Below are 115,343 nucleotides of genomic sequence, written 5' to 3'. Positions count from 1 at the left end.
GGCGTGGTCTCGCTCGGCCTGTACGGCGAGATCTTCACCCGCAACGTCCGCGCCTCGGGCGTCGTCCCGCAGATTTCGCTGATCATGGGCGCGAACGCGGGCGGGCACGTCTACTCGCCCGCGCTGACCGACTTCGTGGTGATGGTCGATCAGACCTCGCACATGTTCATCACCGGCCCGGACGTGATCAAGACCGTCACCGGTGAGGAGGTCACCTTCGAGGACCTCGGTGGCGGCCGCACGCACAACACCAAGTCCGGCAACGCGCACTACCTCGGCTCGGACGAGGAGGACGCGATCTCCTACGTCAAGGAACTGCTGTCCTACCTGCCCGCCAACAACCTGTCGGAGACGCCGGTGTTCGACGCGCCGGCCGGTGAGGGCGAGTCCGTCGCCGACGACCTCACCGAGGACGACCGCGAGCTGGACACGCTCATCCCGGACTCGCCGAACACGCCGTACGACATCCACGAGGTGATCACCCGGGTACTCGACGAGGGCGAGTTCCTCGAAGTGCACGAACTGTTCGCGCCGAACATCGTGGTCGGCTTCGGCCGGATCGAGGGCCACAGCGTCGGCATCGTGGCGAACCAGCCGACGCAGTTCGCCGGCTGCCTGGACATCGACGCCTCGGAGAAGGCCGCCCGCTTCGTCCGTACCTGCGACGCGTTCAACGTGCCGGTGCTGACCTTCGTCGACGTCCCGGGTTTCCTGCCGGGCACCGACCAGGAGTGGAACGGCATCATCCGGCGCGGCGCGAAACTGATCTACGCCTACGCCGAGGCGACCGTCCCGCTGGTCACGGTGATCACCCGCAAGGCCTACGGCGGGGCGTACGACGTGATGGGGTCCAAGCACCTCGGCGCGGACGTCAACCTGGCCTGGCCGACCGCGCAGATCGCCGTGATGGGCGCACAGGGCGCGGCGAACATCGTGCACCGCAAGACGTTGAAGGACGAGGCCGACAAGGACGGCGGCGACGTCGACGGCCTGCGCGGACAGCTCATCCAGGAGTACGAGGACACGCTGTGCAACCCGTACGTAGCCGCCGAACGCGGTTACGTCGACTCGGTCATCCCGCCCTCGTTCACCCGCGGGTACGTGGCACGGTCGTTGCGGCTGCTGCGGGACAAGCGCGAGACGCTGCCGCCGAAGAAGCACGGCAACATTCCGCTGTGACCCCTGACCCTGTGACACCCCTGAGGCCGCCGGGAGGACCGAGATGAGCGAGCACGAGGGCACCGCCGAGGAAGCCGCGCGGCCGCTGCTGCGCGTCGTGCGCGGCGACCCGGACGATGCGGAACTGGCCGCGCTGACCGCCGTGCTGGCCGCGGCGTCGCCGGTTCCGGGCGGCGGCGGACCGGTGCGGCGATCGGCGTGGGCGGACCGGGCGGCGGCGTTGCGGCACCTTCCCCGCCCCGGCCCCGGCGCCTGGCGCGCCTCGGGACTGCCGCACTGACACCGCGGTCCATCCGGCGACCGGCTCGCGTCCACGCCGGCGGTCCACAGTGGAGGCGACGGGGTGCTCGGGGTGGCGGCCGCGTCCCGGTTACGCTCGCCGCCGTGCGCCTCGTCCTCGCTTCCGCCTCACCCGCCCGTCTCGCCGTGCTCCGGGCGGCGGGTATCGATCCGAGCGTCCTCGTCTCCGGCGTCGACGAGGACGCCGTGGCCGCCGCGCTGACCGATCCCACCCCCGCCGAGTACGTGCTCGCGCTGGCAAGGGCGAAGGCCGAGGCCGTCGCGGCCACGCTCACCGCCACGCACGGCGACGCCGTCGTGGTGGGCTGCGACTCGATGCTGTCGATCGGCGGCGAGCTGGTCGGCAAGCCGGAGTCCGCCGAGGTCGCCGCCGAGCGCTGGGCGGGCATGGCGGGCGGGACGGGCGAGCTGCTGACCGGGCACGCCGTGCTGCGGGTCGACGGTGCCACCCGCGTCGCGGCCGCCGAGGGCAGCCGGTCCACCACGGTGCGCTTCGCCGAGCCCGATCCCGAGGAGCTGGCGGCCTACGTCGGCACCGGCGAGCCGCTGGCCGTCGCCGGGGCGTTCACCCTGGACGGGCTGGGCGGCTGGTTCGTCGAGGGGGTCGACGGGGATCCGTCCAGCGTGGTCGGCATCAGCCTGCCGCTGACCCGGCGACTACTCGCCGAGGTCGGCGTCCGGGTGACCGACCTCTGGCGCTGACCCGCCCCGGAGCGGAACCGACCGCAATTCGTCGACATATTGCGGCGGTGGCAGGCGCAATTCGTCGACATATTGCGGCGGTGACACCCACATGGCGGCCCACTCGCGCGCAATATGTCGGCGAATCGCGAAATACGTTCCACATCGTGAGAGCCCACCCACACCGCGGGGTGACTTCGGAAGAGTGACGCCGTGCCAGGTGTTGACCTGGGACGGAACACCACCGCATCTTTCACGCACCCGGAGCGCTGACGTGTCATTCGTACGGACCTACACCAAACCCGCGGTCTTCGCGGGCGCCGTCATCGGCTCGCTGTTCGTCGGCGCGGCGGTGGGCGCGATCGCCCGCACCACCGAGGCGGGCTGGCTCACCGACACCCTCGACCAGATCGGTTCGGTGTTCACGACGCTGCTGCAGATCGCGGTGATCCCGCTGGTCTTCACCGCGATCGTCGTGGGCATCAACAGCCTCCGCGACCTCGGCGGCGGACGGAAGGCGGCCCGCCTCGGCGGCAAGACCGTGCTCTGGTTCGCGACCACCTCGCTGATCGCGGCGATCATCGGCATCGTCGTCGGGAAGCTGTTCAATCCGGGCAGCGGCGGCCTCTCCCAGGGCGTGGAGGCGACCGCGGCCAACGCCGACAAGGCCGCCGCGAGCGTCGACAAATGGGGCTCCTGGTCGGCCTTCATCGACGGCATCATCCCGTCGAACTTCGTCGCAGCCTTCGCCGAGGGGCAGATCCTGCAGGTGCTGTTCCTGGCCGTGGTGATCGGCGCCGCCGCCTACAGCCTCGGTGACAAGGCCAAGCCGTTCATCTCCTTCACCACCAGCCTCTTCGAGATCATCCAGCGCTACCTCGGCTGGATCGTCCGGCTGGCCCCGATCGGCATCATCGGCCTCATCGGCGCGGCCGTCGCCAACTACGGCGACGCGCTGTTCCGCCCGCTGCTGTCGGCCACGGTGGCCGTCTACGTCGGCTGCCTGGTGGTGCTGCTGGTGGTCTACCCGGTGCTGCTGCGCTTCGTCGCCCAGGTCAGCCCGGTCAAGTTCTTCAGCAAGTCGTGGACGGCGATCCAGTTCGCGTTCGCCTCGCAGTCCTCCGGCGCGACGCTGCCGCTGACCCGCCAGTCCACGGTGAACCTCGGCGTCGACCCCGGTTACGCCGCCTTCGCCACACCGCTGGCCAGCGCGACCAAGATGGACGGCTGCGCGGCCGTGTTCCCGGCGATCGGCGCCATCTTCATCGCCAACATCTCCGGTGTCTCGCTCAGCTTCGGCCAGTACCTCGGCATCGTCGCGGTGGCCGTCTTCGGCGCGCTCGCCACGGCGGGCACCACCGGCTGGCTCACCGCGCTGACGCTGACCACCTCGGTCATCGGCCTCGACGCCGGCCAGGTGGCGCTGGGAATCGCGCTGATCTACTCGGTCAACCCGATCATGGACATGGTGCGCACCGCCACCAACGTCGCGGGCCAGATCGCCGTGCCGGTGATCGTCGCGCGCGGCGAGGGCATCCTGGACGACGAGGTGCTCAACGCGCCGAGCGCAGCGCCGCTGCTGGACGGCACGGGCACCGCGCCCGCCCGCGAGGAGGCCAAGGCGAACGCCTGACGCTTCACCGGACGCCCCCGTCCGCACCGGCCGTGCGGGCGGGGGCGCCCGCGTGTCCGGGAGCCGAACACGGTGACACCCCGTCGAGAATCACTCACCGATCGCTTGAACAGAGCGTTTCCCCTTCGCTAGCCTCGAATACGAGGGGTTACCCGCGCCGTCCGGCGCTACTCGGGGCGATCCGGCCGATGGGGAGAACAGTGGTCAAGCGAGTACTCGCCGTGCTGCTCGGGACGTTCGCCACCACGTCCGCCGTCCTGCTCGCCGCCACGGCACCCGCGCACGCTGCGCAGAACTGCCAGGACATCGGCAACGGCAGCGTGTGCATCGACGTCACCCCGGCGGGCAGCCCGGGTCACGTCCAGGTCAGCTACGTGAAGAAGGCGGGCGACCCGCTGAACGCCTACCTGGTCTGGCGCAACCCGGGCGGGGTGATCTCGGCCGGGCCGGAGGAGCACATGGTCAGCGGCCGCGCGTACATCCACCGCTGGGACACCTTCGTCGGCGCGGGCTGCAACACCCCCGGGATCCGCATCCCGTTCCAGCCGACGATCTGGGGCCCCACCGTCTGCGTCTGAACTTGTCCGCGGATGCCCCGGGCCGCCCTGGTCACGCTCCGGGGCAGTCGCGCAGGTCGCGTTCGGTCAGGCTGACGTCCGGCCAGCCGCGCAGCTCCCCCGGCGTGCGGTACGTCTTGGTGCAGCCCTGCTCGGCGCCGTCGATGTCGAGCACCCTGGCGAGCACCCGGGCCTGGCCGCAGTCCGCGGTGCTGTCCCCCGGCGCGCAGTTGCGCTGGACGTTGATCACCTCGGCGGTACCGTCGCCCAGCACGTCGTCGAGCACGATCGCCCCGGCGTCGGAGAAGTAGGGCTGCCCCGCCGATTCCCAGCCGTTGCCGCGTTTCACCAGTACCTCGCCGATGGTTCCCTGGTCGAACGGGCCACGCACCAGGCAGGTCGGCACGACCCCGTCCGCGCAGCGCAGCGAGTCCGCGGTGAGCTGGACCTCGGAGCCGGTGAGAGCGGTCTCGATGACGGTGGCGGCGGCCCCGGTACCGAACCGGACCTGCCCGCCGGAGCCGCTGCCGTCGGCCAGCAGTTCGACCGTGTCACCGCCTGCCGTCGCGGACGCGATCGCCGTGCACGGTCCCGCGCCGCAGGCCGGCTCGATCGAGGGCGCCCCGCCCGGTACCGGAGCGACCCCCGCGGCCGAGTTCTGCCGCAGCAGGACCGCGGTGATCACCGCACCGACCGTGACCAGCACCGCGCACAATGCCGTGACCAGCACCGACCGCGGCGTCCCGGTTCCCGCCCCCGTGTCCACCGCGGACTCCTCTCGCTCCCCCGCAGAGTAGGTCAGGACGACCCGATCCGGCTCGCCGGAGGTGAGCCGCCTCTCACCCCAGCGCGCGCCCCCGGCCGTAAACTGCTGCGAGTCCCAGCGGTGTGACCAGGTGTCGCGTCGAAGGCGCCGCGTCGAAGGTGCCGGGGGCGTGAGGACGCCGACGAGGTGAGGAGGCAGGCGCGTGCCCGAAGCAGCCAGCGCGAGCCAAAGCGGACCCGTGACTAAGGTTCTGGTCGCGAACCGCGGCGAGATCGCCGTCCGGGTGATCAGAGCCGCCAAGGACGCGGGCATCGCCAGTGTCGCCGTCTACGCCGATCCCGATCGCGACGCCCCGCACGTCCGGATCGCCGACGAGGCGTTCGCCCTCGGCGGCGCGACCGCGGCCGAGAGCTACCTGGTTTTCGACAAGTTGCTCGACGCCGCGAAGCGCTCCGGGGCCGACTCGGTGCACCCGGGCTACGGCTTCCTCTCCGAGAACGCCGACTTCGCACAGGCCGTGATCGACGCCGGGCTGACCTGGATCGGCCCGAGTCCGCAGTCGATCCGCGACCTCGGCGACAAGGTGACCGCCCGGCACATCGCGCTAAAAGCGGGCGCCCCGCTGGTACCCGGCACCAAGGACCCGGTGGAGACGGCGGAGGAGATCGTCGCGTTCGCCGAGGAGCACGGGCTGCCGGTCGCGATCAAGGCAGCGTTCGGCGGTGGCGGCCGCGGGCTGAAGGTGGCCCGCACCGTCGAGGAGATCCCGGAGCTGTTCGAATCGGCGACCCGCGAGGCCGTGTCGGCGTTCGGGCGCGGCGAGTGCTTCGTCGAGCGGTACCTGGACAAGCCGCGCCACGTCGAGGCACAGGTACTGGCCGACCAGCACGGCAAGGTCATCGTCGTCGGCACCCGGGACTGCTCCTTGCAGCGCAGGCACCAGAAGCTCGTCGAGGAGGCCCCGGCTCCGTTCCTGACCGACCAGCAGCGCGAGCAGATCCACAGCAGCGCCAAGGCGATCTGCACCGAGGCGGGCTACTTCGGCGCGGGCACCGTCGAGTACCTGGTCGGTGTCGACGGCACCATCTCCTTCCTCGAGGTGAACACCCGCCTGCAGGTGGAGCACCCGGTTTCCGAGGAGACCACCGGACTCGATCTGGTGCGCGAACAGTTCCGCATCGCCGAGGGCGCCGAACTGCCCTACACCGCGGATCCGGTGCCACGCGGGCATTCCATCGAGTTCCGCATCAACGGCGAGGACGCCGGGCGCAACTTCCTGCCCGCACCCGGCACGGTGACCCGGCTCGTCTTCCCGGAGGGGCCGGGCGTGCGCGTCGACTCGGGTGTGGTCGGCGGCAGCGTCATCGGCGGGCAGTTCGACTCGATGCTGGCGAAGCTGATCGTCACCGGGGCGGACCGGCAGCAGGCGCTGGAACGCAGCCGCCGCGCCCTCGACGAACTGGTCGCCGAGGGCCTGGCCACCGTCGTCCCGTTCCACCGGGCGATCGTCCGCGATCCGGCGTTCGTCGGCGACGGCGAGTCCTTCGACGTGCACACCCGCTGGATCGAGACGGAGTTCGACAACCGGATCGAGCCGTTCACCGGGGGTGCCGGGGACGAGGGCGACGGCGGGGACGCCGAGGAGCCGCGGCAGAACGTCGTCGTCGAGGTCGGCGGACGCAGGCTCGAGGTGTCGCTGCCCGGCGGCTTCGCCCTCGGCGGCGGTGGCGCGGGCGGCCCGGCGAAGGCGAAGCCGCGCAAGCGCGGTGGCGGCGGCAAGGCGGCGGCCAGCGGCGACGCGGTCACCGCCCCGATGCAGGGCACCATCGTCAAGGTCGCCGTCGAGGACGGTCAGCAGGTCTCCGCGGGCGAACTGATCGTGGTGCTGGAGGCGATGAAGATGGAGAACCCGGTCACCGCGCACAAGGACGGCACGGTCACCGGGCTCACCGCCGAGGTGGGTGCCGCCGTCAGCCAGGGCTCCGTGCTGCTCGAACTCAAGGACTGACCGGGCGGGCTGTAGGATCGATGGGTGGACGCCGACGGCCCCGATGTGCGGCTCAGTGATGCCGAGCGACAGGACGCCCTGGACGCGCTCGCCGAGCACATGAGCACCGGGCGGCTGGACGTCGAGGAGTTCAGCAACCGCGCCGACCGGGTGGGCACGGCCGGGATGCGCAGCGATCTGGTGCCGATCTTCGCCGACCTGCCACACCCTCATCCGGCCGCGCTGGGAGCACTCGCCCGGCCCGCCGGCGACGCGCCGGAAAAGCGGACGATCAGTGACCGGATCGTGCCGAGGACCGTGCCGATCGCCACGGTGGCGGCCGTCGCGTTCGTCTCCGTCGTGCTCCTGCCCATCGCGCCCAGTCTGAAGCTGGTGTTCCTGCTTCCGTTGGTGGTTGCGCTGCTGCTGGGATTGGCGCGCCGACCTCGTCGTTGAGCCTCCGGGGCGAGGGGTCTGTTCGCTAGTCTGCGCGGATGGAACCGGTCGAGATCAACGCTGGCGGCTACTACCTGCGCCAACTGCGTGCCGACGGACTGATGGACGACCGGGCGGCGCTGGTGACCGCGTTCGCGGATCCGGAACAACGCCGGTACGTACCGGATCTGCGCATCACCAGCCTCGACGAGGCGGGCGTCTACGTCGAGCGCCGCGCCGCGCAGTGGGCCGGCAACCTGCGCTGCTCATGGGCGATCGCGGAACCGACGACGGGTGAACTGCTCGGCGAGGTCGGTCTGAAAGGGCTCGACCTCGACGCGGCGACGGCCGAGGCGGCGATCTGGGTGCGGCCGGAGAGCCGCGGTGGCGGCGTCGCGACGACCGCGGTCAATGCCGTGCTGGGCTTCGGTTTCGGCGCACTGGGCCTGCGTGAGGTCGGCTACCGGCACGCCAGGTCCAACTTCGGCTCCGCCACCGTCGCCGAACGCTGCGGCTTCCGGTTCACCGAGCTGCTCGACGTGCAGGAGACCGGTGAGCCCGATCTGTACTGGACGCGCGTGCCGGACCCGGCCCGGTGAGACGCGCACCGGCCGTGGCCGGGGTGATGCTCGCGCTGCTGTGTGCCGCGGCCGGGCCGGCGAGTGCGGCGGAGCCGCCGCTGCCACCGAAGCTGGACGTGCAGGCCGCGATGAAGGCCTTGGAGTCGCAGCAGATCTACCGTGCCCCGGGGGCGGTGGCCGAACTGGACGAGGATCTCGTGCGGGCGGGCGTCTCGGCGCGGACACGGGTGCTGGTGGCCCCGTTCACCGGCCGGTACCGGGAAGGCGGGAACTACGCCGACGGCGGCCTGCACACCGAGCAGGTGTACTCGCCGCTGAAGGACTGGGCCGCCGAACGCGATCTCGTCCTGGTCACCGTGGAAGGCCTCGACGTCGGCTCCTCCGGCATCAGCGCCACACCGTCCACAGTGGACGAACTGCGCACGCGGCTGGCCTACCGGGAGGTGACCGAACCGGTGCTGGCCGCCGCGCACTACGGCGAGACCCGGCAGAAGGAAGGGGCACCGCCGGGCAGGCCGGTGCCACCGGTCCTCGCCCCCGATCCCGGCAGCCTCGACGCGTTGGTGGCCAGGCTGCGGGAGAACCCCGTCTACAACGACCCCGCCCGCGGTGTCCCGATCGACTTCCCGGTGGACCTGCTGCGGGACAAGCGTGGCATCGGCATCCGGATCGCCGCACTGCCCGCACTCACCCCCGGGGCGCCCTACGTCGACTACGCCCCGGCGCTGGCCGCGGCGTTCCCCGAGGACGTGGTCGTGGTCAGCCACGGCGACTGGATCGACGCGGCGGGTGGCGGCCAGCCGCACCTGGTCTCGGCGCGCGACTACGCCTACGGCCGCTTCGAGAACGCGACTTTCCAGCAGGGGGCCGACATTTCCGACCGGATCGGCACCATCGTGCTGCGTGCCGACGACCTGCTCGGCAACAAGGCGTTCTCCCGTCCGCAGCCCGCACCCTTCGATCCGGCACGGACGATGAGCACGCTGGCGCCGTGGGTGCTGCTCGGCTCGGCCCTGGTACTCGGCGGTGGTTCGCTGGCGCGGTGGCGGCGCGGGCAGGCGAACCGCGCGGAGGCGGAACGGCAGGCGCTGCGCTCGGCCTCCGGGGCGGCGTTCGCGGAGATCGCCGCGCTGGGCGGGCTGGTCGCCGCCGCGCGGAAGGGCACCGACATCCTCGCCGCGGCCGCCGAGCGGCACGCCACGGCGAGCACGATGTACGAGCAGGCGACGACGGCGGACGGGATGCGCGCCGTCACCGAGATCGCCGCCGAGGGACGGGCGATGCTGGCGGGGCGGTCGTGAGCGGGCCGGGGCGGCCGTCGGCACCGGTGCTGGTGCCGAGGCGAAGGCGGGTGCTGGGCGTACCACTGTGGATTCTCGCCGCCGTGCTGGTCGGCGCCGGTGCGGCCGTCTGGCTGTACGGCGGCGTCGGCGGTCCGGACGCCAGAACACGCGCGATCGTCGAGGGCCTGCGCAGCGGCGCGGTGTACGAGGCGCCGGGAGCCCCCGGGATCGTCGACGCCGGGCGGGCCCGCGCGGTCATCGGCGACCGGGCGATCGTGGCGGTCGTGCTCGACCGGACACCGCTGCCGCCCTCGGACCGCGTGAACGGCGCGGACTACGAGCTGTGCAAGGACATCGCCGAGCAGCTCCCGACGAACCACGTGGCGCTCTTCGCCGTCGACGAGGACGGCGACTACGGCAGTTCCTACTGCCTCGGTCCGGACTTTCCCGAACCGGAGAAGGGCGAGGACGATGCAGATCTGCTGCACACCCGGCTACTGGTGGCCGCCGAGACCTCCTGGAAGTACCGCGCCTCGCCGGAGAACCTGACCCCGGAGATCGAGGAGTTCGTCCTCAGCTACGACCTGGTGGCCGAGGACGCCTACGAGGCGATCCCGACCCGTGGCGAGATCCCCGACGAACTGGCCAAGCCGCAGATCGCGCTCGCCAGCGCCGGCATCGTCGCCGGAACGGTGGCCGTGTTCTTCCTGCTGCGTCTCGCCGCGCACGGGATCGGGCGGCGCGGCGAGACGGCACGCCTGCTGCGGCAGCGGCGGATCCGCATCGACGACGGGCTCAGCCGCGCCGCCGACACCCTGCTGCACCCGCACGCCCCGGCCGACGAGGCGGACGCGCGGCGGCAGGAGAAGGTCGCGCACGTGTACGCCACCGCCGTCGACCGGATGCGCGACGCGCGAACCGAACAGGACCTGCGCGAGGTCGAGGAACTGGTGCGGTGGCTGCGCGAGGCGTCCGGGTGAACGGGCGCGAAATCCGATGTGGACGGTGAGTCTCCGTTGCCGCACAGCAGTTTCTTCCTCACCCGCATCCGGAACGCACTGAGCGGACGGGGCGCCGCGACCACCTTCGGGCACCGGGGCTCGACGATCACCGGCGCGGAGGCCGCCGCCCTGCTGGACCGGCTCGACGGTGGCCTTGGCGCGGCCGGGGTAGGCCCGGACGACGTGCTGGCCATCGCCGGCGGGAACCGTCCGGAGACCGTGCTGACGCAGATCGCCGCGCAGCTCCGGGGCGCGGCGGTGTTGCTGCTCGCGGCCTCGGCACCGGTACCCGACCGGATCGCCGCCCTGGACGCGGCGGCAGCGACCGTGCTGGTGGTGGACCCGTGCCGGGAGCCGGAACGGGTCGGCCCGCTGGTCGCCGCGGCGGGCGAGCGGACGGTGCTGAGCCTCGGCGACCCACCCGCCGGAACGCGCGATCTGCTCGGGCTGCGCGGCACCCCCACCGCGACCCCACCGCCGGGCGTGCGGACGATCTTCCCGTCCGGCGGCACCACCGGGCGGCCCAAACTGATCCGGCACAGCTCGATCTACGAGACCATGGCGCACATCTTCGCCCCGGAACCGGACGGCCCGCGACTGCTGCTGGTCTCCCCGATGTCGCACATGACCGGCAACGCGGCGGTGCTCGGCACGCTGCTGCGCGGCGGAACCAGTGTCCTGCACGAGGACTTCGACGCCGGCGCCGTGCTGGACGCCATCGAGGCCGAGCGGATCGGCACCCTGTCGCTGACCCCCGCCCGGCTCGTCCGGCTGCTCGACCATCCGCGCCGCCCGCGCACCGACACCTCCAGCCTGAGCGAACTGTCGGTCGGCGCCGCTCCGCTGCCCGCGCACCGGCTGGCGCAGGCGCTCGACGCCTTCGGCCCGGTGCTGCGCCAGGGTTACGGCCTGACCGAAGCGCCGATGGTGGCGGGGATCGCGGCGGCGGAGTTCGACGGCCACCCGGAACGCCTGCTCTCGGTCGGCCGGATCGTCCCCGGGATGCGGGCCCGCGTGGTCGGCGCGGACGGCACGCCGCTGCCCGCGGGCGTCGCCGGGGAGATCGAGGTGAGCGGGCTGGCGGTGATGGACGGCTACCAGGACGAGGCGCTGACGGCCGCCGCGCTACGGGACGGCTGGCTGCGCACCGGCGACCTCGGCCACTTCGACGCCGAGGGCTACCTGTACCTGCTGGGCCGGTCCGGCGAGGTGATCGTCACCGGCGAGCACGGGTCCAAGGTCCACCCGGCGCGGCTGGAAGCAGTACTGACCGCGCATCCGGCGATCCGGCAGGCGGCGGTGTTCGGGGTGCCCGGCCCGGACGGCGAACTGGTGCACGCCGTCGTCGTACCGGCGAGCCCGGGCACGCCGCGCGCCGAGGACGTGCGCGCCTGGGTGCGCGCGGAACTCGGCCAGGATCACCTGGTCCCGGCGAGTGTCGAGTTCGCCGGGACGCTGCCGCTCACCGCGATCGGCAAGGTGGACAAGCGGGCCCTGCGAGCGTCGGTCTCCGGCCCGGCGGCAGGTCACACCTGACCGGGTGGACTCCCGCTACCCCGGGGACCGAGCTCAGCCGACCGCCTCGGTGAGCCGGGCGCGAGCCTCGGGTGCCGCCGAGCGGCGGGCGTCGGCGGCCTCGTCGTTCGGCTGGGTCTGCGAGTCGCGCTCGGCCTCGACCCGCGCCTGGTACACGGCGATCTCCTCCTCGACGACCTCGGCCGACCAGCCGAGCACCCCGGCCATCAGCTCCGCGACCTGACGCGCGCAGTCCACGCCGCGGTGCGGGTACTCGATCGAGATCCGGGTCCGCCGGGACAGCACGTCCTCCAGGTGCAGCGCACCCTCGTGGCTGACCGCGTAGACGACCTCGACCCCGAGGTAGTCCGGTGCCGACTCCAGCGGACGCAACAGCTCCGGCCGCCCGCCCTCCGGGCTCGCCAGCGCCAGCACCTCGTGCACCAGGGAGCCGTACCGGTCGAGCAGGTGCCGGACGCGGTACGGGTGCAGGCCGTGCTCGGCGGCCAGGTGGTCGGCCTGGTTGACCAGCGCGTGGTAGCCGTCGGCGCCGATCAGCGGCACCTTGTCGGTGATCGACGGCTGGGCGCGGCCGGACAGGTCCACCGCAGCCGCGTCCACCGCGTCGGCCGCCATCACCCGGTACGTCGTGTACTTGCCACCCGCGATCGCCACCAGGCCCGGGGCCACCCTGGCCACGGCGTGCTCACGGGAGAGCTTCGAGCTCTCCTCGCTCTCACCCGCCAGCAGCGGCCGCAGCCCGGCGTAGACGCCCTCGATGTCCTCGTGCGTCAGCGGCGTCGCGAGCACCGTGTTCACGTGCTCGAGGATGTAGTCGATGTCGTGCTTCGTCGCGGCCGGATGCGCGAGGTCCAGGTTCCAGTCGGTGTCGGTGGTGCCGACGATCCAGTGGTTGCGCCACGGGATGACGAACAGCACCGACTTCTCCGTGCGCAGGATCAGTCCGGACTCACCGACGATGCGATCGCGCGGGACGACGATGTGCACGCCCTTGCTGGAACGCACCCGGAACTGGCCGCGGCTGCCGGAAAGGCGCTGCAGCTCGTCGGTCCAGACGCCGGTGCAGTTGACCACCGCGCTCGCCTGCACCTCGGTCTCCCGGCCGTCCTCGACGTCGCGCACGCGCACCCCGGACACCCGGTCCGCCTCCCGCAGGAAGTCGACCACCTGGGTGGAGGTGCGCACGACCGCGCCGTAGTGCGCCGCCGTCCTGGCCACGGTCATCGTGTGCCTGGCGTCGTCGGCCTGCGCGTCGTAGTACCGGATCCCGCCGATCAGGGCGTTGCGCTTGAGCGCGGGCATCATCCGCAGCGCGCCCGCACGGGTCAGGTGCTTCTGCCCCGGGACGGAGCGGGCACCACCCATCGTGTCGTACATCAGCAGGCCGGCCGCGGTGTACGGCCGCTCCCACACCCGGCGCGTCAGCGGGTACAGGAAGCTCACCGGCTTCACCAGATGTGGCGCGATCGTGGTCAGCATCAGCTCACGCTCGGCCAGCGCCTCACGCACCAGGCCGAACTCCAGTTGCTCCAGATAGCGCAGCCCGCCGTGGAAAAGCTTGCTCGAACGGCTGGACGTACCGGAGGCCAGATCTCGGGCCTCGACCAGGGCGACGCGCAGCCCGCGCGTCGCGGCGTCGAGCGCCACCCCCGCCCCGACCACTCCGCCGCCGATCACCAGCAGGTCGAAGGTCTGTCCGCCGAGCCGCTGCCAGGCGTCCTCCCGCCTGGCCGGCCCCATCTGCGCAGGGTTGGCCGGTACGGGTTCGGGTCCTCGCTGCTGCGTCACGTGTTTCCTCCTGCTCGCCAGTCGTCGGTCCGGCCCCACCATTCAACGCTCTCCGCCCGGCCGACGCCTCCCACGGCGGTGTGTTCTTCGACGCCGAGGCCATCCGCGGGCCTGGTCCGCCGCGCCGTCGTGCCCGCACGGGGGCAGGCGGGAGCGATCCACCGGAGGCGAAGTCGCAAGCATCGCACGTTTGGGGTCCCCTTGCGGGGTAGTGAATTGGGCCGCGAAGCACCTGGTTCGATCGACCCGGAAGCAGTAGCGTGCGTAGATCACTTGGGGTCGGCAACGTTGCCGTAGCACACCGGAGCCGACTCTGTGCAGGAAGTGTCCAGTGTGGAGGCCGAGATGAGTGCTGGGACCATTTTCGTCTACGAGCTGATCGGCACCGCAGTGCTGATCCTGCTCGGTACGGGCGTCGTGGCGAACAATTTACTGCGGAAAACCAATGGCAACAGCACGGGATTCCTCTTCATCAACGTCGGTTGGGCATTCGCCGTCTTCACCGGCGCGAGCCTGGCGGCTCCCAGTGGTGCGCATCTGAATCCCGCCGTCACCCTCGGTCTCGCCATCGCCGGGAAGAGCGAATGGGCGGACGTGCCCATCTACTTCGCCGCGCAGATGCTCGGCGCGATCATCGGTGCGGTCCTCTGCTGGCTGACCTACAAGCTGCAGTTCGACGACCACCCGGAGCCGGAGAACACGCTCGGCATCTTCTCCACGGCACCGACCGTGCCGAACAAGCTGTGGAACACCGTCACCGAGATCATCGGCACCTTCGTGCTCGTCGCCTGGATCCTGCTCAGCCCCACCATCTCGGTGGGTGATGGCGGCACGCCGGAGTTCGGCAACTCGGCGCTGGGTTACGCGGGCGTCGCGTTCGTCGTCCTGGTGATCGGCACCTCGCTCGGTGGTCCCACCGGGTACGCCATCAACCCGGCCCGCGACCTCGGTCCGCGTATCGCGTACGCCTTGCTGCCCATCAAGGGCAAGGGCAACCTGAACTGGAACTACTCGTGGGTTCCCGTCGTCGGCCCGCTGATCGGTGGCGCGCTCGCCGCGCTGCTGTTCCTGATCGTCCCGACGGCGTAGCGACCCGCCCCGCCACCGCAATCCAGAGGAAAGCCAGGAGCACCAATGACTTCCTACGTTGCCGCGATCGACCAGGGCACCACCTCGACCCGGACGATGATCTTCGACCATTCCGGCAGGGTGGTCGCCGTCGACCAGCGCGAGCACGAGCAGATCTTCCCGCAGGCGGGCTGGGTCGAACACGATCCGGAAGAGGTCTGGTCCAATACCCGCACGGTCACCGGCGGAGCGCTGGCGAAGGCCGACCTGACCTCGGCCGACATCGTCGCGGTGGGCATCACCAACCAGCGCGAGACCACCGTCGTCTGGGACCGCAAGACCGGCAAACCCGTCTACAACGCGATCGTCTGGCAGGACACGCGCACGGACAAGATCGTCAACGAGCTCGGCGCCCTCGGCGGCGGGCAGGAGCGCTACCGGGAGAAGACCGGGTTGCCACTGGCGACCTACTTCTCCGGCCCGAAGATCAAGTGGATTCTGGACAATGTGGACGGTGCGCGCCAGCGTGCCGAGGCCGGTGACCTGATCTTCGGCAACATGGACACCTGGGTGCTGTGGAACATGACCGGCGGAACGGACGGCGGGCTGCACGTCACCGACCCGACCAACGCCTCCCGCACCCTGCTGATGGACCTGGACACCTTGTCCTGGGACTCCGGGATCGCCGAGGACATGGGCATCCCGCTGTCGATGCTGCCGGAGATCCGCTCGTCCTCGGAGGTCTACGGCAAGGTCAGGGAGAAGGGCGCGCTCGGCGGCGTCCCGATCGCCGGCATCCTCGGCGACCAGCAGGCCGCCACCTTCGGCCAGGCCTGCCTTTCCCCCGGCGAGGCGAAGAACACCTACGGCACCGGCAACTTCGTGCTGCTCAACACCGGCACGGAGAAGGTCCTCTCGGACAACGGGCTGCTCACCACCGTCTGCTACAAGATCGGCGAGAACGCAACGGTGTACGCGCTGGAGGGCTCCATCGCGGTCACCGGTTCGCTGGTGCAGTGGCTGCGCGACAACCTGGGCATGATCGGTACCGCGGCCGAGATCGAGGCGAACGCCAAGACCGTGGACGACAACGGCGGCGCCTACTTCGTGCCGGCGTTCTCCGGGCTCTTCGCGCCGTACTGGCGTTCCGACGCGCGCGGAGCGATCGTCGGCCTCACCCGCTTCGTCAACAAGGGGCACCTGGCGCGCGCGGTGCTGGAGGCCACCGCGTTCCAGACCCGCGAGGTGATCGACGCGATGGACGCCGACTCCGGCGTTCCGCTGAAGGCGCTGAAGGTCGACGGCGGGATGGTCGTCAACGAGCTGCTCATGCAGTTCCAGGCCGACATCCTCGGTGTGCCGGTGATCCGTCCGGTGGTCAACGAGACCACCGCGCTCGGTGCCGCCTACGCGGCCGGGCTGGCCGTCGGCTTCTGGGCGAGCGAGGACGACATCCGCAGCAACTGGGCGAAGGACAAGCAGTGGGACCCGTCGATGGACGACTCCCGCCGCGAGAGCGAGTACAAGAACTGGAAGAAGGCCGTCACCAAGACCTTCGACTGGGTCGACGAGGACTGAGTCCCCCTCGGCCGCGAGGGGCCCGGAACCCGAGACCCGCGAGGCGGGCGTCACGGCACAGGCCGGGCGCCCGCCTCGCGGTTTTCCGCACGGGTACTCAGGTCGCCGCGACGGCCGTCCGCTCGTCCGCGGTCCGCGCGTCCTGCCTGGCGGTGATCATCCGGAATATCGCGCGCCGTGCGGCGAGTCGAACCTGGTGCGTCGCGAAACGTCATCGTGGACCTCGAGACCGCCGACGCCGGATTCCGCTGCGGGAACAGTGCTGAGAATGGTGCCCCGCGCATCACCGAACACAACCCGCTGCCGCTGTTCTCGTCACGGAAATTCGTCACGATCCGATCGGCGGACGAGGAATTGTCCCACCGGATGCGCCATTTCCGACGGCCCGCAGGTGCGCGTTCCGTGGTTGCCTCGCGCGGCACCGGAAACGATTCTTCACGGCGAACGGTACTCACCGCCGAATTCGCGTTCCCGCGGGCGAACGACTGCCGCGATCGGTCAGTTCAGATCGTCGTGCCGCATGAGCTGGCGGCCGGCCTCGGTGATCGATCCGGTCAGCGAGGGGTACACCGAGAACGTCAGAGCCAGGTTCTCCACCGTGAGCTGGTTCTGCACCGCGAGCGCGATCGGCAGGATCAGCTCGCTCGCCGCCGGGGCGACCACGACCCCGCCGACCACCACACCCGTCTGCGGGCGGCAGAACAGCTTGACGAAACCCCGGCGCAGGCCCTCCATCTTGGCGCGCGCGTTGGTGGCGAGCGGCAGCATGATCGTCCGGGCGGGAACCTCCCCGGAGTCGATGGCCTGCTGACTGATGCCGACCGTCGCGATCTCCGGGTGGGTGAACACGTTCGCCGCGACCGTCTTCAGCTTGATCGGCGCGACCCCCTCGCCCAGCGCGTGCCACATCGCGATCCGGCCCTGCATGCTGGCCACCGACGCGAGCATCAGCACCCCGGTGCAGTCGCCCGCCGCGTACACACCGGACACGCTGGTGCGGGACACGCGGTCGACGCCGATGAAGCCGCCGCGGCCGGGCTCGATGCCGACCGTCTCCAGGCCGATGTCCTCGGTGTTGGGCACCGAGCCGACCGTCATCAGGGCGTGACTGGCCTCGATCTTCCTGCCGTCGGCGAGGTGCACCATGACGCCGGAGGCGGTGCGTTCGACCCGGTCGGCCCTGGCGTGCTTGGCGACGGTGGTGCCCCGCTGGGAGTAGACCTCCTCCAGCACGGCGGCCGCGTCGGCGTCCTCGTGCGGCAGCACCCGGTCGCGACTGGACACGACGGTGACCTTCACGCCCATCTCGGTGTACGCCGAGGCGAACTCGGCGCCGGTGACGCCGGAACCGACCACCACCAGGTGCTCGGGCAGTTCCGGCAGGTCGTAGAGCTGACGCCAGTCGAGGATGCGCTCCCCGTCCGGCACGGCGCCCGGGAGCACGCGGGGGGTGGCACCGGTGGCGATCAGCACCACGTCGGCCTCCAGCACCTGGTCGGCGCCGGCTCCGTCGGTGACCGCGACCTTGTGCGTGGCGAGACCGGGCTCCGCGTCGCAGAAGCGTGCCTGCCCGTGGATGACGGCGACGCCTTCGCGCTGCACGCGGGCGCGGATGTCCGCGGACTGCGCCAGCGCGAGGCCCCTCACCCGTCCGTGCACGGTGCGCAGGTCCACCTCGGAGTCGGCGAGGTCGACCATCACGCCCAGCTCGCCGAGACCGTGCATGTTGGCGCGCGCGCCGGAGGAGGCGATGAACGTCTTGGAGGGCACACAGTCGTAGAGCACGCAGGCCCCGCCGAGGCCGTCCCGTTCGACGACGGTGACGTCGGCACCGTGCTGCGCGGCGACCAGAGCTGCCTCGTAACCTGCCGGGCCGCCGCCCATGATCACGATTCTGGTCACCTGTTCCTCCTCTTCGCGCCGGTCGGCGCCAACGGTACGCGGACCGATCATCGTCTGATCGGGTGGCCGGACACGCGACCGGCATGGTGTCGGACCGGCGGGTAATCGCTAGGCTGTCGCCGTGCCTCTCTATGCCGCCTACGGGTCCAACATGGAACCCGCCCAGATGATGGAGCGAGCGCCGCACTCGCCGACGGCGGGCAGTGGCTGGCTCGAGGGCTGGCGACTGACCTTCGGTGGTGAGGACATCGGCTGGGAGGGTGCCCTCGCCACCATCGTCGAGGACCCGTCGGCGCGTGTCTTCGTCGTGCTCTACGACGTCACCAACCAGGACGAGGGTCAGCTCGACCGCTGGGAGGGTGGCGAGCTGGGTATGCACAACAAGATCCGGCTCCGTGTGCAGACCATGGAGGGCTCCACGCTGGCCTGGCTGTACGTGCTCGACGGCTACGAGGGCGGGCTGCCCAGCGCCCGGTACCTCGGTGTCCTCGCTGACGCCGCCGAGGCGGCGGGCGCCCCCGCCGACTACGTCGAGGCGCTCCGCACCCGCCCCTGCCAGGGCATCGGTCCCTGACCCACACCACCCCTCACCGTGTCGCGCGCTTGGGCACCCCGTGTCGGGCGGTACGGCATGCCGTGTCGGGCGGTACGGCACCCGTGTCGGGCGGTACGGCATGCCGTGTCGGGCGGTACGGCACCCCGTGTCGCGCGGAACGGCACCCCGTGTCGCGCGTTCGGGGACGTCGTGTCGGGTCGTGGCGCGGTGTGGTTCGGGCACAGCTTGCTGAGGCGCCCACACTCGCGCGAAATGACTTTTCGTAGTTGCCGTCCGGCGTGTGCGTCAAGCGTTCGGGCAGATCGTGGTGACGATCTTCGAACGCTCTCCGAAAGCCGGACACACAGCGTTGCCATGCGTGGCTCAGGAACGCGATACGTGGCCACAGCACGCAAGTTGTCCACAGGCGACCAAGTTATCCACAGGTTGCCGGCAAGGTCCCCGTGACACGGGTTTCATGCCGCATGCTGCCTGTCGTGACCGAGATCAGAACCATCCCGAACGGTGTCTGCCTGCGGACTTCGGCTGCCGCGCGGCTGGGCCGCCATCGACTGCGCAGCGCCCTGCGGCACGGCGAACTGGTACCACTGTGGCCGCGTGTCGTCGTGGCCCGGGATCGCATCGCCGATCCGAAAACCCTTGCCACATCGGCGATCCTGTCGATCGGACGAGGAGCGATCATCGTCCGCGAGACGGCTGCGTTCCTGCATGGATGCACCAGCGCCGAGCCGACCCCGGTGCACGTTCAGGTCCCGTACGACAGGTCGCCGAAGCGGCGGAACGGCATCGTCGTCCATCAGGGCAGCGTCGAGCCGGAGGACGTGGTCGTCCACGAAGGGGTCCCGCTGGCGGCGCTGGACCTCGTGCTGGCGGACCTGTTGTGCACAGGCCGACCGCGGCGCGCCCTCGGTTACCTCGATCATGCTCTGCGTAATCGGCCGGTCGATGAACGGGATGAGTTGACGGCCGCCGTGGCCGCCCGGCTGGCAGCGAGAGCCGACCGGAGGGGCACCGTGAACGCGTCGATCCTGCTGGGGATCGCCGACGGACGACGCGAGTCCCCCGCCGAGAGTTCGCTCTGCGTGATCGTTCACGACGCCGGATTTCCGCCTCCCGAGTCGCAGTACACGATCCATAACCTCGACGGCCGCGAGCTGTACCGACTGGACTTCGCCTGGCCCGAACTGCGTATCGCACTGGAGTACGACGGTTACGAGGCGCATGAGGGGCGGGCGACTCAGGACGCCGCGCGCGAGCAGGACCTGACCCGCAGGGGATGGCTGGTCGTCCGCGCCACCGCGACAGACCTGGCGGACCCGATGCGGCTGGTCGCGGAGCTGCGCCGCAGCTTCGACCAACGCCTGACCGGTCGCGCCTGACACCGCCCCGCGTGCCGGTACGCACGACACAGCATGCCGGAGCGCGCGACACAGCATGCCAGGACGCACGACACGACGTGCCAGAACGCACGACACGGCATGCCAGAACGCGCGACACGGTGGGCTTGCGGGCCCGGTGGGTCAGGCTTCGCAGGCCAGGGCGGCGAGGGCGGAGTGGACCATCAGCCGGGTGCCGGTGAGGAGAGCGCGCTCGTCGAGTTCGAAGGTGGGCTGGTGCAGGTCGCGCATCGGGCCGTCGCCGGGCCAAACGCCCAGCCGGGCGAACGCCCCGGGCACGTGCTCCAGGTACCAGCCGAAGTCCTCGCCACCGGAGGACTGCTCGGTGCCGGCCAGCGCGTCGTCGCCGAGTGCCGCCTCGGCTCCGGCGCGCAGGATGGCGGTGCTGTCCTGGTCGCTGACGACGGGGGGAACGCCCCGCCGGTAGTCGAGTTCGAAACCGACGCCGGTGGGAGCCAGCAGGGACTCCACCGAGGACGCGACCAGCGGCTCCAGGGTCCGCCACGTCTCGCGGTCGGCGGTGCGCAGCGTGCCGCGCAGCATGCCGTTCATCGGCACGGCGTTCGCCGCCTCGCCCGCGTGCACCGCGCCCCAGACCAGCACCGTGCCGGAGCGCGGGTCGACCCGGCGGGACAGCAGTGCGGGCAGGCCCGTGATGACGCTGCCGAGCGCGTGCACCAGGTCGGCCGTCAGATGCGGACGCGAGGTGTGCCCGCCGGGGGAGGTCAGCCGCAGCTCGATCAGATCGGCGGCGGAGGTCAGCGCGCCGACGCGGGTGCCGACGCGGCCGACCGGCAGCCTCGGGTCGCAGTGCAGCCCGAAGATGCGGTCCACGTCCTTGAGCGCGCCGCCCGCGATCGCGTCCAGCGCACCCCCCGGCATGACCTCCTCGGCGGGCTGGAAGATCAGCCGGACCCGGCCGGGCAACTCGGGGGCCGCGGCGAGAGCCAGCCCCGCGGCCAGCAGGATCGATGTGTGCGCGTCATGCCCGCAGGCGTGCATCGCTCCCGGGACGGTGGATGCGAACGGCACATCGGTGACCTCGGTGAGCGGCAGCGCGTCCATGTCGGCGCGGAGCGCGACGCAGGACGGGCCCGAACCGAGGTCGCACAGCACGCCGGTGCCGCCGGGCATCAGGGCGGGCTTGAGGCCGACCGAGCGCAGCACGCTCATCACGAACTCGGTGGTGGCGTACTCCTGCCGGGACAGCTCGGGGTGGGCGTGGATGTGCCTGCGCCAGGCCACGACGTCCGTCGCGTTGGCCTCGATCCACTCGTCCAGCCAGGACGGCCCGCGACCGGCTCCGACGTCCTGCACAGGTGCCATGCCGACCCCGGTCTCCGTGATGAGCGCGTCGGAGCCGGCGCGGTGCCTGCCGCCTTCACTGTCGCCGGGCAGGTCGTGCCGTGAATCGAGAATGGTCATGCCACACCCCCGTTCGCAGCACCGGTCGCCTCGAAGATCGTCCGCTGAGTGATGATTGTCCTACGCATTTGCTGACAGTGTTGCACCATCCAGGTGACGAATGGGCAGAAGCGTCCACGCTGCGAGACAGCCGGTAGCCGATGTGCGTTGAGCGGCTGGGAGTAGTTCGGCCTGACTGTAGAAGCGCAGGGCGACGATCGGTGACGCTGTGTCAGCTGCCGGCGTTGCGCCGCTTGCTGCGGATCCGGCGACCACCGATCACCAGCAGCAGCAGTACCAGCGCGATTCCGCCGACGATGAACTTGGTCTGCGTCTTCTCCGAGTCGGCCTGCTCGCTCTCCGCCGGGTCGATCGTCGGACCGGTCTCGGCGGGCGTCTCGGCGGGCGGTTCGGTCGGGTCCTGGACGAGCACGGGTGCGCTCGCCGCGACGCCCGCGACCCGCGGCGCCTGCCCCTCGGCCGCGGCGGTGAACGGCCCGGCCATCATCGTCAGCACTCCGAGCGTCAGTACCACGGCAACTCGACGCAACCTCGTCAGCACGCACTGTCTCCTTTCGGCGGCACCCAGTGTGCCTGCCCGCGACGTCCGCGTCACCAGTCCACCCCTTCGCCCGCGCGGCGGGACCCCGCCCGTCACTCGCGCCCGAACGCGCCGAGGATCCGCTCGGCGGCCAGCGTCGCCGGGATCTCACCCTCCCGAACGGCCCGTTCCACCTCCGGCACGACCTCGCGCACGCCCGGGTGCGCGGACAGGCTGCCGAGCAACTGCTCGCGCACCATCGCCCAGGTCCAGTCGACCTGCTGGGTACGACGTTTCCCTTCCAGGTCACCGGATCTCTCCAGGGTGGCCCGGTGCTCGCCGATCTTCGACCAGACGGTGTCCAGGCCGAGATCGTGCAGCGCGCTGCACGTCAGCACCGGCGGGGTCCAGTCGGCGTCCGGCCCGTAGATCATCCGCAGTGCCCCGGCCAGCTCCCGCCCGGCACGCTTGGCCTCCCGCTCGTGCTCGCCGTCGGCCTTGTTCACCGCGATCACGTCGGCGAGTTCCAGCACGCCCTTCTTGATGCCCTGCAACTGGTCGCCGGTGCGGGCCAGGGTCAGGAACACGAAGCAGTCGACCATGTTCGCCACGGTCACCTCGGACTGCCCGACACCGACGGTCTCCACCAGGACGACGTCGTATCCGGCCGCCTCCATCAGCACGATCGTCTCGCGGGTGGCGCGGGCGACGCCGCCGAGCGTGCCGGAGGTCGGCGAGGGCCGGATGAACGCCGAGGGATCGACGGCCAGGCGTGCCATCCGGGTCTTGTCACCGAGGATGCTGCCGCCGGTGCGGGTCGACGAGGGGTCCACGGCCAGCACGGCGACCCGGTGCCCGGCGCCGGTGAGGTCGGTGCCGAGCTGGTCGATGAACGTGGACTTGCCCACCCCCGGCACGCCGGTGATGCCGACGCGCTGGGCCCCGCCGGCGTGCGGCAGCAGTTCGACGAGCAGTTCCTGCGCCTGTTCCCGATGCTCGGGGCGTGCCGATTCGACGAGGGTGATGGAGCGCGACAGCGTGCCCCGGTCGCCGGCGAGGACACCCGCCGCCAGCGCGGGCACGTCGAATGTGCGGACCACGCGCGCCTCAGCCGTGCTGGGCGTTGAGCTGGCCGAGCAGGTCGATCGCCGCGTCGGCGATCACCGTGCCGGGGCCGAAGATGGCGGCGGCACCGGCCTTGCGCAGCTCCTCGTAGTCCTGCGGCGGGATCACTCCCCCGGCGACCACCATGATGTCCGAACGGTCCAGTTCGGCGAGTTCGTCGCGCAGGGCGGGGATGAGCGAGAGGTGCCCGGCGGCGAGCGAGGAGACGCCGATGATGTGCACGTCCGCCTCGACGGCCTGGCGGGCGACCTCGGCCGGGGTGGAGAACAGCGGGCCGACGTCGACGTCGAAACCGATGTCGGCGAACGCCGTCGCGATCACCTTCTGGCCGCGGTCGTGGCCGTCCTGGCCCATCTTGGCCACCAGGATGCGCGGCCGGCGGCCCTCCGCCTCGGCGAAGGTCTCCACCTCCGAGCGTGCCTGTTCCACGTTCGCCGACTTGCCGACCTCTTCGCGGTACACACCGGAGATGGTACGAATCTGCCCGGAGTGACGGCCCCAGATGCGCTCCAGCGCGTCGGAGATCTCGCCGACGGTGGCCTTGGCGCGCGCGGCGTCCACGGCCAGCTCCAGCAGGTTGCCGTCCGCCTCGGCCCCGGCGGTGAGCCTGCGCAGGGCGTCCTGGGTGCCCTCCTCGTCCCGTTCCTCGCGCAGCCGCCGCAGCTTCTCGAGCTGCTGGTTGCGCACGTCGGCGTTGTCGACCTTGAGCACGTCGATCTGCTCGTCCGAGGTGAGCTGGTACTTGTTGATGCCGATGACGGGCTGCCTGCCCGAGTCGATCCGCGCCTGGGTACGGGCGGCGGCCTCCTCGATGCGCAGCTTGGGGATGCCCGCGTCGATGGCCTTCGCCATGCCGCCCGCGGACTCGACCTCACGGATGTGCGCCCACGCCTTGCGCGCCAGGTCGTAGGTGAGCTTCTCGACGAACGCGCTGCCGCCCCACGGGTCGATGACCCGCGTGGTGCCGGATTCCTGCTGCAGCAACAACTGCGTGTTGCGGGCGATGCGGGCGGAGAAGTCGGTCGGCAACGCGAGCGCCTCGTCGAGTGCGTTGGTGTGCAGCGACTGGGTGTGTCCCTGGGTCGCCGCCATCGCCTCGACGCAGGTGCGGGCCACGTTGTTGTAGACGTCCTGCGCGGTCAGCGACCAGCCGGAGGTCTGGCAGTGCGTACGCAGCGACAGCGACTTCGCCGACGTCGGCTCGAACCGCCGCACCAGCTTCGCCCACAGCAGCCGGGCCGCACGCATCTTCGCGACCTCCATGAAGAAGTTCATCCCGATCGCCCAGAAGAACGACAGCCGGGGCGCGAACGTGTCGATGTCCAGGCCGCCGTCCATGCCCGCCCGGATGTACTCGACGCCGTCGGCGAGCGTGTAGGCCAGCTCCAGGTCGGCGGTCGCCCCGGCCTCCTGCATGTGGTAGCCGGAAATGGAGATGGAGTTGAACCGCGGCATCTCCCGTGAGGTGAAGGAGAAGATGTCGGAGATGATCCGCATCGACGGCTGCGGCGGATAGATGTAGGTGTTGCGGACCATGAACTCCTTGAGGATGTCGTTCTGGATGGTCCCGGCCAGTTTCTCGTGCGCGACGCCCTGTTCCTCGGCGGCGACGATGTAGAGCGCCATCACCGGCAGCACGGCGCCGTTCATCGTCATCGACACGCTCATCCTGTCCAGCGGGATGCCGTCGAAGAGCTGGCGCATGTCGTAGATGGAGTCGATGGCCACACCCGCCATGCCGACGTCTCCGGCCACGCGCGGGTGGTCGGAGTCGTAACCGCGGTGGGTGGCCAGATCGAACGCCACCGACAGACCCTTCTGCCCGGCGGCGAGGTTCCGGCGGTAGAAGGCGTTCGAGGCCTCTGCGGTGGAGAATCCCGCGTACTGGCGGACGGTCCACGGCTGGTTCACGTACATCGTCGGATACGGGCCGCGCAGATAGGGCGCGATGCCCGGGTAGGTATCGAGAAAGTCCACTTCGGACAGGTCGGCCGCGGTGTACACCGGCTTGATGTCGATGCCCTCCGGCGTCTCCCAGGTGAGCGCGTCCGGTCCTTTGCCGGTGCTCTCCTGCAGCGCCTGGGCCCAGTCGGCCTGGCCGGTGCCGGTCGTCCCGCCGAGTTCGACGTCGGCGAAGTTCGGGATGGCCATCACTGCACTCCCAGCGTTTCCAATGTGGACTCCAGCACGGCGACCGCGTCGCAACCGGTGTGCAGGTACCCGGCGACGCCGGGGTGCTCGCCCGGTTTCCCGGCCAGCAGCACCGCTTTCGCCCCGGCGCCGGTGAGCGCCTTCGCCACCTCGGCGGCCTGCTCGGCGTAGGCGGAGTCGTTGCCGCACAGGCAGGCGACGCTCGCCCCACTGTCGGTGAAGGCGGCGACGAGGTCGTCGGTGGCGCCCGGGTTGACCGCCTCGATGCCGCCCGCCGCGAACAGGTTCGCGGCGAACATCGCCGTGGCGGTGTGCGCGGCGACGGGGCCGAGGGTGGCCAGGAAGACCCGGGGCCGCTGCCCGTGCGCCTCGGCCCGGTCGCGCAGCCGTTCGTACGCCTGTGCGTAGTGCACTCTCGGCAGACCGCCCTCACCCTCGGATTCGGACGGTGTGCCGCGACGGGTCAGCGGTTTCTCCTCCAGGTTGGGAAATTCGCTGACGCCGGTGAGCGGATCGGCACGGGTGGCGAGGTTGCGCGAACGCGCGGCCCAGGTCTCGGCGAGCCTGCCGGCGAACGAACCGGACTCCAGCGCGGCCTCGATCCCGCCTTCGCGTTCGAGTTCGGTGAACTCCCGCCAGGCGGCCCTGGCCAGTTCGTCGGTCAGGTTCTCGACGTACCAGGAGCCGCCCGCCGGGTCGATCACTCCGGCCAGCTTGGTCTCCTCCAGCAGGATCGAGGAGGTGTTGCGGGCGATCCGCCGGGAGAAGTCGTCCGGCAGCCCGGCACGGTGGTCGAACGGCAGCACGGTGATCGCGTTCGCCCCACCGGTGGCGGCGCCGAAACAGGCGAGGGTGCAGCGCAGCATGTTCACCCACGGATCGCGCACCGTCAGCATGGCGGGCGAGGTGACGGCGTGCTGGCGCATCCCGTGCGGGCGTGCTCCGGCGACCTCGGCGACCCGGGCCCACAACCGCCGTGCGGCACGGAACTTGGCCAGGGTGAGGAACTGGTCGGCGGTGGCGGCGAGCCGGAACTCGATCCGCGCGGCGGCGGTGTCCACGTCGAGGCCCGCGTCGGTGAGCGCGCGCAGGTACGCCACGCCGGTGGCGATGGCGGCACCGAGTTCCTGGGCGTCCGAACCGCCCGCGCCGTGGTAGGGCAGGCCGTCGGCGACGAAGGTGTGCAGGGCTGGGTGTTTCCCGGCGAGCCTGGCGGCGAATCCGGCGGCGGCGGCCACGTCGCGCGCCCGGCCGGTGCGCGCGTGCTGGCCGATCGGGTCGGCGCCGGCGTTGCCGACCACGAAGGCGTCGCCGATGTCGCGTTCGGCGAAGACTTCCAGCAGGGCGGCGGTGGCGGCCTCGTAGCCCTCACCCGCGTCGAGCACGACAGGGGCGAGTTCGGGGTAGACCCCGGCCAGCGCGTCGGCGATCCGGTCCACCGGAACACCGCCGTCCCCGGCCCGCAGCCAGAGCGAACCCGCGCCGCATTCCAGATCGGCGAGCACGGCCTTGTTGGTGACGGCCGGGTCCGGGTCGGCGTGGAACTGCCGGAGCTGCCAACCCGCGGCGACCCCGCCCTCGGGGTCGCTGCCGCGGACGAACGGCGGCCTGCCGGGGAAACCGATCTCCGGGGCGCTGTCCTCGGCGGTGTAGAGGGGACGCACGTCGATGCCGTCGTAGGTACGGGTGCCGAGCAGGCTCGCCGGGTCGCCCTCGAAGTCCTCCGGCAGAGCACCGCTCTTGCGCAGTACGCCCGCCACGAGCTCCTGCCAGTCCGCGTGCGCCGGGGTGCCGAAATCGGCGGCGAGATCGAGTTCGTCCGGTTCCAGTCCGGCGACCGACTCCGCCGGCACGGACGACTCTGTCTGCGCACCCTTGGTCATAACCGGTCATGGTAGGGCCACGAATGCCCGGATCGCCCGAGCGCTGTGAGGCTAATCGCGGTTAACAAGGCGCGTGGCCGTGTGACTCCGGAGGGCGTCCGACACAATGGTGTGGTGTCCAGCGCCAGTCAGGAGCCCCGCGTCGTCGCCGGCCGTTACCGCCTGCGATCGGTGATCGGCTCGGGCTCGATGGGCACCGTCTGGTCCGCCTACGACGAGTTCCTGCACCGCCCGGTCGCGGTGAAGGAGGTCCGGCTGCCGTCCGGGGTCCCGGCGGCGCAGGCCGACGAGGTCCGCGAGCGGACGCTGCGCGAGGCGCGCGCGATCGCCGTACTGTCTCACCCGAACGTGATCACCCTGCACGATGTCGCCAGGGAGCACGGCGAGCCCTTCGTGGTGATGGAACTGCTGCCCTCACGCAGTCTCGGGGCGCTGCTCGGCCAGATGGGCAACCTGGACGACGCGCAGGCCGCCGCCGTCGCGGACGCGGTCGCCGCCGCGCTGGAGGCCGCGCACGCCGCCGGCATCACGCACCGCGACGTCAAGCCGGGCAACGTGCTCGTGGCGAGCGACGGCCGGATCAAGCTGACCGACTTCGGCATCGCGCGGAACGTGTCCGAGGTCACCATGACCGGGACCGGGATGATGCTCGGCTCCCCGGCGTACATCGCGCCCGAGGTGGCCACCGGCGGCGCGGTCACCCCGGCCGCGGACCTGTGGGGACTCGGCGCGACGCTGTTCGCCGCGATCGAGGGCCACCCGCCCTACGACGCCGACGGAGATCCGCTGGAGACGGTCGGCCACGTGGTCAACGGTGCGGTGCCGAGGGCCGCGCCGGGCCCGCTGGGCGACCTGATCGCGGACCTGATGCGCAAGGACCCCGCCGAACGGGCCTCGCTGAGCCAGGTGCGGGCGACCCTGCACCCGCTGCTGACCGTGCCGAGGGAGAGGCTGTTCGACGCCGCGCTGTTCGCCTCGGGCACCCCGGACGCCGCAGGCAGGCTGGACGTCACCGACACGCAGACGATCGAGCCGGTGGTCCCGGCGGAGGCGAGATCGGAGCGCAGCGCCGAACTGGCGGGTGACCCGGGACCGTTGCCCTTCGCCACCGGCCCGGCGCGGGCACCGTCGGCGCGGGACACCGCGGCCGCCCCGGTTCCCGCCGGGCGTGGTGCCGCGGCGGCCACGGCACTGGTGCTCGCGGCGGTGCTGCTGTTCGCGGGCGCGGGCGTCGGCGGGTTCGCGCTGACCCGGGCGATCGGCGGCGCGGACGTCTCCCCACCGGCCGCCGTGCCGGAGACGCCGTTCACCCCGGTGCGCTCGCCGCAGGAACAACCCTTCGTGACGCGGACGGGCGATGCGACGAACCTCAACGGCGCCAAGGGTGGCGCGTTCTCGGCGGAGGTGCCGGAGGACTGGGCCCGTTTCGTCACGCAGCGGCCGAAGGACGGGCTGCCGTCGAGCACGCTGGTCCAGTTCGTCTCGCCGGACGGCACGCAGGTGCTGGGCGTGGAGCGGTTCGCGGACTACTACAGCGCCTTCGAGACGGGGGACTACGCCGCGGAACTGGAGAAGCGCTGGCGGCCCGACGATTTCGTCCCGGTGGAGTCGGATCCGCCGGCCGACGGCACCGATGCGGTGGAACTGACGTACAACACGGTGGAGCGGATCAGCGAGGACCGGCAGGAGTCACGGCCGGACACCCGCTCGCTGAACCGGACGACGTTCGCCCGCGCCTTCCGCGCCGAGGACTCGCTCTGGGTCGCCAGCATCACCGTGCCGACCGAGCAGCAGGTCAAGGCCAGGGTGGACCTCTACGAGCGGATCATCCCGACGTTCCGGCAGACCGGCTGACCGGCAGACCGGCAGACCGGCTGACGAGCCGAAGGGGCCGACCGGCTCCGGCCGGTTCGCGGCCCCGGGGGTCAGGTCTCGAACCGCCGGGCGGAGGCCTGCTGGTGGGCGATCCGGCGCAGGGCGGCCAGCATCGCGTCGCCGAGCATGGTGCCCACCACGGCGGCCTCGACGATCGACTCGGTCGCGGTCAGCCCGTCGAGGATGCCCAGATCGGCCTCGGCGAGGCGTTCGGCGGCGTCGGCGTAGTCGGGCAGGCGGTCGGCGAGCACGGTGTTGCCGAGATCGCGGAGCACGCAGAGCACGCCGACCAGCGCGGCCACCACGGGGTCGTCCTCCTTGAGTTCCCAGCCGTGCTCGGCGGCGACCTCCTCGACGCGGGCGATCGCCCAGTCGCGTCCGGCCGGGTCGGGATCCGCGGCCAGGACCGGAAGTCCGTGCTGGGCGACGCCGAGCACGTGGTGCAGTGAGGGCTCCGGTTCGTCGATGGCATCGAGCACCTCGCGCACCCCCGCGATCGTCATGCCGCCGATGTCGACGAGGGCGCGGACGAGCTTGAGCCTGCGGACGTGGGCCTCGTCGTAACGCGCCTGGTTGCGGCCTGTCCGCTCCCCCGCGGGAAGTAGTCCCTCCCGCAGGTAGTACTTGATCGTCGGCACCGGCACGCCGGATTCGCGGCTCAGTTCGGCCATCCGCATGAGTGCTCGGCCCTTCCTGTGAACTTCTCAGTGTGGATAGTATAACTTCCCAAAGTAGATACTGACGCTATCCGCTATCTGCCTGGGGGAAACGTGAGCACGTCACCCGTACCCGCCGCCCGCACCGCGGGCTGGCACCGGCCCATGCTGGTCTTCGCCTGGGTCATGGCGGCGGCCACCGTCGCCACGGCCGTCGGTCTCGCGGTCGACGACCGCACGCTGGCCGGCTCGCCGATGTGGCTCAAACCGTTCAAGTTCGCCGTCTCGATGGCCCTGTACTCCGTGACCTGGTCGTGGATGTTCTCCTTGCTGTACAAGGGAAAACGGTTCGCCTCCTGGGTCTCGTCCGGTCTCGTCGCCGCACTGGCGATCGAGTTCGCCCTGATGGCCGTACAGGCGTTCCGCGGCCGGGCCAGCCACTTCAACGCCGAGACCGCGTTCGACGCACGGCTCTTCACGATCATGGGCTACGCGATCGCCGCGCTGTGGATCGGCACGCTGATCCTCACCGTGATGGTGTGCCGGGCACCGATCGCGGACCTCGCCGAACGCTGGGCGATCCGGCTCGGCGCGCTCATCGCGCTGGCCGGCCTCGCCCTCGGTGTGCTGATGGTGACGCCCACCGCCGACCAGACCAGGCAGCGCGAGCGGACCGGCACGAGCGACGCGATCGGCGCGCACACCGTCGGCGCGCCCGACGGCGGTGCCGGGATGCCGATCACCGGCTGGAGCCTCACCGGTGGCGACCTGCGCATCCCGCACTTCGTCGGCATCCACGCCCTCCAGTTGCTGCCGTTGTTCGCGCTCGCGCTCGGCGCCCTGGCCCGCCGGACGCCCGCGTTGCGTTCCGGAACGGTCCGCGCCCGCCTGGTGCTCACGGCGGCCCTCGGTTACGCCGGCCTGGTCGCACTCGTCACCTGGCAGGCCCTGCGCGGCCAGCCGCTGACCAGCCCGGACGCCGCCACCCTGCTCGCACTCGCCGCGCTGGTCGCCGCCGTCGCCGGTGGCGCCGTCCTGGCGTTGCGCGCCCCCGTTCCCGACCGGCCCGCGCCGCACACCGAACCGGAGGTACTCCAGCGATGACCACCCAGACCCTGTTCGACCTGACGTTCCCCGTGGCCGTGCCGTTCTGGGCACTGATGATCCTGGCTCCGGGGTGGACCTGGACCCGGCGGGTGCTCGCGTCGCCGTGGGTCGCGACGCTGCCGTTGGCGGTGTACCTGCTCGTCGCGCTGCCGGAGTTCGGCACGCTCTGGGAGGTCGTCAGCGCGCCCGACCTGGAGACACTGCGGACGTTCCTCGGCACCCCGGCGGGCGCCGCCGCGATCTGGGCACACCTGATCTCGTTCGACCTGTTCGTCGGCCGCTGGATGTACCTCGACGCCCGGCGCACCGGGACGCACCCGCTGCTGATGGCGCCGATCCTGGTGCTGACGATCCTGCTCTCCCCGCTCGGCCTGCTCACCTACCTACTACTGCGCACCATCCGCCGGACGGTGACCCCGGGGGACGAGGAACGCCGAATCGAGCACGCCGCGTGACTCCGGTTCACCGTTCGGCACACACTCGCCGGACGGTGAACGAAGAAGATGCGGGGGCGCTTGTCGCCCGGTGACGACCCGTGGGCCGCCGAGCGGTTCCACCCACGGCGCGGGAGCGCACATCCCTGGTACCACGCTCCGTGGTCGGGGTCGCGGTGGTCACCCCTGCCGGCTGACTCGTGGTGGTGGTCCCGGACCGCACCAACTGCCCACTCGCACCCCCGGCGACCGCAATTCGTCGACGTATTGCGGTCCGGGTCGCCGCAATACGTCGACGAATTGCGGTGGGTATCGATCGGGTGAGTCGGTGGGCGCTCGGTGGGGTGGGGGCCGTGGACGCCGGTGACGGGTCGGGGCGGGCTGGGCCGGGAGGGCCCGTCGTAGGCTGTGCGACCGTGAGCGAGAAGAACGAGGCAACCGAGGAATTCCGGCTGGCCGCGCAGGCCGCCGAGGTGATCGCCGAGCGTACCGGCGTGCAGAAGCACGACCTCGCCGTCGTGCTGGGCTCCGGCTGGCGGCCCGCCGCGGACGTGATCGGCGAGGCGAGCGCGGAGATCCCGCTGGGGGAACTGCCCGGGTTCGAGGCGCCGAGCGCGGTGGGGCACGGCGGTACCGCGCGTTCGGTTCGCGTCGGCGACCGCAACGCACTGGTGCTGCTCGGCCGCACCCACCTCTACGAGGGCAAGGGCATCGCCAGGGTGGTGCACAACGTGCGCACCGCGGCTGCCGCGGGCGCGCGCACGGTCCTGCTGACCAACGCCGCCGGAGGCCTGCGCGAGGGCTTCTCGGTGGGCCAGCCGGTGCTGATCGCCGATCACCTGAACATGACGGCCACCTCACCGATCACCGGGGCTAACTTCGTCGACCTCGTCGACCTCTACTCCGGCAGGCTGCGGGCGCTGGCCAGGGAGATCGACCCCTCGCTGGCCGAGGGTGTCTACGCCGGGCTGCCGGGCCCGCACTTCGAGACCCCCGCCGAGATCCGGATGCTGCGCACGATCGGCGCCGACCTGGTCGGCATGTCGACGGTGCTGGAGGCCATCGCCGCGCGGGCGGCCGGGGTCGAGGTGTTCGGCCTGTCGCTGGTCACCAACCTGGCGGCCGGGATGACCGGCGAGCCGCTGAACCACGAAGAGGTGCTGGAGGCGGGTCGCGCCGCGGCCGAGCGGATGGGCACCCTGCTGCGCGAACTGGTGGCGCGGGCCTAGAGCACCGGGCGGCGAGAACGCCACCGCACGCCCGGCGCGCATCGTAGGCTGTGCCGATGACTGAGCCTCGACGTCTGACGCCTGCTTTGCGGGACAACGCTTTCCGCTGGATCGCCGACGACTGCGACGACGCCTCGCGGACCGAACTGCAGGACGTGCTGGCCCGCGCGATGGGCGGCGACGCGGACGCGCTCGCCGATCTCGCCGACCGGATGTCCGGCACGCTCGCGTTCGGCACGGCGGGCCTGCGCGGCCCGGTCCGCGCGGGACCGAACGGGATGAACGTCGCCGTGGTGGTCCGGACCACCGCGGGGGTCGCGTCCTGGCTGACGGCGCAGGGCCTTGCCGGTGGCACGGTGGTGCTCGGGCGGGACGCGCGGCACGGTTCGGCGGAGTTCGCCGCGGCGGCGGCGGAGGTGCTCGCGGCGGCCGGGTTCGCCGTTCGGGTACTGCCGGGGGCGCTGCCGACGCCGGTGCTCGCGTTCGCCGTCCGTCACCTCGGCGCGGTGGCCGGGATCCAGGTCACCGCCTCGCACAATCCCCCGGCGGACAACGGCTACAAGCTGTACGACAGCAGCGGCGCGCAGATCGTGCCGCCCGCGGACCAGCGGATCGAGGCGGCCATCGCGGCGGCCCCGACGGCCCGCGACGTTCCCCGCACGCCCGGCCCGCACCCCGTCGCCGAGGGCGTGACCGAGGCGTACCTGGCGCGGGTCGCCACGGTGCCGCGCGGTCCCGGCCGGAAGGTACGGGTGGCGGCGACGGCGCTGCACGGCGTCGGCGCGGAAACCCTGCGCGCCGCGCTCGCCGGAGCGGGCTTCACCGACGTGCACCTGGTGGCGGAACAGGCGGAACCGGATCCGGACTTCCCGACGGTCTCCTTCCCGAACCCGGAGGAGGACGGCGCGACCGATCTGCTGCTGGCGCTGGCCGAGCGCGCCGGTGCCGATGTGGCGGTCGCGCTCGACCCGGACGCCGATCGCTGCGCCCTCGGCGTTCCCGGCCGGGACGGGGTGTGGCGGATGCTGCGCGGTGACGAGACGGGGGTACTGCTCGGCGAGCATGTTCTGTCCACTGTGGACTCGACGCGGCAGCCCGATCCGCTGGTGGCGACCACGATCGTCTCCTCCTCGATGCTCGCGGCCGTCGCGAAGGCCCACGAGGCGCGTTATACCGAGACGCTGACCGGGTTCAAGTGGCTGGCCCGCGCGGGCACCGGCCTGGTGTTCGCCTACGAGGAGGCGCTCGGCGTGTGCGTCGATCCGGAGGCGGTGAACGACAAGGACGGCATCTCGGCCGCCGCGCTCGCCTGCGGTCTGGTGGCGGCACTGGGCGAGGACGGGCGCACGCTGCTGGACGCGCTCGACGAATTGGCCGTGCGGCACGGCGTGCATCTGACGGACCAGGTGTCGCTGCGCTTCGAGGACCTGTCGCGGATCGGCGCGCTGATGTCGGCCCTGCGGGCGAGCCCACCGGATTCGCTGGACGGCACCGCGCTGAGCACCGAGGACCTGCTTCCGGACGCGGACGTGCTGCGGTTGCGCGGCGAGGGGGTTCGGGTGATCGTCCGCCCGTCCGGCACCGAGCCGAAGCTGAAGGCGTACCTGGAGATCGTCGAGCCGGTGGACGGGCCGGACGCGCTGGAGCGTGCTCGCGCCCGCGCGGGCGAGCGACTGGCCGGCCTCCGCCGCGGGGTCGAGGGCCTGCTCACCGGTTGAGCGATCCCAGTCGTGCCAGGCCTTCCGGGGTCGGCGCGAGCGGGGCGCGGGCGCGCAGGGCGGCGTACTCCTCCGCCCGTGCGGCGTCCTTGCGCCGGGCGGACCCGTCGAGCCTGCCCAGCACCTCGGCCGGATCGCAGATCCACACGCCGGTGCCGGCGACCGGATGCCGGGTGGCGCCGCGGCGCAGGCCGGCGTGCGTACCGGTGAGCCGCGGCGGTAGGTCGAGCAGGCCGAGGTCGGTGACCAGCAGGTGGTCGAGCCGCCGCGGGGTGAGCGGGTCCGGCCTCCAGCGAAGGCACCAGGACAGCGAGGGGCCGTCCGCCCAGTCCGGGAAGTACGCGGGTACGGCGTGGATCTCGCGCAACAGGGCGGCGAGCCTGCGCAGGTTGCCGGGTTCCGGGTCGGCGACGTCGAGGGCGTGTCCGACAGTTCTCGGTCGATGGGATTCGTGATCGAGGCGGTGGCCGGCAAGGCGGCGGGAAGTCCTCGTACCGGTGTCGTACTCGGGCTTTCCGCCAACGCCGCCGGCCACAGTCTCGGCGCGAATACCGCGACCATGGAACTGTCGGACGCGCCCTGGATCGTTCGGGTGGAATGTCGCGCCACAGGCGACGAGCACGGCGGAACCGGAGAGCACCCAGGCGACCTCGTGCCGGGCGAGCGCGGCGACGAGGCCGGGGATGTCGGGCGCGGGGCGGTCGGCCGGATGCGGCACGGCGCACCTCCCCGCTTGCCCGGCCCGCGCGTCGCGGGCACGCTCGTGGACGTGCCGAGCCTACTGATCGTCCATCACACGCCCTCGCCGAATCTGCAGGCACTGCTCGAAGCCGTCCTCGCCGGGGCAGGCGATCCGGAGATCGAGGGGGTGGACGTGGTGCGCAGGCCCGCGCTGACGGCGACCGCCTCCGACGTGCTCGCCGCCGACGGCTACCTGCTCGGCACCACGGCCAACCTCGGGTACATGTCCGGGGCGCTGAAGCACTTCTTCGACCAGGTGTACTACCCGTGCCTGGACGCGACGCGTGGCAGGCCGTTCGGCTGTTACGTACACGGCGGCGACGACGTGACCGGCGCGGTCCGCTCGATCGGCACGATCACCACCGGGCTGGGCTGGACCCGGGTGGCCGAGCCGGTCGAGGTGACCGGCACACCCGGCCGGGAAGCGCTCGCCGCCTGCCGGGAACTCGGCGGCACCCTCGCCGCGCACCTGATGCCCTGAGATCCTCCGATTCCGATTCGGGCAACAGCCGGATTCCCGGCCACCGCTACCCATACGATGCCGCCATGGCACCACGCCGAACTCTCCTCGCCACCCTGCTGCTGACCGTGGCGGCCGTCGCGGGCTGCTCCGACGAGTCCGCCGTCGATCCGAACCTGCCGGACGGCGCGACGCTGATCCGGGAGGCCGCGGCGACGACGGCAGGCATCCGCAGCGCGCACTTCACGCTGGACGTGACCGGCACGGTCCCCGGTGTCGGCCTGCAGAATCTCGACGGTGATCTGACCAAGGACGGCGGGCCGTCCGGCGCGGCCAAGGGCAGCGGCAGGCTGGAGCTGTCCGGCCAGCTCGTCGAGGTCGAGTTCGTACTGGTGGACGAGAAGATCTACGTGAAGGGCCCGACCGGTGGGTTCCAGCAGCTTCCGGTGGCGCTGGGTGCGAGCGTGTACGACCCCTCCGCAGTGCTCGACCCGGATCGCGGGATCGCGAAGATCCTGACCGGCGTCACCGAGCCGCGCACCACCGCGCGGGAGGACGTCGACGGTACGGCGACGCTCAAGGTCGAGGGCAAGGTGGCGGGTGCCGCGCTCGCCGGGGTGCTGCCGGGCAGTCCGCCGGACGCGGAGGTGTCGTTCTGGGTGCGCGAGGAAACCGGCAACCTGCCGGTCAAGGCATCGCTGTCCTTTCCCGGCTCCGGCGACGAACCTTCCACTGTGGACGTGACGCTGTCCGATGTGGACAAGCCGGTGACCGTCACGCCGCCCGCCTGACATGGCGGCGGAGACGAGGACGGAAGCTGTTCCGCGGGGACGGGGCCGCTCGGTGGCGATCGGCGCGGGCGGGCTCGCGGTGCTGCTCGGTGCGCTCGACACCTACGTGGTGATCGGCCTGCTGCACCAGATCATCGACGACCTGCGCATCCCGGTGAACCGGCTGGAGCAGGTCACCCCGATCGTCACCGGGTACCTGCTCGGCTACGTCGCGGCGATGCCGCTGCTCGGGCAGGCGTCCGACCGTTTCGGCCGCAAGCCGCTGCTGCAGGCCTGCCTGGCCGGTTTCCTTGCCGGCTCGGTGCTGACCGCGCTGTCGCCGGACCTGCCGCTGCTGGTGGCCGGGCGGGTGGTGCAGGGCGTGGCCAGTGGTGCGCTGCTGCCGGTGACGATGGCGCTGGCGGCGGACCTGTGGACGGAGCGCAGGCGCGCGACGGTGCTCGGCGCGGTCGGCGCGGCGCAGGAACTCGGCAGCGTGCTCGGCCCGGTGTACGGGATCGCGCTGGCGGCGGTGGCGGGCTGGCGGGGCGTGTTCTGGGTGAACGTGCCGCTCGCGGTGCTGGCGATGGTGGCCGTGCACCTCACCCTGCCGCACGCGGCCCGGCCGGAGGGCGAGCGGGCGAAGGTGGACGTCGCCGGCGGCGGGCTGCTGGCGCTGACGCTGGGCCTGCTGGTCGTCGGCCTCTACAACCCCGATCCGCGGAGCCAGGTGCTGCCGCCGTGGGGACTCGGTTTCCTGCTCGCTTCGGCGGTGGCGTTCGCGGCGTTCCTGGTGTGGGAGTCGCGGGCGCGGACCCGGCTGATCGATCGCGCCGGACTGCTGCTGCGGCCGTTCCTCGCGGCGCTGGCGGCGAGTGTCGCGGCGGGCGCGGCGCTGATGGTGACGCTGGTGGACGTGGACCTGTTCGCGCAGACGCTGCTGGGCCTGGACGACCGGGGCGCGGTCGGGCTGTTGCTGCGGTTCCTGGTGGCGCTGCCCGCCGGTGCGCTGCTGGGCGGCGCGGTCGCCGCGCGGACCGGCGAACGGTGGGTCGCGGCGGCCGGGATGCTCGTCGCCTGTGCGGGTTTCCTGCTGATGTCCGGCTGGCCGATGGACGTGCTGGCCGCACGACACGATCTGGGCCTGGTCGAGCTGCCCCGGCTGGACACCGATCTGGTGATCGTCGGGCTGGGACTGGGGCTGGTGATCGCGCCGCTGTCCTCGGCCGTGCTGCGTGCGGTCCCGGCCACCCGGCACGGGATCGCGTCGGCCGCGCTGGTGGTGGCCAGGATGACCGGGATGCTGGTCGGGGTGGCGGCCCTGTCGGCGTGGGGACTGCACCGTTTCCACAGCCTGACCGCGAACCTGGACGTGCCGATCGTGGTGCTCTTCCCCTCGCGGGCCGAGTACGAGGCGGCGCTCGCGGCGTACACCGGCGGGGTCAGGGAGGCGCTGCTGGCGCAGTACGGCGAGATCTTCGCGATCACGGCTGTGGTGTGCGCGCTGGGCGCGCTGGCCGCGACGCTGATCGGCTCCCGGCGGCACCCGGCGGCGTTGCCGGAAGCCCGGGTACGGCACCGGTAGGAAACGTCCCGCCGCTTTGCCTGCCACGGCCTCGATCACGAATCCCATCGACCGGGAGTTACCGGGCAGGGCCTAGGCTGGCCCACGAAAAGCCGCAGAGCAGCGCAGACCAGCGCGTACCAGTGAGGATCGCCGTGCCCGAGTTCCTGCCGACAGCGCCGTACCGAGGGACCAGGGATTTCCTGCCGCCCGAGATGTCCGTCCGCACGCAGGTCTTCGGCCATCTCTACGAGGTGCTGGAGCGGCGCGGTTTCCTGCGCTACGACGGGCCGGTGCTGGAGTCCGCGGAGATCTACGAGGCCAAGTCCGGCCAGGAAATCGCCGATCAGCAGCTCTACACCCTCACCGACCGGGGCGGGCGGCGGCTGGCGTTGCGCCCGGAGATGACCCCTTCGGTGGCCAGGATGATCGCGGGCAGCGCGGGCTCGCTGCAGTTCCCGGTGCGCTGGTACAGCCACCCGAACTGTCACCGCTACGAGCGTCCGCAGCGTGGCCGGGTGCGCGAGCACTGGCAGATCAACGCCGACATCTTCGGTTCGGAGAGCGCGAACTGCGAGATCGAGATGTTCGAACTGATCCACGATCTGCTGGGTGGGATCGGGGCGACCGAGGACATGTTCGTCGTGCGGGCGAACGACCGGACGCTGTTGTCCTCGGTGCTGACCGATCTGGTCGGCGTCACCGAGGAGCAGTTGCCGCGGGTGTTCTCCCTGGTGGACCGCTGGGAGAAGCACGACCGCGCCGCGCTCGCCGAGACCGCCGCGGAGATCGGGCTGAGCGACGCGCGATTCGAACGGCTCACCGAGACGCTGGGCGCGGGCAGTGCGCTGCTCGACGAGATCCCCGCCGAGGTCCGGGAACAGTCAAATCTCGTCTCCGTGCTCGGTGGCGGTGCTGCCGGTCTGGTCACCTTCGACCCGCTGATCGTGCGCGGGCTGGCGTACTACACCAGCACCGTGTTCGAGGTGTTCGACACCTCGCCGGAGAACAACCGGGCGCTGTTCGGCGGCGGCCGTTACGCGGACCTGGCCGGCCTGTTCACCTCGCAGCGGATCCCCGGCATCGGCTTCGGCATGGGTGACGTGACGCTGTTCGACTTCATGGGCACACACGGCCTGCTGCCGGAACCGCGCAGTGAGGTCGACGTCGTGGTGATCCCGGTGTCGGCGGAACTGTCCGACGCCGCCCGCACGGTCGCCGCGACGATGCGCCGCGCCGGACTGCGCACCTCGACGCCGATCGAGCTGCGCAAGCTGGGCAAGGAGCTGAGCCGGGCGGACAAGGCCGGGGCGCGTGCCGTGGTCATCGTCGGCCAGGAGGACTGGGACGCCGGGAACGTCACCGTCCGCGGGCTGGCCGATCGTGAGCAGCGCCAGGTGAGTGTGGACGAGGCGGCGGGCACCGTCACCGAGTTGCTGGCCCGCTGATCGCCGCGGGCGTCGCGCGGATTCCGCGTTCGGCGCCCGCGGTACCGCCGCCCGGGTACCGCGCGCACCATTTCCATACCTTGTTCTCTTGACACCGTCCGCGCTGCGGTCGTTGATCTTCCTTTCGCCCTGAGGGTTGCATCCCTTGCAACACAAGCGAATGCGGGTTCTGTCGCGATGGATGACAGAATCGGACAAGGCCTGAAATTGGTCTGGACATTTCACACGGAGCGCCGTTAATCTGGCGTACGGCCAAGCGCGATCGCGAATTGCTCTGATGAACCGACCCCCGTTTTCAGGAGCCCAGCATGCGCAAGAAGACCACCGCGGCCGTCATCGGCCTCAGTATCGCCGGATTCTCCGTCCTCGCCGCGCCCGCGGCGTCCAGCCACGGCTACTCCGACCAGCCACCGAGCCGCCAGGCCATGTGCGCCAACGGAACCGCTACCGACTGCGGCAACATCCAGTGGGAACCGCAGAGCGTCGAGGGCCCGAAGGGCTTCCCCTCGGCAGGCCCCGAGGACGGCTCGCTCTGTTCCGCGGGCAACGGGCAGTTCGCCCAGCTCGACGACCCGCGTGGCGGAGAGTGGCCGTCCACCAAGCTCGCCGCGGGCGAGGACTTCACCTTCAGCTGGACCCTGACCGCGCAGCACTCCACCACCGACTTCCAGTACTACGTCACCAAGGACGGCTTCGACCCGAGCCAGCCGCTCACCAGGGCCTCGCTGGAGTCCGAGCCCTTCCTCACGGTGCCCTACGACGGAGCGAAGCCGGACGCCAAGGAGAGCCACCAGGGCGCCGTGCCCGCGGGCAAGTCGGGCAAGCACGTGATCCTGTCCGTGTGGACGGTGGCCGACACCGCCAACGCGTTCTACGCCTGCTCCGACGTCGAGTTCTGATCGGGCCCAGCCGCCAGGACTCCGGCCGTCGCCTGAGTGCCGGGGCGGGTGAGCACACCCGCCCCGGCACTCAGCGCACCGGAATGGCCGCCGCATACTGCGGAACCAGTTGTGCCCCAAGGGTTCGCTTCAACTCGGCCATTTTCTTGCCGAGGATGAGACCGTCCTTGCCCGACCTGATCCCCCAGCTCACGAACTCCCGGTAGACGTCGAAGTACAGGTCTCGCCTGCCACCGAGATGCCCCGGCAGCGCCGACCACGAACGCAGCACCGGCCACTGTGGATGGTCGAAGATCAGGCCGAGAGCCAGCAACCGCCCCGTGGAGCCGTCGAGGTAACGCACGCCGAGGACGTCCGGCTGACCGAACAACCGCTCCAGGTACCCGCCGAACTGCGGCAGCGGGACGATCGGCACGTCCCGGTGCTTGTCCGAGTTGTACCGCATCAACGCGGCGGCCTCCACCGGGTCGGCGCCGGCGAGAGCACCGACCCGCACCTCCACCGCCGGGTCGGCCGCGATCGTGGCGGCGATCTTGTGCAGGCTCTGCCGCCGCTTCTTGCGCAACGTCGAGGTCCAGTCGTCCTCGCTGGAGAACCCGTCGAGATCGATCCGCCCGACATCCTCGGTGCGGCGAACCAGCCGGAACCGTCCGTCCACTTCGGACACACCGGCCTCGCCGAGCTGACGGGCGAGCAGCACCCGCAGCCCCGGCCCCAGCCTGGACCGCATCAGCGGCAGATAGCGATCCAGCAGCTCCCGGCAACCACCGTCCGGCCCCGCCCCGGCGAACCACCAGCCCGGCACCGCGCTGGAGTTCGGCGAGCGCACGTCCAGCCCGCCGATCCGGCCGCCCCGGGCCGAGCCGGCGAACCGATGCCGCCGCGTCGGCGTGCCCACCCACGCGCAGGCGACCACCCCGGTCTGCTCGCCACCCTCGTGCAGCACGGTCACGTACTGCGGAGTCCGGGCACACCACGCCTGCACGGCCAGCACGTCCCAGCTCCAGTCCGCGCGCAGCCCGGCCCGCTTGCGCAGCGCCGTCCAGTAGACCGGCTCCGGATCGAACCGGGGATCGAGAACCTCGTGCCCGTCACCCCTCCGCGCGCTCATCCGCGCGCTCATCCGCACACCGGCCGGGGAGCGATCACCGCGCGCAGCGGACGGGCTGTGAACCCGAGCGAGGACTTCAGCTCGGAAAGGCCACGGCCCGAGGACATGCCCTTACGGCCCGCGTCGATCATGTGCCCGGCGACTCTGGCGAAGGCGTCGAAGTAGAGGTGCTGCCGTCCACCGTCCTCCACCGGCACGGCGGCCCAGTGCTGGTGCAGCGGGAGCACCGGGTGATCCAGCACGTTGGTGAAGGCCAGCAGCCTGCCGGAGTCGTCGTGGTAGGTCACCGTGAACACATCCTGCCTGCGTACCAGCGCGTGCAGGTACGCAGGCGTGATCGCCCCGCGGAAGTCGAACGCGACCCGGCCGAACTTCGCCCGGTGCGCGTCCAGCATCGGCGCGAGCTCGGCACCGTCGAGATCGTCGCGGCCGGTGCCACCGCGGATCGTCAGCGAGGGATCGCCACTGATCTTGCGGATCTGCCCGCGGATGCTGTGCCTGCGACTGCGCGACAGGGACGAGATCCACTGCTCCCGGCTCTCGAAAGTGTTGTCCAGCACCGAGGTCGGCGCCGCGTCGCGGACGATCCGGCCACGCCCGGAGACGGCGTACTCCTCGGCGGGCGAGACGGAGCGGTACAGCACGCCCACACAGCCGGGGCCGACGTAGCGGCAGATCGCGCGCTCGAAGAGACGGACGATCTCCGGCCGCGCGTCGATGCCCACGGTCTCGGCGAAGGCCCAGCCGGGATAGCCGGACAACCACTGCTGGTGCACCTCGGCCCAGCGGGGCGCGAACCTCGCAGTGCCACCGACCGCGCGGAACCGGTGCTCGGTGCCGCGACGGCAGATCGTCACCCCGAAGGCCGCGGTCACCCGGCTGTTCTCCCGCACCAGGACGAGAATGTTCGGGCTGCGCGAACCGGTGGTCTCGATGGTAAGCAGGCCGTAGTCCCATGGCACCGGAAGGCGTTGCGCCTCGGCGAACGCCGCCCAGTCCGGCGGTTCCGGGTCGCGGCGCGGGTCGAGAACGTCGACGGTGACGGTCATCGGCCCAGCACCGGCCTCGGTGCCGCGACGGTGAACAGGTCCCGGGTGCCGAAACCGAGCGCCGCCTTCTCCCCGAGCATGGCCCGTCCGGCGGTGAGTTCCCCGCTGCGGCGTTCGAGCATCTGCCGCACACAGTGCGCATAGGCGTCCACGTACAGATCCGGCCTTCCGCCCTCGGCCCTCGGCACGGCCGCCCAGTGGTGCACGGCCGCGCTGCGGGGGTGATCGATCATCGTGTTGAAGCCGAGCAGCCTGCCGCCGGGCGTGGTGTACGTACGGGTGACGATGTCCTTGCGGTGCACCAGTTCGTCCAGGTACGCGGCGGAGACCGGGCTGCGGGTGTCCATGTGCAGGCCGCCGATCCGGGAACGCTGGCCGCCCGCCCAGGCCCGTTCGTCCTGGCGGGCCCGGTGCGCGTTGAGCAGTGCCGCCAGCTCGGAGGCATCCAGGTCGTCCCGGGCGGCCCCGGCCGTGCTGCGAACACCGGGGTCCGCCGCGAACTCGTCGAGCATCTGCCGCACCCGCGGGGCCACCGCCGCCCGCCAGTCCTGTTCGGACTCGACGCCGGCGAGCACCGCCGTCGGGTCGATCTGCCTGCGCATCCGGGCGGGACCGGACATGGCGTCGGCCAGCTCGAGGGTCATCGCCCGGTACATGACGCCGAGCAGCCCGGTTCCCAGGAAGCGCACCAGTTCCCGTTCGAAACAGCGGATCGCCTCGCGGCGCACGCCCGCGTCACCGTCCAGCACGCAGGCCGGGTAGCCACTGAGCAGCGGCAGGTACACCTCCGCCCAGCGGGGACGCAGCCGGGTGCGGCGGGCGTACCGGGCGGGCGCGTAGGACTGGTCGTTCCAGCTCCGGCACACCATCACCGAGAGCCCGCCGATCACCCGGCCGTCGTCCGCACGGACGACGGCGAGCACCGGTGGATTACGCGCGGTCCACGCCTCCAGCCGGAGCAGCCGGTAGTCCCAGACGGGGTGCAGCCGCATCCGGCTGCGGAACACCGGCCAGCCCTCGGGTTCCGGGTCGGTGCGCGGGTCCGCGATCTCGACCTTCACCGGCCCAGCACCGGCCTCGGCACGAGCACCCCGTGCACCGGGCTGGGAGCGAATCCCAGCGACGCCTTGACGTCGAGCTTGCCGCGTCCGGCGGAGACCCGGGGCCTGCCGTGCGCGGTGGCCCAGCGGACCGCGCGGACGTAGGCGTCGAAGTACAGGTTCGGCCTGCCCCCGTCGGCCCGGGACAGCGCCGCCCAGTGCTGCTTCACCGGGGTGACGGGGTGATCGAGCATCGTGTTCAACGCCAGCAGCCTTCCGCCGTCGTCGTGATAGGTGAGGGTATGCACGGCGGGATGCCGTACCAGTGCGTCCACATAGGACGCGGCTACCGGAGAACGGGTGTCCAGCGGCGGGGCGGGGAACCTGGCGCGGTGGGCGTTGATCAGCCGGGCCACCACGGCCGCGTCCAGATCGGTCCGGCCAGCCCCGCCGCGCACCACCAGCGAGGAGTCCCCGGCGAGCGCGCGCTGCTGCCTGCGCAGCCCGCCCCTGCGGCTCTTGCTCAGCGCGGCCAGCCAGTCCTCGGTGCCCTCGAAGTGGTTCTCCAGCACGGCCGCCGAGTCGGTCTGCCTGCTGATCCGGCCACCGCCCTCGACCGCGGGCAGCAGACCGGGACCGACTCCCCGGTAGAACACGCCGAGCAGACCACGGCCGAGCGCGCGCACCAGTTCGCGTTCCACCGCCCGGACCGCCTCGCGCAACGGCCCGCCTGCCACCTCCGGCCGGTGCAGGATTCCGGGGAACCCGCTCAGCCACGGCTGGTACACCTCCGCCCAGACCGGGCCGCGCGCGGAGCGGGAGTCCGGCGCGTACCGGGGCACCCGGCGTGGCCTGCAGACGAGCACGGTGAACGCGGCCACGATCCGGCCGCCCTGGTGGACGGTCGCCAGCAACGGCGGGTTGCGCGACATCCACGCCTCGATACCGAGCAGCGCGTGGTTCCAGACCGCGTGCGGACGCACGGCACGGGCGAAGTCCACCCAGTCGTCAGGCTCCGGGTCGGTGCGCGGATCGCAGATCCGCACGTCGGCGGCCACCGGGGCGCTCGCGGGCTGCCGCGCCGGGGCGGCGGGCCCGCCGGTCACGTCAGCACGACCGGAGTGCCGTGCCGGGGGCAGGGGGCGACCTCGCCGTGCACACCGCCGCAGGCCAGAACGTCCACCAGGCGCGGCGAGGTCCGGCCGAGGACGGTGAACGCCAGGCCGCCGGTGGTGGACCGGACGTGGACGCGCCGCCAGTCCACATGCCACCGGCCGCAGTCGCGCAGCACGCCCAGGTAGCCGAGCAGCGGATCGTGCAGCAGGCCGTAGGGGCCGCCGTCGAGCTGGTCCAGCCTGCGGTGCGGCACCCGGCTCCACCGTGGTTCCGGTTCCGCACGCAGCGCGGTGGCGAGCGTGTCGAGGGCCTTGTCGTCCCCGACCGCCAACACGGACTCGTTGCGGCGCAGGGTATCGGTGATCTCACGCAGCGCGGGGTGCTGTTCGGAGCCGATGATCGAATCCGGGTGCAGCAGGCACCCCCGGGTACCGGAGGACAGGTCGGCGGGTGGCCGGGCGATGTCCGCGTCGACGACGACCACCAGGTCGGCGGAGCCGCCGCGAGCGTGCGGCAGCAGGCCGCCGAGCCCGCGCGCGGCGTCCGGCACGGCGCTGCCTCCGGCCAGCGGGACGGTGTCCACCAGCGTGCGAGCGACCAGGTCGGCGCTGAGCGCGCCGCCGTCCACGCCCGTCTTCCCGGGCACCAGCACAGGTTCCGTACGACCGCTCAGCGCCCAGGTCTCCCGGTAGAGAGGAACCGTGGCGAACGCCGACCGGACCGCGCGCAGATAGGCCGATCGCCAGAGGCGCGCGCCTCCGAATCTCCACATGGCGGGAGAGTCTGCCACCGGTTCACCCGTTCCGTGCGAAATTGCCCGCCAGTACTCCGAAAGGACTCACCCCGCTGGCACCCCCTTCGGCTGTACGGCGCAACTTTCGCCGATTCCGTGCCGTTTTCGGGATCGGGCGGCATATAACTCTCCCACCTTCACTGCAGGCGGATGACACCTGCGCAAAACGTGAGAACGAGGACGTCACATGTCTGGATCAACACTGCCCCGCAACGGTTTGAACACGGTTGCACACGCAGGCTCGTCAACAGTGGTATGAACAATTCCACCTCTGTTGGTGAAACAATCACCGACATCACCGTCGTTGTGCCATGCTTCAACGAAGTCGACAACGTCGGCCCTTCCCACCAGGAGATAGTCAGCGAACTGGGCCAGTACGACCTGGAGATACTCTACGTCGACGACGGCAGCACGGACGGCACTCTCGACGTCATCCGGCAGCTCGCGGAGAGCGATCCGAGGGTCCATTACATATCGTTTACCCGAAACTTCGGGTTCGAAGCCGCCTTCTCCGCGGGGTATCGCTACGCGAGCAATTCCTGGGTCCTGCACGTGGACGCAGATCAACAATTCCCGGCCGCCGAGGCGCGAAAGTTGATCGCCGAGGCGGAAAAAGGGTACGACGCCGTTTTCGGTGTACGAACGAACCGGCAAGATCCGTTGGCCCGGCGCTGGGGAACCGCGGCCTTCCATTTCATCGGACGACGAGTACTTCGCATCGAGCTGCCCGAGGGCGCTACGGCGTTCCGGTTGGTGCGCACCGAACTCGCCCGCCGCATCGTCGACCTGGACGTCGGCACGCCGTACTTCCTCGCCACCGTGCCCCGGCTGACCAGCCGCTACACGACGATCCCGGTGGCGCACCGCGCCCGGGAGCGCGGGGAGTCCAAGGTCGGCTTCGGCTTCCTCGCCTCGCACGCGGTGGAACTGTTCGTCGGGTTCACCCGCAGGCTGACCACCGCCGCCTCGGCGACGGCACTGATCACCGCCGTGCTCGCGGTACTGCTGGGGGCAGGGGCCGCGACCGGCCTGATCGGCGGCACGGCGCTGAGCACCGCGGTGTTCGTCCTGCTCGCGACCGTGCTGCTGGTGCTCTCCCTGCTCGTGCGCTATCTCGTCGTGGTCGGTGCGGGGCAGCCCCGGCCACGGCAGTTCTACATCCGCGAGACCACTCTCGCGCGGCCCGTCGACGCGGCGGACCTGCTACTCGCCTCGACGCCGGACACCGGCGTCCCCGTCACCGACGCCCGTCAGGGCACGGAGGTCACAACATGAGAACCCTCGTCGTCCTCGGCGGCGCCGACGGCTCGGTCAGCGTCTACCAGCGCGCCCGCGAGCTGGGCTACCGGACCATCTGCGTGGACGTCCGCCCCGGCGCGCCGGGGGTACTGCACGCCGACGAGTTCGTCCAGCTCAGCGTCCGCGCACCGGAACGGATCGCCGCCGCACTCGACGGCCGCACCGACATCGTCGGCGTGCTGTGCCCGGCCAGTGACGTCGGACTGCCCACGCAGGCGTGGCTGAGCAGGCACTGGGGCCTGCCCTCGCCGCTGCCGGAGGCCGCCGTCCGCGCGTCGGTGGACAAGCCCGTCTTCCGCGCCCTGTGCGACCAGCTCGGCCTGCCCAGTTACCGCTGTGTTTCCGGTGCGCCCGACGCCGACCTGATCAGCGCCGCGACCGGACTGCGCTTCCCGACGCTGGTGAAGCCGGTGGACTCCTCGGGCAGTCGCGGCGTGGTCGCCTGCCCGGGGCCGGGTGCGCTGCGTTCGTCGTTCGCCGAGTCGGTCGAGTTCTCCCCGTCCGGCCGCATCGTCGTCGAGGAACACCTCGACGGTTCGCACTACACGGTGGAAGTGCTGGTGCGGCACGGAAAGGTCGCCTTCCACGCGGTGACCGAACGGACCATCACGCCCCCGCCGTACTTCGTCACCACCTCGCACCTGCTGCCGGCCGAGCTGCCCGCGGCGGTGGACGCCGAGCTGGTCGAGACGCTGGAAGCGATCTGCGCCGAACTCGGCTACACCGACGGCCCGCTGACGCTGGACGCGGTGCTCGGCAGGGACGGCAGGCTGTACCTGATCGAGATGGGCGCCCGGATGGGCGGCAACGGTCTCGCCGAGGTGATCGAGAGCTGTTACGGCGTCGACCTGATGGCGGCGACGATCGCGGTCGCGGTCGGCGACGACCCGGTACTCACCCCGCACCCGCCGGTACCGACGCTGGTGCACGTGCTGGGTTCGGACCGGCCCGGCTGCCTCGGCCGGATCGAGGGCATCGACGACGTGCTCGGCATCCCCGGCGTGGTGGACCTGCGGCTGTTCGCCGAGGAGGGCGACTTCGTCCGCGCGTACGAGCAGGCGGGGTACAAACTCGGCTACGTGGTGCTGACCGCGTCCTCGGTACCGGAGTTGCTCAGCGCCGAGAACGCGGTCCGCGGCACGCTGAAGTTCCGGCTGGAGGCACAGGACATGGCGGTGCCGCAACCGTGACGACCGTGTCGGCGACCGCCGCCCCGCGGCCGCTGATGATCCTGCGCCTGCTGCTGGGACGCGGTGCGTTCCGCGGCAGCGCGCAGGTGATGCAGTTCGCGCTCGTCGCCGTCTGGGGAACCCTCAACTACGGGCCGTTCGCCAACGCCCTCGGCGCCTGTGCCTGGCTGGTGTTCGTGCCCACGGCGGCGGAGAAGAGCGCGCTGAAGGTGATTCCCAGGGCGAACGCCACCAGGGACGCGATCGCCGGGCTGTCGCTGCGGTTCGCGGCGGCGCCGGTGCTGCTGGTCGTGCTCGCACTGCTCGGCGGGCTGGTGATCGCACCCGACTCACCGGCGACGCTCTACCTGGCGGCCGCCTGCTGGCACGCCTGCACCGGCCTGCTGATGACCGTGTCCGGTCTGAATCGCTTGCAGGGCAAGCCTTCCCTTGACGCACTGGCGTTCGGCGCCGGCGCGGTGCTGGTGGTCGGGGCGACACTGGCGACCTGGCTCGGCGGCTGGTCCCCGCGGACCCTGCTGCTGGTACTGGTCGCCGGGCTCGGCGTGCTGGTACTGGCGGCGGTGCTGCGCCTGCCCACCGCCTGGGTACGCCCGGAGCCGGTGCGGCGACGCGGCCTGCTGCCCGCGTTCGGCCGGACCACCTGGCTGCTGGGCGTCTCGGAACTGTTCGACGCCTTCTCCGTCTCGCTGGTGTTCCTGGTGCTCGCCGCGTCCGGCCGGGTGTCCGACAGCGGACCGTTCTACCTGGCGCTGATGTCGTCCAGCGTGTTCTGCTCGTTCCTGCTCTACCAACTCAAGCTGCACCAGCCGCGCACCTCCGCCCGGCTGCGCGGCGAAGGGGCCGCCCACGGCAGGGCAAGGGCGGCCTCGCTGATGCGCGCCGCCGAGCGGGCCGGTCTCGCCTTCGCCGTGCTGCTCGCGGCGGGGCTGGCGCTGCCCCCGGTGCGCGAGGTGCTGCTCGCCGACGCGGGCCTGACCGTGTGGCTGGTACTCGGCGTCCTCGTGCTGATCGAGATGGCCATGGCGATCACCCTGATCTACGCCACCTACCTGCTGGAGAACACCAACAGCCGTATCCTCACCTCGACCTCCGCGGCGGCGGTGGTCCGGCTGGCCGCGACCGCCGCGCTGGCGATCGCGCTGGTGCCCCCGCTGGGCGCGGTGGGCGGGTTCGCCGCGATCACCCTCGCACTGTCCGTCGAGGCGTGGTCGCTGCGCCGGATGCTGTTGCGCCACCACCCCGAACTCCACCCCCCCGCGACATCACGGACCGCGGATCCGACGCCCACCCCGTAGAACCACGGAGTATCACCATGTACGTACTCGGCATCAGCAGAGTCCACGACTCGGCCGCCGCTCTCGTCCACGACGGCAAGATCGTCGCCTTCTCCGAGGAGGAACGGTTCACCCGCGTCAAGCACGACGGGAGACTGCCCGCACGCGCGATCGAGTTCTGCCTCGAACAGGCCGGGATCACCCTCGCCGACGTCGACCACGTCGCCTACTACTGGCAGCGCTGGAAGGAACCGATCCACGCGGCGAAGGTCTTCGCCCGCTACTTCCCCGGCACGCTGGACGTGTTCCGCAACGGCAACGGCGACGAGGGCGGCAAGTCCGCCGGGATGCTGGACACGCTGCGCACCGGCGGCGGCAAGGGTGCCGACGACTACCACGTCGGCGGCGCCGTTCTGGCGCACTTCAAACGTTCCTACACGCTGGAGCGCGACATCAGGGAGGCCGTCGGGTTCACCGGCGCGACGAAGTTCGACGTGCACCTGATCGACCACCACCGGGCGCACGCGGGCAGCGCGTACTACATCTGCCCGTGGGACGAGTCGGCCGTGCTGACCCTCGACGGCATCGGCAGCGACGGCACCTCCACCCTGCTGGCGCACGGAAAGGGTGACCGGATCGTCGACCTGCGGCGGATCAAGTTCCCGCACTCGCTGGGCGCGATGTACGCCGGGGTGACCGGATACCTCGGTTTCTACCCGACCCGCGACGAGGGCAAGGTGATGGGCCTGGCACCACTGGGCAAGGACACCTACGTCGAGCAGTTCAAGCAGCTCGTGCACCTCGACCCGGACGGCGGCTTCGAACTGGACCTGAGCTGGTTCGGCCACCAGCGCACCGGCAAGCACGTGATGTCGAAGAAGTTCACCGACACCTTCGGTCCGGCACGGCCGAAAACCCGGGTCACCGCGGACAATCCGGTGCCACAGCACTACATGGACGTCGCCTACGCCCTGCAGGTCACCCTGGAGGAGGCCGGGCTGCACCTGGCGCGCTGGCTGCAGAAGGAGACCGGTTCGAAGCGGCTGAGCATCGCCGGGGGCGTGGCACTGAACAGCGTGATGAACGGGCGGATCCTGCTGGAGACACCGTTCGAGGAGTTCTTCGCCCAGCCCGCCGCCGCCGACGACGGCTGCGCGCTGGGTGCCGCGCTGGAGGTCAGCGTCGGCAAGTACCGCAAGCCGCGCCCGCGGGACGGGTTCACCTACACCGGGCCGGAGTACTCCGAGGAGGAGATGGAACTCGCGCTCTCCGACGCGGGCCTGGACTACCGGCGGCCCGACGACATCGCCGCGCACACCGCGCAGCGGATCTCCGACGGCCTGATCGTCGGCTGGGTGCAGGGCCGGATGGAATGCGGGCCGCGCGCGCTGGGCAACCGCTCGCTGGTCGCCGACCCGCGCGACCCGGAGTCGAAGACGCGGATGAACGAGAAGGTCAAGCACCGCGAGGCCTTCCGGCCGTTCGCGCCCTCGTGCCTCGCCGAGCGGGCGGGCGAGTACTTCGTCAGCGACTACCCGTCGCCGGTGATGCTGCTGGTTTTCGACGTGCTGGAGCACCAGCGGGCCGCCGTCCCGGCGATCACCCACGTGGACGGGACCGCCAGGGTGCAGACGGTATCCGAGGACGACAATGCCCTCTACTACCGGATGATCAAGAATTTCGAGCGCATCACCGGGGTCCCGATGGTCGTCAACACCTCGTTCAACGACAACGAGGAACCGATCGTGACCACCCCGGCCGACGCGGTCGCCTGCTACCTGAAGACCGATGTGGACGCGCTCGCCCTCGGCCCGTTCTGGGTCGAGAAGACGCGCCTGGAGGAAGAGACCGATGACAGCGACCTTGACTGAGCCCCCGGCCGCGCCCGCGCGGGACCGCGGCTGGATCCCCGCGCTGTATCGCGGGCGGCGCTGGCTGTGGCTGGTGCCGACGATCCCCGCCGCGGTGATCACCGGGCTGATCATGGTGGTGCTGCCGCCGGACCAGACGCTGGACAACGTCGCGGAGTGGGCGTTCAAGCTCAGCCCGTTCGCGTTCGCCGTGGTCGCGGTGGCGTTGTTCCCGAAGGTGCGGATGGCTCCCGCGATGATCGGGCTCGGCGTGATCGTCTACATGGGATACCTGGACACCGAGTTCGTCATGCGGATCCAGGAGTACGGCCGGACCTCGTCCGCGGACGACTCCTTCCAGCCGATCTACCAGTTCGAACTGTTCATCACCACGTTCATCGTGCTGTTCGCGCTGATGGCCTACCGGCTCGGCGGCGCTCGCACGGCGAACGTGCTCAAGGCGGGTGTGGCGTCGATCCTGGTCGTCGTCTCCGGCCTGAACGACCTGACGTTCTGGGCGCTGAACGAGGTGTGGGCGGCGGGTTCGCGGCCCACCGAGCTGAAGTGGGCCTCGCACATCATCGTCTTCGTCGGCGGCCCGCCGAGCGTGGCGACCGCGGTGGTGTTCATGCTCGTGCACCTGGTGCTGGCCGGGATCGTCATCGCCCTGCCGCTCGGCCGCTGGGTCGACCGGGCGCTGGGCATTCCGTCGACGTGACACCGGAGCGTGGTTCCCGCCGCGCGGGAACCACTCTCAGCCGCGGTGGCGCCAGAGGTCGCGCAGCAGCGCGACCTCCGCCATGTGGTGGGTGAACTCGTAGTTGGTCCACGCCACGATCACGGCGAACGGCACGTCCGGGTCGGAGCCGTGGGGGAACTGCCCGAAACCGGTGGTGTCGAGCTGTTCCTCGGTCAGCGCACCGATTCCGGCACGCCAGCTGTCCAGCACGGTGTTCAGTCGTTCCAGTGCCAGGCTCGCCGACACAGTGGCCCGGACCAGATCGGCGGGACGCCGCCGTCGCTGCCCGAAGGTCCACTCGCAGCGTCCGGCGAAACTCCAGTGCAGGTGCTGCAACCGCCAGGCGATCGTGGTCACCGGTGCCGGGTCGGGGTCCTCGGTGTCCTCGTCGAGTACCCAGTCGCCCGTGCCGATCGCGTGGGAGGTTCGCTCCTCACCACGGCGCCGCACCGACCACGCGCCGGGAACCGGCTCACAGGTACTCCTCGTCGGTGAGCCCGGCCAGCCGGGCACTGGACAGCTCCCTTGCGATGTCGAACTGGTCGAGCAGCAGGCCGAGCCGATCCGTTCGCGGCGTCCCCATCGCGTCCTCCCCTGGCGGGTACCGGTGCGGCGTCAGGGTAGTGACGCTGTTCCCGGCGGGCGAGGGGATTTTCGCCGGTGGCCGGTCACCTGCCGAGCAGCTTCATCGCCTCCGCCGGGTAGCGCTCGCCCGCGACGTCGGCCGCGACGTCCGCGAGTTCGGCGAGTTCCTCGGTGGACAGTCCGACACGGACGGACGCCACGTTCTCCTCCAGGTACTTCCGCCGCTTCGTACCGGGGATCGGCACCACGTCCGGTCCCTGGTGCAGCACCCAGGCCAGCGCGAGCTGTCCCGCGGTGACGCCCTTCGCGTCTGCCAGCGAGCGCAGTCGCTCGACGATCGCCAGGTTGTGCGCAAGGTTGCCCTCCGCCATGCGCGGCTGGGCGGACCGGCGCGAGTCGCCCCCGGCGAAGTCGGCGGAGGAGGTGAACCGGCCGGTGAGGAAACCGCGCCCCAGCGGCGAGTACGGCACGACGCCGACGCCGAGTTCCCGGCAGGCGGGCACGACCTCGGTCTCGATGTCGCGCGACCACAACGACCATTCGGTCTGCACGGCGGTGATCGGGTGCACGGCGTGCGCCCGGCGGATCGTCCCCGCACCCGCCTCGGACAGTCCGAGATGCCGCACCTTGCCCTCGGCGACCAGTTCGGCCATCGCCCCGACGGTCTCCTCGATCGGCGTGGAGCCGTCGACACGGTGCTGGTAGTAGAGGTCGATGTGGTCGACGCCGAGCCTGCGCAGCGATGCCTCGCAGGCCTGCCGGACGTACGCGGCGTCGCCGCGCACCACCCGGCCGCCCGGGTCGGCGGGATCGCGCACGATGCCGAACTTCGTCGCCAGCACCACCCGATCGCGCCGGTCCGCGATCGCCCGGCCGACGAGTTCCTCGTTGACGCCCATGCCGTACATGTCGGCGGTGTCCAGCAGGGTGACACCGAGTTCCAGTGCACGGTGGATGGTGGCGATCGACTCGGTGTCGTCCCCCTGGCCGTAGAACTCGCTCATCCCCATGCAGCCGAGCCCCTGGGCGGACACTTCCAGGCCGCCCAGTTTCCTTGCGGGCACAGTCGTTTCACTCATGGTCTCTCCTTCGGCGGCGTGCTTTCGCGGCGTGGAGCACGCGCGGTCAGCGTCCGGCGTTGCGGGCGAGGTGCTCCGGGTAGCGTTCGCCGGCGACCGTGGCCGCGGCACCCGCGATATCGTCGAGTTCCTCAGTGGACAGTTCGATGTGGACGGATTCGACGTTCTCCTCCAGGTATGTGCGCCGCTTCGTACCGGGGATCGGCACCACGTCCGCACCCTGGTGCAGCACCCAGGCCAGCGCGAGCTGTCCCGCAGTGACGCCCTTCGCGGCTGCCAGCGAGCGCAGTCGCTCGACGATCGCCAGGTTCGCGTCCAGATTGGACTCGGTGAACCGGGGCAGCTTGCGCCGCATGTCGTCCTCGGGCAGCGTCCGCGCCGAGGTGATCGCCCCGGTGAGGAAGCCGCGTCCCAGCGGGGAGAACGGCACTATCCCGATGCCCAGTTCGCGGCAGACGGGCAGCACCTCGTCCTCGATGCCGCGCGTCCACAGTGACCATTCGCTCTGCAGTGCCGTCACCGGGTGCACGGCGTGCGCCCGGCGGATGGTCCCGGCCCCGGCCTCGGAGATGCCGAGGTGACGCACCTTGCCCTCGGCGACCAGTTCGGCCATCGCCCCGAAGGACTCCTCCACGGCGACGTCCGGATCGGTGCGGTGCTGGTAGTACAGGTCGATGTGGTCGACGCCGAGCCTGCGCAGCGACTCCTCGCAGCACTGCTTGACATACGCCGCGTCGCCGCGCACCGACTGGCCGCGCTCGTCGTGGACGATGCCGAACTTCGTCGCCAGCACCACCTTCTCGCGACGGTCCGCGATCGCCCGGCCGACGAGTTCCTCGTTGACGCCCTCGCCGTAGACGTTCGCGGTGTCGAGCAAGCTCACGCCCAGTTCCAGCGCCCGGTGGATGGTGGCGATCGACTCGCCGTCGTCCTCGCGGACGCCGTAGCCGGAGCTCATTCCCATGCAGCCGAGGCCCTGGGCGCCCACGTCGAGCCCGCCGAGTGTCCTGGTCGGAATCACGCCGGTACCTCCTTCGCCGTCGTACCGGCGTCTCGTTCGAGTTGCTCGTAGTTGGTGATCTTGTAGTCCAGTACGTCCATGCAGCCCTGTAGTTCGGCGATACGCTCGGCGACGGCGCGGCGCTGCTCGATCAGGATCGAGCGGCGGCGGCCGAAGGTCGCGGTGCCCCGCCTGCGCAGGGCGGCGTACTCGCGCATGGTCCGGATCGGCATGCCGGTGGTGCGCAACTTGGTCAGGAACTCCAGCCAGCCGAGGTCCTGGTCGGAGTACGCCCGCCTGCCACCGGAGTCCCGGGCGGGTGGATCGACGAGGTCGATGCGTTCGTAGTAGCGCAGGGTGTCGATCGAGAGCCCGCTGCGCCGAGCCGCCTCCGCTATCGAATAGCTCATGCTTCGACACTAGGACCTGGAGCGCGCTCCAGGTCAACTCGAACGCCGCACCTGCCCGAGCGGCAACCTGCCGCGAAGCGCTCCGCCACCCGACCCCCACCGCAATACGTCGACATATTGCGGCCCACACGAGCGCAATATGGCGACATATTGCGATCCGTTGTGCACGAGGTATCGCAATACGTCGACATATTGCGGTGTTGGGTGCGCCGGGGGTGGGTCAGACGGTGCCGTACTGACGGTCGCCTGCGTCGCCGAGGCCGGGGACGATGAAGCCCGAGTCGTTGAGACGCTCGTCGATGCTGGCGGTGACCACCCGCAGCGGCAGTCCGGACGTCCGCAGGAACTCGATGCCCTCCGGGGCGGCGAGCGCGCAGATGGCGGTGACGTCGGTGGCACCGCGATCGGTGAGCAGGCGGATGGTGTGCGCCATCGACCCGCCGGTGGCCAGCATCGGGTCGAGCACCAGCACCGGACGGTCGGCGAGCGATTCCGGCAGCGACTCCATGTACGGCGTCGGCTGGAGGGTTTCCTCGTCCCGCGCCAGGCCGACGAAGCCCATCTGCGCGTCCGGGATCAGTTTGTGCGCCTGGTCGGCCATGCCCAGCCCGGCCCGCAGCACCGGCACCAGCAGCGGCGGGTTCGCCAGCCGGTAGCCGTCGGTGCGGGCGACCGGCGTGTGGATGCGCTCGGTGCGCACCGGGGCGTCCCTGGTCGCCTCGTAGGTGAGCATCACGGTCAGCTCGTGCAGCGCGGCGCGGAAGGCGGCGCTGTCGGTCCGAGCGTCCCGCATCGTGGAGAGGCGAGCCTTGGCCAGCGGGTGGTCGACGACGAGCACGTCCATGGGCGGTTACATTAGCCGCCACCCCTGCCCGGAGCCGAGCCGATCCATGTCCCGGCCGAGTTCGTACCGGTTGACGACCTCGGAGAAGTAGTCCGCGATCCCCTGAAAGTCGCAGTCCGGTGCGTGTTCCTCCTCCGGTTCCTCAGGCGGCGTCGCGGTCACGGTCAGCCTCCAGTTCGCGTAGCAGCCCTTGATCGCCCAGGTCTGTTCCATCGGCACTCCCTCGTCGCGGTTTCCGCGCCAACGGTCCGGCCGTGCCATGTGGTCGTGCAACTTTCCGTTACGCCGCAGCGCACTGTCATGCTCGCTCGTGCCCTGGTGGCGTGCCGTACGAGCGGGTTTCTGTCGGTGGACGCTGGCACGGTGCCTGCCATGAACACCGAGATCACCGGGTTCGAGACCGTGAACGTCGAGGTCGACGGCCTGACGACGCGTGCCGCCGTCGGCGGTTCCGGGCGGGCGGTCCTGCTGCTGCACGGTTTTCCGCAGACCCGTCTCGCGTGGCGCGCGGTCGCCCCCGAGCTGGCCCGGCGGTACCGGGTCGTCTGTCCGGACCTGCCCGGCTACGGTGCCAGCGCCGGGCCGGACTCGGTGGAGGGTTACTCGAAGCGCGCCCTCGCGTCGCGGATGGTCGCCCTGATGCGCGAACTCGGCCACGACCGGTTCAGCGTCGTCGGGCACGACCGGGGCGGGCTGGTGGCGTTCCGGGCGGCGCTGGACCATCCCGGCGTCGTCGCGCACCTCGGCGTACTGGACATCCTGCCGAACACCGACAACTGGGCCGCGCTGCACGGCGTCGGAGGCGTGTTCGCGTTCCACCTGTACCTGCTGGCGCAGCCGTCCGATCTGCCGGAACGCATGATCGCCGCCGATCCGGACACCTTCGTCGGCCACTTCCTCGACACCTGGGTGACCGAGAAGGGGGCGATTCCCGCCGATTCGCGGGCGGCGTATCTCGCGGCGGCGCGGCGGGGAGAGGTCGTGCACGCGATGTGCCAGGACTACCGGGCCGGCGCGTTCGTCGACCCCGGCCACGACGACGCCGACCGGGAAGCCGGACGCCTGCTGACGATGCCCGTGCTGGCGATGTGGCAGGACCCCGGCGAGCTCGTACTGCCGTTCGATCCGCAAGCGATCTGGTCGTCCTGGGCACCGGATCTGCGCACGGTTGTGTTGCCCTGCGGGCATTTCCTGCCCGAGGAACGTCCCGGGGACGTCGTCGCGGCGATCACCGCGCTCCTCGAAGGGTGACCGAGGCCCGACGCCTGCGCGCGTGCCTTTCGAGTGACGCCTCTGTCGTGCCCATGGGGCAAGCCGCGACAGTGTGCGGCACGAGGGAAGGGGCGTGCGCATGGCCAGGCGCAAAGGAATCTCGGTACGGCAACGGCGGGTGTCGGCCGAACTCCGTTCACTGCGCGAGGCGCGCAAGCTGAGCTGCAAGGACGTCGCGCGGGCGCTGGACTGCTCGGAGTCGAAGATCAGCCGGATGGAGACGGGCGAGCGTGGCCTCTACGTGGACGACGTCGCCGCCATCCTCGGCTTCCTCCGCGCCCCGGCCACGATCCGGCAGGAGCTGCTGGCCCTGGTCCGCGACGGCGAGGAACGCAACTGGCACGAACTCCACGGCAAACTGCCGACGACGTGGACCAACCTGATCCGCATCGAGCGAGACGCGGCAGCGATCCTGAACTACGAACCAATGTTCTTCCCCGGCCTCGCCCAGACACCCGACTATGCACGGCACCTGATCCACGGCACTGATCCGGCACTGTCCGAGCCGGAGGTGGATACCCTCGTTTCAGCAAGGCTCAGTCGCCAGGCCATCATCGGCCGCCGGGATGCGCCACAGGTGCACCTGATCGTCGACGAGACCGTGCTGCGCCGCCCGGTGGTGACCCCGGAGATCATGCGCGCCCAGTTGCATCACCTGCTGGCACTGAGCGAGCGGCGCACCATCACCGTGCAGGTGGTGCCGTTCACCAGTGCCGCCCACCCCGGGCTGAGAGGACCGTTCGTGCTGCTGGAGTTCGCCAGCGAGCCCACCCTCGCCCACGTGGAGAGCCGCAACTCCAGCAGCTTCCTGGAGGAGGACGAACACATCGACTCGGTTCGACTTGCCTGGCGCCGCCTCCGTACCATTGCCCTGTCACCCGAGGATTCCGCGCGGCTGATTGCCAGCGCGGCGGGCGAGCTGACCAGCGACAAGGAGCACGGACCATGACCGCCCCGGACTTCACCCACGCCGTCTGGCGCAAGAGCAGCCGCAGCGGCAGCGATTCGAACTGCGTCGAAGTCGCCTTCCTCAACTGGCGCAAGAGCACCCGCAGCACGAGCGAGTCGAACTGCGTCGAAGTCGCCTTCGCCGACTGGCACAAGAGCACCCGCAGCAGCCACGAGTCCAACTGCGTCGAGGTCGGACACGCCCCGGGCCTGGTCGGCGTCCGCGACACCAAGGACCGCGACGGCGGCACCCTCGCCTTCCCCGCCCCCGCCTGGCACGCTTTCCTCCGCACCCACCACTGACCCCCGCACGGACCGATCCCCACCCCCGACCGGCCCTTCCAACCCCGCCGTGTCACGCCCCTCGGCACCCCGTGTCACGCGTTCTGACACCCCGTGTCATGCCCCTCGGCACCCCATGTCGGGCGCTACGGCACGTCGAGTCCGGCGTTCGGGCACCTGAATGCCGGGCGTCCGTAGGCAGACCTCTCCACGGATCGGACAGACCGCGCATCGTCACCGCAACCGGCGTTCGGCGAGCTGCCGTACGACGTGACCGAGCAACTTCCGGAACGCCCGACACGGCACGCCGCAGCGCCCGACACGAGGTGCCGTGCCGCCCGACACGGCATGCCGGGAGACGTGCCTCGGCACCTTTGGCCGTGCGAGTACGCATGAAATCCCTGACCCGGTCGGCACCATCTGTGCCTGACCACCTGGCTGTGACGATGGCGAGCTGGGCGTTTCCCGTTTCCCATCGGGTAGTCAACTGGCAACCCCGACTTTCCTAACGACGTGTCGTCACTTGCTCGTCAGAATCCGTCGTCAAGGAGTCCGGCACGGCCCGGACCCGACACACCGACCACCGGACGACGAGGCAGGCAAGGATGACGACACACAGGCCGATCTCCGGCCTTTCCACGACTAGCCGTACCAGCGCTGACGACACCTCCCTAACGGCCTTCACCGTGAGGACCCCCGCTAGTAGCGCCCGGCGGGCTCGCGCTCCGCGCCGTCCGGCACCCGTGCCGTGGCCATGTGTTCCCGCAGCCATGTCCTGCCTCCATTCGTGGCGAATGAGTGACTTACGGTGCCCGTCCGGGCACCTTTCGTGTTCACTGTTCAGCGTGCTCGCCGCGCCGTCCGGGAACGAGGGGTTTCCCGTGCGCCGGAGCAACGGGCAACGGGAAACCTGGAGGGGAACGTGCGGGAGCGTCAGGCCGGATTCGGGGCGGAACTACGACGCGTGCGCGTCGCGGCCGGGATCTCGTTGTCCCAGCTCGCGGACGCCGTGCACTACAGCAAGGGTTATCTCAGCAAGATCGAGAACGGCCACAAGGCCCTGCAATCCGACCTCGCCCGGCGCTGCGACGCGGAACTCGGCACCGGCGGTGTGCTGTCCGCGCTGCTCACGTCACCGGCACCGGAACGGCCACTACCAGACACGCCGGACGACGGGCAGGTGTGGGCGATGAACCTGGCCCCCGATGGCAGAAGCTGGTTCCGTCCGATGGCCCGCCGTGAAGCACTCGCCCTCGGTGGTGGGGCCGCGCTCGGCTTCGGTCTGGGCACGGCACCGGCGGCACAGGCCGAGCGGAACGTGGCGATCAAGGTCTTTCGGGACCACTTCGACCAGCTTCGCGTGCTGGGCCAGTCCGCGAGCCCCGGAGTAGTTCTTCCGGGCCTGGTGGCGCAGACACACACCCTGCGTTCGCTCGGTGCCCAGGCGACGGCGACGGAACGCCGGGAGATCCTCCGGCTCAGCTCCCGGTTCGCCGAGTACGCGGGCTGGATGACCCAGGAGTCCGGGGACGAACGCGGCGCGGTCTGGTGGACCGACCGTGCCGTCGAGATGGCCGAGGCGGGTGGTGACTCCGATCTGGCCGGGTACGCGCTGGTACGCCGGGCTCTGGTCAGCTTCTACCGCGACGACGCGAAGCAGACGATCCGGCTGGCACGGCAGGCGCAGGAACGCGGTGCCGCGCCCCCGCGGATCAGCGGCCTGGCGGCGCAGCAGGAAGCGCAGGGGTATGCGCTGGCCGGGGACTACAACGCCTGCATGCGATCGCTGGACCGCGCCCGCAGGTTGCTGCAACGCGCGGCGGAGCGCAGCGACCCGGCAACGCCCATCCTGGGAACCAGCAATCTCGACGATCCGGCGGCGATGGCCAACGGCTGGTGCCTGCTCGACCTCGGTCGTCCACGCGAGGCCGCAGACGAGCTGGATCGTCAGGTGACGCGCATCCCGGATCACGCCCTGCGCACGCAGGCTCGGTACGGCGTGCGCAGGGCGCTGGCGCACGCGTCGATCAACGAGATCGAATCCGCCTGCGACATCGTGTCGTCCTTGTTCGGAGCGGTGTCCGTGGTCGGTTCGGCGACGGTGGAAACAGACCTGCGACGTCTGCTTCGGACACTTTCCCGGCACCAGACACATCCCGCGGTCCGCGAAATCTATCCGCGGATCGTGGCGGAATTGACCGTCGACAGCGAATAGTCGATTCGACGTCGAAGAACACCATCAGGAGGGGATATTTGACATGCCCAAAATATTTATCAACTACCGAACCGGTGACGCCCAGGACCTAGCGACCGTGCTCGAACGCGACCTGCGGGACAGGTTCGGCAAGGAACTTGTCTTCCTCGATCACCGCTCCATCCGGGTGGGTCACGACTTCGAGATGGAACTGCGGCGGGGAGTCATGCGCAGCGATGCCCTACTGGCCGTCATCGGTCCCACCTGGTTCACCATGCCCGGCGAGAATGGTAAACCCAAGATCGGCAACCCGAAGGACTGGGTACACCAGGAACTGCGGCTGGCCCTGGACAACGGAATACCGGTGATCCCGGTGATCCACGAGGACGCCAAGGGCATGCTTCGGGCCGACCGCCTCCCTCCGCCATTGAAAAAGCTGGCGAACCAGCAGTATCGGGAGTATCAGCACCGTCAGGCCGATTCCTGTCTCGACCGGATTGCGCGCGATCTGGTTTCGTTGATCCCGCAACTGATCGATCGACGAGCGGACAAGGCCGGACAGGCAACCGAACCCGTCCGGCCGCCCGCTGAGGACCTCGGCCCGCTGGCGGGTACTGGAACGATCATCACCGGCTCCGGCCAGTACGTAGTGGGGCCGCAGTACAACGGCCCGGCGAACACGGGTTCCGGCATCTTCAACAACCCGACGACGACGTTCGGCGGGTCGCAGTACAACGGCCCGGCCAATACCGGTTCCGGCACTTTCAACAACGCGCACAACATCAATACCGGCACGGACCGCCGGCACGAGGGCACCGATTCCACCGGCAGTGGGGACGATTCGCGATGACCACGGAACAGGAGGACATGGCCGGAGCACCGAGGGTCCAGCAGACGAACAACTACTACCTCGGCACTGACGACCGGACACCGCTGCGGAGCGCACGCCGGAGCCTGCACGACAACGACCTCGCCTGGCTGCATCGCCGCTTCGAACCACCGGAACACTTCGGTACCGCCCAGGCCATGCTGGCCGCGGACGACATCGTGATCGTGCACGGGAGACCAGGCACCGGAACCACCTCGGCAGCGCGGATGCTGCTACGTGCCCACGCTGACCGGACACACAGGTTCCACCTCTTGTCGGACAAACTCGTCGAGCAGGACGATCTCAACATCGACCCGGACAAAGTCTCTCCCGGTGACCTACTGCTACTCGATCTTTCCGCCGCTGACACCAAGACTCATCAGGCATACCAACGCTATCTGCCAACGTTCCGGGCCACGATCAACAACGAGACGGCGGCGGGCACCGGCGCCCGACTGGTCGTGGTGATCAGATCGGAACTGGAACCGGAGACCGCGCAGGATCTACGTCGGCACACCGTGGCCCTTGGGCGACCCGATCCGCAGTTGGTCCTGCGCAGGCACCTATCGGCCGAGGGCCGACGGGACGACGCGCTGCGGGACATGATCCGCGAAAGCCTCGGCCAGCGACTGGAGCCGGCGGTGGCGGAGTACCTCGCCACCGCGCCGATGCGATCGGTGGCGCACCTCGCCCGATTGACTTACGCGGAACTAGAAAAGACGGTCACCGATTCCGGCAGCATCCGGGACCGTCTCCCGGCAGCTCTGGCTCAGGCGCTGGAGTTGAACACCGACCGGACCGCCGAGGTCGACAAAGCGGTAACCAACCAACCGGACGGACGACAACGGGCCCTGCTGTTCACCGTGGCGATGCTCGAAGGCGCACATGCCGACGTCGTCTTCCACGCGGCAAAAGATCTGCTCACGATCACCAGCCATCCGGAACAGGACACGCCGAAGCTGGAACGGGACGCGTTCACCGGCCAGCTCACGGCGCTGGGCGCACGGCCGGACGAGTTCCGGAACGTCGGTTTCGACAAGCCTGGTTACGGCGACGCGGTGCGCGTGCACTTCTGGAACAACCACCCCGACCTACGGGACGGTTTCCGGGAATGGACCGACCGGGTCATCCACTACACGGATCTGCTTCCGGCCGACCGGGTCCGCCTGGTCACTTCCACCGCCACGGAATGCCTGCGGGTGGACCGCCCGAAAGATCTGCTGCAACTGGCGAAGAAGTGGATTAACGAACCGCAGGCGCCCCTTGTCGAGCACGCACGCCGACTGCTGGCCATCGGCCTGGACGACGAACGACACGGCCGATTCTTCCGTAAGGAGATCTACGACCGGTCGCTCGACCGGAGTATCTCCGAGACGTTCGCCGGGATGCTCATCGAGCTGTGCGCCCAGGTGATCGCGCCGACCTACCCGGAACAGGCCCTCGTCCGGCTGCACTATCTGAGCAAGAACCGCGAGAAGCACACGAATCCGCACGCGGTGGAGGCTTTGCTCGCCCTGGTCGACAGCGACGGCCGGTTGTTCCGCAGGATGCTCGACCGGCTTTTCCATTACCGGGTCGGAAATCGCTGGCCGGCCGACATCCACCTGTTCTTCGACCTGGCCACACCACGCCGCCTGCTGCGCCGAGCCGACGGGAGCAGGCCCTTCCTCGCCGAGTCGACCATTCGGCAACAGCTCGTCCGTGGCTGGTCCGACGCGATGCGCGCGCCCGTGCACATTCCCTGGCGCGCGCGACTGTGCGAGTGGCTCGGCGCGTTGCGGTCCGGCGACTACAACCTCGGCGAACAGAACCAACTCCTGCGCATCGTCGTGGACGGTGCCGAGACGGACTTCGCGCTGCTGGCCGAGATCTACGCGGCCGGGCGGGACTGGGCGCTCGGTGACCCCACCGACCATTCCGCGCGCATCCCGCTGGCCTCCCGACTGCACGCGTTCATCGACGAGGCGCAGGGCATCACCCCCGTGACTTCGCTTCACTGATCGAAAGGACCCACGATGACGAACCCGGACAAGACGATGCTCGCCGTGCTGGCAGCTTGCGCGGTCGCCGTTCCGCTGACACTCGGACTCACCCTGGACTGGCCGTTCTGGCTGTGGACGCTGCTGATACTCGTAGCCCTCGCGCTGGTCCTGCTCCAGCGCAGGCGGCTGGACGCACGCGCACGGTACGAACGCGATCTCGCGGGGCGCATGATGTGGCAGGTGCCGGTCCCGCAGCCAATGGCCGAACCCCAGCCCGAGCTGGAACCCGAACCGGTTCGCTTCGAGCAGGCCACCGTCCCCACCACCGAACTGAGCAGTGCGACCGCCGACTACCGGTTCGTCTTCTCGGCCACGGTCTGGTGGCGTCCCGGCCCGAACACTCGCCGGGTCACCCACGCCGATCTCGCCAGGCAGGCGGTCCACGCGATCGTCCACCGTGCCCAGGAGGTCGCCCGCGAGGAGACACCGCAGGACTACACCCGGGTCCGGCACCGGCTGAACAGTGTGCTCGGCGAGTTCCGCGTGGAACCGGCGGGGCTCGTCGAGGCGGCGGCCGCCGACGTCTCGCTCGAACTGACCCCCGAGGATCGCCAGCGAATCGAGTTGTTCACCAGCACCACCAAGGACGTGGCCGTCTGGGAATGCGAACGGGCGCACGAGATCGAGAAACGCAAGTACCTAGCCGAGGACGTGCTCAGCGACACCGGTAGTGCCGTCGTGTGGTGGTTGGCGCAGGATCGGCACGATGTGGAGAACACCGTCGCGCACATCGGTCCACTGGCAGAACTGACGGCAGCGGCGAACAACGCGGCTGTGCCCAACCTGTTCCAGCCCTACCTCGGCGGATCCGAAACACACTGGACGCAACAGCACGAATCCGTGGCGACCGTCGAGGAACCCGCCGGCCCGGCCGGACAGGCAGCCTTCACTTTCACCCAGCCGGTATCCACACGACCGGTTGCCGAGGTCGCGGCCGAGATGATGGATCTGGTCGGGTTGAAGGAAAGCAGCCCCGAGCGTGACCAGTTCGCCGAACGGATCGCGCAATGTCTCCGCGCGATCGGCCGCATGGAGGACGCGAACGGCTTCGCCGCCAGATTCCGCACCCTCGAACGTCCGGTGCTTCCGGCCGAGGACACGGTACCGCCCGAGAGCACCCACGCCACTGACGAGAACCCACCGGCCGTTCACCAGCACGGAGTCCCGGACGAGGATCCGTGGGCCGACGGTGAGCGGCGTCCGGGCGACGACGACCCCGGAGCGCCAGCGGCGGCTCCCGTCTGACACCGGTCCTTGACATCGGCCGACACCAGCCCGCACTATCAACCTTACAGTTGATAAACGGAACGGTTGATAAAGGGGACGCGGTAGTGCGGCAGACGGAGGACCAGCTCAACCACACGTTCGCGGCGCTCGCGGACCCGACCAGACGGGCGATCCTGACCCTGCTGGCCGGGAACGAGGCGACCGTGCACGAGATGGCCGAGCGCTTCGCCGTCAGCCCGCAGGCGATCTCCAAGCACCTGAAAGTGCTGGAACGGGCCGAACTGCTCACCCGCGAGAAGCAGGGCCAACGGCGACCATGCCGGTTGCGGACGCGGCCGTTGATCAGTTCGGCGATGTGGATGGAGCACCACCGGCAGACGGTCGAGGCCAGACTCGACCGGCTCGGTGACCTGCTCGACGAGATGCAACGAGAAGACCGCAACACGAAGAACCACGAGACCAAGGGGAAGACCGATGAGCACTGACACCACCGAGAAGAAGAACATCGTCACCGCCGAACCCGGCTCGTTCGAGATCCGCACCGAGCGGGCGTTCGACGCGCCGCGCGAGCTGGTCTACCGGGCCTTCACCGACCCGGAACTGGTCACCCGCTGGTGGGGCCCGGACGCGCTGAGCACCGTGGTCGAGACGCTGGAGGCGCGGGCGGGCGGCAACTGGCGCTTCGTGCACACCGACGGCGACGGCACCGAGTACGGCTTCCACGGCGTGTTCCACCAGGTCACGCCGGGCGAGCGGATCGTGCAGACGTTCGAGTTCGAGGGCATGCCCGGCCACATCGCACTGGAAACGCTGACCCTGACCGAGGAGAACGGCAAGACCACCGTCTCCGGCAGTTCCATCTACCAGTCCGTGCAGGACCGCGACGGCATGGTCGCCTCCGGCATGGAGGGCGGCTGGTCGCAGAGCATGGACAAGCTCGAAGCGCTGCTCGGCTCGCTGTGAGACGTCCGTCGTGGGCGCGCTGCCCCCTCGCGCGCGCCCACGACGGCCCCCAGCCCGAGAAAGTCCGAAAGAATCCACCCGGCCATGTCGAGACGGCGCGAGCGGCCACGACGTCCCGTTCAGAGCGCCCCGGTAACGGGCGCCGCGACACGATCGGAGACGACGATGACGACGACATTGATGGCCGGAATCCTGGTGAAGGACCACGACGCCGCCGTGGAGTGGTACGGACGCGCACTCGGCCGCCCCGCCGACACCGTGCCCATGCCGGGCTACTGCGCCGAGTGGATCATCGGCGAGGGCGCGATGATCCAGGTGGTGCACGATCCGGAACGCGGCGGCCGCTCCTCGGTGAGCCTGGTGGTGCCCAGCATCGACGAGCACATCGCCGCACTGCGCGAGGCCGGGATCGACACCCCCGAGCGCACCACCGTTCCCGGCTTCATCCACTACGTCACCGTCGCCGACCCGGAGGGCAACCAGTTCACCCTCGTGGAAAGCCTGACCGGGAGCTGAACGTGCCCGCCGCGCGAGGGCACGCTGCCGGTAGCGTGCCCTCGCGTGGCTAGCGGAACCGTGGCGAGCGGCAAGAGGACCTGGGCGGACATCCGCGAGGGCGCGGTGCTCTACGAGGACGACGCCGCCCTGCTGCTGAACAAGCCGACCGGCGTTTCGGTACTCGGCGAACGGCACGACACCGACCTCGTCCGGCTGGCCCGCGACGCGGGCGAGGAACTGTTCGCCGTGCACCGCATCGACAAGGTCACCTCCGGCGCCATCCTCTTCGCGAAGGAACTCCGTCACCACGGCGACCTGACCCGGCAGTTCAACAAGCGCACCGTGGGCAAGGCGTACCTGGTGCTCACCCGGTCCAGCGGACTGCCCGCGCGCGGCCGGATCGACCTGCCACTGAGTGCCGGACGCAAGGGACGCACCCGCATCGCCGCGCCGCGAGACAGCATCACCGAGCACGAGGGCACCTGGAGCGTCCCGGCGTCCGAGATCCTCAGCGAGGTGAAGACCTACCCGTCGACCACCGAGTTCGCGACGGTGTGGACCGACGGGGAACACAGTCTGCTGGTCGCGCGGCCGGTCACCGGGCGCAGGCACCAGATCCGGGTACACCTGGCGTGGATCGGCCACCCCATCGAAGGCGACCCGCTGTTCGACCGGCAGAGCACCACCCGTACCTGTCTGCACTCCTGGTACCTGGCCTTCGACGCCGCGTGGGCGGACGGGACCCGGATCGCCCGGCACGCCGCCCCGGACGCCGCGTTCTGGGCGCCCGCCGGTGCCGCCGACCCGTCCGCGCTGCTCACCGCCGCGGACGCGGGGCTGGCCACCCTGCTGGAGAACTGAGGGAACAAGTCCGACGAACGATGGACCCGGCGAAAAGTGCTCGGGTCTACGATCCGATGGTGACTGAACAATCTGGGAGTCCCGAAAGCGGCCGGCTGCGCGCGTCCGACATTGACCGGGAACGGGTCGCGAAGATACTGCACACGGCGATGAGCGAGGGCCGCATCGACATGGGCGAGCTCGAGGAGCGCCTCGACGTCGTCTACCGGGCGAAAACGCTCGACGAACTCGAACCCGTCATCGCCGACCTGCCGAGCAGCAACCGCACCGGCGGCATCATCACGCCCGCGACGTCCACGGCGGTCAGCGCCGCCGACCGCGGCGACCTGGTGGGTGGCGTGCCCGGGTCGGCGACCTCGATCGCGGTCATGTCCGGCGTCACCCGCAAGGGAAGCTGGGTCGTTCCGCAGCAGCACAACAGCGTGGCGTTCTGGGGCGGCGTCGACATCGACCTGCGCAACGCGCGGTTCGCGCAGCAGCACACCACCATCACCGCCGTCGCGATCATGGGCGGCATCGACATCGTCGTGCCGGACGACATCACCGTCGACGTGACCGGTTTCGGGTTCATGGGGGCGTTCGACCTGGACGACAAGAGCGGCGCGGCCCCCGCCGGGCCGGACGCCCCGGTGGTGAAGATCAACGGTCTCGGCTTCTGGGGAGCGGTGACCGTGATCCGCAAACCGCGCGAGGATCCGCGCAAGCAGGTGGAGAACTGACCACGGCACGATACGCGTACGGGGGCAACGCTTCCCCCGTACGGCCCACCAACTTCGCAATACGTCGACATATTGCGAAGCATCGTGCACAAGGCATCGCAATACGTCGACATATTGCGGTTCGGGGCGGGCGGGACGGGTTTCGCGGTCACGGGTTGCCCGGTGATCCTGGGGCCTAGACTCGCCCGCATGGCTACATTCACGCTGCCGGGCGAACTGGCGGATGCGACGCGCGACGACGCGAGCCTGCGCCGGTTCCTCTTCGGCCTGCCTGGTGTGGACCAGGTCGGCGTCGAGCAACGGGCCGCCGGGCTGGGGACGCGCAGCATCAAGAAGGCGTCGAAACTGTGGGCGATCGACACCGCGATCTCCATGGTCGACCTCACCACCCTCGAGGGCGCCGACACTCACGGAAAGGTACGCGCGCTGACCGCCAAGGCCAGACGCCCCGACCCCGACCGGCCGGACACCCCGCAGGTCGGCGCCGTGTGCGTCTACCCGGACCTGGTTGCCACCGCCGTCGACGGGTTGCGCGGCACCGGCATCGGCATCGCCAGCGTGGCGACGGCGTTCCCGTCCGGCCGGTCCAGCCGCGAGGTCAAGCTCGCCGACGTGAAGCTGGCCGTGGACGCCGGGGCCACCGAGGTCGACATGGTGATCGACCGAGGGGCCTTCCTGGAAGGCCGCTACGGCCAGGTGTTCGAGGAGATCCAGGCGATCAAGGCCGCCTGCGGCGACGCGCACCTGAAGGTCATCCTGGAGACCGGCGAACTCGCCACCTACGACAACGTGCGGCGCGCGTCGTGGATCGGCCTGCTCGCCGGCGGTGACTTCATCAAGACCTCCACCGGCAAGGTCTCCCCCGCGGCGACCCTGCCGGTGACGCACGTGATGCTGCAGGCGGTGCGTGACTGGCGCACCGCGACCGGCGAGCTGCGCGGCGTGAAACCGGCAGGCGGCATCCGCACCACGAAGGACGCGATCAAGTACCTGGTCGCGGTGAACGAGGTGGCCGGGCCGGAATGGCTGACGCCCGCGCTGTTCCGCTTCGGCGCGTCCAGCCTGCTCAACGACCTGCTGCTACAGCGGCGAACCCAACAGACGGGCCACTACAGCGGTCCCGACTACGTCACGGTGGACTGACCATGCCTGCATTCGACTACGCGCCCGCGCCCGAATCCCGGGACCTGGCGAACCTCAAACCCGCGTACCGGCCGTTCATCGGCGGCGAGTTCGTCGACGGCGGCGGCGAACCGCTGAAGACGATCAACCCGGCCACCGAGGAGGTGCTGGCCGAGGTCGGCACCGCGTCGGCGTCCGATGTGGACACCGCGGTCAAGGCCGCCCGCCGGGCGCACACCCGCGTCTGGGGCCCGATGCCCGGGAGCGAACGGGCCAAGTACCTGTTCCGGATCGCCCGGCTGATCCAGGAGCGCTCGCGTGAGCTTGCCGTGCTGGAGAGCCTGGACAACGGCAAGCCGATCAAGGAGTCGCGCGACTCCGACATCCCCACCGCGGCCGCGCATTTCTTCTATCACGCGGGCTGGGCGGACAAGCTCGGCTACGCCGGGCTCGGCCCGGACCCGAAATCGCTCGGCGTCGCCGGCCAGATCATCCCGTGGAACTTCCCGCTGCTGATGCTGGCCTGGAAGATCGCCCCGGCACTGGCCTGCGGGAACACCGTCGTACTCAAGCCCGCCGAGACGACGCCGCTGACCGCGCTGGTGTTCGCCGAGATCTGCCGGCAGGCGGAGCTGCCGCCGGGCGTGGTGAACATCCTGCCCGGCGCGGGGGACGTCGGCGCCGAGATCGTCGGTCACGGTGACATCGACAAGATCGCGTTCACCGGTTCCACCGACGTCGGCAAGGAGATCCAGCGCAGCGTCGCGGGCACCCGCAAGCGGCTCACGCTGGAACTCGGTGGCAAGGCGGCGAACGTGGTCTTCGACGACGCGCCGCTGGACCAGGCCGTCGAGGGCATCGTCAACGGCATCTTCTTCAACCAGGGCCACGTCTGCTGCGCCGGATCGCGGCTGCTGGTGCAGGAATCCATCGCCGGGGAGCTGCTGGAGAAGCTGCGCTACCGGGTGTCCACGCTGCGCCTTGGTGATCCGCTGGACAAGAACACCGACATCGGCGCGATCAACTCGGCCGAGCAGCTCGGCCGCATCCGCGAGCTCGTCGACTCCGGCGAGCACGAGGGCGCGCAGCGGTGGACCAGCCCGTGTTCCTTGCCGGACAAGGGTTTCTTCTTCGCCCCGACGGTGTTCTCCGACGTCCACCAGTCGATGCGGATCGCCAGGGACGAGATCTTCGGCCCGGTGCTCTCGGTGCTGACGTTCCGCACCCCGGACGAGGCCGTGACCAAGGCCAACAACACGCCGTACGGCCTCTCCGCCGGGATCTGGACCGAGAAGGGCTCCCGAATCCTGTGGATGGCCAACCAGCTCCGCGCCGGCGTGGTCTGGGCCAACACGTTCAACCGCTTCGACCCGACGGCCCCGTTCGGCGGCTACCGGGAATCGGGCTTCGGCCGTGAGGGCGGCCGCATCGGTCTGGAGGCCTACCTCGATGCCTGACAAGAACACACCCGCGAAGAAGACCGCCGCCAAGAAGACGCCGGAGGGCAACGCCTCCGGCGCGAAGTCCACCACCGGCAAGGCCACCGCACCCGCCCGGATCTCGGTGGCCAAGACGTACAAGCTCTACGTGGGCGGCAAGTTCCCTCGCTCCGAGTCCGGCCGCGTGTACCCGGTGACCGACGCGCGGGGCGAGTTCGTCGCCAACGCGGCGCACGCTTCCCGCAAGGACCTGCGCGACGCCGTGGTCGCCGCGCGCAAGGCGTTCGGCGGCTGGTCCTCGGCGACGGCGTACAACCGCGGTCAGGTGCTGTACCGGGTGGCCGAGGTGATGGAGGGCCGCCGCGAGCAGTTCGCCGCCGAGGTCGCCGCCTCGGAGGGGGTGCCGATCGCCGCCGCCCGGTCCATCGTGGACACCGCGATCGACCGCTGGGTCTGGTACGCGGGCTGGACGGACAAGATCGCGACCGTGCTCGGCGCGGCCAACCCGGTGGCGGGGCCGTACTTCTCGTTCACCGTGCCGGAGCCGACCGGCGTGGTGGGCGTGCTCGCGCCGCAGGCCTCCTCGCTGCTCGGACTGGTCAGCGTGGTGGCGCCGGTGCTGGCGACCGGGTCCACCGCCGTCGTGGTGAGCAGCGCCGAACGGCCACTGCCCGCGATCACGCTCTCCGAGGTGCTCGCCACCTCGGACGTACCCGGCGGCGTCGTCAACGTGCTCACCGGACGGGCGAGCGAACTGGGCTCGTGGCTGGCCGGGCACGCCGACGTCGACGCGCTCGATCCCACCGGCGCCGATGTCGAGGCGCGGGTGGAACTCGCCCGCTCGGCGGCGGGCACCGTGAAGCGGGTGCTGACCGTCCCGGACGCCGAACCCGACTGGACGACGGCACCGGACATCGCGCGGCTGCGCAGGTACCTGGAGGCCAAGACCGTGTGGCATCCGCTGGGCGTCTGACCCGGCCGGGGCTCGCGGCCCGGGGAATTCACGGTTTGAGGGGTGACCCGGCTACGGGTTTCCCCTCGGACCACCCCAGAAAAAGTGAACAGCGTTAACAATTGTTGTTTAGTTTTCCTCACGAACGAAACTCGTCGACGAGTTTTCCTTTTCGGTGGTGGTCGAGAGGAAAATCGGCGGCGAGTGTCCTTCGTTCTGCTTGCTAACGATATTCCGGGTGCTCGTCCGCCATCGCACGCGGTTCGCGCGGGGTCAGGTCGTCCCCGGTCAACGATCTGCCCGGCAGCGGAGAGACGGCGGAACGCGCACGCAGCCCGTCCAGCACGACGGTCACCGAGCGCGCCGCCGCCACCATGCCGACCTCCGGCGTCGGGTGATACACCGGCCGCAACAGCAGCGACAGCAGCACGACGACGTCCCCGGCCTCGACATCGTCACGCAATGCGCCCTCGTCCTTGGCCGCGTTCACGAGCCCCTGGACCATCTTCACCATCGCCAGGTGCGCGTCCCGAGCGTGCGGATCATCGCGAATAATCGCCGACGAGCGGCCCGACTGTGGCAGGAGCGCCACTCCCATCCGCGACTCGACGCACTCGCGCACGAACCTGCACAGCGCCAGCCAGGCGTTCGGCTCCTCGGCGGCCGCCGTCCGCCCATCGGAAACGACACCGTTGAAGTTGTCCACGGTGACCGCGCGGAGCAGCGCCTCGCGATCGGGAAATCGCCGGTAGAGCGTTCCGACGCCGACACCGGCGCGGCGGGCGATCTCCTCCATCGGCGCGTCCGGGCCGCGCTCGGCGAACATCTCCTTCGCTGCGGCCAGGATCCGATCACGGTTACGACGCGCGTCGGCACGTAGCGTAGGCCCGTTCGTGGACCACTCGGAGTTCCCCGTCACGCCCACCACCTCTCAATCTTGCTCAAGCCCGATTATTGCGCGTGCGATCATATTTCGGGGGATGTTAGCAATTTTCCTGAAGTCAAGAATATGCAGGTTGCAATCAGCAACAGGCAATCAGGTGCCGCACCGTAACGCAAAGTTGATCTTGATGCTGTTCAGGGCGGACGGGCACCCGGCCTGGTTCCGCCCCGGGAAAGCTCGCGGACCGACATGCGCCCCCGGCCGACCCGAGCCGGGAGCGGCGATCCACGGGCGATTCCCCGGGACACCGGACGAAATCATTCCAGATGACCGATTCGGTTCCGGGGAATCCGAATCGGGGCACCGCGGATTGATCGGCAACACTACGTCAAATGGCCCCCAGCGGCTCCGCACGTTCCAGCATCCGGGCCGGGAAAAGATCACCGGCGCGGTAAACCACCGCCTGGCAACGCGTTCCGCGCGCACAACAGAAGTGGGTCCACCCACTCTCCGCCATGAGCGGGTTACGCGAAACCCGCCAAGATCACTTTTTCGGCATCATTTCGGCGGTCACCGGTAACGACGAATCACCCGCTCCCGACAATGCCGACACCTCAGGTGCCGCACGATCTGGCAGGTGGTCATGATGCCGGTACGACCAGTGATCTCCACCCTCACCACCGCAGTCACGGCCGCCGCCGTACTGACCGTGGTCACCGCCCCGGAAGTCGCCGAGGCCGCGCCCTCGCTGCCCGCCGGGTTCGTGCTCACCGACCTCGGCACCGGCCAGGGCCAGTACAACCTCACCGACTTCGGCTTCCTGCCCGACGAGAGCGTGCTGACCACCGGTAAGAACGGCACCGTCACCTGGCTCGCCCCCGGCGGCGCCGGACCCCGGCCGATCGCCGCGCTCTCCGTGTTCACCGGAGGCGACTCGGGCCTGCTGGGTATCGCCATCGCCCCGGACTACGCCGTGAGCCGCCAGATCTACACCACCCGCGCGGTCCCCCGCAGCGGCGGCGGCGCCCTCTGGCGGCTGAGCCGCTGGACGGTGACCGGCGGGGCCGAGCCGACCGGCCTCGGCGCGGAGCGCACCCTGCTGGAGATCCCCGCCGACAGCGACGTGCACGGCATGTCCGACGTCGAGGCCGGGACCGACGGCACGCTGTGGGTGAGCATCGGCGACAGCGCGGCGTCCACCTACGCCAACCCGCAGGCCATCCGCGCCCAGGACCTCGACCAGCCCTACGGAAAGATGCTGCACCTCAACCCGGACGGCACCGGGGTGGCGGGCAACCCCTTCCACCAGAGCGCCACCCCGGGCAGTACCCGCGGCAAGGTCTACGCCTCCGGGCTGCGCAGCCCCTTCCGGTTCACCCTCGACCCCGCGACCGGCACCCCGATCGTCGGCGACGTCGGCTGGAACACCTTCGAGGAGATCAACCTCGTCCGGGCCGGCCAGAACTACAAGTGGCCGTGCTGGGAGGGCGACCTCCAGCCGCCCGGGTACCGCGAGATGGCCGGCTGCGCGGGCGTCGCGAACAACCCCCCGCTCTGGCAGTACCCGCGCTCGGCGGGGGTCAGCGTGACCGGCGGGGTCGTCTACCGCGGCGACAGCTACCCGCAGCGGTACCGCGGCGCGTACTTCTTCGGCGACTACGTCAGCCAGACACTGTGGACACTCACCTTCGACGGCACGGGCAGACTGACCCGCGCCCCGGAGAGCGGCGGGTTCGCCGGCGGCATCGGCGGACCGGTCAGCTTCGGTACCGCGCCGAACGGCGACATCGTCTACGCCGACCTGCTCACCGGGCAGCTCCGCAGGCTCAGCTACGCACCGGGAAACAACGCACCCGTCGCCGTGATCGGCACCCGCACCGACCCGGCCACCCGCACGGTCTCCTTCGACGGCGGCGCCTCCTACGACTTCGACGGCGACCCGCTCGTGCACACCTGGGAGTTCGGCGACGGCAGCACGGCCACCGGCGCCACCGTCACCCACACCTACGCCGCGGCACCGGAACGCTTCACCGCGACGCTGACCGTCACCGACCGCCTCGGCGCGGCGGGCTCCGCCACGGCCGCCGTCGTGCCCGCCAACCGCGGACCCGAACTGGAGCTGACCGCGGCCGACGCCGACGACGCGTACGGAGTCGCGGAACCCGTGGCGCTCACGGCGAGTGCCACCGACGCCGAGGACGGACCGCTCGGCGTCGAGTGGTCCGTGCGCGAGGTGCACTGCTCCACCGAGTCCACCTGCCACTCCCATCCCGGACGGGCGGCGTCCGGCCCCACCTACGAGACCCTGTTCACCGACCACCCCGACACACGGATGGACATCACCGCGACGGCGACCGACTCGGCAGGCGTGACGAGCACCCGGACCTACGTGGCGCAGCCACGGCGGCACCGGGTCACGCTGGACTCCTCGGTGTCCGCGCGGCTGACCCTCAGTCCGAGCGGGGCGGCCTCGGCACTGGTCACCGCCGGGGCGACGGTGACCGTCGAGGCCGCCGCGACCGCGCTGGACGGGGTGGCGAGCTTCGAGCGGTGGGACGACGGCGGGCCGCGCTCGCGCGCCATGACGATGCCGGACAGGGACCTGACGCTGCGCGCGACGTACCTGACGCCGATCGACCGGCGCTTCGCCACCGACCAGGCGGTGCGGGCGGAGCTGGGCGCGGCGGCGGGCCCCGAACTGAGCGACGGCGGGATCCGGTACCGCGACCACGTGGGCGGGCGGCTCTACTGGACGGCGGGCACCGGGGTGCGGGAGGTGCACGGGGCGATCCTGGAGCGGTACCGGGCCCTCGGCGGGCACGCGCGGTTCGGCGTGCCGACGACGGACGAGACCACCACCGAAGACCGCATCGGGCGCTTCAACCACTTCACCGGCACACCCGCGACCATGGCCGCCTCGTTGTACTGGACGCCGGGGACCGGGGCGCACGCGGTGTGGGGCCTGATCCGCGAGCGCTGGCAGGCCAGTGGCTGGGAGCGCGGGGTGCTCGGCTACCCGACCAGCGACGAGACCGTCACCCCGGACGGGTACGGCCGGTACAACCACTTCACCGGCCAGGGAATGCCCGCGTCGATCTACTGGACGCCGGGCACCGGGGCGCACCCGATCTGGGGAGCCATCCGCGCCCGCTGGGCGGCACTGGGCTGGGAACGCGGCCCCGCCGGCTATCCCACCTCCGGCGAGACGGTCACCCCGGACGGATACGGGCGGTACAACCACTTCACCGGTCTCGACGGCTTCCCCGCCTCGGTGTACTGGACCCCGGGCACCGGGGCGCACGAGGTGTACGGGCTGATCCGGGTCCGCTGGGCGGCGATCGGCTGGGAGCGCTCCTACCTCGGCTACCCGACCAGCGGTGAGTTCGGCGTTCCCGGTGGGCGGCGGAACGACTTCCAGCGCGGCTACGTGCACTGGAACGCCTACCAGGGCGGCACGATCGACCGCCGCTACTGACCCCTCCCCGGCCGCACCGTCCATCGTGGACGGTGCGGCCCGCGGGTCAGGCCGCGGCGAGCAGGCCATCGATCGCCGTCACCGAGCGGAGTGCGGCGGTGCCGTCGCCGAACGGGTTCACCCCGGCGGGCACCGTGAGCTGACCGTCCAGCACCAGCCCCGCCGTCTTGACGATCAGGTCGGCGTCGGTGCCGACGAGCCAGGCGCTCCCGGCGTCCACCGCCTCGCGCCGTTCGGTGACCTCGCGCAGCACCAGTACCGGCGTGCCGAAGGTCGGCGCCTCCTCCTGGATACCGCCGGAGTCGGTGAGCACCAGGTCCGCGAGGCGCAGCGCGCCGATCAGGTCGGCGTAGCCCAGCGGTTCGGTGAGCGTCACCCGTTCCACCCCGCCCAGTCCGGCCGAGATCCGGGACCGCACGGCGGGATTGGGGTGCAGCGGCAGCAGCACCTCGACGTCCGGGTGCCGGGCGACGATCCGGCGCACCGCGTCCAGCGTGCGGTCCATCGGCTCACCCCACGACTCCCGGCGGTGCGAGGTGACCAGAACCAGCCTGCGCCCGTCCCGGCGCAACCCTGCCTCCAGCCTGGCCAGTTCCGGATCACCCGCGGCGGGGCGGGTGGCGGCGACGCGCAGCACGGCGTCGACGACGGTGTTGCCGGTCAGCGCGATCCGGTCCGCGGGCACGCCCTCGGCCCGCAGCGCCGTCGCGGCGGCCGCGGTGGGCGCGAGGTGCAGCGCGGCGATCCTGGACACCATCTGCCGGTTGCCCTCCTCGGGGAAGGGCGAGTCGAGCTCGTAGGTGCGCAGTCCCGCTTCCAGGTGCACCACCGGGATGCCGAGCCAGAACGCGCTCAGCGCACCGGCAAGCACGGTCGAGGTGTCACCCTGCACGACGACGGCGGCGGGCCGTCGTTCGCGCAGCAGCCGTTCCATCTCGGGCAGCAGACCCGACACCAGCTCCGCCTGGGTGCCGGTGCTGCGCCCGGGCACGCGCAGGTAGTCGTCGGCGGTGAGACCGAAGCAGGCGAAGGCCTGATCCACCACGTCCTGATGTTGCCCGCTGTGCACGAGCCGCGCGGTCAGCCGCGGGTGATCGCGCAGGGCGTGGACGAGCGGGGCGACCTTGACCGCCTCCGGTCTCGTCCCCGCCAGCAACATGATCTCCATCGCCGACTCCGTTCTGGGATAAGAGGTTCACCAGGGGTGGGTGGCCGGCCCGGACAGGGCCGGCCACCCGTGGCGGGCCGCGTCAGACGCGGCTCTTCGACATCCGCCGGTTACGCCGGTAGGACGCGACGACGACCAGGACGCCGAGCAGCACCAGCAGGGTGCCCGCGGCGATCCACCAGCCGATGTCGGCACCGGTCGCGGCCAGCGCTCCGACGCTGCCGCCTGAAGCGGCGACACCGCCGCCGGGAATCCGGTACATCAGTTCGCCACCGATCCGCTCAGCCGGCCTGGGTGGCGCCGCGACGACCGCGGGTGAAGCGGATGCCCACCGGGACGGCGACCGCGCCGACGGCGGCGAGGCCGATCCACAGCCCGGCACCGGAGGCGAGCGGGACCGGCGGGGCGGCCGGACCGCAGGTGGCGGACGAGACGTAGACGTCGCCGGTACCGAGCGAACCGACGACACCGCCGAGCAGCTTCAGGTGGATCGCGTTGACCGTGAGGCTGCCGTCCGGGTTGGGGATCTGCTCGTTGAGCGTGAGCTCGGCGATCTCGATGATGCCGAGCTTGATGCTGATCACCGTGTTCGGCGCGGGGTTCGCCGAGCCGCCGCCGACCCGGCCGAGCTTGAGACCGAGCAGTTCGGACTTCCCGGTCACCCCGGCCTGGGTCGCCTCGCAGGTGGCGGTGACCGCGTCGGCACCGAACTCACCGAGGACCGACAGCAGCGGAAGCCGCACCCCCGCCGTACTCGCCGAGGAGGAGACCACGCCGGTCTCGTCGTCGCGGACGGCCTTGGCGGTGATCACCCCGGTGCTGATCACCCCGTTCAGCGCGGCGCTGACGGCGGTGCTCTCGGTGGGCCCTTCGGTACTCGCGGCGGCGACCGGCCCCAGGTTGATCGCGGGCGCCCCGAGCAACGACACCCCCGCCTTCACGCCGTAGGCGGAGCCGTCGCCGGGTGCGGCGCTCGCGGTGGTGGCACCCATGAGTGCCACCGTCGCGACCGCGCACGCGACGAAGCCGGCTCGACGCAGAGAACGCACTCTCATCGTTCCTCCTGAATTGTCGCAATGGACCGCGCCGGCGTTTTTCCAACGCGGGAATTTCCCACTCGGCGTCGCTCGGTCCGCTGCTGGTCAATCGACTTGGGGGGAACTTTGGTACAGAAACGGTCAACAGTTCACCCGCGAGGGTGGGCTTTGGATTGAGCCATTCGCTCCACCGCACTACACCGGACGGTCTGCCGCATACCACCCGTTCAGCCGTGTAACGCCGCCGTACGGCGCAACGCTATGTCCCATGCGACCGCGCCGCGCGGAACGCGTGGTTCGTCCACCAATACTTCTTCGAACGCGAGGTTCCGGTGTCGGAAATCGGTGCACCAGCAATCGGCCACAGAGGCTCTCCGGCCAAGTACCTCAGCATCGCGTCACTTATTTTCGCCGCCGCACTCGTTGCTTTCGAACGCGGTTACCGGGAACTGGAAGTGCAATTCTTCGGCCTGCTGATCCGTGCGGTGAGCACGCAGGGGGTGTACGTCGCCGGGCACCGCGAGACCGTCTACTTCGGACTCGGCGGCGACAGCGCACTGGGCCTGCGGATGACCCCGGAGTGCTCGTCGGTGTTCATGCTGCTGCCGCTGCTGCTCGTCTCCGCCGTCCTGCTCTGGCTCGGCCCGCGCAGTGTGCCCCGGCTGCTGACCTCGTTCGCCGTCGGCGGTCTGGCGATCATCCTGGTCAACCAGGCCCGGCTGTTCGGCATCGCCGGACTGGTCGACCGCTTCGGCACCGACGAGGGCTACTACTGGGGGCACACCCTGCTCGGCTCACTGGTCAGCGTCATCGGCGGCGCCATCGCGCTGGTGCTGTTCGTCCGGCTGGCCACCCGCCGTCCCCGCGCCGAGCGGGCACGGCCGTGAACGGCGGCACGGTCTCGGTCCTGCTCGGCGTCACCCAGGCGTTCGCGCTGACCATGAGCGTGGCGTTCATCGTCTACGTGGTGGTGATCGTGGTCCCGTTCCTGCGCCTGCGGCCGAGGGGCACCGGCGACCCGGCGACCTTCGAGTGGCACTTCTTCGTGCCCTGCCGCGACGAGGAACCGGTGATCGGCGGAACGGTGTGCTACCTGCGCCACCACTTCCCGGACGCGCACGTCTGGGTGATCGACGACGACTCCGAGGACCGCACCGCCGAGGTGGTGGCGGCGGCACGGCTGCGCGAGGGCACCACCGACCCGTACGTCCACCTGGTGCGCAGGCGCAGGCCGAACGCCCGGACCGGCAAGGGCGACGCCCTGAACCAGGCGTACCGCGAACTCACCGCGTGGAGCGGGCGGCACGCGCCGAAGGACCGGGTCATCGTGGCCGTCGTGGACGCGGACGGCAGACCCGCCCCGAACTGCCTCGAGGTCTGCGCGGCGGAGCACCTGTTCGGCGACGAGCGGATCGGGGCGGTCCAGCTCGACGTGTGGATGAGCAACCGCGACACCGAACCCGCCGAGGGGTCCCGCTGGAGTCGCTGGTTCGGGCTGAAGCTGGCCCAGTTGCAGGACCTGGAGTTCCGCACGGCGATCGGCGCCATTCAGACCTCACGCGGGTTCACCGGCACCATCTCGATGGGCGGCAACGGGCAGTTCACCCGGCTCTCGGCGCTGCACACCATCGCGGACGGCACCGCCTCGCCGTGGCGCGGCTCGCTACTGGAGGACTTCGAACTCGGCGTGCACCTGCTGACGGCGGGCTGGCGTACCGCGTTCACCCGCGACTCGCACGTCGCGCAGGAAGGGCTGTACAGCCTGCGCCGCTTCCTGACCCAGCGCACCCGGTGGGGCCAGGGCACGATGCAGTGCTCCCGATACGTCCGGCGGATCTGGGACTCGCCGCATCTGAGCACCCTCGGTGCCGCCGAAATGATGTACTACCTGGCGCAGCCGTGGTTGCAGCTCCTCGGTTCGCTGCTCTACCCGATCCCGTTCCTGGTATTGCTGTTCAGCGGCGTCGGCGATCCGGGCCAGGTGTGGGGCTGGTTGCGCGAGGGCGGCTGGATCCTGTTCGTCATCTACGGCTGCTTCGGGCTCGCGCCGTTCGTCGTCTGGGGACCGATCTACTACCGGAAATGCTTGAAACGCAAAGGTTTCCTTCGCGGCATCGGGATGGGTCTGGCGTACGCGCTATACATCTACACCTTCTACATCACGTCCTGGCGGGCGCTGTTCCGGCTGCTGCGCGGCCGCAACGGCTGGTCCAAGACCCGGCGCAACACCGAGCACGCCCCGGGCGCCGTCGCGCTCGACCACTGAGCACTCGGCCAGACCTCAGGGGCGGTCGACCGCGGTCACCGTGACGACGGCGGCTCCCGCCTCGTCCGAGGCGGCCAGGTCGATCTCCGCGCTGATGCCCCAGTCGTGGTGGCCCTGCGGGTCATCGAAGATCTGCCGGACCCGCCACAGCTCCGGTTCCTTCTCGATCAGCAGCAAGGCGGGGCCGCGGGCGTCCGGGCCGATGCCGAGCGTGTCGTGCTCCTCGAAGTAGTCGCCCATCGCCTCGGCCCAGGTCTCCGCGTCGAAGCCGGTGGCCGCGTCGAGTTCGCCGAGATCGGCGTACGCCCGGCGGGCGGCCAGCTCGACCCTGCGGAAGAGCTGGTTGCGCACCAGCACGCGGAACGCGCGCTCGTTGCGGGTGACCGGTGGCGGACCCTCGGGCAGCGCCGGCGGCGCGTGCGGGTCCTCGGAATCGGGGTGGCGCAGGGCCTCCCACTCGTCGAGCAGGCTGGAGTCGACCTGCCGGACCAGTTCGCCGAGCCACTCGATGAGGTCCTGCAGGGGTTCGGTCTTCGCCTCGTCCGGCACCGTGTGCCGGAGCGCGTCGTAGGTGTTGGCGAGATACCGCAGCACCAGACCCTCGGACCGGGCCAGCGAGTAGAAACCCACGTACTCCACGAAGTTCATCGCGCGTTCGTACATGTCGCGCACCACCGACTTCGGCGAGAGCGCGTAGTCGGCCACCCAGGGATGACCCCGCCGATACGTCTCGTACGCCGCGTCGAGCATCTCCTCCAGCGGCTTCGGATACGTGACGTTCTCCAGCAGCTCCATCCGCTCGTCGTACTCGATGCCCTGCATCTTCATCTCGGCCACGGCCTCACCGCGCGCCTTGAACTGCTGCTGCGACAGCACCGGACGCGGATCATCCACAGTGGATTCCACAATGGACACGACATCGAGCGCGTAGCTCGGGGACTCCCGGTCCAGCAGTTCGATCGCCGCCAGCGCGAACGGGGACAACGGCTGGTTCAACGCGAAGTCGAACTGCAGGTCCACGGTCAGCCGCACCCGCCTGCCCTGCTCATCCGGCTGGTCGAGCCGTTCGACGACACCGGCCGAGAGCAGCGCCCGGAAGTTCGCGATCGCCCGCAGGATCAGCTTCCGCTGGGTCGCCCGGTCGGAATGGTTGTCCTCCAGCAGGTGCCGCATCGAGGCGAACGCGTCGCCGGGGCGGGCGATCACGTTCAGCAGCATCGAGTGGCTGACCTGAAAGCTGGACGTCAACGGTTCGGGTTCGGCCGCGACGAGCCGTTCGAAGGTGCTGTCCGTCCAGTTGACGAACCCCTCCGGCGCCTTCTTCCTGGTGATCTTGCGCTTCTTCTTCGGGTCGTCACCCGCCTTCTCCAGCGCCTTCGCGTTCTCGATCACGTGCTCCGGCGCCTCGACGACCACGTAGCCATCGGTGTCGAAGCCCGCCCGTCCGGCGCGCCCGGCGATCTGGTGGAACTCGCGTGCCTTGAGGTGCCGCTGCCGCACCCCGTCGTACTTGGTCAGCGCCGAGAGCACCACCGTCCGGATCGGCACGTTGATGCCGACCCCGAGGGTGTCCGTTCCGCAGATCAGCTTCAGCAGCCCGGCCTGCGCGAGCTGCTCGACCAGCCTGCGGTACTTCGGCAACATCCCGGCGTGGTGCACGCCGATGCCGTGGCGCAACAGCCGCGAGAGCGTCTTGCCGAAGCCCGCGGAGAACCGGAACTCGCCGATCGCCTCGGCGATGGCGTCCTTCTCCGCGCGCGAGGCCACGTTGATACTGGACAGCGCCTGTGCCCGTTCGATGGCGGCGGCCTGGGAGAAGTGCACGACGTACACCGGCGCCTGCCCGCCGTGCAGCAGCTCGCTGATCGTCTCGTGCATCGGGGTGAGGGCGTAGCGGAAGGTCAGCGGGACGGGCCGCTGCGCCGAGGTGACCACGGCGGTGGTCCGGCCGGTCCGTCGGGTCAGGTCCTTCTCGAAGAACGAGACGTCGCCCAGCGTCGCCGACATCAGCACGAACTGCGCGCGCGGCAGCTCCAGGATCGGCACCTGCCAGGCCCAGCCGCGATCCGGTTCGGCGTAGAAGTGGAACTCGTCGGCCACCACCTGGCCCACGTCGGCGTCCGCGCCGTGGCGCAGGGCGATGTTCGCCAGGATCTCGGCGGTGCAGCAGATGATCGGGGCGTCGGCGTTGACGCTGGAGTCACCGGTCATCATCCCGACGTTCTCGGTACCGAAGATCTCCACCAGGGAGAAGAACTTCTCACTCACCAGCGCCTTGATCGGCGCCGTGTAGAAGCTGCGCCGCCCGTCGGCCAGTGCGGCGAAATGCGCGCCCACGGCCACGAGGCTCTTGCCGGATCCGGTCGGCGTCGAGAGGATGACGTTGGCGCCGGACACGACCTCGATCAGCGCCTCCTCCTGCGCCGGGTACAGCTCGATCCCGCGCTCGGTCGTCCAGGAGGAGAAGGCGTCGAACAGCGTATCGGCGTCTGGTTCGGCTGGTACCGCGTCTGCGAGGCTCATCGTGGACGTCATCGTGCCATCCGTTCCCGGCACCGGCGCGGACGCCAGGCGCAGGGGGATGCGCATGGCCGGTCGCAAACCCGTAGGCTTCGCCCCGGGCTGGGGAATCCTCATGCCCGCGCACAGGTGGTTTTACCGGAGGGTCGAATGGCACAGGACATCATCCCGATCGAACTCGGGCTGCCACAGGGTGACCTGGTGACCCTGTGGGCACCACGCTGGCGCGAGGACGGCGAGGAGTGGGAGGCATTCCTCGGCGACGAGGACGATCTCTACGCCTTCCCGGACGCGGCCCACCTGGCCGCCTTCGTCCGCAAGGCCGAGCAGCACGATCTGGTGGACCACCCGGCGTGGAACGTCGTGCCCGCGCTGAACGTCCCCGAGCTGATCCCGGACGACGACCATTCCTACGACCTGGTCGGTGTCCCCGAGCTGGTCGCCGAGAACCCCGACTCGTGGACGATCGGCGAACTGGCCGAGATCGTCGGCATCGTCCGTTCACTGGCCGACGTGTGCGAGCTCGAAGAGGTGCACGAGGTCCTGGACAGCCACGAGGGTTTCTCCCTGCTGGAGCAGGGCAGGCTCCCGTTCACCGGCCGCGACGGCGAGCGCCTGTGGGCCGACCTGTCCTCCGCCGTGTCCGAGAAGTGGGACACGGTGCTCGACGCGATCGATCAGCTCGTCGACGTCCCGGACGTGGACGCGGCGACGCTGGAGCAGACCGCGGAGGAACTCGCCGCCTTCCACGAGGAGTCCGCCGAGGCCGAGGCCGGCGTGGACACCGACGCGGAGGACCTGGAGAGCGTCGACTCGGCGTCCGCCGACGAGGACGACGAGGACGAGGGCCCGGTCGGCTTCTGGGCCGAGGTCGGCATCGACCCGATCAAGATCATCACCAGTGGGCACGAGTACTACACGCTGCGCTGCTACCTCGACGACGAGCCGCTGTTCCTCGGCTCCGACGGGGAGATCGACGCCTACGGCTCACCCAAGGCGCTGGCCCGCGCGCTCGCCGACAGTTCGCAGTTCACCGAGAGCGACATCGCCGAAGTGTCCACTTGGGACGAGGTGCTGGCCAAGGCGACGGCCGGTGAGCTGGAGATCGAGATCGACGACGAGAACACCTACGTGCTGGCGGAACTGGACGCCGACATCGCACAGGGTGTCGACGCGATCGATCCGACCCAGCTCGAACTGGCCGTGGAACTGCTCACCGACGTCGACGACTGGGCCGGTGAGGACGACGTCTCCGACGCGCTCGCCACCTCGGAGAGCCTCGGCTGGCTGGTGTCCTTCGTGCTTCGCCCCGACCCGACGCGGCTGGCTCCCAGCGCTCCGTTCGACGCGGAGGAGACGGCCTGGCGCAAGCTGGTCGAGTCCCTCGAGGACCGGCTGCACCTGCACTGAACGAGGAACGTCCGCACGGGCCCCGCACCCTTCGTGGTGGCGGGGCCCGTTCGCGTTCCGGGCCCGATGGCGTCCGGGGGCCGATCGCGTGCCGTCGTGTTCGGAACGGTCGGGTCGCGGGTTCAGCTCGTGCGCGCCGCCGTCGCCGCCTCCTCGGCACGCACCGGCGTCAGCCAGATCGCGGCGAGCGGGAACACGGCCACCAGCGCGAAAGCCAGCGCGTACCGCGAATCGCCGATGACCAGTCCCAGCAGCGGGGGTGTCAGCGCGGCGAAGAGGTTCTGGCCGGTGTTCTGCGCACCCATCGCCCGGCCCGCCCAGGAGATGCCGGCCAGCTCGGCCGTCGCGGTGAAGCCCAGACCGTTGTCGCTCACCGTGATCACCGCGGCCAGCGCCAGCGCCACCACGACCAGCCACGGCCAGCTCGCGTCCCCGACCGCCACCACCAGCATCACCGCCGAACTGGCCACGGCGAGCTGGCGCATGGGCCGCAACCTGCTGCCGACCCGGTCCGACCAGTAGCCCGAAGCGAGGCGTCCGCAGGCACCGAGCGCCTGCACGGCGGCGAAGAACCAGCCGGCGGCAAGCGCACTCCAGCCGTGCACGGTGACCAGGTAGACCGGCGCGAACGCCGCCACCGCGGCCTGCGGGATCACCAGTGCCGCGCTCGCGCCGTGCACCCGCCACAGCGTCGGCGCCCGGTACGGCGAGCGGGGTTTCCCGCCGTCGGGCCCGGCTGGTGGCCGCGGCGGGTCACGCACCAGCAGGGCCACCAGCAGCGCGGCCAGCAGCATGAACACGGCGGGGAAGGCCATCGCCGTGGCGAAGTCGCCCGCCTGGGCCAGCGGTGGCAGCGCCAGTGCCGCGATCCCGACGCCGAGTGGCTGCGCGGTCTGCCGGATCCCCATCGCCATCCCGCGTTCGGACGGACTGAACCAGCCCATGACCACCCGGCCGCTCGCCGCGTTGACCGAGGCGCTGGCGGCTCCCGCGAGCAGATAGCAGGCGAACAGCGGGCCGAGTTCGCGGAGGCCGAACGTCGTGCCGAGCAGCAGCAGCCCGGACAGACCTAGTCCGAGGGCCATGATGAGGCGTTCACCGAACCGGTCCGCGGCGGCACCCCAGGCGATCAGGGTCAGCAACAGGCCGACGCTCGGCGCGGCGACCACGGTGCCCGCCTGCGCGAGCGAGAGACCCTCCGTGGTGCGCATGGCGGGCACCAGGAACGGGACGCCGTAGAGGAAGGAGCAGCTCGCCGTCTGCGCGAGAAGGCCGATGACGAGGATCAGCCAGCGGCGGCCACTCGCCGCCGTCCGCTCGGGCTCGACCATGCGACGTCCAAAATGCGAGACAACATTCCTGCATTCTGAACTTTACTTCGCAATGCTAACCATAACAAGCCCGCCGGACGCGCGAGGGAAACCGTCGAGCGACGGTTCCCCCGCGCGGGCTCAGTTCACCTGCCGGGCGTATCCGGGCTTGATGATCGTGTTGATGATGTCCAGCCGCTGATCGAAGTCGATGAACGCCGACTTCATCGCGTTGATGGTGAACCACTGCAGATCCGCCCAGCCGAAGCCGAACGCCTCCACCAGCGCGCCGAACTCCGAGGACATCGAACAGCCGCTCATCAGCCGGTTGTCGGTGTTGACGGTGACCCGGAAACTCATCGACGCCAGCAACCCGATCGGGTGCTCGGCGATGGAACGGGCCGCACCCGTCTGGACGTTCGAGGACGGGCACACCTCCAGCGGGATCCGGCGATCACGCACGTACGCCGCGAGCCTGCCCAGCTCGGGCGTACCCCCCGCGGAGTTCTTGATGTCGTCCACGATCCGCACGCCGTGGCCGAGCCGTTCCGCGCCGCAGTGCTGAATCGCCTCCCAGATCGAGGCGAGACCGAACGCCTCGCCCGCGTGAATGGTGAAATGCGCGTTGCTCGTGCGCAGATACTCGAAAGCGTCCAGATTGCGGGTGGGCGGAAAACCGTCCTCCGGACCCGCGATGTCGAAACCGACCACGCCGCCGTCGCGATAGCGCACCGCCAGCTCGGCGATCTCCAGCGCCCGCGCGTGCTGGCGCATCGCGCACAGCAGGGTGCCCGTCCGGATGGTCCGCCCGCGCGCGGCCGCCCGTCGCTCCCCCTCGGCGAAACCCGCCTGCACGGCCTCGACGACCGCCTCCAGGCTGAGCCCGCGCTCGACGAAAAGCTCTGGCGCGTAACGGACTTCCGCGTACACGACACCGTCGTCGGCGAGATCCTCCGCGCACTCGGCGGCGACCCGCACCAGAGCCTGTTCGGTCTGCATGACGCCACAGGTGTGCGCGAAGGTCTCCAAGTACGACTCCAGCGAACCGGAGTCCGCGGCGGTGCGGAACCAGGTGCCGAGTTCCGCCGCATCGGTGGTGGGCAGCGCCCCGTACCCGGCCGCCTCAGCGAGTTCGACGACCGTGCCGGGCCGCAGCCCTCCGTCGAGATGATCATGGAGCAGGACTTTGGGAGCCCGCCGGATCTCGTCCGGGGTGGGGACGGGGCCGGCGGGGGAGGAATCGCGTGCCATGGAGCGACAGTACCCGCCCACACGGACCAGACAGCCGCCTCCGGCCTCACCATCAGCGCCATTCGGAGCAACCGGTTCACCCGGATGCAGGTGCAGTTCACGGGCATCTTGATGGGGGCGATACCCAGTGCAATCCTCTGCTCGATAGGCTGCGGAGAAGTCCCTTCCCCGCCCCTGAAGGACAATCCCCGTGACCACTGATAATCAGATCGCCGCCCCGTCCTTCGACCGGATGCGCAACATGCTGGTGCGCGCGGCCGAGGTGCGTGAGAGCGAGCAGCAGCAGATCTTCGATTCGCTCGACGACATCTACGCCCGCCTGGCCCCCGTCGACTCGCTCGGCGCCGTCCGCAAGCGCCTCTCCGAGCTGCCCGACCGCACCGAGGTCGGCGTGCTCGCCGAACGCCTCGACGAGGCGATGTCGCGGCTCGAGGCGCAGGACAACGCCATCGCCGCCGTCGCCCGCGCCGTCGACACCATCGTCGACAAGCTGGCCAAGCCCTTCGCCCAGCTCGACGGCCGCCTCGACGGCATGGCCGGGCGCTTCGAGGGCGTCGCGGGCCGGATGGACGGCCTCGAGGACAAGCTGCAGAACATCCACCGTCGCCTCGACGAGCTGGACGTGCACCTGGACAAGCAGGACAGCAAGGCCGACTCGCTGCCGCACGCCGTGCACGGTCCGGTGCGCGAGCGCATCGACGTGGCCGAGACCGCGCTGCGCGAGCGTGTCGAAGCGCTGGAGACCGATGTCCGCACCCGCATCGAGGAGCTGGACACCGCCACCCGCGAGCGCCTGGACAGCACCGACAGCGGCGTGCGCACCGCCGTGCGCGAGGCCAGCGAGGCGATCGACGCCACCGAGCGCCTGGACGGCGTCGCCGACCGGATCGAGCAGGCCACCACCCGCATCGAGGACCTCTCGACCCGGGTGGACAAGGTCGAGGGCGCCGTCACCGGCAAGCTCACCGACCTGGACAACGCGGTGAAGAAGGCGCTGACGAGCGTGCAGGGCACGATCGACAACCAGCCCGACACCGAATCGCTGACCTCCGTGGTGCGCAAGAGCAACGAGGAGTCCGAGCGCCGGATCGGCGGCCAGCTCGACGAGGCGATGGCGACCTTCGCGGAGCTCATGCTCGGCGGCGGGCCCCTGCAGCAGCCCCCGATGCCGACCCAGCAGCCCGTCCGCCAGCCGCGCCGGGCCCGCAACGGCCGCGCACCGAAGAGCGCCGACGGCAAGAGCAAGAACGCCGAGTCGAACGGCGACGGTTCCGAGGACTGACGCCGCGCGGGCTCAGCCGCGCACGACCTCGAGGACGATGCCCTCGCCGCCGGCGGGGGCATCGTTCGTGTGCGAGCCCTTCTCCTTGACAGGCAGCGAATCCTTGGCAGGCGAGGGATCCGCGGGCGTGTAGGTCAGCGCCCCGTCCAGTGCGGCCAGCGCGGCCGGGACGGCGTCCGGGGTGTCGGTGTGCAGTTCCAGTACCGGGTCGCCCGCCTCGACGTACTCGCCCGGCTTTGCCAGGCAACGGATTCCGGCGGCGTACTGGACCCGCTCTCCCCGGCGGGCACGTCCGGCACCGAGCCGCCAGGCCGCGACGCCGACCCCATAAGCGTCCATTGTGGACAGTGTGCCGGTCTCGGTGGCGGACACCGTGTGCACGTGCCGTGGCCGGGGCAGCTCGGCCTCCGGGTCGCCGCCCTGCGCGCGGATCATCCGGCACCAGGTGTCGTACGCCCGGCCGGAGGCCAGCGCCTCGGCGGGATCGGCGTCCGGCAGGCCCGCCAGGTCCAGCATCTCGCGGGCCAGTGCCAGCGTCAGCGCGACCACGTCCGCGGGCCCGCCGCCGCGCAGCACCTCCACCGACTCGGCGACCTCGACGGCGTTGCCGACGGCCCGGCCGAGCGGAGTGCTCATGTCGGTGAGCAGCGCACTGGTACGCACCCCGTGCGCCGCACCGATTTCCACCATCGCCGCGGCCAGTTCCCGCGCCTGCTCGGCGGTCTTCATGAACGCGCCGGAGCCGACCTTGACGTCCAGCACCAGACCGGCCGCGCCCTCGGCGATCTTCTTGCTCATGATCGAGCTGGCGATCAGCGGAACGGATTCCACCGTGGCGGTGACATCGCGCAGCGCGTACAGCTTGCGGTCGGCCGGAGCCAGTCCCTCGGTCGCCGCGCACACCACGGCCCCGACCTCGTCGAGCTGCTTGCCGATCTCGGCCGTGGACAGCTCCGCCCGCCAGCCGGGGATCGACTCCAGCTTGTCCAGCGTGCCCCCGGTGTGGCCCAGCCCCCGCCCGGAAAGCTGCGGAACGGCCGCACCGCAGGCCGCTACCAGCGGCGCGAGCGGCAGGGTGATCTTGTCGCCGACCCCGCCGGTCGAGTGCTTGTCGACGGTCGGACGGGCGGAGGTCAGCGACAGCCGCTCCCCCGAGTCGATCATCGCGCCGGTCCAGCGGGCCGTCTCGGCGGCGTCCATTCCGCGCAGGAAGATCGCCATGGCGAGCGCCGACATCTGCTCCTCGGCGACCACGCCGCGGGTGTAGGCGTCGATCACCCAGGCGATCCGCTCGTCGTCGAGCCGGGCACCGTCCCGCTTCGCCCGGATCACGTCGACGGCGGCAAAGGGCTCCGTGGTCATGCATCGCTCCAGATCAGCGTCTCGCGCGCGGGCCGGAACCCGGTCACGATGGCAGGTCGGCGGGCCCGAACGCCTCGGGCAGCACCTCGGTCATCGGCAGGATTCCGCGCGGCGTGTCGACCAGGCAGGCCCCGCCACCCAGCTCGAACAGGATCTGCCTGCACCGTCCGCAGGGCATCAGCAGCTCGCCGGTGCCACCGCGGCAGGCGACGGCCACCAGCCTGCCGCCGCCGGAGAGCCGGAGCTGGCCCGCCATCGTGCACTCCGCGCACAGGCCGAGGCCGTAGGAGGCGTTCTCGACGTTGCAGCCGAGCACCATGCGACCGTCGTCGACGATCCCCGCGACGCCCACTCGCAGGCCCGAGTACGGCGCGTACGCACTCTGCGCGGCCCGCACCGCGCTCGCCCGCAACGCCTCCCAGTCGACTCCGGGCGAGACCACTACTCGTCCTCCCCGCGCCGGTAGCGCTTGCCGATCGACTTCGGTGGCCGGAGCCGTTGCGCAGCGACGGCCAGCACGATGAGCGTGACGAAGTGCGGCGTGTACGGGATCAGGTCGTCCGGCAGCTCGTCGTTGGCCCAGTAGATGTAGTACAGGAGTCCGGCGCCCGCCGCGCTGAGCAGCGCGGGCAGCCAGTCCCGCTTGACCATCTTGACCACGAACAGCACACCGAGTGCGATCGCCGCACCGTAGAACAGCGCCAGCACCGCCTCGCCGCCGCCGGAGAGTTGCAGGCCGTCGGCGTAACCGAACAGGGCGGCACCACCGAGCAGGCCACCGGGCCGCCAGTTGCCGAAGATCATCGCGGCGAGGCCGATGTAGCCTCGGCCGTTCGTCTGGTTCTCCAGGTAGTCCGCGCCACCGGGCAGCAGCACCAGTGAGGCACCGCCCATACCGGCCAGCCCGCCCGAGATCGCCAGCGCGGCGTACTTGTGCAGATAGACGTTGACGCCGAGCGATTCCGCGGCGACCGGGTTCTCCCCGCAGGAACGCAGCCGCAGGCCGAAGCGGGTGCGCCAGAGGATCAGGTAACTCACCGGGATCAGCAGCAGCGCGATCACGGTCAGCGGCGAGACCTCGGTGATCAGGCCGCGCACGATGCCCGCCACGTCGGAGAGCCCGACCCGCTGCTGGTCCTCCAGGTCACCGAGCCAGTCGGAGAGGAAGGTCGCCGAGTACGTGTCGAACTTCGGCACCGGCGGCGACTGCCTCGGGTTGCCGGACAGCGGCTGGAACACCAGCGTCGCCAGGTACTTCGCGACGCCGAGTCCCAGCAGGTTGATCGCCACGCCGGAGACGATGTGGTTGACGTTGAAGGTGACCGTCGCCAGCGCGTGCAGCAGCCCGCCCAGTCCGCCGAACAGGATCGCCGCGCCGAGCCCGGCCCAGACCCCGCCGTAGAACGCGCCCCAGGCCGCGCCCCACGTACCGAGGATCATCATGCCCTCGAGGCCGATGTTGATCACGCCGGACCGTTCCGCCCACATGCCGCCGAGCGCGGCGAGCAGGATCGGCAGCGCGAGGCGCAGCGCCGTCTGCGTCGTGTTCGACGAGGTCAGCACGTTGAGACCGGTCAGGTACGAGGTCGCGGACAGGGCCGCGATCGCGACGACCGCCCACAGCGCCCCGCGCGCCCAGCCGGGCAGGCTCCGCTTCTCCGGTGCGGGCGGCATGGTCGAACCACTGCCGCCCGAGGGCACGTCCATCACCATGTTGCTCATACCGCGCCCCCTTCGTGCACGTCGGCGGGCTTGCCGCCGGGGCCGTTACCGCCCAGTGCCCGGCCCACCCTGCGCTGTTCCGCGGCGAGGTCGGCCCGTTTGACGATCTCGTAGGCGACCACCACCGACAGCACGATCGTGCCCTGGATGATCGTCGCGATCTCCTTGGGCACCTGGATCTGTTCCAGCGACACCGCCGACTTGTCCAGGAACGCCCACAACAGCGCACCGAGCGCGATGCCGGCCGGGTGGTTGCGGCCCAGCAGTGCCACCGCGATACCGGTGAAGCCGTACTGCTGGGTGGAGGTGATGCCGTAGACGTGGTCGCGGCCGAGCAGTTCCGGCAGCGCGACCATCCCGGCGACGGCCCCGGAGAGCAACATCGCCGTCAGCACCATCTTCTTCGCGTTGACGCCACCCGCCTCGGCCGCGGTGGACGACTCGCCACTGGCCTTGAGCTCGAAGCCGAACCGGGTGCGGCTGAGCATGAACCAGTACGCGAAGCCGATCGCCACCGCGACGAAGAAGAAGCCGAACAGCGCGCCGAGATCACCCAGCGGCAGGCCAGGAAGCTGGCCCGACTCGGGGATCTCCGCGGTGCTCACATTGTTGCCGCGCTGCACGCCGAACTGGTCCGGGTTGACCAGGAAGGCGATCAGGCCACCGGCGATCGCGTTCAGCATGATCGTGGAGATGACCTCGCTGACGCCGCGCGTCACCTTCAGGATGGCCGGGATCGCCGCGTACGCCGCGCCGGCGAGCGCGGCCACCAGGATGATGAACGCGGTGTGCAGCACCGGCGGCAGCTTCACGGCCGCGCCGACGATCGCCGCGATGATCGCGGCGAACCGGTACTGGCCCTCGACGCCGATGTTGAACAGGTTCATCTGGAAGCCGATGGCCACCGCGAGCCCGGCCAGGTAGTAGACCGTCGCCAGGTTCACCGTGTCCACCGCGATGGTGCCCTGCCCGAGCTGGCGCAGCATCGTGCCGAACGCCTGCAACGGATCCGCGCCGGAGATCAGCAGGGCCACACTGGACAGCAGTACGGCGAAGGCGATCGCCAGCAGTGGCGGAAGAAGCTTGGTACGCCAGGAAGTCACGACTGTTCACCGTCCGATTCAGACACAGCGGACACGTCCGGACCGTCGGCGGCGGCGTCGGTCTCGCCCGCGCCGGTCATCGCCGAACCGAGCTCGGTCGGGGTGACCGTGGCCGGGTCGGCCTCGGTCACCAGCCTGCCGCGCAACATCACCCGGATCGTGTCGGAAAGGCCGATCAGCTCGTCGAGGTCGGCCGAGATCAGCAGCACCGCGAGCCCCTCGGCCCTGGCGAGGCGGATCTGCTCCCAGATCAGCGCCTGCGCACCCACGTCGACGCCGCGAGTCGGGTGCGAGGCGATCAGCAGCACCGGTGTGCCGGACAGTTCCCGCCCGACGATCAGTTTCTGCTGGTTGCCACCGGACAGCGCGCCCGCGGGCACGTCGATGCCCGGGGTACGCACGTCGTAGTCGGTGACGATGCGCTCGGTGTCCTTGCGCGCACCGGAGATGTCCAGCAGCGGACCGGAGGCCACCGGCTTGCGCGTCTGGTAACCGAGGATCCTGTTGACCCACAACGGTTGCGTCAGCAGCAGGCCGTGCCGGGTGCGGTCCTCGGGGATGTAGCCGATACCGGCCTCGCGGCGCGCCAGCGTGCCGAGCCTGGTCAGGTCCCGCGCCTGTCCCCCGGCGTCGACGAGCTCGACCTTGCCGGAGCTCGCCTTGCGCATGCCCATGATGGTCTCGACCAGTTCGGTCTGCCCGTTGCCCTCGACCCCGGCCACGCCGAGCACCTCGCCCGCGCGTACGGCGAAGGAGATGTGGTCGAGCGCGGCACGGGCCGAGCCCTCGGTGTCCAGACGCAGGTCGTGCACGCGCAGCACCTCCCGCGTGGTCACGGTGGACTCGCGGGTCTCCGGGCTGGGCAGTTCGCTGCCGACCATCATCTCGGCCAGTTCGCGCGAGCTGATCGTCTTCGGGTCGGCGGTGCCGACGGTGGTGCCCCGCCGGATCACGGTGACCGTGTCGGCGATCGCGCGCACCTCGTCCAGCTTGTGCGAGATGAACAGGAAGGTGAAGCCCTGCGCCTGCATGCTGCGCACCGTGTCGAACAGCGCGTCGACCTCGTGGGGCACCAGCACGGCCGTCGGCTCGTCCAGGATGACGATCTTCGCGCCGCGATAGAGCACCTTGACGATCTCGACACGCTGCCGGTCGGCGACGCCGAGTCGTTCGACGAGCACGTCCGGCGAGGCGTGCAGACCGGTCTGCCCGGCGAGCTCGGCCATCCGCTTGCGCGCCCTGCCGCCGATGCCGTGCAGGCCCTCGGCGCCGAGCAGGACGTTCTCCCGCACGGTGAGGTTGTCGGCGAGCATGAAGTGCTGGTGGACCATGCCGATCCCGGCCTGGATCGCGTCCTGCGGGTTACGCAGGCGGACCGGCGAGGAGTTGACGGAGATGCTGCCCTCGTCCGGCTGCTGCATCCCGTACAGGATCTTCATCAGCGTCGACTTGCCCGCGCCGTTCTCACCGCAGATGGCGTGCACCTCGCCCGCGTGCACGGTGAGGTTGACGTCGGAATTGGCGACGACACCGGGAAAGCGCTTGGTGATCCCGGTGAGTTCGACGACCGGAGCGCCCCTGGCGGCACCGGGCTCAGGACTGTTCATGAGTTGCTGACTCCCCAACGAACGCACGAGGGGCCCGCCGGACGGGATCACCGTCGGGTGGGCCCCACGTGTTTACCAGGCTTGGTTATTCCGGCTTGTCCGAGACCGTGATCTTGCCGTCGACGATCTGCTGCTTGTACCCGTCGAGCACGGCCTTGATGTCGTCGACCATGCCACCGGAGGTGGAGTAGCCGACGCCGTCGACCTTGAGGTCGAAGCGCTTCGGCAGCGAGGTGAGGTCGTTCTTGGCGACGGCCTGGATGTAGTCGTAGACCGCCACGTCGACGCGCTTGATCATCGAGGTCATGATGACGTCCTTGACGCCCTCGACCGTCTTCTGGTTGTACTGGTCGGAGTCGACGCCGATGGCGAGCGCGTTGTTGGCCTTCGCGGCCTCGAACACGCCACGGCCGGAGGCCCCCGCCGCGTGGTAGAGGACGTCGGCGCCCTTGTCGACCTGGGCCTTGCCGACGACGTTGCCCTTGCCCGGGTCGTTGAACCCGGTGATGTCACCGGCCGGGGTGAGGTAGTCGTCCTCGATCTTGACCTTGTCCGAGGCCGCCTTGGCACCGGCCAGGAAGCCCGCCTCGAACTTCTGGATCAGCGGGGTGTCCACACCGCCGACGAAGCCGATGTGGCAGTTCTTGCTCTTGTGCACGGCGGCGACGCCGGCCAGGTACGAACCCTGCTCCTCGGCGAAGACCAGCGGGGTCACGTTCGGCGCCTGGACCGAGTCGTCGTCGATGATCGCGAACTTGGTGTCCGGGAACTTCGGCGCGACGGCCTTGACGGCCTCGGCGTAGGCGAAACCGACGGCGATGACCGGGTTGAAGCCCTCGGTCGCCATCTGGTTGAGGCGCTGCTGCTTGGCGTCCTCGGATTCGGTGCCCGCGGCGGTGCTCTCGGTGGAGTCCGTCACGCCCATGTCGGCCTTGGCCTTGTCCACGCCAGCGGCGGCGGCGTCGTTGAAGGAGGCGTCACCCCGGCCGCCGACGTCGTAGGCGAGACCGACCTTCAGCGCGCTGGCGTCGACCTTCTCGCCTGCCGCGCTGGAGCTGCTGGCCGCGGGGGACGCGGCGGGCGGGGCCTCGGCCGTGACACACGACTGGCCACCGGCCTGGTCGCCGGAATCGCCGCTGTCGCTGCCGCCACCGGAGTCCTTGGCGCATCCGGCGAGCACGAGAACGCTCACCATGCCGACAGCCGCGACACCGGCACGGCTCAATCGGAAACCAGGCTTTCGACGCACGGTCTCTCCTCCCCCGCCGGGTTACGGCGGACCACCGAAGAAAATGAACTGGCCCCAGTGCCAGGTTCGACTGGCGAACCGTACCCGTAAGCGACCAATTGGCCATACCCGTGGCACTCCACGTAACCGAAACGTTTGCTCGAAAATCGGGCCGCGATCAGCCGGGTACACACCGTGACGACCACGCGGACGAGTGACGGCGTCCATCCGGAGGGCACCGGAGCGCGGTCATTCGTTCGGGTAACGCATGAACGTGCGTCATCCGGTGCGCCGGCGGGCTCGTGGTGTCTGGTCGATCACAGACGACAACCCGAGGTGCGCCCGCCCGGAGTGGGCGGGTCTAGCATCGGCAACCATCCAGGCTCGATGGCCCTCGACCTCGCGGCACCGTCGCCGCCGGCGTCACATGTGGACACATGTGAACTCGACCGGCGACGACGTGAAGCGGAGATCCTCGGTCAGCCGGGCACAGTCATCTGTGACGTTGGAGGCCGTTCACCGATGTCCACCACGGCTAGCACCGCCGAAGCGACGGCGGGCAGCGATCGGGCGGGTGCCTCGCGCCGTAACGGGACCTTCTACCGGGGCGACCCCGGCATGTGGTCCTGGGTCATGCACCGCATCACCGGCGTGCTCACGTTCTTCTTCCTGTTCGTCCATGTCCTCGACACCGCTCTCGTACGCGTCTCCCCGGAGAGCTACGACGCGGTCATCGAGACCTACAAGACGCCGTTCGTCAACCTGCTCGAGGTCGCGCTCGTCGGCGCCGTGCTCTACCACGCGCTGAACGGGATCCGCGTCATGCTCGTCGACTTCTGGTCGAAGGGCCCCGCGCTGCAGCGTCCGATGCTGTGGACGATCCTCGGCGTCTGGGTGCTCGTGATGATCCCGGGTACCTACTTCATGCTCGAGCGCACGATCACCGAAATGTTCGGGGGCTGACATGACGACACCGGCACTGACCCTCGACAAGCCGCGCAGCCCGCGCAGGCCGTCCGCCCGCCGCAGCAACTTCGAGCTCTACAGCTGGCTGTTCATGCGGCTGTCCGGCATGGCGCTGATCGTGCTCGTGCTCGGCCACCTGTTCATCATGAACATCCTCGACGGCGGTGTGCACCGGCTGAACTTCGCGTTCGTCGCCGGCCGCTGGGCCTCCCCGTTCTGGCAGTTCTGGGACCTGTCGATGCTCTGGCTCGCGCAGCTCCACGGTGGCAACGGACTGCGCACGATCATCGACGACTACGCCCGCAAGGACAGCACCCGGTTCTGGCTGAAGATCGTCCTCTACGTCTCGATGGTGCTGATCCTCGCCGTCGGCACGATGGTGATCTTCACCTTCGACCCGAACATCGCGGCCTGACGGCCCACCACCACACGGCCGCCCGCCACCGGACCGTCCACAGCGGACGCCACGAGCGGCACGAACAGCGGAGTGATTCCCATGCAGTTCCACAAGTACGACGTGGTGATCGTCGGCGCGGGCGGCGCGGGCATGCGCGCGGCCATCGAGTCCGGCCAGCGCACCCGTACCGCCGTGCTCACCAAGCTCTACCCGACGCGGTCGCACACCGGCGCGGCCCAGGGCGGCATGTGCGCCGCCCTGGCCAACGTCGAGGAGGACAACTGGGAGTGGCACACCTTCGACACGGTCAAGGGCGGCGACTACCTGACCGACCAGGACGCGGCCGAGATCATGGCGAAGGAAGCCATCGACGCGGTGCTCGACCTGGAGAAGATGGGCCTGCCGTTCAACCGCACGCCGGAAGGCAAGATCGACCAGCGGCGCTTCGGCGGGCACACCCGTGACCACGGCAAGGCCGCCGTCCGCCGCGCCTGTTACGCCGCGGACCGCACCGGCCACATGATCCTGCAGACGCTGTACCAGAACTGCGTCAAGCACGAGGTCGAGTTCTTCAACGAGTTCTACGTCCTCGACATCACCATGAGCGACACCCCCGACGGCCCGGTCGCCTCCGGCGCGGTCGCCTACGAACTCGCCACCGGCGAGATCCACGTGTTCCAGGCGAAGTCGATCGTGTTCGCCACCGGCGGGTTCGGCAAGGTCTTCAAGACCACGTCCAACGCGCACACGCTCACCGGTGACGGCATGGGCATCTACTACCGCAAGGGCCTGCCGCTGGAGGACATCGAGTTCTACCAGTTCCACCCGACCGGCCTGGCCGGTCTCGGCATCCTGCTCACCGAGGGCGCCCGCGGTGAGGGCGCGATCCTGCGGAACAAGGACGGCGAGCGCTTCATGGAGCGCTACGCCCCCACCATCAAGGACCTCGCGCCGCGCGACATCGTCGCCAGGTCGATGGTGCTGGAGGTGCTGGAGGGCCGCGGTGACGGTCCGCACGCCGACTACGTGCTGCTGGACTGCACGCACCTCGGCGCCGAGGTGCTGGAGACGAAACTGCCGGACATCACCGAGTTCGCCCGGACGTACCTGGGCGTCGACCCGGTCACCGAGCCGGTGCCGGTGTACCCGACCGCGCACTACGCGATGGGCGGAATCCCGACCAACGTGCACGGGGAAGCGTTGCGGGACAACGACAACGTCATCCCGGGCCTGTACGCGGCCGGCGAGGTGGCGTGCGTGTCGGTGCACGGCGCGAACCGGCTGGGCACCAACTCGCTGCTGGACATCAACGTGTTCGGCCGCAGGGCGGGTATCGCGGCGGCCGAGTACGCGGCGGGCCACGACTACGTCGAGCTGCCCGAGGATCCGGCGACGATGGTGCAGGGCATGGTCGAACACCTGCGTACCGCGCACGGTGGCGAGCGGGTCGCGGACATCCGCACCGAACTGCAGCAGACGATGGACACCAACGCGGCGGTGTACCGCACCGAGGAGACGCTGAAGCAGGCGTTGTCCGACGTGCAGGCGCTCAAGGAGCGGTACGGCCGGATCGCCGTGCAGGACAAGGGGATGCGGTACAACACCGACCTCCTCGAAGCCGTCGAGCTCGGGTTCCTGCTGGACCTGGCCGAGGCACTGGTGAACGCGGCGCTGGCGCGCAAGGAGTCGCGCGGCGGGCACGCGCGCGAGGACTACCCGAACCGCGACGACACGAACTTCATGCGCCATTCGATGTCGTACAAGCAACTGCCGGAGAAGCAGGATCCGGACGCGCCGCTGGGCCTGACCGGTTTCATCTCCGACATCCGGCTCGACTACAAGCCGGTGACCTTCACCCGGTACGAGCCGATGGAGCGCAAGTACTGATGGGACAACTCTTCTCCGCCGAGGGAGCGAAATGACCGCCGTTGCCGAACCCACCACCGGCCACCACGACACCTCGCAGATCCCGGCACCCGAGGGCTCCGTCACCGTCACGGTGAAGATCCTCCGGTTCAACCCGGAGCTCGACTCCGAGCCGCACTGGGAGTCCTACGACGTCCCGGCGCTGCCGACGGACCGGGTGCTGAACCTGCTGTCGAACATCAAGAACTACGTCGACGGCACGCTGTCGTTCCGCCGGTCCTGCGCGCACGGCATCTGCGGCTCGGACGCGATGCAGATCAACGGCATCAACCGGCTGGCCTGCAAGGTGCTGGTGAAGGACCTGATGGCGAAGGAGGGCAAGCAGACCTCCATGACCATCGCCCCGATCAAGGGCCTCACCACCATGAAGGACCTCTACGTCGACATGGAGCCCTTCTTCGAGGCGTTCCGTGCGGTGAAGCCGTACCTGATCGCGTACGGCAACGAGCCGACGCGGGAGCGGATCCAGTCGGTCGCCGACCGGGAGCGTTTCGACGACACGACGAAGTGCATCCTGTGCGCCTGCTGCACCTCGTCCTGCCCGGTCTACTGGTCGGACGGTTCGTACTTCGGGCCCGCCGCGATCGTCAACGCGCACCGGTTCATCTTCGACTCGCGGGACGAGGGTGCGGAAGAACGTCTCGACATCCTCAACGACGCCGAGGGGGTGTGGCGCTGCCGTACGACGTTCAACTGCACGGACGCCTGCCCGCGCGGTATCCAGGTCACCAAGGCGATCCAGGAGGTCAAGCGCGCCCTGCTGTTCAAGCGCGTCTGACCGGTTACCTCCAGCCCAAAGCGAAGCGCCGCGAGCCCCCGGCTCGCGGCGCTTCGCCGTCCCGTATCGGGCGGAGGGGCACCCCGTGTCGGGCGCAAGGGCACCCCGTGTCGGGCGGTACGGCACCCCGTGTCGGGCGGTATGGCAGGCCGTGTCGGGCGCCCCGGCACACCGTGTCGGGCGGTAGGACACCTCGTGTCGGGCCAGGGCAGGCCGTCGCTGCCGAGGTTCCCAGAATCGCGGTGCCACGGCGCGAGTTCCGGAGTCGACGCCGCGACACCGCCTGAGGTTGGCGCGACCGTCGGATCAGACGGCAGGTACGCGATATCCGGCCACTCCAGCCAAGCCCGACGCCTGCCGAGACGCCCGACACGGTATGTCCCACCGCCCGACACGGCATGCCCAGGCGCGCGACACGGGGTGTCTGGGCGCGCGACACGGCGGGGAGTGGGTCGGGCGGGCGGGCAAAGGGAACGCCGCGGGGCCCGGGGGTTCCGCGGCGTTCCCTTTGCCTGTCAACCGATCCGGGCGACGGTCACCGGACGGCGCGCAGGGCGTTCACCATTCCCTTGCCGTAGAACGAGTTGTACCGGTCCGAGCCGGTGCAGCCCTCGGCGCCGCCACACGGCACCGGGTCGGCCTTCAGTCCCAGCAGCGTCGAGAGCAGCCGCGGCGGTGCGAACCGGTACTTGCTCGCCAGCAGCGCGGCCACACCGGCCGCGTGCGGGGACGCCATCGACGTACCGCACTTGGTGCCGTACGCCCCGTTCACCACCGTCGACAGCGGGCAGCCCGCACCCTCGCCCGCGGGCGGGAGCTGCGCGCGGTCGCCACCGGGGGCCGTCACGTCGATTTCGTTCTTGCCGTAGTTGCTGTACGACGACTTCGTGCCCGCATAGCCGACCGCCGAGGTGGTGACGACGCCGTCCAGCCCCTTCGGCAGGATGGCGCAACTAGCGTCGACCGCGTGCGGCCGGTTCGGATCCGTTGTCTGGGCCGGGATGTCGAAACCGCTGTTGCCCGCCGCGGCGACGTTCAGCACACCCTTGTGCTGGGAGTAGGCCACCGAGCGGCGCACCGCCTCGTACGCGGCCGCGTCACCGGGCTGCTTCGGGCAGTAGAACATTCCCGGGTCGACGTAGTAACTGTTGTTGGTCACCGGGAAACCACGTTCCGCCGACCACATGAACGCACAGACGGCGGCCTCCGGGTAGATCAGGCCCTCGTCGTTGACGACCTTCACCGAGGCCAGCTTGACACCCGGCACCACGCCGGTGAAACCGGTCGCCGGGTCCTTGCCCGCGATCGTGCCCGCGACGTGCGTGCCATGGTCGGAGGTCGTCGGCGCCCAGGCGGCCGCGGCCGTGTCCGCCTTGCCGGAGAGGCAACCCGCCGAGGACTTCGCGTCGATCGCGTGTGCCAGCGCCGGATGCGTGGCCTCCACACCGGAGTCGATCACGCCGACGGTCACCCTGCCGCTTCCCGGGTTGACCTTGTTCGCCTCGGGCGCCTTGATGGCACGCATGTCCCACTGCTGCGCGGCCAGATCGGCGGAAGCGGCGACGGCGGTGGTCTGCTCCAGTGTCGCGTCCGCCGCACCGTTGGCCCGTGCGTTGGCGCGCATCCCGGCCGCAGCCGTACCCGGAGCCTCCGCGACCTCCTTGCCACCCGAGTACGCGCGGAAGGGGCCGACCCGCTGCTGGAAGTCCGCGTTGCGTGAGACCGCCACCGCCACACCGATCTCCGGGAAGTAGGAGACCGTGCTGCCGCACTTCTCCGCCATCTCCCTGTCGACGGCCTTCTGCTTCGTCCGCGGCTGGAAGAGCACCACGTAGCTGTACGCCGGACTCGTCTCGTCGCAGGCCGCCGGAGCGGGCGCCGAGGGTGCGGCGGTCGCGGCCGGCGTCGCGAGCAGGCTGGTCGCGCCCAGCACGATTGCCGTGGCAGCGGGTAGCAGCCAGCGTCGTGTTCTGGTCATGTAAACCTCCGGATTGTGAGCCGTCCGCGCGGGAGGGTTCGCCGTCCCGCCGGCTCGATCGGTCGCGAGAACGTTATGCAGGAAAACCCCCGTGGCGTGCCCTCCATTCGGGGCAAATCAACGGGCGTGAACCAATTGGAATGTGGGAAAAGAACAGTCCGTCCGTGAGAGCGGAAGGGTTGGGGTTCACCGCTTTCCGGCGCCGTCCGCCCGCAGACCGCGCCAGCCGATCACGCCGATGACCGTCCCCAGTACGAACGACACGACCGCCAGCACCAGGTGCACCCAGAAGAATGGCGTCGGCGCCCCGTCCGGGGTGAACGCGTTGTCGCTGCCGGACAGGTTCTTCACGAAGGTGATCCAGATGATCCAGGACCACACCCCGAACGCCAGCAGGAACAACGACACACGGCGGGACATACGCATGGACCGCAGTATGCCGCGCCGCCCGCCCGCGGCACGGCAGCCCACCGTCGCCCCCGCCGGACGGGTACGGCCGCTAGTCTTTCCCGGTGCGCAGCGCAAACAGTCGATCGCTCCGTGTTCTGGCCACGGCCATGCTGACCGGGTTGCTCACCCTGGTCGCACTGCCCGCGGCGGCCCAGCCGGAACCGCCGCCGCCCCCGCCGCCGTGCACCAACGCCGAACTGCCGCCGCCGCCGGTGGACACCTCCGAGCAGCCCCCGCCGGGCCAGGCGTCACCGGAGCCGCTGCCCGTACCGCCGCGGGTGGTCGGTGGCGCGCGGATGGGCGACTGCGGCCTCGTGCTGCCGGAGGGGGCCATCGCGCCGCCCGCGGAGAACACCGCCGTGTCCTGGGTCCTGCAGGACCTCGACACCGGCGAGGTGCTCGCCGCCAAGGACCCGCACGGCAGGCAACGTCCCGCCTCGCTGATCAAGACGCTGCTCGCGCTCGTCGTCGTCAAGGAACTCGAACCGGACCGCATGGTCACCCCCACCGCCGAGGACGCCGCGCAGGAATGCACCTGCGTCGGAATCGTCGCGGGCGGGCAGTACACCGTCGAGCAACTGCTGCGCGGGCTGGTGATGCACTCCGGCAACGACGTCGCACACGCGCTGGCGACCGTGCTGGGTGGCGTACCGGCCACCGTGGAGAAGATGAACGCGCTCGCCCGCGACATCGGCGCCACCGACACGCGGGCCGCGACACCGTCCGGTTTGGACGGTCCGGGAATGACCAGTTCCGCCTACGACATCAGTCTGATCTTCAACCAGGCGATGAAGCAGGAACAGTTCGCCGAGGCCGTGCGTACCCGCGAGATCCTGTTTCCCGGGTGGGCGGACAAGCCCGCTTTCCCGCTGTACAACGACAACAAGCTGCTCTCCACCTACGCCGGGTTCCTCGGCGGCAAGACCGGCTTCACCGACGACGCGCGGCACACCTACGTCGGCGGCGCCGAACGTGACGGCAAACGGCTCGCGATCGTGCTGATGCGCGGCGAACAGCGTCCGGTCCGCGTCTCCGACCAGGCAGCCATGATGCTCGACTACGGTTTCGCGCTCGCCTCGGCGAACCCGGAGCCGGTCGGGCGCATCGATTCCGCCGACACGTCCGTCCCGGTCAAGGACCCCGACGCCCCGGCGAACGCGGCCGAGCAACCCACCGCCGAACCGCCGGCCGAACCGGACGAGAGCTCCGGCACCACGGCCATCGTCATCACGCTGGCGATCATCGTCGCCGGGCTGATCGCGTTCGTCCGCGTCCGCCGGGTCAAGCGCACCTGACCCCGGCCCGGCCCGACGGAACGCGCGCCACGGGGTCGCGGGCGCTCAGTCGGCCTTCCGGGCCGGGATGCCCAGGACCGGCAGGCACTCGGCGACGCCGCTGAGTTCGATGTCGTCGCTCCGACGCGCGGACCATTGTTCGCGAGTCAGCCTCCACCGCTGGATCTCGGCCGCTTCGCCGCGGCGGGTGTCCCAGTCGAAACCGTTGGGCCGGTAGCCCAACGCCTGTGAGACGCGATTCGAAGCGTGGTTGTCGACGAAGGCATCGCTGCCGGCCTGCCGCGCGCCGAGTCCCTCGAACGCCAGGTGCAACGCCGCCTGGCGCATCAGCTTGCCGAGCCCACGACCGCGCGTTTCGGGGCTGAGCCAGGAGAACGTGTCCACGGTGCCGAACCTGGAGAAGTCGGTGCCGATCAGGTCCTGCATGCCGACCGGCTCGCCGTCGACGATCACGACGAAGTACAGCCGCCAGAAGCTGTCGCTGACCTTCCCGCGACCGGCCCACACCCCGCGGAGCCAGCCCCATTCCCGATCCGGACTGTCCTGGTACAGGGACATCGGATCGTCGAACGGCAACGGTGCCGCCGTGACCACTCCCTTGCGGACCACCGGTACGAGCCGCTCCAGCAGCTCGTCGGTCGCTCCCAGCAGCGTCAGCCGGGGCGTACACACCCGCACGTTCAGCGGTGGATACGCGGAGGCGGTCACGGAGTTCGTCGGCATCGGCGAAACCCTAGGTCGTCTCGACGGCACCTGCCTCCGAATTTTCACGCGCGCGGCGGTCTCGGGGTACCGAACGAGAAGCGACCAACGAGTCGAGCGCCGAGTTCCACGCTGGATGTGCCGCGGGCACGGGGTGTCGCAAGCATGGCCCGCCCGACACGGCATGCCAGAACGCCCGACACGGGGTGCGGGGGCGCGCGACACAGGGTGCCAGAACGCCCGACACGGGGTGCTGGGCCGCGCGACACGGCGGGTGGGCGGGCTCAGGGGCGGCCGCCGCAGTCGGGGGAGCAGTCCTCCACGGCGGCGTCCTGGGCGGAGTGCTCGGTATCGTGCCCGCCGGGGTCCTGGGCGGCGGGCAGCGTCTCCCGCGCCAGCGTCCAGGCCACCAGCGCCACGGCGGCCACCGCGCCGGTGACCCCGAACGCGACGCCGTAGGACACCTTCTCCGCGATGGCGCCGGCGACCAGCGGGCCGAGCACGGCGCCCACGTCCGCCGCCATCTGGAAGCCGGCCAGCACCCCGCCACCGCGCGCCTTCACGCCCAGCACGTCGGCGACGGCGGCGTTCTGCGAGGGGTTGAGCGCACCACCGCCGAGGCCGGCGATCAGCACCGCGACCAGGAACAGCCACGGTTCGCTCGCCTGCCCCAGCAGCACCATGCCCACGGCCAGCAGCGCCAAGCCGGCCAGCGCCGGGGGTTTGCGGCCGCGGGTGTCGGCGAACTTGCCCGCGACGAGCAGCACGGCCGCGTTCGCCGCGGCGAACACCGCCAGCGCGATCCCGGTGAACTCCTCGCCCTTCATCAGCACCGCGGTGACGAACAGCGGGAGCAGCGAAGCCCGGATACCGAGAACGACCCAGCCGTTGGTGAAGTTCGACATCAGCGCCGCGCGGTAGGTGGGGTGCCGCAGGGCCTGCCGGAAGGTCATCGCCGGCTCGGTCTCCTCGGCCGCGCGGGAGACCAGTTCGGACCCGCGGAGCTGCCACCACACCAGCGCGGTGGTGAGCAGCAGCGCGCCGCCGTAGAACAGGAACGGCGCCCGCAGCGACACGGTCACCAGCGCGGCACCGACGATCGGCCCCGCGATACCGCCCAGCAGGAAACTCGTGCCCCACAGTCCGGAAGCCCGGCCGCGCACCTGCGGCGGCGAGATCCGGATCAGCAGGCCGATCGCCGAGACGGTGAACATCGTCGAACCGACCCCGGACAGCGAACGGAAGATCAGTAGCTGCCAGTAGTCCTGCGCGAACGCGCACGCCAGGCTGCCCGCCGCGACGATCGACAGGCCCCAGAGGTAGGTGGGGCGCTCACCGAACCTGGTCACCAGCCTGCCGCTGACCGGCGCAAACGCCAGCCGCACGGCGGCGAACGCGCTGATCACCACGGACGCGGCAGTGACGCCGACGTCGAAACTGGCGGCGTAGCTCGGCAGGGCGGGCGCGATCAGGCCGTAGCCGATCGCGATCAGGAAACTGGCACCGACCAGCACCCAGATCTCGCGTGGAAACCGGACCTTATCCGCGGTCCCCCGCGTATCCGTGCTGCTCACCATCACCCCTTCGTGTCATGGGGAGCATAGGCCCCTCAGCCGCGGCGCCTGCCGAGCCAGCCGAGCACGGCACCGACGCCGAACACCCCGGCCGTCGCGCCCAGTCCCATCCCGCGCTGCACCTGCACCCGGGGCCGGATGATCGCCGGGGCGGGCGGCGGCACGACGGCGACCACGTTCTCCTTCGACGTCGCCGTCCACGCGGTCACGAACAGCAGGAAGCGGGACACCAGGTTCGAGAAGACGAGCAGACCGATGATCGGGCCGAACAGCGCCCCGCTCGGCGAACTGGCGACGCTGGCGAGGTAGACCGTCGCCACCTGCTTGAGCACCTCGAAGCCGATCGCCGCGATGACCGCGCCGTGGACGGCGCTGCGCAGCGAGACCTTCTGCCGCGGCAGCCGCGCGATCACCCACATGAAGACGAGCACGTTGGCGGCCAGCGACAGCAGGATCGTGGCGACGCGCAGCAGGAACACCGCCCAGCCCTGGTTCTCCAGGCCGACCAGTTCCAGCAGGAACTTGCCGACGCCGCCACCGATGGCGGTGAGGCCGAACGAGACGATCAGCGCCGCGCCGAGCCCGGCCAGCGCCAGCAGGTCCTTCAGCGTGGTCGAGACCAGCGGGAGCTGCTGCTTCTGCTGACCCCACTGTGCGGTGAGCGCGTCCCGCAGGTTCGTCATCCAGCCGATGCCGGAGTACAGCGCGAGGACAAGGCCGAAGACGCCGATGCCGGCCTTGGAGTCCAGCGCGGCCGTGACGATCTGGTTCAGGAAGTCGCCGAGGCCTTCGGGCGCGGAGGAGGTGATGCCGTCCTTGAGCTGGTTCAGCGCGTTCTCGTTGTCCATCAGGATGAACCCGGCGACGGAGAAGCCGACCATCAGCAGCGGGAAGAGCGCCAGCACGCTGAAGTAGGTGATCGCGGCGGCGTAGTGGTTGCCGTACCGCTCGGTGAAGGCGTCGTTCGCCCTGACCACGTGATCGAGCCAGGGGTACTTCCGCCGCATCCGCGGGAGCAGCCCCTCCTTCTTCGGCGGCTCACCGTCCGCGGTTCCCTCGGCGGTGTCCGCCCTTGTGGTGCCGTTCTTCGCTTCGACCATCAGTTCTCTTTCCCCGACGGGGACCGACTGGGCCTGGCGGGACGTATCGGCTACGACCTCCCGCTTCGCGTCAGATCCCTCGCGGAAACGCTAACCAGGGGCGGCACCCCCCGCAACGCGAGCGCGGGCACGCTCCCCCGCCGGATGACGCCGGATGACGCCGGGCCGCGTCCGTCCGGCGTCCGGCAACCTCGCCGGACCGAGTTCGCCAGCTCCGGACCGCCGGTTCCAGCGGCCACATCCGAGCCGCCAGATCCGATCCAGCGGCACGCGCGTGCCGATCTCGCGCCTGCGGGGGGAAGCGGTAACAACGAGCGTGGAGGCGTCGATGACCGGTACGTCACCGTTGGGCGTCGCGCTGCTGATCGGCAGCACCCGCGACGGCCGCGCGGGCGGCGCGATCGGCGACTGGTTCGCCGGGGTGGCGCGGCGGAGGGGGGACGTCGAGCTGGACGTGGTCGATCTCGCGGCGTTCGACTTCCCGGCCGGCTACCCGGCCGAGCCCACCGCGGCGATGTCGGCCTTCACCGGGCGAATCGAGCGGGCGGAGGCGTTCGTGGTGGTGACACCGGAGTACAACCGCAGCTTCCCCGCCTCGCTCAAGCAGGCGATCGACTACGCCTACGACGAGTGGCAGGCGAAACCGGTCGGCTTCGTCTCCTACGGCTGCCGGATGAGCGGCATGTACGCCGTCGAAGCGCTCCGGACGGTCTTCACCGAACTGCACATGGTCACGGTGCGCGACAGCCTCGGATTCGACCTGCTGGACGGCGAGTTCGGCGACGACGGCACACCGCACGACACCGACAGCAGGCTGCGCGCCGCGGCCTCGCTGCTCGACCAGCTCGTCTGGTGGGGCCTCGCGCTGCGGGACGCGCGGGCCGCACGCCCCTACGTGTCATGAACGACGACAGAGGAAAAGGAAAGAGCATGAACGCAACCGAGGCACCGGCCATCGAGACCTCCGGGCTGGTGAAGGTGTTCGGCAAGAACCGGGCGGTGGACGGCATCGACCTGACGGTGCCCGCGGGCTCCGTGTACGGGGTGCTCGGGCCGAACGGTGCCGGCAAGACGACGGCCGTGCGGATGCTGGCCACCCTGCTGCGCCCGGACGAGGGCGAGGCCAGGGTGTTCGGCCACGACGTCGTGCGGGAGGCGGACGCCGTGCGCACCCGGGTCAGCCTCACCGGCCAGTACGCCTCCGTGGACGAGGATTTGACCGGCACCGAGAACCTGGTGCTGCTGTCCCGGCTGCTGGGGCACCGCAAGCCCGCGGCGTACGCGCGGGCCGAGCAGCTCCTGGACGCCTTCGGCCTGACCGAGGCCGCGAAACGGCAGGTGAAGAACTACTCCGGCGGGATGCGCAGGCGGATCGACATCGCCGCCAGCATCCTGAACACCCCCGACCTGCTGTTCCTGGACGAGCCGACGACCGGGCTGGATCCGCGCAGCCGCAACCAGGTCTGGGACATCGTCCGGGCGGTGGTCGCGCAGGGCACCACCGTCCTACTCACCACGCAGTACCTCGACGAGGCCGACCAGCTCGCCAGCCGGATCGCCGTGATCGACCACGGGCGGGTCATCGCCGAGGGCACGAAGGGCGAGCTGAAGGCGTCGGTCGGGGCCGGGGCGGTACACCTCCGGCTCCGCGACGCGGAGCAGCGGCCGCGCGCCGAGGAACTGCTCAACCGCGTCCTGGACGCCCCGGTGCAGCTCGACGCCGACCCGCTCGCGCTGACCGCCCGGATCAACGACGGCACCGAGCAGGGCGCGGCGGTGCACGCCTCGCGCGCGCTGGCCGAACTCGCCGGCGAGGGCATCACCGTGGACAACTTCTCCCTCGGCCAGCCGAGCCTCGACGAGGTCTTCCTGGCCCTGACCAACAAGCCCGCCGGGCACCGTGACGCGAAGGAGGCAGTGGCATGACCACGGCCACGAAGGACGACGAACTCGAACTGGCCGCCCCCTCGGCCGAGAACCTGGCCAACGTGCTGATCGCGGTCGAGCAGCCGCCACGGCCGAGCGCGCTGTCGGCCTCGATCACCTTCGGGTGGCGGTCGATGCTGAAGATCAAGCACGTTCCCGAGCAGCTCTTCGACGTCACCGCGTTCCCGATCATGATGACGCTGATGTTCACGTACCTGTTCGGCGGAGCGCTGGGCAACGGCTCGGTCACCGACTACCTGCAGTACCTGCTGCCGGGAATCATGGTGATGAGCGTGGTCATGACGACGATGTACACCGGGGTGTCGGTGAACACCGACATCAGCAAGGGCGTGTTCGACCGGTTCCGCACCCTGCCGATCTGGCGGCCCGCGCCGCTGGTCGGCTACCTGCTCGGCGACGCGGTGCGCTACCTGCTGGCGTCCGCGGTGATCCTGACGCTGGGCCTGGTCCTCGGCTTCCGGCCGGCCGGCGGGCTCGCCGGTGTGCTGCTGGGCGTGGCGATGCTGGTGGCGTTCTCGTTCGCCTTCTCCTGGATCTGGACGATGTTCGGGCTGCTGATGCGCTCGGAGAAGTCGGTGATGGGGGTCAGCATGCTGGTGCTGTTCCCGCTGACGTTCCTCAGCAACATCCTGGTCGACCCGGGGACGATGCCGGGCTGGTTGCAGGCCTTCGTCGACGTCAACCCGATCACGCTGCTCGTCGCCTCGGTACGCGGACTGATGAACGGCACGCCGGACGCGGGCGCGACCCTGTGGGTGCTCGTCGCCGCCGGGGCGCTCATCCTCGTCTTCGGCACGCTCACCATGCGGCTGTACAACCGGAAGTGACCGCGGAAGCACGGCGGGCCCGGCCATCACGGCCGGGCCCGCCGTGTATGTGTCCCTTGCGGCACAAGGGTTTCCGGCCGTACGGGGCGCGTTCCGCGGTCAGAGCCGCCAGCGTGTCTCGACGCCGGGACGGTAGCCGCAGCTCGCGCCGGTGACCACGGAGGCGCGCAGATGCGCGGCGAGTTCGGGATGCACCGCGTCGAGCTTGCGCAGGGTGTCCCGGATGCGGGCGGTCACGGTCTTGCGGGCCCGTTCGGCCTCGTCGCCGAGCCTGCGGGTGCGGCCGGCGAGCCCGGCCGCGGAGCGCAGTTCGTCCAGCAACGCCTGACGTTCCCGGTCCAGCGCGGCGGCCCGGTCGTCGTCTCCGCGTTCCACGGCCCGGTCGATCTCGGTGTCCAGCCCGTCGAGCCTGCGGCGGTAGGCCGCCTTCGCCTCCTCGTCGAGCACCGCGTCGCCGCCCATTCCCCTCGCCGCCACCACGACATCGCCACCGGAGGGGTTGAGCAGGCGCACGGCGGGCACGTCGGTGCCCGGCCTGCCGAGCAGCAGGTGCAGGTCGCGCAGGCCCTTCGCGTCCGGGAGGTGCGCGGACCGCCCGCCGAACCGCACGGACCAGACCGCGCCGTCGCGGTGGAACTCGTTGGCGGGCAAGGGATCGCCGCCGGGAGCCGAACCGCCGGTGGCCGAGTCGGCTGGACCGATATCGACCGGACCGGCCTCGGCGAGTTGCCGCCCGGCGGCCTCCGCGACATGCCGTACGCCCAGCGTCGCGGCCTCACCTGCCACCGCCGCCAGCGTCTCGCGCGCGGCCGCCAGGTCGCCGGCGTGCCCGCGGCCGAGCAGCGCCCGGCCCAGCCCCTCCCTTGCGAGCAGCGACCACGGTCTGGCCTGCAGCCGGTCGGCGGAACCGTGCGCCTCGGTGAAGCCGTCCACCGCCGCGTCCCAGTCGCCCGCCGCGGCGTCGAGTTCGGCGACCCAGTAGGCGACCGGTCCGCCGATGTCGCAGCCGTAGATCGCCACCAGCCACTGCCCGGCGTACGGCAGCAGGTCCGCCCGTGCCCGCTCGCGCATCGCCGCGTCCCCGGTGATCACGGCCATCCGCGCCTGCAGGCGCAGCCAGATCGGTTCGAAGTCGATCGGATACGGCCCTTCCGCGGCGAGCGGCTCGGCCAGCGCCGCGAGCGCGGCGGCGTCCCCCTGCTCGGCGGCCGTCACGCCCTCCAGCAGCCGGGGGAACGGGTGGTCGGCGGCCGCGAGCTCCTGGTGCAGTTCGGCGAGTTCGCCGAACCGTCCCTGCAGCAGCCAGCAGTTCCAGCGCAGGTGGTGGGTCATGAAGGTGAAGTGGCTGTGCACGTTGTCGCCGAACGGTTCCAGCGCGCGGTCCAGGAACACCTCGGACTCGGCGAAGCGGCCCATCAGCCCGTAGATGATGCTCTGGTCCACGGAGGACGCGAAGTCCGATCGGGCCAGCCGGGCACGTTTCGCCGAGGCCACGAACTCGTGGAACTGGTCAAGGTAGCGCTCGTCGCCCAGCTCCAGCAGCGCCACCCAGCGGAACGAGGCGGCGAAGTACTCGACCTCGTGGTCGGCGGTGCGGCGGGCGAGGGCCATCAGCTCCTCGGTGATCCCCACCCGCTCCCTGGCACTGCCCGGCCCCCAGATCGCGTCGTGCCGGGCCCACAGCCCGAAGGTCAGCGAGTCGTCGTCCGCGCCGCCGCGCGCCAGCTCCGCCACCCGCACGGTCAGTTCCCGCGCCAGCCGGTCCAGCCGGGGCTCCGCCTCGGGCAGCGGCCCGGCGAGCGCACGGTAGGCGTCGAGCAGCAGGTCCACCTCCCAGCGATCCGCCGTGGGCGCCACGTCCACCCGGTAGACGGTCAGCGCGACCCTGGCCAGCAGCGCCGGATCCGCGCTCTCCCTGGCGGCGTCGGCGGCCACCCGGAACACGACGAGCGCACCGTCCCGGTCGCCGTCGTGGTCCAGCTCGCGGCCGTAGTCCAGGGACACGATCACCCGCCTGCGCCGGTCGTCGACGGCACCGACCCGCTCGTAGGCGCGCCGGTAGTGCTCGATCGCCTCGGCCGTGGCCAGCCTGCCCGAGGCGTCCCGCGCGGCGGTGACGAGCCGGTCCACGGCACGTGCCGGATCGAGTTCGGCACCGGCCAGGTACGCGTGCCCGGCCAGTTCCGCGGGCAGCATCCGTCCGGCCACCGCGGGTACCCGGTCGACGGAACGGACGATCTCGGCGTGCCTGCGGCAGCGGTCGGCCTCGTCGAGCGCCTCGTAGAGCGTTTCGCGCACCAGGTCGTGGGCGAAGGAGAAGGTGCCGGAGCCGCGGGCGAGGACGAGCCGGGAGGTGACCGCCTGGTCCAGCAGCCGGTCGATCCGCGGCACCGGCGTCGACGCGGCGGCGGCCAGTACCTGACGGTGGAACTCGCGGCCCAGCACGGCTGCGTCGGTGAGCATCCGGCGGACCGGGGCGGGCAGCAGGGACATGCGGCGCTGCAGCGCGTCCCGGACGCCGGGCGGAACGGCGGTGACCGAGCCGCCGCTGCTCCAGAGCCGGGCGGTCTGCTCGACGAAGAACGGGTTGCCGCCGGTGCGGCGGTGTACCTCGGCGGCCAGCGCGGCGCCGGGTTCCTCGCCGACCGTGCGGGCGATGAGGGCGGCGACGTCCTCGGGTTCGAGGCCGGTGAGCGTGACCGTGGTGGCCATCGCGACCAGTGGCGTGATCAGCGGCCACAGCGGATGTTCCGGGGCCTCCACCTCGACGTCGCGGTACGTTCCGACGATCAGCAGTCGCTCGAACCAGGTGTGCCGCGCGGCGAACTCCAGCAGGGAGAGCGAGGCGGCGTCCGCCCAGTGCAGGTCGTCGAGCACCACGAGCACCGGCCTGCGGGCGGACACCGTCACCAGCGCGGTGGTCACCGCGTCGTAGAGCGCGAAGTCGCCGATGGTTTCGGCGGTGCGCGACTCGCCCAGCAGTGCGGCCAGCGTGCTGCCCGCCGCCCGTTCGACCTCCGCCCACTCCTGCTCGCCCGCGGTCCGCCGGAGCGCACGGATCACCTGTACCCACGGCCAGTAGCCGGGCGCGCTGTCGGAGTCCCAGCACGCGCCGTGCAGCACCAGCGCGCCCTGTTCGGCGGCCTCCGCGGCCGCACCGGTGGTGAGCGTCGTCTTCCCGATACCCGCCTCGCCGGTGACCAGGACCAGCCCGCCGTGGCTGCCCGCGGCCCGGCGCACCACCCCGCGGAGAAGTTCCGCGGGGTGGTCTCGTCCGATCAGCACGGAAGTCATGTCGGTGTCATCCCAGCCTCGTCCCCCGGGGCGGCCTTCCGGTGCGCCCGGGACCGACGGTAGCGACTACCCCCGACGACAAGGAAACGGATTGGGGCATACCGCCCACACGACCGCTCGGGTTCCCCGACGACACGGACTGGAAGCTGCTCCAGTCCTCGGTCGCTGTTGGCGAGCGCTACCCCGCGGCCGGGTCCGCCGACCGGGACACCCGGCGGCGGGGTCCAGCGTTCGACCACCGTACATAGCAAGCCTCATGATGTGGCTCACATTCGAGTAGAGCTCGACGCGGCGTCATGGTGTGACGTGGTCGGCCTAATCCCATCAAGAGAAGGGCTCCGACATGAGCGACCCGGCTGGGCGCGTCCACCTCACCGACATCGACTATGCGCGCGCGGAGCAGATGCTCGCGCCGTACCGGGCCCGACTGGTCCCGCAGGCCGCGGTGGTACCGCAGTGGTCCGACGACGGTGCTCGGTTCCGGTACTGGTCCGGGACGCGGTACGTCCTGGTCGCCCCGGCGGCGGGCACCAGGCGCGGCGCGTTCGATCACGAGCGGCTCGCCGCGGCGCTGTCGCAGGCGTCCGGGCGTGCGGTGGAGGCCGACGACCTGCCGCTCACCTCCGTGGAGTTCGAGGTCCCCGGCCGGGATCCCGAAGTGATCCGTTTCTCGGCATTCGACGCGCGGTGGGAGTGGTCGGATCGCACCGGGACCTGCAAGCAGGTAGAGGACGGCCCCCCGGTGGGGCCGGGGGAGATCGTCTCGCCGGACCGGGCGTGGGTGGCGTTCCGGCGGAACGGCAACGTGTGGGTGCGCAGCCGGGACGGGCAGCGGGAGTTCGCACTCACCGACGACGCCGAGCCGCACTGGGACTACGGCGGGTTCCCCGACGCGGCCACGAAGGTCAAGCTGCCCCTGCTGGGACTGGACTCTGTGCTGGTGGCGGCCTGGTCGCCGGACTCCACCCGGCTGGTCACCCACCGGATCGACCAGCGCGAGCTGCCCGAGCAGGTTCTGGTGGAGGCCGCCCCGTCCGACGGCGGGCGGCCGGTGGCACACCGTATCCGCTACCCGATGCCCGGCGACGAAGCCCAGGCGACGATGACGTGGCACGTCCTCGACATCCGTACCGGGCAGAACCTGGTCGCGTCCGGCGAGCCGGAGGTACTGACCTCTCCCTACGCTCTGGACCGGCGGTGGTGGTCCGGGGAGAAGGAGGACGCCGTGCACGTCCTGCACCAGTCCCGGGACGGGCGCACCCTCGAGCTGCGCCGCCTCGACCCGGGCACCGGTGCGATGACGACGCTGGTCGCCGAGACCGGCCGGACTCGGGTCGATCCCGCGCCGTACCTGCACGCCCCGCCCGTGGTACGCATCCTGGAATCGGGGGAGATCCTGTGGTGGTCCCAGCGCGACGGCTGGGGTCACCTGTACCGCTACTCCTCCGACGGCGAGCTGCTCGGACGGGTCACCGGGGGGCAGTGGTTGGTCCGCCGGGTCCTGCGGGTCGACGAGGAGCGCGGCCAGGTGTGGTTCCTGGCCAACGGTCTGCACGAGGACCCCTACATCCGTCAGATCTGCCGGGTGGACCTCGACGGCGGGGGGTTCGTGCGGATCACCGACGACGACCTCGACCACGACGCGGTCGGCCCGCCCCGCGGCGACTACATCGTCGACCGCGCGTCGACCGTCGCCCGCCCGCCTCGTACGAGGGTGCTCGGCGACGAAGGCCAGGTGCTGGTCGAACTCGAGGCTCCGAACGCGACCTCGCTGGAGGCGGTCGGCTGGAGCCCGCCCGAGCGGTTCCGGACGACGGCGGCGGACGGGCACACCCCGATCTACGGGCTGCTGTGGCGCCCGCACGGCTTCGACCCGGCGCGGCGCTACCCCATCGTCGACCACACCTACCCCGGGCCCAACATCCACCGGGCCTCACCGGCGTTCGGCGACCTGTTCACCGGGGAGCCCGAGGCGCTGGCAGCGCTCGGGTTCGCGGTCGTCGCGCTCGACGGCCGGGGCACCCCGGTGCGCAGCAAGGCGTTCCTCGACCACTCCCAGGGCGATCTGGGCATGGCCGCGGCGCTGGACGACCACGTCGCCGCCATCCGCGAGCTCGGACGCCGCCACCCGTGGCTCGACACCGACCGAGTGGGGATCACCGGCCACTCCGGTGGCGGGTTCTTCACGGCCCGGGCCCTGCTGACTCGCCCCGGGTTCTACTCGGTGGGGGTCGCGCAGGCCGGCCCGCACGACTTCTCGATGTACCTGCCGTTCTGGGTCGAGCACAACCACGGAGAGATCACCGAGGAGGGCCGTCGAGCGCTGGTGAACACGCCGCACGCCGGCAACCTGCGCGGCAAGCTCCTGCTGATCGACGCCGAGCTCGACGACAACGTGCTGCCCCACCAGAGCATGCGCCTGGTGGACGCGCTCATCGACGCTGATGCCGACGTCGACATGCTCGTCGTCCCGGGCGTCGAGCACAACTTCCAGGGCAGGTACCACTACGTCACCCGGCGCACCTGGGACTACCTGGTGCGGCACCTGCACGGCACCGAACCCCCGGCCTACCGGCTCGCACCGTTCCCCCCGATGCCCGACTGGGCCGTCCAACCATCCGGCTGAGCCCTGAGCAGCGGACGCGGACGCCGCCCTCGACAAGCCCGACTTACTGGATGTGCGGTGGCGATGTAGGCCGAGGACAGGTCGAGCAGGTGCGTCAGCGCGACCGGTCAGCCGGGCGGCAGGAAACCCACCCGGCGGTACACCTTCGCCAGGGTGCGGGAGGCGACCTCGCGGGCGCGCTCGGCGCCCGCGGCGAGCACCTTGTCCAGTTCGGCGCGGTCGTCCAGATACGACCGGACACGCTCCTGGAACGGCGTCACCCAGTCGACCAGTACCTCGCCGAGGTCCTTCTTCAGGTCGCCGTACCCCTTGCCCTCGTACGCGGCCTCCAGTTCGGCGATGCCGCGCTCGGTCAGGGCCGAGTAGATGGTCAGCAGGTTCGCGACGCCCGGCTTGCCCTCCGGGTCGTAGATGACCTCGCGTCCGGCGTCGGTGACCGCGGACCGGATCTTCTTCGCCGAACGCTTCGGGTCCTCCAGCAGTTCGACGATGCCGCCGGCCGCCGAGGCCGACTTGCTCATCTTCGCGCTCGGGTCCTGCAGGTCGTAGATCTTCGCCGTGTCCTTGACGATGTGCGGCTCCGGCACGGTGAACGTCGCCCCGAACCTGTTGTTGAACCGCTGTGCCAGGTTGCGGGAGAGTTCGAGGTGCTGCCGCTGGTCCTCGCCGACCGGGACGGCGTTCGCCTGGTACAGCAGGATGTCCGCCGCCTGCAGCACCGGGTAGGTGAACAGGCCGACGCTGGCCCGGTCGGTGCCCTGCTTGCTGGCCTTGTCCTTGAACTGGGTCATCCGGCCCGCCTCGCCGAACCCGGTCTGGCATTCCAGCACCCAGCTCAACTGGGCGTGCTCGGGCAC

100 protein-coding genes (2 of these 100 only partly in view) are annotated in these 115,343 nt (G+C 70.5%); 59 read left to right on the top strand and 41 right to left on the bottom strand.

The window, feature by feature from the left end:
* The 5 genes from CFN78_RS02495 to CFN78_RS02475 form a co-directional block, all read left to right on the top strand.
* Positions 1 to 1,179, top strand: partial view of an acyl-CoA carboxylase subunit beta gene (locus CFN78_RS02495; protein WP_094860844.1) — the 3' portion only. The gene continues 465 nt to the left of window position 1, outside the view; only the last 1,179 of its 1,644 coding nucleotides appear in the window; the start codon falls outside the window, past its left edge; it ends in the stop codon at positions 1,177 to 1,179.
* A gap of 43 nt (positions 1,180 to 1,222) precedes the next feature.
* Positions 1,223 to 1,459: an acyl-CoA carboxylase subunit epsilon gene (locus CFN78_RS02490; protein WP_094860843.1), complete on the top strand. Its 237-nt coding sequence runs from the start codon at positions 1,223 to 1,225 to the stop codon at positions 1,457 to 1,459.
* 104 nt (positions 1,460 to 1,563) lie between these two features.
* Complete coding sequence (locus tag CFN78_RS02485; RefSeq protein ID WP_094860842.1) at positions 1,564 to 2,181, top strand: Maf family protein; 618 nt, start codon at positions 1,564 to 1,566, stop codon at positions 2,179 to 2,181.
* Positions 2,182 to 2,434: 253 nt separating this feature from the next.
* Positions 2,435 to 3,793, top strand: coding sequence for a dicarboxylate/amino acid:cation symporter (locus CFN78_RS02480; protein ID WP_094860841.1), 1,359 nt, complete (start codon positions 2,435 to 2,437; stop codon positions 3,791 to 3,793).
* Between the two features lie 200 nt (positions 3,794 to 3,993).
* Complete coding sequence (locus CFN78_RS02475; RefSeq protein ID WP_094860840.1) at positions 3,994 to 4,371, top strand: hypothetical protein; 378 nt, start codon at positions 3,994 to 3,996, stop codon at positions 4,369 to 4,371.
* 31 nt (positions 4,372 to 4,402) lie between these two features.
* Here the strand turns inward: CFN78_RS02475 and CFN78_RS02470 are convergent, their stop codons facing one another.
* A complete protein-coding gene (locus CFN78_RS02470) occupies positions 4,403 to 5,116 on the bottom strand; it encodes a hypothetical protein (protein WP_240519219.1) in 714 nt (237 codons plus the stop codon).
* Positions 5,117 to 5,318: 202 nt separating this feature from the next.
* Between CFN78_RS02470 and CFN78_RS02465 the strand changes: the two genes are divergently transcribed.
* From CFN78_RS02465 to CFN78_RS02440, 6 genes are read left to right on the top strand one after another with little or no spacing between them, the layout of a single operon-like run.
* Positions 5,319 to 7,124, top strand: coding sequence for an acetyl/propionyl/methylcrotonyl-CoA carboxylase subunit alpha (locus CFN78_RS02465; RefSeq protein ID WP_094860839.1), 1,806 nt, complete (start codon positions 5,319 to 5,321; stop codon positions 7,122 to 7,124).
* Positions 7,125 to 7,148: 24 nt separating this feature from the next.
* Positions 7,149 to 7,559, top strand: coding sequence for a DUF1707 SHOCT-like domain-containing protein (locus CFN78_RS02460; protein WP_338065508.1), 411 nt, complete (start codon positions 7,149 to 7,151; stop codon positions 7,557 to 7,559).
* A 38-nt stretch (positions 7,560 to 7,597) separates the two neighbouring features.
* Positions 7,598 to 8,137 carry a GNAT family N-acetyltransferase gene (locus CFN78_RS02455; protein ID WP_094860838.1) on the top strand — a complete coding sequence of 180 codons (540 nt, stop codon included), beginning with the start codon at positions 7,598 to 7,600 and terminating at the stop codon, positions 8,135 to 8,137.
* A complete protein-coding gene (locus CFN78_RS02450) occupies positions 8,134 to 9,420 on the top strand; it encodes a hypothetical protein (protein WP_133116273.1) in 1,287 nt (428 codons plus the stop codon). Before CFN78_RS02455 ends, CFN78_RS02450 begins: the two co-directional genes overlap by 4 nt.
* Positions 9,417 to 10,382 carry a hypothetical protein gene (locus tag CFN78_RS02445; protein WP_133116272.1) on the top strand — a complete coding sequence of 322 codons (966 nt, stop codon included), beginning with the start codon at positions 9,417 to 9,419 and terminating at the stop codon, positions 10,380 to 10,382. Before CFN78_RS02450 ends, CFN78_RS02445 begins: the two co-directional genes overlap by 4 nt.
* 36 nt (positions 10,383 to 10,418) lie before the next feature.
* Entirely contained in the window at positions 10,419 to 11,939 is a 1,521-nt protein-coding gene (locus tag CFN78_RS02440; RefSeq protein WP_240519218.1) for an AMP-binding protein, read from the top strand.
* A gap of 33 nt (positions 11,940 to 11,972) precedes the next feature.
* Here CFN78_RS02440 and CFN78_RS02435 read toward each other — a convergent pair whose 3' ends face one another.
* Positions 11,973 to 13,679, bottom strand: coding sequence for a glycerol-3-phosphate dehydrogenase/oxidase (locus CFN78_RS02435; protein WP_094860835.1), 1,707 nt, complete (start codon positions 13,677 to 13,679; stop codon positions 11,973 to 11,975).
* Positions 13,680 to 14,072: 393 nt separating this feature from the next.
* Between CFN78_RS02435 and CFN78_RS02430 the strand changes: the two genes are divergently transcribed.
* Together CFN78_RS02430 and glpK are read left to right on the top strand one after the other, a co-directional pair.
* Complete coding sequence (locus CFN78_RS02430) at positions 14,073 to 14,816, top strand: MIP/aquaporin family protein (protein ID WP_094861094.1); 744 nt, start codon at positions 14,073 to 14,075, stop codon at positions 14,814 to 14,816.
* Between the two features lie 45 nt (positions 14,817 to 14,861).
* Positions 14,862 to 16,373 carry a glycerol kinase GlpK gene (gene glpK, locus CFN78_RS02425; RefSeq protein ID WP_094860834.1) on the top strand — a complete coding sequence of 504 codons (1,512 nt, stop codon included), beginning with the start codon at positions 14,862 to 14,864 and terminating at the stop codon, positions 16,371 to 16,373.
* A gap of 498 nt (positions 16,374 to 16,871) precedes the next feature.
* On the opposite strand, the gene CFN78_RS02420 is transcribed toward glpK, so the two are convergent.
* On the bottom strand, positions 16,872 to 18,275 hold the full coding sequence (locus tag CFN78_RS02420) for an NAD(P)H-quinone dehydrogenase (protein ID WP_094861093.1): 1,404 nt from the start codon (positions 18,273 to 18,275) through the stop codon (positions 16,872 to 16,874).
* A gap of 121 nt (positions 18,276 to 18,396) precedes the next feature.
* Here CFN78_RS02420 and CFN78_RS02415 point away from each other — a divergent pair, with 121 nt between their 5' ends.
* A complete protein-coding gene (locus CFN78_RS02415) occupies positions 18,397 to 18,849 on the top strand; it encodes a gamma-glutamylcyclotransferase (protein WP_205660398.1) in 453 nt (150 codons plus the stop codon).
* Between the two features lie 458 nt (positions 18,850 to 19,307).
* The gene (locus tag CFN78_RS02410) at positions 19,308 to 20,210 is read left to right on the top strand and encodes a DUF559 domain-containing protein (protein WP_240519217.1); all 903 of its coding nucleotides are present in this window, start codon (positions 19,308 to 19,310) and stop codon (positions 20,208 to 20,210) included.
* 141 nt (positions 20,211 to 20,351) lie between these two features.
* Here the strand turns inward: CFN78_RS02410 and CFN78_RS02405 are convergent, their stop codons facing one another.
* The 5 genes from CFN78_RS02405 to CFN78_RS02385 all read right to left on the bottom strand — a co-directional run bounded on the left by CFN78_RS02405 (position 20,352) and on the right by CFN78_RS02385 (position 27,332).
* Positions 20,352 to 21,653, bottom strand: a complete 1,302-nt coding sequence (locus CFN78_RS02405; RefSeq protein WP_094860831.1) for a M20 family metallopeptidase — start codon at positions 21,651 to 21,653, stop codon at positions 20,352 to 20,354.
* Between the two features lie 211 nt (positions 21,654 to 21,864).
* Positions 21,865 to 22,194, bottom strand: a complete 330-nt coding sequence (locus CFN78_RS02400) for a hypothetical protein (RefSeq protein ID WP_133116271.1) — start codon at positions 22,192 to 22,194, stop codon at positions 21,865 to 21,867.
* Between the two features lie 92 nt (positions 22,195 to 22,286).
* Positions 22,287 to 23,273 (bottom strand): methylmalonyl Co-A mutase-associated GTPase MeaB, encoded by a 987-nt coding sequence (gene meaB, locus CFN78_RS02395; RefSeq protein ID WP_094860829.1) that lies wholly within the window; start codon positions 23,271 to 23,273, stop codon positions 22,287 to 22,289.
* A gap of 7 nt (positions 23,274 to 23,280) precedes the next feature.
* Positions 23,281 to 25,449 (bottom strand): methylmalonyl-CoA mutase, encoded by a 2,169-nt coding sequence (gene scpA / locus CFN78_RS02390; RefSeq protein ID WP_094860828.1) that lies wholly within the window; start codon positions 25,447 to 25,449, stop codon positions 23,281 to 23,283.
* The gene (locus CFN78_RS02385) at positions 25,449 to 27,332 is read right to left on the bottom strand and encodes a methylmalonyl-CoA mutase family protein (RefSeq protein ID WP_094860827.1); all 1,884 of its coding nucleotides are present in this window, start codon (positions 27,330 to 27,332) and stop codon (positions 25,449 to 25,451) included. The genes scpA and CFN78_RS02385 overlap by 1 nt, the downstream gene beginning before the upstream one ends.
* Before the next feature lie 189 nt (positions 27,333 to 27,521).
* Here CFN78_RS02385 and CFN78_RS02380 point away from each other — a divergent pair, with 189 nt between their 5' ends.
* Entirely contained in the window at positions 27,522 to 29,186 is a 1,665-nt protein-coding gene (locus tag CFN78_RS02380) for a serine/threonine-protein kinase (RefSeq protein ID WP_240519242.1), read from the top strand.
* A 71-nt stretch (positions 29,187 to 29,257) separates the two neighbouring features.
* Here CFN78_RS02380 and CFN78_RS02375 read toward each other — a convergent pair whose 3' ends face one another.
* Positions 29,258 to 29,878 (bottom strand): MerR family transcriptional regulator, encoded by a 621-nt coding sequence (locus CFN78_RS02375; protein ID WP_338065507.1) that lies wholly within the window; start codon positions 29,876 to 29,878, stop codon positions 29,258 to 29,260.
* A gap of 99 nt (positions 29,879 to 29,977) precedes the next feature.
* Here CFN78_RS02375 and CFN78_RS02370 point away from each other — a divergent pair, with 99 nt between their 5' ends.
* From CFN78_RS02370 to CFN78_RS02355, 4 genes are all read left to right on the top strand, one after another.
* On the top strand, positions 29,978 to 30,967 hold the full coding sequence (locus CFN78_RS02370; protein WP_240519216.1) for a hypothetical protein: 990 nt from the start codon (positions 29,978 to 29,980) through the stop codon (positions 30,965 to 30,967).
* Complete coding sequence (locus tag CFN78_RS02365; protein ID WP_094860825.1) at positions 30,964 to 31,425, top strand: ABA4-like family protein; 462 nt, start codon at positions 30,964 to 30,966, stop codon at positions 31,423 to 31,425. The genes CFN78_RS02370 and CFN78_RS02365 overlap by 4 nt, the downstream gene beginning before the upstream one ends.
* A gap of 395 nt (positions 31,426 to 31,820) precedes the next feature.
* A complete protein-coding gene (locus CFN78_RS02360; RefSeq protein WP_240519215.1) occupies positions 31,821 to 32,633 on the top strand; it encodes a purine-nucleoside phosphorylase in 813 nt (270 codons plus the stop codon).
* Positions 32,634 to 32,689: 56 nt separating this feature from the next.
* A complete protein-coding gene (locus tag CFN78_RS02355; protein ID WP_094860824.1) occupies positions 32,690 to 34,351 on the top strand; it encodes a phospho-sugar mutase in 1,662 nt (553 codons plus the stop codon).
* Here CFN78_RS02355 and CFN78_RS28675 read toward each other — a convergent pair.
* Positions 34,341 to 35,069 carry a hypothetical protein gene (locus CFN78_RS28675; protein ID WP_133116270.1) on the bottom strand — a complete coding sequence of 243 codons (729 nt, stop codon included), beginning with the start codon at positions 35,067 to 35,069 and terminating at the stop codon, positions 34,341 to 34,343. The genes CFN78_RS02355 and CFN78_RS28675 overlap by 11 nt on opposite strands.
* A 51-nt stretch (positions 35,070 to 35,120) precedes the next feature.
* Here CFN78_RS28675 and CFN78_RS02345 point away from each other — a divergent pair, with 51 nt between their 5' ends.
* The 5 genes from CFN78_RS02345 (at position 35,121) to CFN78_RS02325 (ending at position 40,233) form a co-directional block, all read left to right on the top strand.
* Positions 35,121 to 35,573 carry a flavodoxin family protein gene (locus CFN78_RS02345; RefSeq protein ID WP_094861089.1) on the top strand — a complete coding sequence of 151 codons (453 nt, stop codon included), beginning with the start codon at positions 35,121 to 35,123 and terminating at the stop codon, positions 35,571 to 35,573.
* Positions 35,574 to 35,638: 65 nt separating this feature from the next.
* Positions 35,639 to 36,343, top strand: coding sequence for an LppX_LprAFG lipoprotein (locus CFN78_RS02340; protein WP_094860822.1), 705 nt, complete (start codon positions 35,639 to 35,641; stop codon positions 36,341 to 36,343).
* A 52-nt stretch (positions 36,344 to 36,395) separates the two neighbouring features.
* Positions 36,396 to 37,907, top strand: a complete 1,512-nt coding sequence (locus tag CFN78_RS02335; protein ID WP_420807838.1) for an MFS transporter — start codon at positions 36,396 to 36,398, stop codon at positions 37,905 to 37,907.
* Between the two features lie 134 nt (positions 37,908 to 38,041).
* Entirely contained in the window at positions 38,042 to 39,334 is a 1,293-nt protein-coding gene (gene hisS / locus CFN78_RS02330) for a histidine--tRNA ligase (protein ID WP_094861088.1), read from the top strand.
* 308 nt (positions 39,335 to 39,642) lie between these two features.
* Positions 39,643 to 40,233 (top strand): lytic polysaccharide monooxygenase auxiliary activity family 9 protein, encoded by a 591-nt coding sequence (locus CFN78_RS02325; RefSeq protein WP_094860820.1) that lies wholly within the window; start codon positions 39,643 to 39,645, stop codon positions 40,231 to 40,233.
* 70 nt (positions 40,234 to 40,303) lie between these two features.
* Here CFN78_RS02325 and CFN78_RS02320 read toward each other — a convergent pair whose 3' ends face one another.
* From CFN78_RS02320 to CFN78_RS02300, 5 genes are read right to left on the bottom strand one after another with little or no spacing between them, the layout of a single operon-like run.
* Positions 40,304 to 41,344, bottom strand: coding sequence for a GNAT family N-acetyltransferase (locus tag CFN78_RS02320; protein WP_094860819.1), 1,041 nt, complete (start codon positions 41,342 to 41,344; stop codon positions 40,304 to 40,306).
* An 8-nt stretch (positions 41,345 to 41,352) separates the two neighbouring features.
* The gene (locus CFN78_RS02315) at positions 41,353 to 42,393 is read right to left on the bottom strand and encodes a GNAT family N-acetyltransferase (RefSeq protein WP_094860818.1); all 1,041 of its coding nucleotides are present in this window, start codon (positions 42,391 to 42,393) and stop codon (positions 41,353 to 41,355) included.
* Positions 42,390 to 43,454: a hypothetical protein gene (locus CFN78_RS02310; protein ID WP_094860817.1), complete on the bottom strand. Its 1,065-nt coding sequence runs from the start codon at positions 43,452 to 43,454 to the stop codon at positions 42,390 to 42,392. The genes CFN78_RS02315 and CFN78_RS02310 overlap by 4 nt, the downstream gene beginning before the upstream one ends.
* Positions 43,451 to 44,539 (bottom strand): GNAT family N-acetyltransferase, encoded by a 1,089-nt coding sequence (locus tag CFN78_RS02305; RefSeq protein ID WP_240519214.1) that lies wholly within the window; start codon positions 44,537 to 44,539, stop codon positions 43,451 to 43,453. The genes CFN78_RS02310 and CFN78_RS02305 overlap by 4 nt, the downstream gene beginning before the upstream one ends.
* Positions 44,536 to 45,321 (bottom strand): hypothetical protein, encoded by a 786-nt coding sequence (locus CFN78_RS02300; protein WP_094860816.1) that lies wholly within the window; start codon positions 45,319 to 45,321, stop codon positions 44,536 to 44,538. Before CFN78_RS02300 ends, CFN78_RS02305 begins: the two co-directional genes overlap by 4 nt.
* Before the next feature lie 276 nt (positions 45,322 to 45,597).
* On the opposite strand from CFN78_RS02300, the gene CFN78_RS02295 reads away from it, so the two are divergent.
* The 5 genes from CFN78_RS02295 to CFN78_RS02275 are packed head-to-tail and all read left to right on the top strand — an operon-like array spanning position 45,598 to position 51,676.
* On the top strand, positions 45,598 to 46,617 hold the full coding sequence (locus tag CFN78_RS02295) for a glycosyltransferase family 2 protein (RefSeq protein WP_094860815.1): 1,020 nt from the start codon (positions 45,598 to 45,600) through the stop codon (positions 46,615 to 46,617).
* A complete protein-coding gene (locus CFN78_RS02290) occupies positions 46,614 to 47,831 on the top strand; it encodes an ATP-grasp domain-containing protein (protein WP_094860814.1) in 1,218 nt (405 codons plus the stop codon). Before CFN78_RS02295 ends, CFN78_RS02290 begins: the two co-directional genes overlap by 4 nt.
* Positions 47,828 to 49,129, top strand: coding sequence for a hypothetical protein (locus tag CFN78_RS02285; RefSeq protein ID WP_240519213.1), 1,302 nt, complete (start codon positions 47,828 to 47,830; stop codon positions 49,127 to 49,129). The genes CFN78_RS02290 and CFN78_RS02285 overlap by 4 nt, the downstream gene beginning before the upstream one ends.
* A gap of 17 nt (positions 49,130 to 49,146) precedes the next feature.
* Positions 49,147 to 50,979 carry a carbamoyltransferase family protein gene (locus CFN78_RS02280; RefSeq protein WP_094860813.1) on the top strand — a complete coding sequence of 611 codons (1,833 nt, stop codon included), beginning with the start codon at positions 49,147 to 49,149 and terminating at the stop codon, positions 50,977 to 50,979.
* The gene (locus tag CFN78_RS02275; protein ID WP_094860812.1) at positions 50,960 to 51,676 is read left to right on the top strand and encodes a hypothetical protein; all 717 of its coding nucleotides are present in this window, start codon (positions 50,960 to 50,962) and stop codon (positions 51,674 to 51,676) included. Before CFN78_RS02280 ends, CFN78_RS02275 begins: the two co-directional genes overlap by 20 nt.
* Positions 51,677 to 51,712: 36 nt before the next feature.
* On the opposite strand, the gene CFN78_RS02270 is transcribed toward CFN78_RS02275, so the two are convergent.
* From CFN78_RS02270 to CFN78_RS02245, 6 genes are all read right to left on the bottom strand, one after another.
* On the bottom strand, positions 51,713 to 52,147 hold the full coding sequence (locus CFN78_RS02270) for a DinB family protein (protein WP_240519212.1): 435 nt from the start codon (positions 52,145 to 52,147) through the stop codon (positions 51,713 to 51,715).
* Positions 52,148 to 52,365: 218 nt separating this feature from the next.
* Positions 52,366 to 53,361 (bottom strand): aldo/keto reductase, encoded by a 996-nt coding sequence (locus tag CFN78_RS02265; protein WP_094860811.1) that lies wholly within the window; start codon positions 53,359 to 53,361, stop codon positions 52,366 to 52,368.
* A gap of 46 nt (positions 53,362 to 53,407) precedes the next feature.
* Entirely contained in the window at positions 53,408 to 54,382 is a 975-nt protein-coding gene (locus CFN78_RS02260) for an aldo/keto reductase (protein WP_205660397.1), read from the bottom strand.
* On the bottom strand, positions 54,379 to 54,771 hold the full coding sequence (locus tag CFN78_RS02255) for a MerR family transcriptional regulator (RefSeq protein WP_094860810.1): 393 nt from the start codon (positions 54,769 to 54,771) through the stop codon (positions 54,379 to 54,381). The genes CFN78_RS02260 and CFN78_RS02255 overlap by 4 nt, the downstream gene beginning before the upstream one ends.
* A gap of 220 nt (positions 54,772 to 54,991) precedes the next feature.
* Complete coding sequence (gene upp, locus CFN78_RS02250; RefSeq protein WP_094860809.1) at positions 54,992 to 55,615, bottom strand: uracil phosphoribosyltransferase; 624 nt, start codon at positions 55,613 to 55,615, stop codon at positions 54,992 to 54,994.
* Between the two features lie 6 nt (positions 55,616 to 55,621).
* Positions 55,622 to 55,828 carry a hypothetical protein gene (locus tag CFN78_RS02245; protein ID WP_094861084.1) on the bottom strand — a complete coding sequence of 69 codons (207 nt, stop codon included), beginning with the start codon at positions 55,826 to 55,828 and terminating at the stop codon, positions 55,622 to 55,624.
* Between the two features lie 159 nt (positions 55,829 to 55,987).
* On the opposite strand from CFN78_RS02245, the gene CFN78_RS02240 reads away from it, so the two are divergent.
* From CFN78_RS02240 to CFN78_RS02170, 15 genes are all read left to right on the top strand, one after another.
* A complete protein-coding gene (locus tag CFN78_RS02240) occupies positions 55,988 to 56,866 on the top strand; it encodes an alpha/beta fold hydrolase (RefSeq protein ID WP_094860808.1) in 879 nt (292 codons plus the stop codon).
* 100 nt (positions 56,867 to 56,966) lie between these two features.
* Positions 56,967 to 57,836, top strand: a complete 870-nt coding sequence (locus tag CFN78_RS02235; RefSeq protein WP_094860807.1) for a helix-turn-helix domain-containing protein — start codon at positions 56,967 to 56,969, stop codon at positions 57,834 to 57,836.
* Positions 57,833 to 58,138, top strand: coding sequence for a DUF397 domain-containing protein (locus tag CFN78_RS02230; RefSeq protein ID WP_094860806.1), 306 nt, complete (start codon positions 57,833 to 57,835; stop codon positions 58,136 to 58,138). Before CFN78_RS02235 ends, CFN78_RS02230 begins: the two co-directional genes overlap by 4 nt.
* Positions 58,139 to 59,039: 901 nt before the next feature.
* The gene (locus CFN78_RS02225) at positions 59,040 to 60,332 is read left to right on the top strand and encodes a helix-turn-helix domain-containing protein (RefSeq protein ID WP_094860805.1); all 1,293 of its coding nucleotides are present in this window, start codon (positions 59,040 to 59,042) and stop codon (positions 60,330 to 60,332) included.
* A gap of 43 nt (positions 60,333 to 60,375) precedes the next feature.
* Positions 60,376 to 61,161 (top strand): toll/interleukin-1 receptor domain-containing protein, encoded by a 786-nt coding sequence (locus tag CFN78_RS02220; RefSeq protein ID WP_094860804.1) that lies wholly within the window; start codon positions 60,376 to 60,378, stop codon positions 61,159 to 61,161.
* A complete protein-coding gene (locus tag CFN78_RS02215; RefSeq protein WP_094860803.1) occupies positions 61,158 to 63,179 on the top strand; it encodes a hypothetical protein in 2,022 nt (673 codons plus the stop codon). Before CFN78_RS02220 ends, CFN78_RS02215 begins: the two co-directional genes overlap by 4 nt.
* A 15-nt stretch (positions 63,180 to 63,194) precedes the next feature.
* Positions 63,195 to 64,466: a hypothetical protein gene (locus tag CFN78_RS02210; RefSeq protein WP_094860802.1), complete on the top strand. Its 1,272-nt coding sequence runs from the start codon at positions 63,195 to 63,197 to the stop codon at positions 64,464 to 64,466.
* An 86-nt stretch (positions 64,467 to 64,552) separates the two neighbouring features.
* Positions 64,553 to 64,933, top strand: a complete 381-nt coding sequence (locus CFN78_RS02205) for an ArsR/SmtB family transcription factor (RefSeq protein WP_094860801.1) — start codon at positions 64,553 to 64,555, stop codon at positions 64,931 to 64,933.
* Positions 64,923 to 65,411, top strand: coding sequence for an SRPBCC family protein (locus tag CFN78_RS02200; protein WP_094860800.1), 489 nt, complete (start codon positions 64,923 to 64,925; stop codon positions 65,409 to 65,411). The genes CFN78_RS02205 and CFN78_RS02200 overlap by 11 nt, the downstream gene beginning before the upstream one ends.
* 165 nt (positions 65,412 to 65,576) lie before the next feature.
* The gene (locus CFN78_RS02195) at positions 65,577 to 65,927 is read left to right on the top strand and encodes a VOC family protein (protein WP_133116269.1); all 351 of its coding nucleotides are present in this window, start codon (positions 65,577 to 65,579) and stop codon (positions 65,925 to 65,927) included.
* A 45-nt stretch (positions 65,928 to 65,972) separates the two neighbouring features.
* On the top strand, positions 65,973 to 66,770 hold the full coding sequence (locus CFN78_RS02190) for an RluA family pseudouridine synthase (protein ID WP_240519210.1): 798 nt from the start codon (positions 65,973 to 65,975) through the stop codon (positions 66,768 to 66,770).
* A 95-nt stretch (positions 66,771 to 66,865) separates the two neighbouring features.
* On the top strand, positions 66,866 to 67,489 hold the full coding sequence (locus tag CFN78_RS02185) for a DUF1707 SHOCT-like domain-containing protein (RefSeq protein ID WP_240519241.1): 624 nt from the start codon (positions 66,866 to 66,868) through the stop codon (positions 67,487 to 67,489).
* A gap of 189 nt (positions 67,490 to 67,678) precedes the next feature.
* Positions 67,679 to 68,632 (top strand): deoxyribose-phosphate aldolase, encoded by a 954-nt coding sequence (gene deoC / locus CFN78_RS02180; protein ID WP_094860797.1) that lies wholly within the window; start codon positions 67,679 to 67,681, stop codon positions 68,630 to 68,632.
* 2 nt (positions 68,633 to 68,634) lie between these two features.
* Positions 68,635 to 70,068: an aldehyde dehydrogenase family protein gene (locus CFN78_RS02175; RefSeq protein WP_094860796.1), complete on the top strand. Its 1,434-nt coding sequence runs from the start codon at positions 68,635 to 68,637 to the stop codon at positions 70,066 to 70,068.
* Between the two features lie 106 nt (positions 70,069 to 70,174).
* Positions 70,175 to 71,023 carry an aldehyde dehydrogenase family protein gene (locus CFN78_RS02170; RefSeq protein ID WP_240519240.1) on the top strand — a complete coding sequence of 283 codons (849 nt, stop codon included), beginning with the start codon at positions 70,175 to 70,177 and terminating at the stop codon, positions 71,021 to 71,023.
* Positions 71,024 to 71,225: 202 nt separating this feature from the next.
* On the opposite strand, the gene CFN78_RS02165 is transcribed toward CFN78_RS02170, so the two are convergent.
* The gene (locus tag CFN78_RS02165; RefSeq protein ID WP_240519209.1) at positions 71,226 to 71,921 is read right to left on the bottom strand and encodes a TetR/AcrR family transcriptional regulator; all 696 of its coding nucleotides are present in this window, start codon (positions 71,919 to 71,921) and stop codon (positions 71,226 to 71,228) included.
* A 610-nt stretch (positions 71,922 to 72,531) separates the two neighbouring features.
* Between CFN78_RS02165 and CFN78_RS02160 the strand changes: the two genes are divergently transcribed.
* A complete protein-coding gene (locus tag CFN78_RS02160) occupies positions 72,532 to 75,360 on the top strand; it encodes a PQQ-dependent sugar dehydrogenase (RefSeq protein WP_094861082.1) in 2,829 nt (942 codons plus the stop codon).
* Between the two features lie 46 nt (positions 75,361 to 75,406).
* On the opposite strand, the gene wecB is transcribed toward CFN78_RS02160, so the two are convergent.
* From wecB to CFN78_RS02145, 3 genes are all read right to left on the bottom strand, one after another.
* Positions 75,407 to 76,528: a non-hydrolyzing UDP-N-acetylglucosamine 2-epimerase gene (gene wecB, locus CFN78_RS02155; protein ID WP_094860793.1), complete on the bottom strand. Its 1,122-nt coding sequence runs from the start codon at positions 76,526 to 76,528 to the stop codon at positions 75,407 to 75,409.
* 82 nt (positions 76,529 to 76,610) lie between these two features.
* Positions 76,611 to 76,790, bottom strand: a complete 180-nt coding sequence (locus tag CFN78_RS02150) for an LPXTG cell wall anchor domain-containing protein (RefSeq protein ID WP_094860792.1) — start codon at positions 76,788 to 76,790, stop codon at positions 76,611 to 76,613.
* 19 nt (positions 76,791 to 76,809) lie between these two features.
* Entirely contained in the window at positions 76,810 to 77,583 is a 774-nt protein-coding gene (locus tag CFN78_RS02145) for a choice-of-anchor P family protein (RefSeq protein ID WP_094860791.1), read from the bottom strand.
* A gap of 314 nt (positions 77,584 to 77,897) precedes the next feature.
* On the opposite strand from CFN78_RS02145, the gene xrtP reads away from it, so the two are divergent.
* Positions 77,898 to 78,452: an exosortase P gene (gene xrtP / locus CFN78_RS02140; protein ID WP_338065506.1), complete on the top strand. Its 555-nt coding sequence runs from the start codon at positions 77,898 to 77,900 to the stop codon at positions 78,450 to 78,452.
* Between the two features lie 53 nt (positions 78,453 to 78,505).
* Positions 78,506 to 79,831, top strand: coding sequence for a glycosyltransferase (locus tag CFN78_RS02135; RefSeq protein WP_165777427.1), 1,326 nt, complete (start codon positions 78,506 to 78,508; stop codon positions 79,829 to 79,831).
* A gap of 15 nt (positions 79,832 to 79,846) precedes the next feature.
* Here CFN78_RS02135 and CFN78_RS02130 read toward each other — a convergent pair whose 3' ends face one another.
* Positions 79,847 to 82,354: a DEAD/DEAH box helicase gene (locus tag CFN78_RS02130; RefSeq protein WP_094861080.1), complete on the bottom strand. Its 2,508-nt coding sequence runs from the start codon at positions 82,352 to 82,354 to the stop codon at positions 79,847 to 79,849.
* Between the two features lie 147 nt (positions 82,355 to 82,501).
* Here CFN78_RS02130 and CFN78_RS02125 point away from each other — a divergent pair, with 147 nt between their 5' ends.
* Entirely contained in the window at positions 82,502 to 83,761 is a 1,260-nt protein-coding gene (locus CFN78_RS02125) for a preprotein translocase subunit SecD family protein (RefSeq protein WP_094860789.1), read from the top strand.
* 122 nt (positions 83,762 to 83,883) lie between these two features.
* On the opposite strand, the gene CFN78_RS02120 is transcribed toward CFN78_RS02125, so the two are convergent.
* Both CFN78_RS02120 and CFN78_RS02115 read right to left on the bottom strand, forming a co-directional pair.
* Positions 83,884 to 85,092 carry an MFS transporter gene (locus CFN78_RS02120; RefSeq protein WP_094860788.1) on the bottom strand — a complete coding sequence of 403 codons (1,209 nt, stop codon included), beginning with the start codon at positions 85,090 to 85,092 and terminating at the stop codon, positions 83,884 to 83,886.
* Between the two features lie 120 nt (positions 85,093 to 85,212).
* The gene (locus CFN78_RS02115; protein ID WP_094860787.1) at positions 85,213 to 86,322 is read right to left on the bottom strand and encodes an adenosine deaminase; all 1,110 of its coding nucleotides are present in this window, start codon (positions 86,320 to 86,322) and stop codon (positions 85,213 to 85,215) included.
* Positions 86,323 to 86,512: 190 nt separating this feature from the next.
* Between CFN78_RS02115 and CFN78_RS02110 the strand changes: the two genes are divergently transcribed.
* The gene (locus CFN78_RS02110) at positions 86,513 to 87,604 is read left to right on the top strand and encodes a coiled-coil domain-containing protein (RefSeq protein WP_094860786.1); all 1,092 of its coding nucleotides are present in this window, start codon (positions 86,513 to 86,515) and stop codon (positions 87,602 to 87,604) included.
* Positions 87,605 to 87,616: 12 nt separating this feature from the next.
* Here the strand turns inward: CFN78_RS02110 and CFN78_RS02105 are convergent, their stop codons facing one another.
* The 6 genes from CFN78_RS02105 to CFN78_RS02080 form a co-directional block, all read right to left on the bottom strand.
* Positions 87,617 to 88,966, bottom strand: coding sequence for a thymidine phosphorylase (locus tag CFN78_RS02105; protein ID WP_094860785.1), 1,350 nt, complete (start codon positions 88,964 to 88,966; stop codon positions 87,617 to 87,619).
* Positions 88,967 to 89,009: 43 nt separating this feature from the next.
* Complete coding sequence (locus CFN78_RS02100) at positions 89,010 to 89,408, bottom strand: cytidine deaminase (RefSeq protein ID WP_094860784.1); 399 nt, start codon at positions 89,406 to 89,408, stop codon at positions 89,010 to 89,012.
* Positions 89,408 to 90,679, bottom strand: coding sequence for an ABC transporter permease (locus tag CFN78_RS02095; protein WP_094861079.1), 1,272 nt, complete (start codon positions 90,677 to 90,679; stop codon positions 89,408 to 89,410). The genes CFN78_RS02100 and CFN78_RS02095 overlap by 1 nt, the downstream gene beginning before the upstream one ends.
* Before the next feature lie 5 nt (positions 90,680 to 90,684).
* On the bottom strand, positions 90,685 to 91,791 hold the full coding sequence (locus CFN78_RS02090) for an ABC transporter permease (RefSeq protein WP_094860783.1): 1,107 nt from the start codon (positions 91,789 to 91,791) through the stop codon (positions 90,685 to 90,687).
* Positions 91,788 to 93,398: an ABC transporter ATP-binding protein gene (locus CFN78_RS02085; protein ID WP_094860782.1), complete on the bottom strand. Its 1,611-nt coding sequence runs from the start codon at positions 93,396 to 93,398 to the stop codon at positions 91,788 to 91,790. Before CFN78_RS02085 ends, CFN78_RS02090 begins: the two co-directional genes overlap by 4 nt.
* Before the next feature lie 85 nt (positions 93,399 to 93,483).
* A complete protein-coding gene (locus CFN78_RS02080; protein WP_094861078.1) occupies positions 93,484 to 94,593 on the bottom strand; it encodes a BMP family lipoprotein in 1,110 nt (369 codons plus the stop codon).
* 555 nt (positions 94,594 to 95,148) lie between these two features.
* On the opposite strand from CFN78_RS02080, the gene sdhC reads away from it, so the two are divergent.
* The 4 genes from sdhC to CFN78_RS02060 all read left to right on the top strand — a co-directional run bounded on the left by sdhC (position 95,149) and on the right by CFN78_RS02060 (position 98,693).
* Complete coding sequence (sdhC, locus tag CFN78_RS02075) at positions 95,149 to 95,589, top strand: succinate dehydrogenase, cytochrome b556 subunit (RefSeq protein ID WP_094860781.1); 441 nt, start codon at positions 95,149 to 95,151, stop codon at positions 95,587 to 95,589.
* A 1-nt stretch (position 95,590) separates the two neighbouring features.
* Positions 95,591 to 96,007: a succinate dehydrogenase hydrophobic membrane anchor subunit gene (locus tag CFN78_RS02070; protein WP_094860780.1), complete on the top strand. Its 417-nt coding sequence runs from the start codon at positions 95,591 to 95,593 to the stop codon at positions 96,005 to 96,007.
* Between the two features lie 81 nt (positions 96,008 to 96,088).
* Positions 96,089 to 97,876, top strand: a complete 1,788-nt coding sequence (gene sdhA / locus CFN78_RS02065) for a succinate dehydrogenase flavoprotein subunit (RefSeq protein WP_094860779.1) — start codon at positions 96,089 to 96,091, stop codon at positions 97,874 to 97,876.
* Positions 97,877 to 97,907: 31 nt separating this feature from the next.
* Positions 97,908 to 98,693, top strand: a complete 786-nt coding sequence (locus tag CFN78_RS02060; RefSeq protein ID WP_094860778.1) for a succinate dehydrogenase iron-sulfur subunit — start codon at positions 97,908 to 97,910, stop codon at positions 98,691 to 98,693.
* A gap of 535 nt (positions 98,694 to 99,228) precedes the next feature.
* Here the strand turns inward: CFN78_RS02060 and CFN78_RS02055 are convergent.
* Positions 99,229 to 100,671, bottom strand: coding sequence for a S8 family peptidase (locus tag CFN78_RS02055; protein WP_094860777.1), 1,443 nt, complete (start codon positions 100,669 to 100,671; stop codon positions 99,229 to 99,231).
* Between the two features lie 186 nt (positions 100,672 to 100,857).
* On the bottom strand, positions 100,858 to 101,097 hold the full coding sequence (locus CFN78_RS02050) for an SCO4848 family membrane protein (RefSeq protein ID WP_094861077.1): 240 nt from the start codon (positions 101,095 to 101,097) through the stop codon (positions 100,858 to 100,860).
* An 86-nt stretch (positions 101,098 to 101,183) separates the two neighbouring features.
* Between CFN78_RS02050 and CFN78_RS02045 the strand changes: the two genes are divergently transcribed.
* Complete coding sequence (locus CFN78_RS02045) at positions 101,184 to 102,416, top strand: D-alanyl-D-alanine carboxypeptidase family protein (RefSeq protein WP_240519208.1); 1,233 nt, start codon at positions 101,184 to 101,186, stop codon at positions 102,414 to 102,416.
* Positions 102,417 to 102,461: 45 nt separating this feature from the next.
* Here CFN78_RS02045 and CFN78_RS02040 read toward each other — a convergent pair whose 3' ends face one another.
* The 3 genes from CFN78_RS02040 to yhjD form a co-directional block, all read right to left on the bottom strand.
* On the bottom strand, positions 102,462 to 103,139 hold the full coding sequence (locus tag CFN78_RS02040; protein WP_094860775.1) for a GNAT family N-acetyltransferase: 678 nt from the start codon (positions 103,137 to 103,139) through the stop codon (positions 102,462 to 102,464).
* 263 nt (positions 103,140 to 103,402) lie between these two features.
* Complete coding sequence (locus CFN78_RS02035) at positions 103,403 to 104,695, bottom strand: MFS transporter (RefSeq protein ID WP_094860774.1); 1,293 nt, start codon at positions 104,693 to 104,695, stop codon at positions 103,403 to 103,405.
* A gap of 32 nt (positions 104,696 to 104,727) precedes the next feature.
* Positions 104,728 to 105,699, bottom strand: a complete 972-nt coding sequence (gene yhjD / locus CFN78_RS02030) for an inner membrane protein YhjD (RefSeq protein WP_240519239.1) — start codon at positions 105,697 to 105,699, stop codon at positions 104,728 to 104,730.
* 421 nt (positions 105,700 to 106,120) lie between these two features.
* Here yhjD and CFN78_RS02025 point away from each other — a divergent pair, with 421 nt between their 5' ends.
* Genes CFN78_RS02025 through CFN78_RS02015 form a run of 3 tightly spaced genes read left to right on the top strand, consistent with a single transcriptional unit; the run spans position 106,121 to position 108,566 of the window.
* Positions 106,121 to 106,696, top strand: a complete 576-nt coding sequence (locus CFN78_RS02025) for an NADPH-dependent FMN reductase (protein ID WP_094861076.1) — start codon at positions 106,121 to 106,123, stop codon at positions 106,694 to 106,696.
* A 26-nt stretch (positions 106,697 to 106,722) separates the two neighbouring features.
* A complete protein-coding gene (locus tag CFN78_RS02020) occupies positions 106,723 to 107,718 on the top strand; it encodes an ATP-binding cassette domain-containing protein (RefSeq protein WP_094860772.1) in 996 nt (331 codons plus the stop codon).
* Entirely contained in the window at positions 107,715 to 108,566 is an 852-nt protein-coding gene (locus tag CFN78_RS02015) for an ABC transporter permease (protein WP_094860771.1), read from the top strand. The genes CFN78_RS02020 and CFN78_RS02015 overlap by 4 nt, the downstream gene beginning before the upstream one ends.
* A 99-nt stretch (positions 108,567 to 108,665) precedes the next feature.
* On the opposite strand, the gene CFN78_RS02010 is transcribed toward CFN78_RS02015, so the two are convergent.
* Positions 108,666 to 111,860: an ATP-binding protein gene (locus tag CFN78_RS02010; RefSeq protein ID WP_094860770.1), complete on the bottom strand. Its 3,195-nt coding sequence runs from the start codon at positions 111,858 to 111,860 to the stop codon at positions 108,666 to 108,668.
* 343 nt (positions 111,861 to 112,203) lie between these two features.
* Between CFN78_RS02010 and CFN78_RS02005 the strand changes: the two genes are divergently transcribed.
* Positions 112,204 to 114,486, top strand: a complete 2,283-nt coding sequence (locus CFN78_RS02005) for a S9 family peptidase (RefSeq protein ID WP_094860769.1) — start codon at positions 112,204 to 112,206, stop codon at positions 114,484 to 114,486.
* Positions 114,487 to 114,593: 107 nt separating this feature from the next.
* On the opposite strand, the gene trpS is transcribed toward CFN78_RS02005, so the two are convergent.
* Positions 114,594 to 115,343: the 3' portion of a tryptophan--tRNA ligase gene (gene trpS, locus CFN78_RS02000; RefSeq protein WP_205660415.1), read on the bottom strand. It continues 240 nt past the right edge of the window; 750 of the gene's 990 nt are visible here — the last part of the coding sequence; its start codon lies off the right edge, out of view — the gene reads right to left on this strand; it ends in the stop codon at positions 114,594 to 114,596.

This window comes from Amycolatopsis antarctica (genome assembly GCF_002262875.1).
In the GTDB taxonomy this organism is placed as follows: Bacteria; Actinomycetota; Actinomycetes; order Mycobacteriales; family Pseudonocardiaceae; genus Amycolatopsis; species Amycolatopsis antarctica.
This window is presented reverse-complemented; position numbering and strand designations above follow the sequence as displayed.

Coding starts and splice junctions, on each gene's coding strand:
- CFN78_RS02375 (WP_338065507.1), bottom strand. CDS start 29,878: ATGGCCGAACTGAGCCGCGAATCCGGCGTGCCGGTGCCGACGATCAAG.
- CFN78_RS02295 (WP_094860815.1), top strand. CDS start 45,598: ATGAACAATTCCACCTCTGTTGGTGAAACAATCACCGACATCACCGTC.
- CFN78_RS02340 (WP_094860822.1), top strand. CDS start 35,639: ATGGCACCACGCCGAACTCTCCTCGCCACCCTGCTGCTGACCGTGGCG.
- sdhA (WP_094860779.1), top strand. CDS start 96,089: ATGCAGTTCCACAAGTACGACGTGGTGATCGTCGGCGCGGGCGGCGCG.
- CFN78_RS02160 (WP_094861082.1), top strand. CDS start 72,532: ATGCCGGTACGACCAGTGATCTCCACCCTCACCACCGCAGTCACGGCC.
- CFN78_RS02215 (WP_094860803.1), top strand. CDS start 61,158: ATGACCACGGAACAGGAGGACATGGCCGGAGCACCGAGGGTCCAGCAG.
- CFN78_RS02300 (WP_094860816.1), bottom strand. CDS start 45,321: ATGTGGAGATTCGGAGGCGCGCGCCTCTGGCGATCGGCCTATCTGCGC.
- CFN78_RS02380 (WP_240519242.1), top strand. CDS start 27,522: ATGGGCACCGTCTGGTCCGCCTACGACGAGTTCCTGCACCGCCCGGTC.
- CFN78_RS02115 (WP_094860787.1), bottom strand. CDS start 86,322: ATGGCACGCGATTCCTCCCCCGCCGGCCCCGTCCCCACCCCGGACGAG.
- CFN78_RS02035 (WP_094860774.1), bottom strand. CDS start 104,695: ATGGTGAGCAGCACGGATACGCGGGGGACCGCGGATAAGGTCCGGTTT.
- CFN78_RS02025 (WP_094861076.1), top strand. CDS start 106,121: ATGACCGGTACGTCACCGTTGGGCGTCGCGCTGCTGATCGGCAGCACC.
- CFN78_RS02085 (WP_094860782.1), bottom strand. CDS start 93,398: ATGAACAGTCCTGAGCCCGGTGCCGCCAGGGGCGCTCCGGTCGTCGAA.
- CFN78_RS02405 (WP_094860831.1), bottom strand. CDS start 21,653: ATGACCATTCTCGATTCACGGCACGACCTGCCCGGCGACAGTGAAGGC.
- CFN78_RS02275 (WP_094860812.1), top strand. CDS start 50,960: ATGACAGCGACCTTGACTGAGCCCCCGGCCGCGCCCGCGCGGGACCGC.
- CFN78_RS02320 (WP_094860819.1), bottom strand. CDS start 41,344: ATGAGCGCGCGGAGGGGTGACGGGCACGAGGTTCTCGATCCCCGGTTC.
- CFN78_RS02010 (WP_094860770.1), bottom strand. CDS start 111,860: ATGACTTCCGTGCTGATCGGACGAGACCACCCCGCGGAACTTCTCCGC.
- CFN78_RS02325 (WP_094860820.1), top strand. CDS start 39,643: ATGCGCAAGAAGACCACCGCGGCCGTCATCGGCCTCAGTATCGCCGGA.
- scpA (WP_094860828.1), bottom strand. CDS start 25,449: ATGGCCATCCCGAACTTCGCCGACGTCGAACTCGGCGGGACGACCGGC.
- CFN78_RS02015 (WP_094860771.1), top strand. CDS start 107,715: ATGACCACGGCCACGAAGGACGACGAACTCGAACTGGCCGCCCCCTCG.
- CFN78_RS02050 (WP_094861077.1), bottom strand. CDS start 101,097: ATGCGTATGTCCCGCCGTGTGTCGTTGTTCCTGCTGGCGTTCGGGGTG.
- CFN78_RS02240 (WP_094860808.1), top strand. CDS start 55,988: ATGAACACCGAGATCACCGGGTTCGAGACCGTGAACGTCGAGGTCGAC.
- CFN78_RS02060 (WP_094860778.1), top strand. CDS start 97,908: ATGACCGCCGTTGCCGAACCCACCACCGGCCACCACGACACCTCGCAG.
- CFN78_RS02245 (WP_094861084.1), bottom strand. CDS start 55,828: ATGGAACAGACCTGGGCGATCAAGGGCTGCTACGCGAACTGGAGGCTG.
- CFN78_RS02055 (WP_094860777.1), bottom strand. CDS start 100,671: ATGACCAGAACACGACGCTGGCTGCTACCCGCTGCCACGGCAATCGTG.
- CFN78_RS02235 (WP_094860807.1), top strand. CDS start 56,967: ATGGCCAGGCGCAAAGGAATCTCGGTACGGCAACGGCGGGTGTCGGCC.
- CFN78_RS02120 (WP_094860788.1), bottom strand. CDS start 85,092: ATGGTCGAGCCCGAGCGGACGGCGGCGAGTGGCCGCCGCTGGCTGATC.
- CFN78_RS02005 (WP_094860769.1), top strand. CDS start 112,204: ATGAGCGACCCGGCTGGGCGCGTCCACCTCACCGACATCGACTATGCG.
- CFN78_RS02130 (WP_094861080.1), bottom strand. CDS start 82,354: ATGAGCCTCGCAGACGCGGTACCAGCCGAACCAGACGCCGATACGCTG.
- glpK (WP_094860834.1), top strand. CDS start 14,862: ATGACTTCCTACGTTGCCGCGATCGACCAGGGCACCACCTCGACCCGG.
- CFN78_RS02125 (WP_094860789.1), top strand. CDS start 82,502: ATGGCACAGGACATCATCCCGATCGAACTCGGGCTGCCACAGGGTGAC.
- CFN78_RS02265 (WP_094860811.1), bottom strand. CDS start 53,361: ATGAGTGAAACGACTGTGCCCGCAAGGAAACTGGGCGGCCTGGAAGTG.
- CFN78_RS02200 (WP_094860800.1), top strand. CDS start 64,923: ATGAGCACTGACACCACCGAGAAGAAGAACATCGTCACCGCCGAACCC.
- wecB (WP_094860793.1), bottom strand. CDS start 76,528: ATGGAGATCATGTTGCTGGCGGGGACGAGACCGGAGGCGGTCAAGGTC.
- CFN78_RS02365 (WP_094860825.1), top strand. CDS start 30,964: ATGACCACCCAGACCCTGTTCGACCTGACGTTCCCCGTGGCCGTGCCG.
- CFN78_RS02490 (WP_094860843.1), top strand. CDS start 1,223: ATGAGCGAGCACGAGGGCACCGCCGAGGAAGCCGCGCGGCCGCTGCTG.
- CFN78_RS02020 (WP_094860772.1), top strand. CDS start 106,723: ATGAACGCAACCGAGGCACCGGCCATCGAGACCTCCGGGCTGGTGAAG.
- CFN78_RS02430 (WP_094861094.1), top strand. CDS start 14,073: ATGAGTGCTGGGACCATTTTCGTCTACGAGCTGATCGGCACCGCAGTG.
- upp (WP_094860809.1), bottom strand. CDS start 55,615: ATGGACGTGCTCGTCGTCGACCACCCGCTGGCCAAGGCTCGCCTCTCC.
- CFN78_RS02070 (WP_094860780.1), top strand. CDS start 95,591: ATGACGACACCGGCACTGACCCTCGACAAGCCGCGCAGCCCGCGCAGG.
- CFN78_RS02455 (WP_094860838.1), top strand. CDS start 7,598: ATGGAACCGGTCGAGATCAACGCTGGCGGCTACTACCTGCGCCAACTG.
- CFN78_RS02210 (WP_094860802.1), top strand. CDS start 63,195: ATGACGAACCCGGACAAGACGATGCTCGCCGTGCTGGCAGCTTGCGCG.
- sdhC (WP_094860781.1), top strand. CDS start 95,149: ATGTCCACCACGGCTAGCACCGCCGAAGCGACGGCGGGCAGCGATCGG.
- deoC (WP_094860797.1), top strand. CDS start 67,679: ATGGCTACATTCACGCTGCCGGGCGAACTGGCGGATGCGACGCGCGAC.
- CFN78_RS02315 (WP_094860818.1), bottom strand. CDS start 42,393: ATGACCGTCACCGTCGACGTTCTCGACCCGCGCCGCGACCCGGAACCG.
- CFN78_RS02080 (WP_094861078.1), bottom strand. CDS start 94,593: ATGGTGAGCGTTCTCGTGCTCGCCGGATGCGCCAAGGACTCCGGTGGC.
- CFN78_RS02095 (WP_094861079.1), bottom strand. CDS start 90,679: ATGGTGATGGACGTGCCCTCGGGCGGCAGTGGTTCGACCATGCCGCCC.
- CFN78_RS02040 (WP_094860775.1), bottom strand. CDS start 103,139: ATGCCGACGAACTCCGTGACCGCCTCCGCGTATCCACCGCTGAACGTG.
- CFN78_RS02150 (WP_094860792.1), bottom strand. CDS start 76,790: ATGTACCGGATTCCCGGCGGCGGTGTCGCCGCTTCAGGCGGCAGCGTC.
- CFN78_RS02175 (WP_094860796.1), top strand. CDS start 68,635: ATGCCTGCATTCGACTACGCGCCCGCGCCCGAATCCCGGGACCTGGCG.
- CFN78_RS02220 (WP_094860804.1), top strand. CDS start 60,376: ATGCCCAAAATATTTATCAACTACCGAACCGGTGACGCCCAGGACCTA.
- CFN78_RS02105 (WP_094860785.1), bottom strand. CDS start 88,966: ATGACCACGGAGCCCTTTGCCGCCGTCGACGTGATCCGGGCGAAGCGG.
- CFN78_RS02255 (WP_094860810.1), bottom strand. CDS start 54,771: ATGAGCTATTCGATAGCGGAGGCGGCTCGGCGCAGCGGGCTCTCGATC.
- CFN78_RS02385 (WP_094860827.1), bottom strand. CDS start 27,332: ATGACCAAGGGTGCGCAGACAGAGTCGTCCGTGCCGGCGGAGTCGGTC.
- CFN78_RS02145 (WP_094860791.1), bottom strand. CDS start 77,583: ATGAGAGTGCGTTCTCTGCGTCGAGCCGGCTTCGTCGCGTGCGCGGTC.
- CFN78_RS02135 (WP_165777427.1), top strand. CDS start 78,506: ATGAGCGTGGCGTTCATCGTCTACGTGGTGGTGATCGTGGTCCCGTTC.
- CFN78_RS02355 (WP_094860824.1), top strand. CDS start 32,690: ATGACTGAGCCTCGACGTCTGACGCCTGCTTTGCGGGACAACGCTTTC.
- CFN78_RS02230 (WP_094860806.1), top strand. CDS start 57,833: ATGACCGCCCCGGACTTCACCCACGCCGTCTGGCGCAAGAGCAGCCGC.
- CFN78_RS02195 (WP_133116269.1), top strand. CDS start 65,577: ATGACGACGACATTGATGGCCGGAATCCTGGTGAAGGACCACGACGCC.
- CFN78_RS02290 (WP_094860814.1), top strand. CDS start 46,614: ATGAGAACCCTCGTCGTCCTCGGCGGCGCCGACGGCTCGGTCAGCGTC.
- CFN78_RS02435 (WP_094860835.1), bottom strand. CDS start 13,679: ATGGGGCCGGCCAGGCGGGAGGACGCCTGGCAGCGGCTCGGCGGACAG.
- yhjD (WP_240519239.1), bottom strand. CDS start 105,699: ATGCGGCGGAAGTACCCCTGGCTCGATCACGTGGTCAGGGCGAACGAC.
- CFN78_RS02280 (WP_094860813.1), top strand. CDS start 49,147: ATGTACGTACTCGGCATCAGCAGAGTCCACGACTCGGCCGCCGCTCTC.